Origin of the sequence: Allobosea spartocytisi (assembly GCF_014764685.1) — a bacterium.
GTDB classification, from domain to species: domain Bacteria; phylum Pseudomonadota; class Alphaproteobacteria; order Rhizobiales; family Beijerinckiaceae; genus Allobosea; species Allobosea spartocytisi.
Map to the genome: position 1 here is coordinate 447,373 of NZ_JACXWY010000001.1, position 112,986 is coordinate 560,358.

Sequence of the window (112,986 nt, forward strand, 5' to 3'; positions counted from 1 at the left end):
ATGGCTTCCGGGTCTTGATAACGGTGTCGTTGCGGGGCCGCCCTCGCCGCGAGAGCAGGCCCCCATGTGGAAGCGGCAGGCCCGGCCCTCGGCCGCGCCTGCCGGCCAGTCCGTGGCCTACTTCTTCTTGGCGCCGCCGACCTGCTCGTCCCAGATCCGGAAGGCGATGACCATCTTGTCGGGATTGAGCGGGGTTTCCATCGGGTTGTCGGCGATCAGCTTGTCGTATTCGGGCCGGCCGTATTCCTTGATCGCCTTCTGGCTCGATTCCGGCGCCATCGAGAGCGGCACGTCCTTCACCGCCGGACCCGGATAGAAATAGCCCTCATCATAGGTGTAGGCCTGCTGCTCCGGCGTGAGCATGTGGCGGACCAGATCGAGCAACACGGCGAGCTTCTCGTCGGAGACGCCCTTCGGGATCATCATGTACTGGGCGTCGGTCACCCAGTGGAAACCCTTCAGCGTCTGGACCTTGGCTTCCTTGGGCACGATGCCGAGGACGCGCGGGTTGATGTCCCAGCCCGTGGTGCTGACGATGATGTCGCGCGTGCCGTCGCCGAGCTCCTTCATCGTCTGGCCGGTGCCGCCGGGGTAGTACTCGATGTTTTCGCCCAGCTCCTTGAGATAGGCCCAGGTCTTGTCCCAGCCCTTCTCGGGATCCTTCGGATCCTTGTCGCCGAGGATGTAGGGCAGGCCCATGAGCCAGGTGCGACCGGGGCCGGAATTGGCCGGGCGTCCGTAGAAGAAGCGGTTCTTGTTCTGCTTGGTCCAGGCCAGCAGTTCTTCGGCCGTGGTCGGCGGGGTCTTGACCCGGTCGGGCATGTATTCGAGCAGCGGCCCGGACGGGTAGTAGACCATCGCCATGCCCTGCCCCTGGCCGAGATTGTGCATCGCGAGAGCGGGCGCGAGGTAGATGTCCTCGGGCTTCGGCAGCTCGCCCGCGAAGCGTGGCAGCAATTCGACCCACAGCTTCTGCTCGATGCCGGCCGACAGTACGTCCAGACCGCCGATGACCATGTCGATGTCGACGCGGCCGGCGCTCTGCTGAGCCTTGATCTTCGACGGCAACTCGGGAGCCGGAGCCTTGGTGAAGACCATGCGCGAAGCGAGCTTGGGCTTCATCTTGGGGAAGTTTTCCATCGGCGTCTGGACCAGCGCCAGAGCGCCGCCGACATCGATGACACTGATCGTGACCGGCGATGCCGGCAGCTTGAGCTGCTGCGCAAAGGCGCCGGGCGCCTGGGCGGCAAGGCCGAGACCGGCGACACCGCCGATGAAATGACGCCTGTTGATGCTGTCGTAAGCCATGGTTTCTCCTCCAGATGCGGATTTCCGCTTCTTTTGACGGATGCTTGTTCTGATGTTCCGGCCGCCGCCCACCGGAACCCGTTGTTCAATCCGCCGACTGTGCGATTGACGCAGCGCCGGATTACTCGGTATCCTAGTATACTAGTCGATAAGAGCTTGGCAATGGCCCACCCAGCAACGCGGCACAGCACAGATCAAATCTACAGCGTGCTGCGCACCGACGTCATCAGCGGCGTGCTGAAGCCGCGCGAGGCGATGTCCGAGGCGCGCATGGCGCTGCGCTTCGGGGTCAGCCGCACGCCGGTGCGCGAGGCGTTCAAGCGGCTGGTCGACGAGGGCTTCCTGGTGGCGGTGCCGCAGGTCGGCACCTTCGTCGCGCCGATCGACCTCGCGGCCGTCCATGACAGCCAGTTCGTGCGCGAGACGCTGGAATGCCGCACCGTCGTGCTCGCCGCCGAGCGCATCGGCGATGCCGACCGCCGTCGGCTCGAAGAACAGATCGAGGAGCAGGCGGAAGCCGTGCGGCGGCAGGATCGGCCGGAGATTTTCCGCCTCGACGAGGTGTTCCACGCCGAAATATCGCGCATCGCCGGCCACAGCGCGGTCTGGAGCATGATCGAGGGCGTGAAGGCGCAGATGGACCGGGTGCGCTGCCTCTCGCTGGAAACGCCCTCCTGGTCGAGCGTAATCCTGCAGGAGCACCGGATCATCGCCGCGCATATCATCAAGCACGATGCCGCAGGCGCCGAGGCGGCGATGCGGGCGCATCTGCGCACCGTCTTCGCCACGATCGACGCGATCGCGAAGGACCATGCCGACGCCTTCGACGATTCCAGGCTTGTCCACGAGGCGAGCTGAGACGCGGCGCCCACCACCCGACGACACCATACCTCCCAAAGGATATTAGACCATGGAACAATGCTGGCGCTGGTTCGGCCCGGACGACGTCGTGACTCTGGCGCAGGCCAGGCAGGCCGGGGCGACAGGCATCGTCAACTCGCTGCACCAGATCCCCTATGGCGTGGTCTGGAGCGTCGAGGAGATCGAGAAGCGCCAGGCGATCGTTCGCGGCGACGGGAGCCTCGGCCTCGAATGGAAGGTGGTCGAGAGCCTGCCGATCCATGAAAGCGTCAAGATCGGTGAGGGCGACCTCGAAACCGTCTTCGAGAACTACCGCCAGTCGATGCGCAACCTCGCCGCCTGCGGGCTTCAGGTGATCTGCTACAACTTCATGCCGGTGCTGGACTGGACGCGCACGCAGCTCGCCGAGCCGCTGCCCGGCGGCGGCACGGCGCTGCGCTTCAACCTGCACGAATATGTCGCGCTCGATCACTTCATGCTGAAGCGCAAGGGCGCCGACGAGGGCCATTCCGCCGAGGTGATGGACAAGGCCAGGGCCTGGTTCGAGCGCTCGACGGAAGCGGATCGCGACCGGCTGCTCTCCAGCGTGATGGCGGGACTGCCCGGCGCCTTCGACCGCTACGACCTGCCCGGCCTCGCCCGCATCCTCGAGCGCTATGCCGGCATGACGCATGACAAGCTCAGGGCCAATCTCAAGCGCTTCCTGGAGGCGATCATCCCGACCGCCGAGGAGGTCGGCATCCGCATGTGCATCCATCCGGACGACCCGCCGCGCCCGCTCTTCGGCCTGCCGCGCATCTGCTCGGACGAGGACGACATCGCCTGGATCCTCGGTGCGGTCGATTCCCCGGCGAACGGGCTGACGCTCTGCTCCGGCTCGCTCGGCGCCAATCCGAAGAACGATGTGCCGGCGATCGCGCGCCGCTTCGCCGACAAGGTCTGGTTCGCGCATCTGCGCAACGTCGCGAAGGACCCGGACGGGTCCTTCATGGAGGCCGAGCATCTCGGCGGCGACACCGACATGGTCGCGCTGGTCGATGCGCTGATGGCCGAGGAGAAGCGCCGCAAGGCCGCCGGCCTGCCGCATTGGCGCATCCCGATGCGCCCCGACCACGGCCACGAGCTGCTCGACGATGTCGGCAAGGGCAGCTTCCCCGGCTATCCGGCCGTGGGGCGGCTGCGTGGATTGGCGGAACTGCGCGGCGTGATGACCGCGCTGGCGCAGGTCAAGGGCTACGACGCCTGAGCCGGGACCGGCCGCCGCAGCCAGAGACAACAAAAAGGGCGGGCCTCGGGCCCGCCCTTTCCTTTTTTTGGATGAGCGTGTCTCAGCCGGCGAGGAAGGCGATTCCGGCGACGGCCATCGCACCGCCGGCAAAGCGGGCCAGGCGCGGCGCATAGCGCGCGATCTGTGCAGCGAGAACCAGCCCAAGGCCGTGCAGCGCCGCGGTCGCCACGACGAAGCCGGCGGCATAGCTCAGCCCGCTCGCATCCTCCGGCAGTTCCGCGCCATGGGCATGGCCATGGAAGATCGCGAAAGCAGCGCAGATCGCGACACCGGCCGCCAGCGGCGGCGTCAGGTTGAAGGCGATGGCGAGGCCGAGCGCCACGACCGAGACGCCGATCCCGATCTCGACGCCGGGCAAGGCTGCGCCCGTCATGCCCCAGATGCCGGCGAGAACCATGGTGGCGACGAAGGCGGCGGGATAGGCGAAACGCGCCTTGCCGCCGACCAGCCCGGCCCAGAGGCCGACCGCGACCATGGCGGTGAGATGGTCCAGCCCGAACAGCGGATGGGTCAGCCCCGCCGTGAAGCCATGCACGGAGCCGACGCCGGTATGAGCCATGGCGCTACCGGCAAAGAGCGTCGCCGCCGCAGCAAGCACCAGCCGCTCGATCATCTTCGTGTTCATCCGCCTCTCCTCACGCCGCCGAAGCCGGCTTCAGGCCGCCGGCCATCTCGATGAAATCGATCACCGCGTCGACGCCCTCGCCGGCACGGGTATTGGTGAAGACGAAGGGACGTTTGCCCCGCATCGTCCGGGAATCGCGCTCCATCACGCCGAGATCGGCGCCGACATGCGGCGCGAGATCGGTCTTGTTGATGACGAGCAGGTCGGAGCGGGTGATGCCGGGCCCACCCTTGCGCGGGATCTTTTCGCCGGCGGCGACGTCGATGACGTAGATCGTCAGATCCGCCAGCTCGGGCGAGAAGGTCGCGGCGAGGTTATCGCCGCCGGATTCGATCAGGATCAGATCGAGCGCCGGGAACTTGCCGCGCATCTCGGCGACCGCCGCGAGGTTGATCGAGCAATCCTCGCGGATCGCGGTATGCGGGCAGCCGCCGGTCTCGACGCCCATGATCCGCTCCTCGGGCAGCGCGCCGGCGACCGTCAGCAGCCGCGCATCCTCCTTGGTATAGATGTCATTGGTGATGGCGCAGAGGTCGTAGGCGCCGCGCATGCGCTTGCACAGCACCTCCATCAGCGCCGTCTTGCCGGAGCCGACCGGGCCGCCGATGCCGACGCGCAAAGGGCCATGGGGGGAGCGGGTCATGAGCGGAAAAGCCTCGAATACTGGGTTTCGTGACGCAAGCTGGCGATGTCGGAGCGCAGCACGCAGCCGCCAAGATCGTCGAGCGTCGCGCGCTCGGCCCCGGCCGCCGCCTCATGCAAGGCCGGGACCAAGCCGGCCGTGACCCGCTGCCCATCGGTCTGGCCGACGATGCCCAGCCGCACCGACGCCGAGACGAGATTGGCGACGAAGGCGAGGCCATAGGCTTCGAGGCAGGCGGGCAGAGGCAGGGCGTGACCGGCGCTGGCGACCGCCACGGCGACCGGATAGGCGACATCGCCATCCCAGGTCTCGCCGAGCCGGTCGATGGCCTCGCAAGGCCAGGATGCCTTCACCGCCGCGGCGAAGGCATTGCCCTGCGTCACCGTTTCCAGCCGCCGCTCGGCGGAGTTGGCGAGCGCGAGCGCGAGCTCCGCGACCTCGCGCAACGCTCCCGTGTCCTTCTCCTGCGCGGCGTGAAAAGCGGCCGCGAAGAGGATCAGGTCATTATGCAGCGAGCCGTGACGGACCAGCGCGTCGAGCCAGTCGCGCAGGGTTTCCGCGTCGTGCAGGTCGCCGGCCTCGAAGGCCCATTCCAGCCCGTGCGAATAGGCGAAGGCGCCGACCGGGAAGGACGGCGACAGCCAGACCATCAACGGCAGATGGGCCGACATGCCCTGCCCGCTCAGCGGTCGTGCGAATGGCCCTTATGGCCATGCTCGGCGCCGTGGCGGTGGCCGTGGTCATGATGCTCGTGATCGTGATGGTCGTGGCCGCAGCCGCAGGCATCGCCATGGGCGTGATGGTGCTCATGACCGTGGGCATGCTTGTGATCATGCGCGTGTTCCTGGCCATGCGTATGTTCCTGACCGTGCGCGTGCTCATGGCCATGCTTGTGGTCGTGGTCGTGGCCATGATGATGGTGATCGTGACCGTGGTGATCATGCCCGCAGCCGCAGGCGTCATCATGGGCGTGATCGTGGCCGTGAGCATGGTCGTGGTCGTAGGCGCCGCGCTCGGGCTGGAAGGGGCGCTCCACCGTCGTCATCGCACAGCCCTGCCCGCGCACCATCTCGGCCAGGACGTGGTCGTTCTCGATGTAGATCGCGTCGGCGGTGATCTCGGCCGGGGTATGGCGGTTGCCGATATGCCAGGCGACGCGCATCAGCCGCAGCGGGTTCTCGGCGCGGATCTCCAGCAGGCTCTGCGGTGCGGCCTTGATCTGGACAAGGCTCCCGTCCTCCAGCTTCACGGCGTCGCCATCAGCCAGCACCGTGGCCTTGTCGAGATCGAGCAGGACATCGAGCCCGCCATCGGCCTTGAGGGCAAGGCGGCGGCGATTGCGGTCGTCATGGTCGAGGGTGAGCGTGTCGACGACGCGCTCGGCCCGAACGGCGGCCTTGCGAACGACGGAGGTGGCGCGAAGCATGTCTGATGATCCCTATGGGAAGCCGAAGCTCCCGAAGCCCTTGCCAAATTAGTAGCACGAACGCGTGTTCGTGCTACCAGGCTTTCAGGATCATCGCGGCGTTATCGCGGCAAGGTCTTGATCTCGGCGTCGAACTTCTTGAGCAGGCGCGAGCGCTCGGCCGGCGAGCCCCAGCGCGGCGTGTCGTAGTCGATCAGCTTGATCTCCGAGAACTTCGGTGCATCCGGCGAGAGCAGCGCATTCCTGTTGGAGGGGATCGAGTTGATCTTCAGCTTCGCATTGATGTTCTGGGCATCGGGCGACAGCGTGAAATCGACGAATTTGCGTGCGGCCTCCGGGTTCTTGCCGCCCTTGACGACCGAGACCGAGCCGGTCTCGTAGCCGGTGCCCTCGCAGGGTGCCACGGTCTCGATCGGCGCGCCCTGCAGCTTCTGCGTCAGCATGTCGTGGATGAAGGCAATGCCGACCGCCGTCTCGCCGAGCGCGGTCGCCTTCACCGGCGCGATGCCGGATTTGGTGTACTGGCTGATGTTCTTGTGCAGGCTCTTGAGGAACTCGAAGCCCTTCTCCTCGCCGAGGCGCTGCACCGTCGTCGCCAGGAAGACATAGGCCGTGCCCGAAGAGCTGGGATCGGCGATCTGCACCTCGTCGCGGAACGTCGCATCGAGCAGATCCGCCCAGCATTTGGGCGCAGCGATGCCGCGCTTCTTGAGAATATCGCTGTTGTAGCCGATGCCGAGCGCGCCGAGATAAATCGCATTGGTGCGGAATTTCGACTGCTCGGCATGGCGCTGCGCCCAATCATGCAGTTCCGGCAGCTTGGGCGATTTGTATTCGTCGAGCAGTCCCTCCTCGGCCGCTTGCAGATGCGGCTCGCCCGGCCCACCCCACCAGACATCGCCGCGAGGGTTGTTGGCTTCGGCCTTGACCTGGGCATAAACCTCGCCGGTGCTCTTTCTGATCATCGCGACCTTGATGCCAGTCGCCTTCTCGAACATTGCCGCGCCCTCGCGGCATTGTTCCTCCAGGATCGAGCAATAGACCGTGACCTGTCCCTGCGCGAAGGCAGGCCGTTGGGGCGAGACCACGACGGCAGCAGCGAGCGCCATCGCGCTCAAGGTCGTGAAGTGGAAACGCGTCATCCTGTCCTCCCGAGGCAAATTCTTTTGCCGACGAAAAGACTGACATGGTCGAACCAAGTCAAGAGCAGGCACTGGCGGCAACCATGCCGCGCGTCATGCTCGGGCATGCCCCGCGCATCTTTCGCCAAAGGAGGCTCCCGCGGCCTGACGGTCCGGAGATTCTCGGATCTGCGCTTCGCTTCGCCCGAAAATGACGGCCTTATTTATCAGAACAGGAAGTAGCGCTGCGCCAGCGGCAGTTCCTTCGCGGGCTCGCAGACCAGCAATTCGCCATCCGCCACCACCGCATAGGTTTCCGGATCGATCTGGATGTCCGGCGTGGCGTCGTTGTGGATCATGCTCTTCTTGGAGATGCCGCCACGGGTGTTCTCGACCGCGACCATCTCCTTGTCCGTGCCGAGCCGGTTCCGCAGCCCGTTGGCGATGGCCGCCTGCGAGACGAAGAGCAGCGAGGTCGAGGTCACGGCCTTGCCGAAGGCGCCGAACATCGGCCGGTAATGCACCGGCTGGGGCGTCGGGATCGAGGCGTTGGGGTCCCCCATCGGAGCGGCCGCGATCATGCCGCCCTTGATGATGAGATCGGGCTTGGTGGCGAAGAAGGCCGGCGACCAGATGACGAGGTCGGCGAGCTTGCCCACTTCGATCGACCCGATATGACGCGAGATGCCATGGGCGATGGCGGGGTTGATCGTGTATTTCGCGACATAGCGCTTGGCGCGGAAATTGTCGGCGCCGGTCCCGGCGTCCTCGGCCAGCGCCCCGCGCTGGACCTTCATCTTGTGCGCGGTCTGCCAGGTGCGGGTGATGACCTCGCCGACGCGGCCCATGGCCTGCGAATCCGAGGACATCATCGAGAGCGCGCCGATATCGTGCAGGATGTCCTCGGCCGCGATGGTCTCCTTGCGGATGCGGCTCTCGGCGAAGGCGAGGTCCTCGGGGATCGAGGGCGACAGGTGATGGCAGACCATCAGCATGTCCAGATGCTCGTCGAGGGTATTGACCGTGAAGGGCCGGGTCGGATTGGTCGAGGACGGCAGCACATTGGGCAGCCCGGCGACCTTCATGATGTCGGGTGCATGGCCGCCGCCCGCCCCTTCCGTGTGGAAGGCGTGAATGGTGCGGCCCTTGAAGGCCTTGATCGTGTCCTCGACGAAGCCGGATTCGTTCAGCGTGTCGGTGTGGATCATCACCTGCACGTCGTAGTCGTCGGCGACGGAAAGGCAGTTGTCGATCGCGCCCGGTGTCGTGCCCCAGTCCTCGTGCAGCTTCATGGCGCAGGCGCCGGCCTCGATCATCTCGACCAGCGCGCCGGGCAGCGCGGCATTGCCCTTGCCGGCGAAGGCGAGGTTCATCGGGAAGGCGTCGGCCGCCTTGATCATCTGGCCGAGATGCCAGGGGCCGGGTGTGCAGGTGGTCGCCAGCGTGCCATGGGCTGGGCCGGTGCCGCCGCCCAGCATGGTGGTGAGCCCGCTCATCAGCGCGTGCTCGATCTGCTGCGGGCAGATGTAATGGATATGGCTGTCGAAGCCGCCGGCCGTGACGATCTTGCCCTCGCCCGCGATGACCTCGGTGCCGGGGCCGACGATGATCGTCTCGCTCGGATCGAAGTTGCCGAAGCCGGCCTGGATATCGGGGTTTCCGGCCTTGCCGATCGCGACGATGCGCCCGCCGACAATGCCGATATCGGCCTTCACGATGCCCCAATGGTCGAGGATCAGCGCGTTGGTGATGACGGTATCGACCGCGCCGTCGGCATTCCTGACCTGGCTCTGGCCCATGCCGTCGCGAATGACCTTGCCGCCGCCGAATTTCACCTCCTCGCCATAGGTGGTGAAATCCTTCTCGACCTCGATCCACAGATCGGTGTCGCCGAGGCGCACCTTGTCGCCGGTGGTGGGGCCGAACATCGCGGCATAGGCGTTGCGCGGGAATGTGAAGGGCATGGGCTTAGCCTCGGGATCGGACAGAACCGTCGATGACGGGCGATGCAAGATTCGCCGCAACGGCCGGCATCGAAGACCGGTCGCCGGGCCTGAGACTCAGTTCTTGTGGGAAAAATCGGCCTCGGGGGGCGGCTCGGTCGCTTCCGCCTCGATGGCCGGCTCGGCCGGCTTCGCTTTGGTCTTGGCCTTCGGCTTCTTGCGCGCCTTCTTGACCACGACCTTGGACCGCGCAGGCCGGGCCTGCTGGTCCTGCAGCATCTCGAGCTGGACCTGCTGGATCTCGGCGAGGCGCTGCCATTGCCGCGTGATCAGATGGTCCATCTTCTCGTGCAGATGGCGGATTTCGAGCTCGGCCTTCAGGTTGACCTGATAGTCGTTGGCCGAACGCAGGCGGTCCTTCGCCTCCTGCCGTTTCTGGCTCATCATGATGATCGGCGCCTGGATCGCGGCGATGCAGGACAGCACGAGGTTCAGGAGGATGAAGGGATAGCTGTCGAAGGCCCTGTTTTCGCCGAGCAGGACGTTCAGGGCCATCCAGCCGAACAGCACAACGCCGAAGCTGATGAGGAAGGCCCAGGAGCCGCCGAAGCTCGCCAAAGCGTCCGAGAACTTCTCGCCCAGCGTGCGATGCTCCTCGAAATCGTCCTCGACGTTCTCGGCGATGGTTTCCTGTCGGGCGATGCTTTCGGCGACCTCGCGGTCGAGGTCCGAATATTCGCCGTGCTCCTCGCGCAGGATCTCCTCGACATAGCGCGTGCGGTAGCGCGCCAGCTCCTTCAGGCTGATCAGCGCATGGTCTGACAGATCGGGGAAATCGGCGCGGATATGCTCGACCAGCGCCGGGCGCAGCGTGCCTATCTCGACCAGATTCTTGCGGGCCGTCTCCTGCCCGCTGATCGCGCAGATTCCGCGCTTCTTGCCGATCTGGGCCGCCGTCGGCGCCATATCCGCGAATGGCGGCGACACCGGCGGAATGTCGAGACCCGACATATCGTGCTTGTTGTCCGGCTGATCGCTCACAGTTTTCCCATCACATCCTGGCGGAAACCATAGACCTCGCGCTTGCCGGCAAGCGCCACCAGCCTGACCTCGCGGGTCTGGCCAGGTTCGAAGCGCACCGCCGTGCCGGCGGGAATGTCGAGCCGGAAGCCGCGCGCCCTGTCGCGCTCGAAAGCGAGCGCCGGATTGGCCTCGAAGAAATGGTAGTGCGAGCCGATCTGGATCGGCCGGTCGCCCGTGTTCGCGACCGTCAGCGTCAGGCTCTCGCGGCCCTCGTTCATGACGAGGTCACCGGGCAGCGTCACGACCTCGCCGGGCTTCAGCCGGCCGGCCGAACCGCGGACCGGCTCATGCACCGTGACGAGCTTGGTGCCGTCGGGAAAGGTCGCCTCGATCTGCACGTCGTGGATCAATTCGGCGATGCCGTCCATGACCTGATCGGCCGTGATCACATGCGCGCCGGCCTCCATCAGCTCGGCGACGGATCTGCCGTCGCGCGCACCCTCGACGACGAAGTCGGTGATGAGCGCGACGGCTTCGGGATAGTTCAACTTGACGCCGCGCTCGAGTCGTCGCCGTGCGACCATGGCCGCCATGGCAACGAGCAACTTGTCCTTTTCGCGCGGCGTCAGATTCATGATTTTACCTTCTCGTCCCCAGCGGCTTCATCGTCCTCCGAATCGTCCTCGGAGTCTTCCTCTTCGTCCTCTTCGGCTTCGTCCTCGTCATCTTCGTGGTCGAGGTCGAGATATTCGTAACCGAAGACGATCTCGCCGGTCTGGGGGTCGAAGACGCTGACGGAGGAATCCTCGAAAGCCTCGATCAGCATCTCCGCATCATCCGGCCCGTCGACGTCGAAGCGGCGCAGCGCATCCTCGCCCTCGGCCCTGATGACGAGCTCGATCGACCAGCTCCGGCCGGCGGTGTCGTAGATGCACTTCAAACCCTGGATCGGCAGCATGCGGCTCTCCTTAGGTTGACCAGGTGCGCGGCAGCGCACGTCCGGTCAGATGCCCGAGCAGCGTGACGAGCACACGACGCAAGGGCGCGGCCTCGGGAGAGACGAGGCGGATGACGAGAAGCTCGGAGACGATGCCGGCCCCGCCCTCGACATCGGCAGCCTCCGACAGGCAGGCGCGCGCCGCCTCCAGAAGCGTCGCGAGACCGGAGCCCGCGACGAGCAGCGTGGCGGCGGCGCGGGCGCCGGCGCCGATGGCCGGGCGCGCCAGCAATTGCGCCACCGGGCCCTCCAGCCGCATATCCTCGGCGAAGACGAGGCGCCCGCCGCGCCGCACCCGCCAGCGATCCCGCAAGGCGCCGCGCTCGACCGTCTCGCCCATGGCGCTGCGGCCGAAGAAGACGGATTCGCAAGCGACCAGCCGGGCGTCGGCAGCGAGTTCGATCGACAGGCTGCGGCTGAGGCGGGCGCCGGAGAACAGGATGCTCTCCTGCGGGATCCAGGCGAGGCTCGCGCCCTCCCCGACCGACAGCATTGTCTCGATGCGGGTTTCCGCGCCCTGGCTACGATAGATTTTCTCGGCGGCTTGCGTGGCGATGACGGCGTCGCTGCCGGCCTCGAGCACGGCCTCGACCCGCATGCGGTCGCCGCCGGCCATGCCGCCGCCGGTATTGATCAGCACCGCCTCGCAAGCGTCGCCGAAGGTGTCGGGAAAGCGGGCCCGATAGCCGCCGGATTCAGCCAAAGCGAGCCGTTGCGTACGGGTTCCGGTTCGACCGAAGCGCAGCCGCACGCCGCCATCCGCGCGGACATAGGCCGGCAGAGTCAGCTCAGCGGCGGCAGGAACGGACGGTGCGAACATCAGGGCTCCAGCAACGCAGCCGCCTATCTTCCGCCTGCCTCATTGTTAGGCAAGTCCTCCGCCAATCCCGTTCGCCTCAATTTCAGGCAGGGATTGAGCACGGATTAGGCATCAACTCTCCCCGGCCAGGAAGCGCTCCACCTCGTCCCGGGTCGGCGCACCATCGCGGCCACCGAAGCGGGTGCATTTGATGGCAGCCGCGGCCGAGGCGAAACGGATCGCGGCCACCTCGTCGCGGCCTTCCGCCAGCGCCAGCGCAAAGGCGCCATGCCAGACATCGCCCGCTCCGAGCGTATCGACGGTCTCGACCGCGAAGGCCGGGCTGTGGCGGATTTCGCCGTCCCAGTGGAGCACGCCCTCCTTGCCGAGCGTTACCGCGAGCCAGCTCGGCGCGCCCTGCGCCATCCTGGCGAGGCCAAGACGAGGGTCCTCCTCACCCGATATCTCGCGCAAGGCCTGCTGGCTGAAGGCGACATGGCTCGCCGTCGCGACGAGATCGGGGTGGGGCGGCCTGCGGTCGCCGTCGAGGACGCCCGGCACGCCGGCCTGGCGCGCCAGCTTCAGGGCGGCGAGCGCGCCCTCTCCCCAGCGCGTATCGGCGAGCACCGCGCCAGCACCCTCCGGAAGGCTGCGCGGCAGCCAGCCGACATCCTCCGGCATGGCCGGGTCGGAATGGGAGATCACCATGCGTTCCCCCTCGGCATCGACGAGGATGGCAGAGACCGGCGAGGTCAGGCCGGCGACGCGGCGGGCGAAAGCGGTGTTGACACCCTCCGCGTTCAGGTCGGCGACGATGCGGTCGCCGGTGAAATCATCGGCGAGGCGCGTCGCCAGCCAGCAGGCCCCGCCGAGGCGCGCGATGGCGACCGAGGCGTTGCCGGCGCAGCCGCCACCGACTACGGCGAGACCGCGCGAGCGGTATTTCTCGCCCCGCGTCGGCATGATCTCGACGCTGTAGACATAGTCGAGCGTCGCGATGCCCAGGCAGAAGACGCCGGCGCGCGCGGGTTCAGGAGCCAAAGCGCTGACCTTCGATATCGGTGTGGATGAAGTCGTCGCCCTTGTAGGCAAGCTTGAGGCTCGCCGCGCGAGCCGAAGCGTAGGCGAAGCAGTCACCCATGTTCAGACGCGCGGGATGGCCCGTCGCATGATGATAAAGGCCTGCGCAACGATGTGCGATCCGGCCGACCTCGGCATCGATCGCGGCAACACGGACATTCGCATCCTCCATGAAGGCCTGAACCACCCGATACCCGTCATCGATGCTGAAGCGCTTCACCGCCGCAAGACGGGTCGACGCCTCGAACATCGCAAGCGGCGAGGTGACCAGTTCGTTCTCGTCGAACAGAGCCTCCCTGATCGCAACGGCCTCTGCCTCCTCGAGCAGATTGGCCACGATGACCGATGCATCCAGAAACATCAGGCGTCGCCATATTCGCGGTCGAAGAATTCCTTATGCGTCAAGCCGTCATCGACCGTTGGATAGGCGGCCAGCTTCTCTTGCGCCTTGCGGGTCGCTTCTTCGATTTGTCGGCGCCTCTCGTCGCGACGCTTCAATTCGCGCTCGACGGCCATGCCGATCGCGGCCTGCAAGCTGATGCCATCACGCTCGGCGAGCTCGCGGACCATGCGGTCGATCTTCGGGTCCCGGACGAGAATGCCCATCGGAGCCTCCATGATATCATCGGATGATATCATGGAGGCTATCACCCATCAAACGTCGGCTGACTCCTCACCAGCTCCCGGTGTTCGGCATGCTCGCCCAGGGCTCCGACGGCGGCTTGGGGTCGCCCTTCTGGAGCAACTCGATCGAAATGTTGTCGGGCGAGCGGATGAAAGCCATGTTGCCGTCGCGCGGCGGGCGGTTGATCGTGACCCCGGCCTTCATCAGCTTGTCACAGGTCGCGTAGATGTCGTCGACCTCATAGGCGAGATGGCCGAAGTTGCGACCGCCCGTATAGGTTTCCGGATCCCAGTTATAGGTCAGTTCCAGCGTCGGGCGGCCGCGCGAGGCGCCGGCCTTCGCCTCGGCCAGATCGTCGGAGGCGGCGAGGAAGACCAGGGTGAAGCGCCCCTTCTCGTTTTCGATCCGGCGGGTTTCGACCATGCCGAACTTGTTGACGTAGAAATCCAGCGCCTGATCGAGATCGGTCACGCGGACCATGGTGTGGAGATATCGCATCGTTCATCCTCGTTGAGCAGGAAGAGGGTTGATCCGTTCCCTCATTCGGGCAAGAGCTTCCGCGTTCCAAGGGGCGCCAAGCAGGACGAGCCATGACCACAACGCAAGACGGACCGGTGACGGCACCGCCTGAGCGCGCAACGCCCGCCCAGATCGCCCAGATCAAGCAGCGTGCGGCAATCCTCTCGGTGATGGCAACCATTCTGCTCACCGCGGCGAAGATCGTCGGCGCCATCCTCTCCGGCTCACTCGCCCTGCTCACCGACGCGCTGCAAGGGCTGATCGATGTCGGCTCGACGCTGTTCACCTGGTTCGCCGTGCGCGCCTCCGACAAGCCGGCCGACGATGAGCATCATTACGGCCATGGCAAGGTCGAGGCGCTCGCCGCGCTGGTCGAGACCGCGATCCTGTTCACGCTCGCCGGCGCGATCCTCTGGGAGGCCGGTAACCGGCTGTGGAACAACCTGATCGAGCATGTCTCGGTGACGCCGCTCGTCATCGGCGTGCTGGTGCTGTCGATGACGGTCGATGCGATCCGCTGGCGTTCGCTGACCAAGGTCGCCAGGGAAACCGGCAGCGAGGCGCTCGCCGGCGAGGCCACGCATTTCTCGGCCGATTTCGTCGGCTCGGCGCTGGTGTTGGTCGGGCTCATCGGCGTCTGGTACGGCTTCGAGCGCGCCGACACCGTCGCGGCCTTCGCGATCGCGGCCTACACGGCCTATTCGGCCTTCCGCCTCGCCCGGCGCGTTCTGGACACGCTGATGGACACGGCGCCGGAAGGCGTCAGCGAGAAATTGCGCGAGGCCGCGCGCGGCGTGCCGGGCGTGGTGGGGATCAACTGGCTCAGGGTCCGCCCGGCCGGCGGGCGCATCCATGGCGAGATCGGCATCGGCGTTTCGCGCACGCTGCCACTCGAGCGCGTCACCGCGATCAAGGCCCAGCTTTCCAACGCTCTGGTGCAGGTCGAACCGGGCTCCGAGATCACCATCACCGCCGATCCGGTGCAGGTCGACGACGAGACGGCGCTGGAGCGGGTGCTCCTGATCGCGCTCAAGCTCAAGATCCCGGTCCATCACGTCACCGTTCACAGCATCGGCGACAAGCTCTCGGTCAGCCTCGATATGGAGGTGGACCAGAGCCTGCCGCTCAGCGACGCGCATGAGATCGCAACGCGGCTGGAAAGCGCCATCCGGGCCGAATTCGGCGGCGAGACCGAGGTCGAGACCCATATCGAGCCGATGGAAACCGGCCAGCCCGCCGGCCACAACGCCGCCTGGGAGACGGTCGAGGATATCGGCAAGGCGCTGGCGAGTGAGGCAACGAAGCTCGCCGGACCAATCCACGACATCCACAGCGTGCGCGTGCGGCAGACAGCGAAGGGGCTGGTGGTGAACTATCATTGCCGCGTCGACCCGGCGCTCGACGTCGCCGCCGTGCATGACGCCGTCGACGCGATCGAGCGTGCCGTGCGGATCGCGCGGCCGCAGGTCTGCCGGCTGGTCAGCCATGCCGAGCCGGCGGTTTCGCCGGTGGCGTGAAGCGCTCCCGCCGTCATTCTCGAGCGGAGCGCGGCGCAGATCCGAGAATCTCCGGTCGAAAAGGGCACGGGAGGCCATTTCGCCACGAGATGCTCGGGTCAAGCCCCGAGCATGACGGCCGTGTTTCCATCCCAAGCCGGCATGCTCTAGAAACGCTCCCTGACCTCCGCCATCAGGGTTTCCATGCGTACCGAAGATGCTCCGCTGATCCGCCTCGAGGATTACCGCCCGTCCGACTGGCTGATCGACACGGTCGATCTCGACATCGGCCTGCACCCGACGAAAACGCGGATCCGCTCGCTTTTGGCCTTGCGCCCGAATCCGGCCGGGCAAACCGACGCGCCGCTGGTGCTGGACGGCGACGAGCTCGTCCTGAAAACGATCAGCCTCGACGGTACGCCGCTGGACGCTTCCGCCTATACGGCCACGCCGCAGACGCTGACGCTCCACGCGCCGCCGCGGGGCGGCTTCACGCTGACCATCGAGACGGAAATCGACCCCTCCGCCAACACCAAGCTGATGGGACTCTACCGGTCATCCAAGGTGTATTGCACGCAGTGCGAGGCGGATGGTTTTCGCCGCATCACCTATTTCCTCGACCGGCCCGACGTGATGAGCGTCTATACCGTCCGGCTGGAGGCGGCGAAGGCGGAGGCGCCCGTGCTGCTCTCCAATGGCAACCTCGTCGCCACCGGCGAGGTGCCGGGCAGCGACCGCCATTTTGCGATGTGGCACGACCCGCACCCCAAGCCGGCCTATCTCTTCGCGCTGGTCGGCGGCGCGCTCGACCATGTCCGGCAGGATTACGTCACGGCCGATGGCCACAAGGTCGAGCTTGCCGTCTATGTCGAGCCGGGCAAGGCGGGACGCGCCGGCTGGGCCCTGGACTCGCTCGTGCGCTGCATGCGCTGGGACGAGCAGGTCTTCGGCCGCAACTACGATCTCGACGTGTTCAACGTCGTCGCCGTGTCGGATTTCAACATGGGCGCGATGGAGAACAAGGGCCTCAACATCTTCAACGACAAATACGTCCTGGCCGATCCGCAGACCGCGACGGACGGCGACTACGCCTCGATCGAGGCGATCATCGCGCATGAGTATTTCCACAACTGGACCGGCAACCGCATCACCTGCCGCGACTGGTTCCAGCTCTGCCTGAAGGAGGGCCTCACCGTCTTCCGCGACCAGGAATTCTCTTCCGACGAGCGCTCGCGTCCGGTGAAGCGCATCGCCGATGTCCGCACGCTGCGCTCGACCCAGTTCTCGGAGGATGCCGGCCCCCTCGCCCACCCGGTCAGGCCGCGCGCCTACAAGGAAATCAACAACTTCTACACGCCGACGGTCTACGAGAAGGGCGCTGAGGTCATCCGCATGCTCAAGGTCCTGATCGGCGACGACGCCTTCAAGCGCGGCATGGACCTCTATTTCGAGCGCTGCGACGGCACGGCCGCGACGATCGAGGAATTCCTCGCCTGCTTCGCAGAGACCTCAGGCCAGAACCTCTCCCATTTCGCCCGCTGGTATGAACAGGCCGGCACGCCGACCATCGTCGCCTCCGGCCGTTACGATGCGGCGGCGCGGCGCTACACGCTCGAGCTGGCACAGAGCACGCCGCCGACGCCGGGCCAGAGCGAGAAGCAGCCGATGGTGCTGCCGATCAAGCTCGGGCTGGTCGGCAGCCAGGGCGACCTGCCGCTCAAGACGCAGTCCAATGCCTATGCCGGGGATGGACTCGTCATCCTCGACGGCCCCTCGCTCTCGATCAGCTTCGACGGCATCGCCGAGCCGCCGATCCCCTCGCTGCTGCGCGGCTTCTCCGCACCGGCGCGGCTGGAGCTCGACCTCGCGGACGCCGATCTCATCAGGCAATTCTCGGCCGACAGCGATTCCTTCAACCGCTGGCAGGCCTTGCAGAGCATCGCGACGCGCGCCCTCGTCACCGCCGGCAGGCCGGACTCCGGTCCCGGCACCCTCCCCGCGACCGCCGCCGAACTCGGCCGGGCGCTCGACGGCTTCCTGCAGGCGGATGCGCTGGCGGACCCTGCCTTCGCGGCGCAGGTGCTGCGCCTGCCGGCGCCGGCCGACATCGCCCGCGAGATCGGCAGGGATGTCGATCCGGATGCGATCTTCGCCGCCCACCGCGCCCTGTCGACCGCCATCGGGACAGCGCTGCTGCCGCGGCTGCCCGGCTTGCGGCAGGCGCTTGAGACGAAAGGCCCCTACAGGGCGGACGCCGCCTCGGCCGGGCGACGGGCGCTGCGCAACGAACTGCTCGGGCTTACCGCGCTGGCAGCGCCGGAGGACGGCGCGGCGCTGTGCGAGCAGCAATTCGAGACGGGCGACAACCTGACCGACCGGCTGGCGGCGATGGCCGCGATGACGCTGATCCCCGGCGAGCGGCGCGAGCAGCTCATCGCACGCTTCGCGGCAGCCTATGCGGGCGAGCCGCTGGTCCTCGACAAGTGGCTGATGGCGCAGGCCCTCATCGCCGAGCCGGAGACGCTGGAGCGGGTCAAGCGGCTGATGCAGCACCCGGCCTTCTCGCTCGGCAACCCGAACCGCGTGCGCGCGCTGATCGGCGGCTTCGCGGCCAATCTGACCCAGTTCAACCGTGCCGATGGCGAGGGCTATGGCTTCGTCGCCGACATCGTCGTGGCGCTGGACCGGACGAACCCGCAGGTCGCCTCGCGCCTGCTCGGCTCGTTCAAGAGCTGGCGCATGCTGGAACCCGGCCGCCGGCGCCTGGCGCGGGAGGCTCTCGGCATGGTGGCGCGCACGCAGAACCTGTCGCGCGACGTCTCCGATATCGCCGAAAGGGCGTTGGCGTAAAAAGGCTCCGTCATGCTCAGGCTTGACCCGAGCACCCCTTAAACCGGAGCGCTCTGGAACGCGCGTTGTCTGGTCCCGTACTTCTCGTGTGTGTGCTTCGCTCCACCCGAAAATGACGCCTTGGCGAGTCGTTAACGACGCCTCGCCCAAAAGGTTAACGTTCGATTACCCGCACAAGATTCATTCGCGTATTCGCCACAACCAGAAGGCGAATTCTGCTGCCTTGACTCAACTCAGAGCTAGACAAATCGAGTCGCGCGGATTCAACTGACGGTGATTCGCGGGGATGCGGCACGTCTCCCGATCTTACTGTCGGTAAAGTATCCGAAGGGGGACCGGGCATGTCGCGTGCCAACGCGGAGTGCGCATCTGCGCGCGCCGATACGATTCTGGGTGTAGCACGGTCGCTGACCCATCCGTTGTATCAGCGTTTCGAGAGCTTCGAGCCCACCTTCCGCACGGCGATCCCCGTGCTCGTCGGCCTCTTCATCGTCATCCTCAGCGCCGGCGCCGCCATCCAGACGGCGGCCCTGCGCGACGACGCGCTGATCAACGCCACGGGCGAGATGGAGGTGATCTCGGCACTGATCGCCCGCGAGCTCGACAACGGCACGCAATCTGGCAAGGAGCCGACCGCCGTTCTCGCGACGATCGCCTCGAAGCATCTCGCCCCCCATGGCCGCATCGTCCATGTCAGCGGCGCCGACGGCCGCGTCCTCGCCAGCGAACCCGCAATCGGCCAGACGCCGCGCACACTGGTCGACTTCCTCGGCCAGGCCCAGCCGCTCACCGTGTTCGGCGACCGCGCCGGGGTGATGCGCATCACTCCGCCCGGTGGCCCCGAGGTCCTCGCCATCGTCCGCAACCTCGCAGGCCCGCTTGGGCAGGTGGCGGTGCTCCAACCCGTCTCGCGCGCCCTCTCGATCTGGCAGGACCGGCGCAACAGCCTCACCATCCTCTTCGGCTCCGCCGGCCTCGTCCTGGCGATGACGACGCTCGCCTTCATGCTGCAGTCGAAGCGCGCCAGCGCCGCCGATCAGGATTGCGACTGCGTGCGCGAGCGCATCGACACCGCGCTCAATCGCGGCCATTGCGGCCTGTGGGACTGGGACCTCGCGCGCGGCCGCATCTACTGGTCGGATTCGATGTACGCCCTGCTCGGCTACGACCGCCGCGGCGAGTACATGTCCTTCGGCGAGGTGATGAGCTTCATCCATCACGAGGATGTCGATCTCTACGCCCTGGCCGATGCGATCAGCCGCGGCGAGACCAGCCATATCGACCAGGATTTCCGGGTCCGCAACGTCCATGGCGAGTGGATCTGGCTGAAGGCCCGCGCCGAGCTCGTCGTCGATCGCCGCACCCACTCGCATCATCTCGTCGGCATCGTCGTCGACATCTCCGAGCAGCGCCGCATGGCCGAGCGCACCGCCACCGCCGATGCCCGCCTGCGCGACGCGGTCGAGGCGATCTCGGAAGCCTTCGTGCTTTGGGATTCGGAAAACCGGATCGTGCTCTGCAACGCGAAATACCAGCAGCTCCACCAGCTCTCGCCCGAGGCGCTGCAACCCGGCACCAGCCATGACGAGATCATGGCGATGAGCGCCCAGCCCCATATCGACCGCGAGCCGATGCGCGCGCAGCGCGGCGCAGCCTCCTACGAAGCCCGCCTTTCCGATGGGCGCTGGCTGCAGATCAACGGGCGGCGCACCAAGGACGGCGGCTCGGTCTCGGTCGGCACCGACATCACCAAGCTCAAGCAGCAGGAAGAGCGGCTGACGCAGTCCGAGCACCAGCTCCTGATGCATGTCACCGACCTCAAGGCCTCGCGCCAGAAGCTGGAGGCGCAGGCCCAGCAGCTCGCCGACCTCGCCGAGCGCTATCTGGAGCAGAAGGCTGCGGCCGAGAGCGCCAACCGCGCCAAGTCCGAATTCCTCGCCAATATGAGCCATGAGCTGCGCACGCCGCTCAACGCCATCATCGGCTTCTCCGAGATCATGGAGAACGAGATGTTCGGCCCGCTCTGCGACAAATACACCGACTATGTCCGCGACATCCGCTCTAGCGGCGGTTATCTGCTCGGGATCATCGACGACGTCCTCGACATGTCGCGCATCGAATCCGGCAAGATGCGGCTGGAGCGCAGCGAGATTTCACTCGGCCCGGTGCTCGACGAGGCCATCCGCAAGGTCCAGCCGGAACTGGAGCGCAAGCAGCTCTCCTTCACCCTCGAAGGACCGACCGCCACCCATATCGACGCCGATCCGCACGCGCTCTACCAGATCCTCGGCAATTTGCTCGACAACGCCGTCAAGTTCACGCCGGAAGGCGGGCGCATCGCGGTGCGCACCCGCCATGTGCCGGGCGCCCTCAACATCTTCATCGAGGATACCGGCATCGGCATCCCCAAGGAGAAGATCGACCGGGTCGGCCGCCCCTTCGAACAGGTCGAAGGCGATCTGGTGCGCAGCTACAAGGGCTCGGGCCTTGGGCTTGCCATCGCCCGCTCGCTCACCGAGCTGCATGGCGGCTCGCTCAGGCTGCGCTCCGCCATCGGCGCCGGCACCATCGTGATGGTCCACCTGCCGCTCGACGGCGGGGTCGGGCGGGTCACGGCACAGGCGGCGTAGGTCACCTCATTCCGGGGTACGCCGCAGGCGCGAGCCCGAGAATGACGCCTTAGGCCCGCGCCTGCCCCAGCACACGGGTGAAGATGGCCCGGACGCCGGCCCTCACCTCATCCAGCTCCGCCTTGAGCACCTTGGCATCCGGCCGCCCGACGGCCGTCGCGATCCGCCGCAGCACGCGGGCCGGCACGGCCTTGGGGTCGAAGGCTTCCTCGACGGTGAAGCGCTGCCAGAGCTGAACGTCGCCGATCAGGCGATGCGCCTCCAGCAGGGCCGAGGCATCGGCCTCCGAAAGCAATCCCGCAGCACGCGCGGCCGCGAAGACGGACGCCGTATCGTTGACGATCAGCGACGGATGCTCGCTGGCATAGGCGAGCAGCAGGAACTGGGCGAGGAAGTCGAGATCGGTGATGCCGCCGGCCGCGAGCTTCAGATCCCAGGGGTCCTTCTCGCCCTTCTCCCTGGCGATCAGCGCCCGCATCTCGGCGACGGCGGCCGCGACCTTGGCCGGCTCGCGCTTGCGCGAGAGGATCGCGCGGATCGAGGCTTCGGCGCGCCTTGCCAATCCGGCATCGCCGGCGACGACGCGGGCGCGCGTCAGCGCCATCTCCTCCCAGATCTCGGCCTCGCCCGTATGATAGCTCTCGAAACCGGCGAATTGCGTCGCCGCAGGGCTCTTGTTGCCGGTCGGGCGCAGGCGCATGTCGACCTGATAGAGCGTGCCGCGCCGCGTCGGCACGGTCAGCGCCGCGACGAGGCGCTGGGTGAAACGGACATGCCAGGTCACCGGATCGAGGCTCCTGGCGCCGTCGCTTGGCCCGGCATCGTCCGGCCGGTCGTACAGCAGGATCAGATCGAGATCGGATGAAGGCGTGAGTTCGCCCGCGCCGAGCCGCCCAAGCCCGAGCACGACAGTCTCCGCCCCTTCGATCACCCCGTGATCCGCCGCAAAGGCCGAGCGCGTATCGGCAAAGGCGACGCGCAGGCAGGCTTCCGCCACGGCGCAATAGGCCTGCCCCGCCCCTTGCGCCGGGTAGACGCCGGAAAGAAGCCGCGCGCCGACCAGGAAATTCTCCTGCCGCGCCGCGTCGCGCAAACGGTCGAGCCCGTCCTCGACGCTGGGCGGCGGCGAGCCGACATAGTTGCGGATGCGCCCTTCCAGCGCCGCGACATCGACCACCGCCTGACCGAAGGCCGGATCGATGACGCCGTCCAGAACATGCGGGTGCAAAGCCGCGACCTTGGCGAGACGAGGCGCGCTGCCGAGGATTTCCGCGAAAAGCGTCAGCAGGGAATCATGCGAGCGCAGCAGCGTCAGCAGCTCGATGGCCGCCGGCATCCGGACGAAGGCGTTGTCGAGATGGGCGAGCGCACCGTCGGGATCGGCAGTGCGGCCGAGCGCGACCAGCAGGGCCGGCGTGAGCTCCGTCAGCACCTCGCGGGCGCGGGCGCTGGTGACGGCCGGGCGACGGCCGAAATGCCAGCCGCGCACCGTCTCGGCCGCGGTCAGGGCATCGCGGAAGCCGAGCTTGCCCAGCGTGGTCATGGTCTCCGGATCGGGCTCCGAGCCGGTGAAGCTCAGCGTGCCGGCTTCGGCGGCAAGACTCGGCCCCTCCTCGAACAACAGGGCGTAGTGCCCCTCGATGCGCTTCGCATGAGCGGTCAGCGCCTTGCCGAAGGCCGCGGCATTGGCATAGCCGCAGAAGCGGGCGAAGGCGTCGAGCTCGCCGGCGGCCTTGGGCAAGGTCTGGGTCTGCTCGTCGTCACGCATCTGCAGGCGGTGCTCGACGGTGCGCAGCCAGCGATAGGATTCGGAGAGCTCGTCGCGCGCCTGCGGCGTGATCCAGCCTTCGTTCGTCAACTCCCCGAGCATGTCGAGGGTGCGCGGGCCGCGCAGAGCCGGGCGTCGGCCGCCGAAGACGAGCTGCTGGGTCTGGACGAAGAACTCGATCTCGCGGATGCCGCCGCGGCCGAGCTTCACATTGTGACCGGCGACGGCGATGGTCTCGTGGCCCTTTACCGTCTGGATCTGGCGCTTCATCGCATGGATGTCGGCGATGGTCGCGAAGTCGAAATATTTGCGCCAGATGAAGGGGGCGAGATCCCCAAGGAAGCGCTGGCCGAGCGCGATGTCGCCGGCGATGGGGCGCGCCTTGATCATGGCGGCGCGTTCCCAATTCTGGCCAACCGTCTCATAATAGGAATAGGCCGAGGGCAGCGAGACCGCGACATGGGTCGAGGCAGGGTCCGGCCTCAGGCGCAGATCGACGCGGAAGACGTAACCGTCCGGCGTGCGCTCCTGGATGATGCGGGCGATCTGCTGGGTGAGCTTGACGAAGAAGCTCGACGGCTCGCCCACGCCGGCCGCCTCCGCCGCCTCGGGATCGAAGAACACCACGATGTCGATGTCGGAGGAGTAGTTCAGCTCGCCGGCGCCGTGCTTGCCGAGCGCCAGGACGACGAGGCCGGAACCGAGACCGGGATTGGCGGGATCGGCGAGGTTGATCCGGCCGAGATCGGCGGCCTGGCGCAGGACGTGGTCGGTGGCGAGTTTCGTGGCCATATCGGCGGTCGCGGTCAGCGCCGCCGTCACCGTCTCGACGTCCCAGACGCCGCCGATATCGGCGAGCGCGATCAGCAGCGCCATGGCGCGGCGGAAGCGGCGTAACTCTCGCATCAGATCGGCCGTCTCGCAGCCGCCCGCACCGAATGCGGCCATGCCGGCGAGAAGCATGTCGCGACGCGCCTCCGGCGCTTCCGTCAAACTGGCGAGCAGGCCGGCGGGATCGAAGCGCATCACCTGGGTGAGGAAGGGGGAATGGGCGAGGATACCCGCCACCAGTGCCACCGAGCGCGGATGAGCGGCGAAATGCGCCTGCAGGGCTTGCGCCGCCGCTTCGTCATGGAGGCGCTCGATCAGCTCGCGCGCGAGCAGCGTCTCGGCCTTGGCCTTCGCCGGCAGGACCGGCGCCGCCTCCAGCCTGTCACAGAGCTGCCCCGTCATATCCACGTACTCCCCCTGCAACCGCCGAGCGCTCATCCGGACGCATGGCGATCGATGTCCTCGATTTCACATGAACCGCGTCGTCAACCCGGGCTTGACCCGGGATCCATCATAGAGCGTCGATGCCTCATGATGGATTCCGGACCGGCGCCGCTAGCGCGGCTTGTCCGGGGTGACGGCGCGGTTCATGTGAAATCAGCAGCCCCTAAAGCGACGGCACGCCAGCAGGGTTTGGCTCGGCTGTCGAGACGGCGGGGTCGGATGGCGTCGGCGTTTCCACAGGCTTGGGCGCGATGGCGGGCAGCGCGATGACGGTGCGCAGCCCCGGCGCATTGTCCTCCAGCCGGAGCTGGCCGCCATGGAGGCGCACGACTCCGGCCACCATCGACAGCCCCAGCCCGAAGCCGGGCTGGCTGCGGCTGGCGTCGAGCCGGACGAAACGGTCGAGCACGCGGCCACGATCTTCCTCCGGAATGCCCGGTCCGTGATCGGACACCGAAAGCTCGATATCTGCGTCCATGCGGCGGGCGGCGACGGTGACAACCGCTTCCCCACCCGATTCCGGCCGGCCATATTTCAGGGCATTGTCGACGAGATTGGCGAGGGCCTGGCCGATCAGCTCGCGATTGCCGAAGACATGGAGGCCGGGCGCGACATCGCCGACAAGCGTCAGCCCCGCCTCCTCCGCCAGCGGCTCGTAGAGCTCGGCGACCCCCGAGACGATCTCGGAAAGGTCGAGATCGTCCATGTTGTCGCTGATCCGGCCGGCTTCCAGCCGCGCGATCATCAGGAGCGCGTTGAAGACGCGGATGAGATTGTCGGCCTCCTCGATCGCCCCGTCGAGCGCGGCGCGCAACGCATCAGTCGACTTGGCGCTGCGCAGCGCCTCCTCGGCCTTGTTGCGCAATCGGGTCAGCGGCGTCTTGAGATCGTGAGCGATGTTGTCGGTGACCTGCTGCATGCCGGCCATCAGCTCGCCGATGCGGTCGAGCATGGCGTTGAGGTTGAGCGCCAGCCGGTCCAGCTCGTCGCCGGTGCCGGCGATGGCGAGCCGGCCCTTGAGGTCGCCCTCCATGATGCCATGCGCCGTCTCGCTCATGTCGTCGATGCGCCGGAGCACGCGGCGCGCCACGAACCAGCTCGCGAAGCAGCCGAGGATGAAGATCAGCGCCAGCGACCAGCCGATCGCCCGGCGGATCACCGTGCCGAGCCGCTCACGCTCCTCGACATCGCGGCCGACGAGCAGGCGGAAGCCCCCGGGCAGCACGAAGACGCGGACGATGGCATGGCTCGGCGTGTCGATCGCATCGCTCGTGCGGGCGTAGTCGATCTCGCTCTCGCCGGTCTTGTCGAGCGTGCCGGGCGGGATCGCCTCGACATTGCCGGCAACGCGCTCGCCGACCGGCGTCGTCACCAGATAGAGCGAGGCGCCGGGAGCGCGCGAACGCCGCTCGACGATGTTCACGAGCCGGCGGATGCCGCCCTGACGCGCCTGCTCGGCCAGGCCCTGGATCTCGGCGTCGATGGTCGAGCGGATCTGGTCGTTCAGCAGGCGCTGCGCGTTCCAGGCGACATAGCCGAGCACGAAGGCGGCGAAGAGCGCGAAGATGAGGAGGTAGACCGCCGTCAGCTTGAACGCCGTCGTGCGGAACAACGTCGGCAGGAAGTGCGGGCGCTTGCGCGGGGTGGGCTCAATGCGCGCTGTCACGAACCATGTATCCCGCGCCACGGACGGTATGGATCATCGCATGCTCGAAGCCCTTGTCGACCTTGGATCGCAAGCGGCTCACATGCACGTCGATGACATTGGTCTGGGGATCGAAATGATAGTCCCAGACATTCTCCAGCAGCATGGTGCGGGTGACGACCTGTCCGGCATGCTTCATCAGATATTCGAGCAGGCGGAACTCGCGCGGCTGCAGCACGATCTCGTGCCCCTCGCGCGTGACGCGGTGGGCGAGCCGGTCGAGCACGAGCTCGCCGGCGCGATAGGTCGTGGGCTCGGAGGCAGGGGCGCCGCGGCGGCGCGCCAGCACCTCGACGCGAGCGAGCAATTCGGAGAAGGCGTAGGGCTTCGGCAGATAGTCGTCGCCGCCGGCCCGCAGGCCCTTCACGCGGTCGTCGACCTGGGCGAGCGCCGAGAGGATGAGCGCCGGGGTCTCGTCCTTCTGCTCGCGCAGCGAGCGGATGAGGGAGAGGCCGTCGAGCCGGGGCAGCATGCGGTCGATGACCAGCACGTCATAACCGCCGCCCTCGGCCATGGCGTAGCCCTCGAGGCCGTCGGCGGCATGGTCGGCGATATGACCGACCTCGCGGAACGCCTTGGTCAGATAGGCCGCAGCCTCGGCATCGTCTTCTACGATCAGGAGTCGCATGGGGGACATTGTAGCCCAATCTCCGAGCAGGCTGCACGTCATTGCGAAGGCAACGAGGCAATCCGGGGAACGCGGCGCCATGCCGCTGCGGGGGCCTCGGCGGCCGCACCGCCCCGCCAGGACGGGGACGCACCCGACCCAGACCCGACCACGACGGGTCCGACAACAAGAAACGGCAGGCCGGAGGATACGCATCCGGCCTGCCGCTGCGACAGCTGGTCCCTCGGCTGGGGCGACAGGAAACCGAAGGGACCCGCCTGCCTCGTTCAGGCCGCGGGCTGGCGGCCGACCTCGAAGGTCACGTCACGTGACTTGCCTTCGCGGAACAGGGTGATCGTGGCCTTGGTGCCGGGCGCGAAATTCGCGATCTTGCGCGACAGGTCGCGGGCGTCCTTGACCGCCTCGCCGTTGAGGGCCGTGATCGTGTCACCGCGGCGGATGCCCGCCTTGGCGGCCGGGCCATTGCCCTGCGCCTCGGCGACGAGCGCGCCCTGGGCGTCCTTCAAGCCGATCGCATCGGCCATCTCGCTGGTGACAGGCTGGATCTGCACGCCGATGAAGCCGCGCGCCACCTTGCCGTCCTTCTTGAGCTGGTCGACGACCTGCTTGACCGTCGAGGCGGGAATCGCGAAGGCGATGCCGACATTGCCGCCCGAGGGCGAGTAGATCGCGGTGTTGACGCCGACGACCTCACCGTTGCCGTTGAAGGTCGGGCCGCCCGAATTGCCGCGGTTGATCGGCGCATCGATCTGCAGGAAGTCGTCATAGGGACCCGAGCCGATATCGCGACCCTGGGCCGAGACGATGCCGGCCGTGACCGTGCCGCCGAGACCGAACGGATTGCCGATCGCCAGCACCCAGTCGCCGATACGCGGCTTGCTGTCGGAGAGCTTCACATAGGGGAAGTCACCGCTGTCCTTGACCTTGAGCAGGGCGAGATCGGAGCGCGGATCGGTGCCGACGACCTTGGCTTCCAGCGTCTTGCCGGCATCGGTGACGAGCTGAACGTCGACCGCATGCTCGACGACGTGGTTGTTGGTCACGACATAGCCGTCCTGGCTGACGAAGAAGCCGGAGCCCTGCGCCATGCCGATCTGCGGCTTGGGCTTGCTCTGGCGACCGCCCTCCTGATCACCGAATTCGCGGAAGAAGCGGCGGAGCTGCGGCGGCAGATCATCGAGGCTCTGCTGATCGGAGGCAGCGGCGACCTCGGTCTTGACGCGCACCGAGACGACGGCCGGCTTCACCTTGTCGACGAGGTCGGCGAAGGAGGGAAGCTGGGTCTGGGTGCCGGAGAGCTCGATCGGCTGCGCGAAAGCGAGGTCGTTCTGCAGGAAGGCGCGGTCGGCGATGCCGGCAGCGAGGCCGATGCCGAGAATGGCAGTCCCGGCCAGAAGGGCGCCGCGGCGCAGGAAGGTCTTCTTCGGGGTGATTTGTGTCGTCATGGCTTGAACCTCGTGGAGCGACAGGGTTTTCCCTGCTCGTGACGAGGACCATGAGGCCCGGCGCCTTACGTGGCTTTGGCCTGAAGATGACGATTTCGTAAGGTTGGCGGCCGGCTTCGGCTCAATCCCGCTCGCCCTGCAGGAGCCGGTCGAGGCGCTGCCGTTCCTCTTCCGTCAGGCGGGGAGCGGCCTCGGAGGGCGGGGCCACGCGGCGGAGCCGCCAGACGAAGGCCGCCCCGCCCAGGAGGATCAGGAAGGGCGCCGTCCAGAGCAGGAGCGTGTGCAGGTTGAATGGCGGGCGCAGCAGGACGAACTCGCCATAGCGCGCCACGACGAAGTCGATCACGGCCTTGTCGCTGTCGCCGGCGGTGAGCCGCTCGCGGACGAGGAGCCGCAGATCGCGCGCCAGCGGGGCATTGGAATCGTCGATCGACTGGTTCTGGCAGACCAGGCAACGCAAACCGCCCGAAATCTCTCGCGCGCGCTGCTCGAGGGCGGGATTCTTCAGGATTTCGTCGGGCTGGACGGCACGGGCCGCCGGCTGGACGAGGCAGAGAAACGCCAGGGCAAGCAGCAGGCTGCGCATCGGCTTCACTCCGCCGGCTGCGCGGCCGCGACGGGCGCCGCGCGACGCGGGGCCGCCAGGCGGAAGCGGCGGTCGGTGAGGGACAGGCCTCCGCCCAGCGCCATGACGATGGCGCCGATCCAGATCAGCAGGATCAGGGGCTTGTCGTAGAGCCTGACGGCGAGGCCGTCATCCTGTGCCTCGCCGAGGCTGACATAGGCCTGGCTCAGCCAGTCCGTGCGGATGCCGGCCTCCGTCGTCGGCATCGCGCGGGCCGTGTAGACCCGCTTCGAGGCCTCCAGTGGCGCCAGTTCGCGATCTCCCGAGAAAAGCTGGAAACGCGCCACCTCGGCCCGGAAATTCGGCCCGGTCCGGGGCACCACGGATTCGAGCATGACCGTGTAGCGCCCGGCGGTCAGGCGCTCGCCGGGTTTCAACACCGCGATGGCCTCGCTGCTCCAGGCCGCGGCCGCGATGCCGATGATGCTGAGCCCGACGCCGGCATGCGCCAGCGCCGTGCCCCAGGCCGAGCGCGGCAGGCCCTTCGCCCGCGACAGCATCGCCGGCCAGCCGCTCGCCCGGGCGACGACGCGCTCGCCAAGGTCGAAGCCGGCGCCGAGCACCAGGAAAACACCGAGACCGACGCCCAGCGGCGCCAGCACCGGGCCACCGCGCGTGAAGGCGATCAGCGACAGCGCCGCGACGACCGCGAGGCCGCAAGCGACCGCGTTGCGCTGCGCCGCGCCGAGCAGGTCGCCGCGCTTCCAGGCGAGCGACTGACCGATCGGCAGAAGCAGAAGCAGCGGCACCATGACCGGCACGAAGGTGGCGTTGAAGAAGGGCGCCCCGACCGAGATCTTGTCGCCGGTCGCCATCTCCAGCGCCAGCGGATAGAGCGTCCCGACGAAGACGGTGGCGCAGGCCGTCGCGAGGAAGATGTTGTTCACGACGAGCGCGCTCTCGCGTGACACAGGCGCAAACAGGCCGCCTTGCCGCAGGAGCGGCGCCCGCCAGGCGAAGAGCGCGAGCGAGCCGCCAACGAAAAAGACCAGAATCAGCAGGATGAACAGGCCACGCGCCGGGTCGGTGGCGAAGGAATGGACCGAGGTCAGCACACCCGAACGGACGATGAAGGTGCCGAGCAGGGAGAGCGAGAAGGTCAGGATCGCGAGCAGGATCGTCCAGACCTTCAGCGCATCGCGCTTCTCCATCACCACGGTCGAGTGGATCAGGGCGGTGCCGGCGAGCCAGGGCATGAAGGAGGCGTTCTCGACCGGGTCCCAGAACCACCAGCCGCCCCAGCCGAGCTCGTAATAGGCCCAATAGGAACCCATCGCGATGCCGAGCGTCAGGAAGACCCAGGCCAGCAGTGTCCAGGGCCTGACGGCGCGTGCCCACATCGCGTCGATCCGCCCGTCGATCAAGGCGGCGACGGCGAAGGCATAGGTCATCGAGAAGCCGACATAGCCGACATAGAGCAGCGGCGGATGGATCGCGAGGCCGAGATCCTGCAGGATGGGGTTGAGGTCCTGCCCTTCCGCTGGCGCCGGCACGAGCCGCCGGAACGGGTTCGAGGTGAACAGCATGAAGGCGAGGAAGGCCGCTGCGACCAGCCCCTGCGCCGCCAGCGCTCCGGCGCGCAGGCGCGGCGGCAATGACCGGTGCGAGACGGCCACCAGCGCACCGAACAACGTCAGGATGAGCACCCAGAGGAGCAGCGAGCCCTCGTGATTGCCCCAGACGGAGGTGAGTTTGTAGATCAGCGGCTGGGCGGAGTGCGAATTCTCGAAGACGTTGGCGACCGAGAAATCGGAGCGGACATAGGAGGTGACCAGCGTCGCGAAGGACAAGGCGACCAGTCCGAAGCTGACGAGAGCGGCGCTCGCGCCGACCGCGGCCAGCGCGCGGTCCTGCCGCGACAGCCCCCAGAGCGGCACCAGCGCCTGGATGACCGAGACTCCGAATGCGAGAGCCAGCGCGTAATGTCCGATCTCGACGATCATGCCGGGCTCACGGCTTCACCGGCGCGGCCGCGCCGGCCTCGCCCTGCCAATGCCCCTGCTTCTTGAGGGTGTCGGCGACTTCGCGCGGCATATAGGTCTCGTCATGCTTGGCGAGCACCGAATCCGCCTTGAAGCGACCGGCGCCCTCGAAGACGCCTTCCGTCACCACGCCCTGCCCTTCCCGGAACAGGTCCGGCAGAAGCCCGTCATAGCTGACCTTCACGGTGCTCTTGCCGTCGGTCACCGCGAAGGCGACACGCTGGCCCGGCCCGCGCTGGACGGAACCGTTCTCGACCAGCCCGCCGAGCCGCATGCGCGTGCCGGGCATGACGCCCTTTTCGGCGATCTCGGTCGGTCCGTAGAAGAAGACGATGGTGTCGCGCATGGCGAAGAGCACCAGCCCGGCGGCGAGCGCGAGCACGGCCCCGGCCGCCGCGATGATCGTCAGGCGGCGCTGCTTGCGGGTCACGCGCCGCTTCGGCGGGCGCAGCGGCGTGGTCTGAGCGGCCGTCATGGCTTGACCTCCTTCAGGTCCAGCTCATCGGCCAGAGCGTCGAGCGCCGCAAGGGCGGCGGCGTCCTGTCCCAACCTTTCGCGCGCCGTCCGGGCGGCTTGCGACGCCTCGGCCTTCTCGCCAAGCGCCGCTCGCGCCCGGATCAGGCGCGACCAATCGGCCAGCGTCCCGCCACCGGCGCTCAGCCGTTGCGCGAGGCCGTCCACCATGCCCTTGATCGCCTGCGCGCGCTCGGCATCGGGCAGGGCCGCGATCGCATCGCCCTTCGCCTGCGCCTCCAGCCGTGCCAGCCGATCGCGCACCGGCGCCGTCCAGTTGGCATCGGGCGGCGCGCCGGCCAGAAGCTCGTTCAGAGAGGCGATTGCGCCCGGCGCATCGCCGTCCTGTTCCTTGGCCAGAGCAAGATAATACAGCGCCCGTACATTCTTCGGATCGCGTTTCACGGCCTCGGCAAAGGCTTCGCGGGCAGAGGCCGTGACGACCCCTTCCGCAGCGAGCGTGCGGGCTTCACCGAGACCGGCGAACAGATTGGGATCCGGCTTGCCGTTGCGCATGGCCGCAGCAAAAGCATTGGCGGCGTCGTCATAACGCCCCTGCCTGAGATAGATCGGCGCGATCAGCGACCAGCCCTTCGTGTCGGTCGGATTGGCGGCGAGATGCGCTTCCATGCGTGCGAAGACGACGGCGAAGTCCTGCTGCGGGCCAGCCTGCTCGAGGCGCGCCGCGAGCGGCTGGTCGGGATTATCGGGCGAGCCGTAGATGCCGTAGATCAGCAGCGCGAGCAGGGGCACGACCGAGAGCATCAACGCGGAACTCGCGCGGCGGCGGCGCAGCGATGGCTCCGTCTCGCCGGCCGGGGCGACTTCGTCTCCGGCCACGCGCAGCAGGCGCCGCGCCGCCTCGGCCCGCGCCGCGTCTGCCTCGCCCGCAGCGATCAGGCCGCGAGCCATGTCGCGGTCGATCTCGCCAAGCTGTGACCGATAGAGGCTCCTGGCGTCGGCCGTGTCGGCGAAGCCCGGAACCTGCCCGCGACTCAGCGGCCAGAGCAGGGCGAAAATCGCCGCTCCCGTCATCACCGCAAAGACCGCCCAGATCATCATCGGGTGTTCTTAACCAATTGGACCGTCCGGTTCATGGTGACAAAGGGTCACGCGACCCTCTCACGCTACACGGCGGGGAGAGCCAGGCGTGCCCGCAAGCCGCCGAGCGGTGAGCGATACAACGTCAGGTCGCCGCCATAAAGCTTGGCGAGATCGACCACGATCGACAGGCCGAGACCGGAGCCGGGCGTCGTCTCGTCGAGCCTGCGGCCGCGCTTGATCACCTCGGCCATCGCCTCCTCCGGCAGTCCGGAGCCGTCGTCGTCGATGAGCAGCGCCATGGACTTGCCGGGACTGCCCGTGCCGGCCTCCAGCGAGACCTCCACCTTGGCATCGGCCCATTTGAAGGCGTTGTCGAGCAGGTTGCCGAGCATCTCCTCGAAATCCTGCTTCTCGCCGCGAAAGCGCAACCGGGCGGGCACGGAGTGGCTGCCCTGGATGGCGCGCTCCTGGGAGATCTTCATGAAGGTCCGCAGCAGCGCTTCGAGCGAAGGCGCCACCTCGGTCACGCCGCCGAGCGCCCCCGAAAGCGCCGCAGCGCGCGCGCGATCGAGATAGTACTGGACCTGGTCGCGCATCACGGCGGCTTGCGTCCTCACGGTCTGCGCCAGATGCGCCTCGCCCACCCCGGCCTCGGCATCGTTCATCATCACGCTGAGCGGGGTCTTGAGGGCATGGGCGAGATTGCCGACCTGCGTGCGGGCCCGCTCCAGAATCTCCTGGTTGGTGTCGATGAGCTGGTTGAGCTCGCCGGCGAGCGGCGCAAGGTCCGGGGGATAGTCACCGACGATGCGCGGGTTCTCGCCCGTCCTGACGGCGCCGACGGCAGCGCGCAGCCGAACAAGCGGGCGCAGGCCGAAGCGGACCTGCACCAGCGTCGAAGCGACCAGGATCAGGCCCAGCAGCACGAAGGTCATCGTCAACGCCAGGCGGAAATCCTGGATGTCGCCCTCGATCTCGTCCGCCGGAGCGGCGACGGCGACGGTGAAGCGGCCGTCCTCGCCGACATCGATCTCGCGTTCGAGAACCCGCAGCATGCGGTCGTCGGGGCCGGAGACATAGCTTTCGCGCAGGCCACGGCTATTGGGTGCAAGTCCTTGATCGAGCAGCTTGGGCAGTTGCCCTCCGACCAGCGAGCGGGAGGAGCGGACGTTCGGCCGGTCGCCGTCGAGCCGCGTGATCTGCCAGTACCAGCCGGTCAACGGGAGATCGAAGCGCGGCTCGCCGAGGTCGCCGATCGTCTGGCGCTCGGTCTCCGGCGGCGCGGCGAGATCGGCAACGAGCTGCTTGATGTAGACCGAAAGCCGCTCGTCGAAGCCGCGCTCGGCCGAACGGCGATAAAAGGCGGTGAGGCTGAGGCCGGCGACGACCAGGATCAGGATGCAGCAGAATGCCGCCGAGAGAAACAGCCGCGCTCCCAGCGAATAGCGATGGGATTTGAACGGCATGTGCCGGGATCAGACCTTTTCCGGAGCGGCGGCGATATAGCCGAGCCCGCGGACGGTCTCGATGATCTCGACGCCGAGCTTCTTGCGCAATCGGCCGACGAAAACCTCGATGGTGTTGGAGTCGCGATCGAAATCCTGATCGTAGAGATGCTCGACCAACTCGGTGCGCGAAACCACCCTGCCCTGATGGTGCATGAGATAGGAGAGCAGCCGGTATTCGTGGGAGGTCAGCTTCACCGGGTTGCCGTCGACGACGACGCGGCTCGCCCGCGTATCGAGCCTAACCGGCCCGCAGACGAGCTCGGAGGTGGCATGGCCGGCGGCCCTGCGCAGCAAAGCGCGCACCCGCGCCAGCAGCTCCTCGACATGGAAGGGTTTGACGACATAGTCGTCGGCGCCGGCGTCGAATCCGCCGACCTTGTCGCTCCAGCGGTCGCGTGCCGTCAGGATCAGCACCGGCATGGTCTTGCCCGCCCGGCGCCAGCCCTGCAGCACCGCGACGCCATCGACCTTGGGCAGGCCAAGGTCGAGGATGACGGCGTCATAGGGCTCGGTCTCGCCGAGATAGAGCCCCTCCTCGCCGTCGAAAGCCTTGTCGACGGCATAGCCCGCATTCTCAAGCGCCGTCACGATCTGGCGGTTGAGGTCCTTGTCGTCCTCGACGACGAGCAGTCTCACGGTCTGTTCGCTCCCGTTTGCGGGTTTATCCGGCCGGTGTCAGCGGATGGTGGCCACCTTGCCGGATTGTCCCTCCAGCGTCACGCGTGCGACCTTGCCGTCACGCTTCAACGTCGTCACGACATACACGAATTCCTCGCCTTGCCGACAGAGCCGAATGCGGACGACCTCGCCCGGCGCCGCATGGCGCGCGTGGCGGGAGGCCTCGGCGGGCTGGATCACCCTGCCATCGGCGACGGCGTCGCGCATCTCGTCGGAGGACAGACAGGAAATCGGCGCTTGGTCGTCGATGCGAACGATAGGGGCCGGCGAGGAAGCCAGAAGCGCAAAGGCAAGAAGGGGTTCGACCGGCATCATCGTCATGACTTAGCCCCGCGCGCCTGAATGCGCCATGAATGCCCGGTCCATTCCACAACCCAGGCGAGGTCAGACCACCGCGACATGTCCACGCCATTCCTGCCCGGGGCCGACCGCCCCGCCAAGCTGGCGCACCGAAAGCGAGATTTCGCTCCGCGGTCCGCCGAAATCGAGATTCTCCTGCTCCGTGGGATAATGCCAGCCCGCTTCGTTCACGGTTGCGCTACGAACCGCGATGTCCCCATCGAGAATAGCGACGAGGTAGCGCTCGTTTTCCTCGCCGAGCGGCACCTCCGCCAGATCCCAGGAATCACCCTCGACGCGCGTTCGCCGCAGCCAACTCAACGCGATGCCGGCTTCGGTGCGCCTCGCCCGGACGCGCACCGGCGATAGCGGCAGCAGCGCCGACCCTTCGACATCGGCGGAAAACTCCACCATCGTCGGATCGCCGACATCCTGCCGCGCCGGGCCGACCCTGTAGCGCAGCGTCCGATGGAGATCGGCGAGATCGCTGGTCAGGGCGACGGCCGAGCCGTCGAGCACCACGACCCGCGCGCCCGCCGCCAGGTGACGTTGCGCGGCCGCTTCCGAACCGCCGAGCCCGCGCAGGAAGCCCGACAGGCGGAAGCGCTGCCGCCCGATCAGCTCGACCTGAGAGACGGTGACGAGCTCGATGCCACCCGCCTCGTCGATCAGGGCGAGCGCGTTGGCCCCGGCGAGAGCGCTCTCGGCCGGGACGGAAGACAGCACACCGCCCCGCAGCTTCACCTCCAGAACCGCGTGCCGGTCGCTGCGCCAAAGCGGTCCGGCCGGAAGGTCGGTCAGCGTCTCACCCACGATCGAGGGGGCCTCGACGAAGCCCGCGAGATCGAAGAGGCCGGTATCCCCGGCCCGCCAGATCGCCAGCGCTCCGGGCCAGGGCGCCGCGAAAGCGGCCAGGGAGAGCAGCGCCGGCGGCTGTCCTGTCACGATCGGCAGCGCAAGCGGCACTGCGAGAGGCCGTCCGGGCAGGGGTGGCGGCAGCCGCGGCGGCCGGTCGCCTCCCTTGATACCGGCGGTCCGATAAATCGCCGGCTCGACCAACCGCGCCGCGATGCGTCGGGTGGGCCCGTCGGCAATGCGGGTAATCCGGAAAAGACGGTCGCTCCCCTCCACCGGCAAGGCGACGACATCGCCCGGCTCAAGGTCGAGGCAGCGGGGCGAGACCTCGCATTCGAGCGTCTCTCGCGCTGCCCAGGCCTCCTGCAGGCGCTGGTCGGCGAGGCGCTGGCCTTCCGCCATGCGCGTGACGATCGCCGTCTCGACCGCGACCTCGCGCCGGGCGGCGCCGGCGAGGCGGCGCGAGCGCGCGGCGGCGCTGCGATAGCCGTTCTCGCCGTCGCTGAAGCCAAGCCGCAATTCGAGCGGCAGCTCCGTCTCCTGCATGCGCCTGAGGGCGAAAGGCTCACCGTCACGGTCGAGAATCAGATCGTTCGAGCCGAGCCGGCGCGACACGGCGCCACCCCTGCCCTCGAAGCGCAAAGCGCCTGAGCTCATCACCGCATCGAAGCCGAAGGTCTGGGCGAGTGGCTCCAGCGCCTGCCGGGCCGAGAGCGGCCGGTCGAGCAGATAGCCGTCGAGAAAGCCGTCCACGACGATCCGGTCGGCGGGCGGCAAGCCGAAATCGGCCAGCAGCTTCGCCACGAGACGATCGGCCGGCGTGCCTTCGAGGCGGCCGTTGAGCCAGTGGCCGGTCTCGAAATTGCTGCCATCGGCCCAGATGCCGCCGAGATCGGGAAAGGCGGGAAACGGCCGCGCATCCCAGTTCCAGACGAAGATATGCGCCGGGTCGACCATGCGGATGCCGCTGACCGGGTGGACCGGATTGCGCGCGGCCTCGAAGCCGGTGCGGGCCGGATCAAAGCCGGAAATGATCGCCTCCAGGGCGCGGGCCTGCACGAGATCGTCGCGCGCTCCGCTCGAGAACGGCGGCACGCCACCCTCGTCCGACCTAGCATCCGGAAAGACATTCGGTGCGTTCGCACCCTTGTCCACCGCGGGCACGCCGATCTCGGTCAGCCAGATCGGCTTGGCGCCGGCCACGAAAGCGGTCGCGCCGGTCTCCACGCCGCCGGCGCGACGGATATGGGGATGGCTCCACCAGCCGACGAGGTCCTTCGGGCGGAACAGCCAGGGCTTGCCATAGGCGCCGTCGGTGATCGGCAAACGCTCCTGCGCGGCCCGTCCGGCCTCGTCGGCGTAATACCAGTCATAGGCTTCGCCCGACATCAGACGCCCGCGCAGATAGGCGAGATCGGCCGGGCCGCGTGCGATGGCGGCATCGGCATGCGCGGCGGAATCGCGCCAATCGGAGAGCGGCGGATAATAGTCGATGCCGATGGCGCCGATGGCGGGCGAGGCCCAGAGCGGATCGAGCGGGAAGTCGATATCCTGCCCGCCATTGCGGACATCGGCGCCGTATTCGGTCCAATCGGCGGCATAGGTCAGCGTCGTCGCCGGCAGGATCGTCCGCACATCCTCGGCGATCGCGACGAGATGCCCGGTCATCGGATAGCCGCTCGCATCGCGCAGGCGCGTCAACCCGATCAATTCCGAACCGATGACGAAGCCTTCGACGCCGCCCGCCGCCTGCGCCAGCATGGCGCAGTGCATGACCAAGCGGCGATAGGACCATTCGTCCGGCTTGGCGCAGGAAACGGCGCTGCCGGCCGCGCTCATGTCGGCGGGGGCGACGGTGCCGACGAAGGCCGCGACCTGCGCCGCCGTGCCGGAGGTTCCATCCGGAGTGCCGGGTCGGCCCGGGGCGGGATCGCAGGTGAGGCGACCGCGCCAGGGATAGCGCGGCTGGCTGGCCGCTCCCGAATGCGGATCCGGCAGGCCGTTGCCGGCGGGGATATCCATCATCAGGAAGGGATAGAGCACCACCTCCAGCCCGTGGTCGAAGCGCAGGCGGCGGATCAGCGCGATCACGCTCTCGTCCGAGGGTGTTCCGCCGAAGGCCGGGCGGCCTTCGATCTGGCTGACCGGACGGGCCGAAGCGCGGCTCAGCCCCGCAACGGACCACTCCGCGCCGACAGTCGGCTTATGCGCGACCTCGACGCGAGGCGCGACGCTGCAGGAGCCGGCGCGCAGATCGTCGCCGAACCAGGAGACGACGAGCGAAACACGCCTGAGATTGGGGCAAAGCGCGACGAGATGGCCGATCGCGGTATCGACATCCGCGCCGCCATAGAGCTGGTGGCGCGTCAGGCTTTCGGTGACGCCGGCCTCGGGCTCGTGGCTGACCGGCCGGATGTCGTAGACGAATTCGCTGGCGCCGGGAGTCAGCGCGACGGCGCGGATCATGGCGCCCAGGCCATCCACCGCGCGCACGACCTCGAAATCGAATTGCGGGATGCGGTTGCCGTAATCGGCCAGCGGAAAGCGCTCGAAGACGACATAGGCGAGCCCGCGATAGGCCGGCGCCTCGCCCGCCTCCTTGGCGGCGATGAGCGGGTCGGGTTCCTGTGCCTCATGGCCGTGGTGGAGGCGCATCACGACCGTGCTCACGTCGAGCTCGCGGCCGTCGACCCAGATGCGGCGGATGAAGGCGATCGGCCCCTCGCAGAGGCCGATCGCGAGGTTCGCGTAGTAGCTATAGGTCGTCTCGTAGGTCTTCTGCGCGCGTCCGCCCTTGCCGCCGCTCTTGGTCCGGTCGATCGAAAGCTTGATCTCCTCCTCGAAGCGCGTCGCCCAGATGAGCTGCCCTCCCAGCCGCGCCCGGCCATAGAGACGCGGAATCGCCGCGCCTTCCGTTGCCGCGAGGCCGTTGACCTCCTTCAGCCGCGGCCCCTCGACGATCTTGTTACCGCCCGAGCCGCCGAGCCAGGCCTGGTCGATGGTCGCGCCTGCGAGACCGCCGAGCGCCTGGCCGATGGCTCCGCCCACCGGCCCACCCAGCGCCGTGCCGAGCGCCGCGCCCGCCACCTGCAAAAGAAGCGTCGCCATCAGTCGCTGACTCCGGGAAAGGAAAAGGCATGGCTCAGATGGCGCCGCCACCAGCCAGTGAAGGCCACCTCGGCGACGGCCGCGCCGTCATGGGCGTGGATGATGCGATCGGGAGCGCTCAGGATGGCGCAATGCTTGGCCGGCAGATGCTCGCGCCAGCGGAAGAGCAGCACGTCACCCGGCCGCACCGCCTCCGGCACGACCGGCGCGAGGTGGCGCAACGCCGCCAGCGCCAGCGTCTCCCGGCCCAGGCTCTCGGCCCAGCTCGGCGAATAGGGCGGCGGCGCTTCCGGCTCGGGTCCGCACAGCTCGCGCCAGACGCCGCGCACCAGCCCCAGGCAGTCGCAGCCGACGCCACGCAGCGAAGCTTGGTGATGATAGGGCGTTCCCAGCCACTCCCGTGCGGCGGCGACGATCTCGTCCCGTTTCATCGAAACAGGCTCCCGCCATCGAGGGCGCCGTCGCCCGGCCGGACACCGCCGATGATGAAGTCGGAGGTCGGCATATGCGGGAAGCCGCGGAAATTGACGCCGTTGCCGAACTTCGCCCGGCAGGTCGCAAAGCTCTTGTCGCAACCCGGCGTCACGCTGAACGCGTCTCCGGGAGCAATCGCTGCGGGGGCCGCCTGCCAGAGCTGGAACACCGCCAGGCTTCCTTCCCGGCCATGGCGCTTCACCTCGGTGGCGAAGCCGGCATTGGCTCCGGCGGTGAAGACGAGCCGGCCGCCGGTGAAATGGCCGTCGGCATAAGCCCCGATCCCCTCCGCGGAGAGCGCGAGGCGGCCGTCGCTCTCCGCCACGACCGCCTCGACCACCGCTATTGCGAGGCCACAGCGGGCATCGCCTAGATCGGCCGAGCAGGAGCGCATATAGAGCCGACCGCGCTCCTCGTCGAAGGCCTTGGCGAAACTGCGGACCTCGGCCGTGAAACCGCTTTCGCCCCGCCTGACCTCGCCGACGAAGCCTTCGTCGAGCAGCACGCGCTGGCCGGTTTCCGACCAGTTCACCAGCCAGATCCGCAGACGCGCATCGTCGTAGAGGCCGCGCGCCAAATCGGCCTCGTTCAGCCCGGTCGCGGCGAGCGCACCGGCGACATCGCCACCGCCGATGGCGAAGCCGAGCTCGGCTGTGGCCTCTGCCGCCTCGAGTCCGGTCACGGCGGCGAAGGCGATACCCTCGAAAGTGAGCGGCCGGTCGTGGTCGGTGAAGCCAAGGACGAGACCGTCGCGCCGTGTCAGGCTCCAGCAGCGGCACAGCGTCGTCGCGCCGCCTTCGAGATGAGCGGCAAGGTTGGGCGGGATATCGCGCATGGCGGCCTCAGGGCAGGATTTCGACGACCGGGATGCGCGGGATCTCGCCGGCCTCGAAAGCCGAGAGATCGACCTCGATCGCATCGGCGTCGAAGCGGACGGGAATGTCGAAGGCGAAGCCGGCCGTGACGACGGCACCGGCCGGCGGGATATGACCGGCGGCGAAGGTGACGAGCCCGGTCGCTGTGTCGCAGGAGAAGGCCTCCTCCGGCGCCTGCGCGACACCATCGACGGCGATAAGCACGCTGCCCGCCTGCGGCTTGGCGATGGTCCGGCTATAGGCGGACGCTCCCGTGCCGTAGCTCTTGCGGAGCTGGAACGCCGCCGTCAGCCCGTCGCCGATCCCGATGACCTGGTCGGTCGCGGCCGGCGCCCGGGAAGGTGCGCAGCTCTTCCAGTCGAGCTGGTCGCGCCAGCGGAAGCCGAAGAGCCTGCCGCGACGCTCCTCGAAGAAGCTGACGACCTGCGCCAGCGCGTCGAAGGAACGCACGCCGAGGCCCGCATCGTAACGGCGGCGCGAATGGGCCCAGCGGCTGTTGCGGACCTCGCGGCCGGAGGCGAGCGTCACGATCTGGGTCTGGCGCTCCGGCCCACCCCGCGCCCCACGCGCGACGTCGAGCGGAAAGCGGACGTCATGGAAATCGGTCATGACCTGCCTCGTCAGAGTGCGCGACCGCCGCGCGCCACGGCTCGCGCGATCGCGGCCGAAACCTGCGCCTCCGAACGGCGGAAGCTCTCGGCATCGGGTGTCGAGACCTGCACCGTGACGTTGAGCGGGCGTGCCCCGCCGCCGGCTCTGACGCCGAGGCGTCCGTCCGGCCCGCGCGAGAGCGGCATGATCGCCTCGGCGCCGCGCTCACCCATCAGGCCGAGGCCGCGCCCGGTCGGAAAATAGGCAGGCGAGGCGACGATGCCGCCCTCCGCAAAAGGGGCAACCGGTATCGAAGCCCCACCGCCGAGCGAACCGAAACCGCCGGTGAACAGGCCGGTCAGACTTTTGATACCCGTTCCGAGCAGATTGGAGATGCCGGTCTGCAGCGGCTTCAGCGCATTCTTGAGCAGGCCGTCGGTCAGCGAGCGCCCGACACCGCGCAACACGTCCTCGAAGCGCTTGCCTTCGACGACACCGCGCGAAAAGGCATTTACGATCGATTTACCAAAGCTTTGCGAAGAGCGGTTGAGGGATTGAGTCAGGGAATCCATCGTCCGCAGATCGGAAAGACGGACGGAGTCGAAATCGGTCTCATCGGCCATGACGATCCTCTTCAGAAATTGATTCAAGACGTTGCGTCAGATGTCGGGAAAAGCGGCCATCAATGCCTCGAAAGCCGTGCGTTCGGTCGCGGCGCCCGACGCTCCCCAACCCCAAGCCTTCATCGCTGCAGCCAGCTCGCGCGGGGTCGCCGCCCAGAAGCGATCCGGCGGCCAGGCGAGCCGGCCGAGCCCGAAGGCCATCGCCTCCTCCCAGGGAAAGGCCGCCGGTGCGCTCAGGCTTCCGGCGGCTGCGGAGGGCGGGCGGGCTCGCCCTCGCCGAAGGTCGCCTCCAGCAGGGCGATGGCGGCCTTGATCGCGCCCGCGAGGCCGCCATCGAAGGACAGCCCCGCGACCTCCTCGTCGCGGATCACCTTGCCCGCGCCGCGCAGGCCGGCGGCGATGATGCGGATGATGTCGCGCGCCGAGAGATGGCCTGAGACGAAGCGCTGTCCGAGCGCTGGCAGGCTATCGACCGCGAAGGCGTGCTCGAGTTCGGCCAGCGCGCCCAGGGTGAGACGCATCGGCAGGGCCTCGCCCGAGATCATGAGCGCGGTTTCGCCGCGATGACGATTGACCATGCCGGTCTCCTCAGAGCGCTGTGAAGGCGAGTGCGCCGGCCGATTCCAGCGAAAGGTCGAAGGTGACCTCCGCCGCATGGTCGCCGCGATATTCGAGGCTGGTGAGCTGGAACGGCCCGGCAACCGTGCCGAAATCCGGTACGACCACCTGCCAGTCGCGGATCGCGCCATCGAAGAAGGTCTGGCGGACAAGTGCGTCCGAGGCGGCGTCCTTGAAGATGCCGGAGCCGCTGATGCTGGCGCGGCGGACCCCGGCGCCTTCCAGCAACTCGCGCCAGCGCCCGGCCGATTCCGCATGGGTCACATCCACCGTCTCGGCATTGAACGCGATCTGGCGGGCACGCAGCCCTGCGACGGTGGTGAAACCGCCCTCCCCATCCGCCGCCTTGAGCAGCAGATCCTTGCCCTTCTGTGCCGGCATGCGGCGCCTCCTTCGATTGTCGCGATGTTTCGGGTGTTCAGAGCGGCTCGGTCGCCGCGCGGAAGCGGATCGTCACGTTGGGAAGCCCGCCGCGCGGTTCGCGCGCCAGCCGGCTCGAGAGCCAGCGCAGATTGACGAGGCTGTGCCCGTCGAGGGGGAGATCGGCATCGTCCAGCGCCATCACGATCAGCCTCGCGGCCTCCAATGCCTGGCGGGCGGAGCCGCTCTGGGCAGCCCAGACGATCAGCGTCAGCTCCTGCTCGCAGCCGCGCTCGCCTCCGGCCGACCAATCGCGCGCCTCGACATCGCCATGGACGACGTAAAGGCCTCGCGCGGCGCGGGGCGCCTCGTCGAAGATGCGATCGGGGCCGATCAAGGCGATCAAGGGCGCGTCCGCGGCAAGCCGCGCCTGGATCGCGGCACGCAGAGCCAGGATGGCGTCGCTCACGGCTTGACCTCCTCGACCAGGCAGACGAGCCGGCGGCGCGAACCATCGGGATCGGCCACCGTGCGGATGTCGAAGATGCGCTCGCCGTCGCGCAGGCGCCGGCCGGCATCCACGTCACCGCGCCAGCGCAGGGCGACGCGGTATCGCGCGAGCTGCTCGGGCCGCCCTTCGCGCCATTGCTCGACGCCCGAGAGCCATTCGAGCTGCGCCCAGAGCGCGCCGACCGCGGCGAAGCTCTGCGTCGCGCCGCCGAGGCCGTCCGGCGCCGCGACCGGCGCTTCCAGCACGAGCCGGCGCCGCATCCGGCCGATGGCGGGGATCGGAATCTCCGCCATGGTCAGAGCCTCGCGCGGCGATAAGGCGCGACCAGCGCCATGATCTCGGCCGGCAAGGCTTGCGCATCGCGGCTCGCGACATCGCCGCGCTGCTCGAACCAGCGCGCGGCGAGGCGGAGCACCGCCTGGCGCAACGGGGCCGGGACCGCGTCCGCCGATGTCCCGTAGCCGGCGGTGATATCGATCTCGATCGCGCCGTGCGCTCGTCCGATTTCCGGCACCTCGCCGACGATGCGGATCAAGGGCGGATCCGCCAGCGTATCGAGCGCCAGGGCCGTCCCGGCGACCGCCTGGGCGACGCCCAGCAGATCGTAGACACGCGCGGCCTCGATCGCGCCCACGGGCGATAGCGGCAGGCGGATTTCGCCGCCGACAGGCCAGCGATCCAGCACGATCCGCCAGCGCTGGTCGATCAGGCAGCGGCCCGATACCGCCTCGACCATCAGCCGCGCGGCCGTGATCAGCGTCGCCAGCAGATCGTCCTCCTCGGTCTGGTCGAGACGCAGGAACAGCCGGGCCTCGGCGAGCGAAACCGGCTCCGCAACGGGCGGCTCCAGGGCAAGCGGCGTCATGATCGCTCCGTTCAAGGGTTCAATTGCGGGAAGCGACGCGCTATCAGCGCAGCTCTGGAAGGAGCGCCCGATGCGGATCGCGAACTGGTTTCTCGGCTTCGGCCTGGCTTGCGGAGCCGGGCTCGCTCCGGCGCAGGCCGTCGTCGGCGGGCAGGAGGGCGGCCCGGCCGAAGCCGCGACCCTGATGGTGTTGAACGCGCGCGGCGGCGTCTGCACAGGCATCGTGCTGTCGGCCCGCGCGATCCTCACCGCCGCCCATTGCGCGGCCGGCGGCACGGAATTGCGCATTCACTGGCGCGCGGGCAGCGAGCCGGTTCTGATCGCGCCGGCCGCGGTCGGCCTGCATCCCGAATTCAACGCGAAGGCGGTCAGCAACCGCCGCCGCTCGATCGACCTCGCCCTCATCCGAATGGCCGAGCCGCTGCCGGCGCGCTTCGTCGCTGCGACGCTCGACGACGGCGCCCAGCCGCGCGCCGGCGCCCCGGTCACCTTGACCGGCTATGGCGTCTCGCAGGAGGGCGAAGCGCGTACGACCGGCACCTATCGCTCCGCCGCCCTCTCCGTCATCGAGCCCTACGGGCCCGGGCATGTCCTGCTCTGGGCCGCGGACCCCGCCGGAGCGGGAAAGCGGCCGGGTGCCGGCGCCTGCCAGGGCGATTCGGGCGGCCCGATCTTCAGCGGGGCCGGCGTCGTCGCCGTGAGCAGCTGGTCGACCGGGCCGGCCAAGCGCAATTGCGGCCTGCTCAGCCAGGGCATTCTCATCGGTCCGCAACGTGGCTGGATCGACGCGACGCTGGCGCAATGGGGTGAAACTGCGCGCTGGACCAGCGGTCGCTGACGGAAACGCTGGACTGGGGCGCGACAGCCTCTAAATTGTTCCACCGACCTCGTTGATGTGTTCCATGCTCGCGCGCGCCCTCGCCATCCTGTCCTTGTCCTGCGCCCTCTCGATCCTGGCGCAACCTGCTTCCGCCGTTGTCGGAGGCGTCAATTCGCGCGATGCGAACGGCACGCGCGCCTCGACCGTCAGGGTCGAGACCAGCCGGGGCGAGCTCTGCTCCGGGGCTGTCATCGCACCTGAAATCATCCTCACGGCCGCACATTGCCTGATGGATGGCGGCTCGATCAGCGTCGTCAGCCTCGATCCGCGCTTCCGGGCGCGGCGCCAGCCCGTCATCGCCGTGCTGCCGCATCCGAGCTTCGTGCCCGGCACGACGCCGCGCACGCAACCAGGCACCGACCTCGCCCTGCTGCGTCTGGCGCAGCCCCTGCCGCTCGACATTCAGCCGCTCGCTGTCGGCAGCTATCTCTCGCAGGGCGAGACCGTCACCATGGCGGGCTACGGCCTTTCCGCCGAGGACAACAAGCGCACGGCGCGACGCCTGCGGGAGACGCAGCTCGTCAACGCCGGCAACTACACCACACAGAACACCGTCAAGGTCGCCGTCGATGTCGAGGCGCGGGGCGAGACGCCCGGCGCCGGCGCCTGCCGCGGCGATTCGGGTGGGCCGGTCCTGCGCGGCTCCTCCCGCTCGCGCGATCTCGTCGGCATCGTCAGTTGGTCGAGTGGACCGCTGAAGACGCGCGCGCGTCGCATTTGCGGCGGCTTCACCGCGATCACCCCGGTGAGCGACCACCGGGACTGGATCGCCACGGGCAGCGCGAGGCTGCTGGCGCTGGGAGCGGACGGCCGCTCGGAGGAGGCCGTCCAGCCGCAGGTCAGCTCCGGCTGGAGCTGGTGGCTTTCGCGCTGACGAGGAATAGTGTCGCCCTGCATCCTGGCGGGGATGCAGGGCGCGCCTCGATCGTCAGACGGCGAATTTGAGCCCCTTGATCGCCGCGAAGTCCTGCACGCCGCCACCCACGCGCTTGGTGGTGTAGAACAGCACGTAAGGCTTGGCGGAATAGGGGTCGCGCAGGATGCGCACGCCGGCCCGGTCGACGACGAGATAGCCGCGCCGGAAATCGCCGAAGGCGACCGAGATGGCGTTGTTGGCGATGTTCGGCATGTCCTCCGCCTCGACCAGCGGGAAACCGAGCAGCGTCGCCGGCGCCCCTGCGGAAGCCGGCGGCTGCCAGAGATAGTTGCCGTTGGCATCCTTGAACTTGCGGACCGTTCCTTGCGTCTTGCGGTTCATCACGAAGGAGGCATTCTGGCGATAGCCGGCCTTCAGCGCATAGACGAGGTCGACCAGCACGTCGGAGGGGTTGGAGGCGGCGAAGGCCCCGGCGACGCCGGTGTTGAGCACGCCGATATTGCCCCAGCTCCAGCTCGCTTCCGCCACCGTCGGATAGGCCAGGAAGCCCTTGGGCTTGTCGGTGCCGTCGCCGTTGACGAAGGCCGCGCCCTCCTGTTCGGCGAAGGCGCTCTCGACCTCCTCGGCAATCCATTGGTCGATGTTCACGATGGCGTCGTCGAGCAGCGTCTGCGTCGCGGCCGGCATGGCGTAAAGCTCCATCGCCGGGAAGGAGAGCTCGGCCAGCGTGGGCGAGCCCGTCTGGGGACGCGCCGCCGCCTCCGCGACCCAGCCGGAAGCCGGGCCGGTCGTGGAGAAGGCCTTCTTGTAGGTGCCCGACGAGATGGTGCGGACGGTCGCGAGGGAACGGATCGGCGAGACATGGGCCAGGCGGCGCAGGATCTCGCCCTCGACGGTCGACGGCGCCAGATAGCCGCCATCCGGGCCGGAGCCGGTCGAAAGCGCCTTGGCTTCCAGGCGTTTCAGCCCCCCGGCCTCGCCGGTGCGGACATAAGCCGCAAAGGCGGCCTTGTGTTCGGCGACGAGCGGGTCGCGGCCATGAGCGCCCTGGCCGTCATGGCCCAGTGCCGGACGGCCGCGCTCCAGCGTCAGCCGGTCGATGCGGCGCATGGTGTCGTCGAGCGCGGCGTCGATGCGGACGAGCTTCTCCTCGGTCAGCGGATCGGCGCTGTTGCGGGCCTCGATCTCCGCAAGGCGCTCGTCATTCGCAGCGCGATAGCTTTCCAGCGTGTAGCGCAGATCCTCGAAGGCAAGCGCGAGGTCGGCGCCGGCGGCCTTGGTCTCGGGGGCGGTGTCGAAACGGGTCATGGCTTCTCCTTGCAGGGGCTTTCTTGGGTGATGGTCAGGCGAAAGCAGGCTTGCGGAAGGCCGTCTTGACGGCGCTGATCCGGGCCTGCGGCAACATCGGGAAGGTGACGATCGAGACCTCCCAGAGATCGACGCGCTCCAGGCGGCGCAGACCCGATCTGGGCTCGTTGCGCGCCTTTTCGGGGCGAAAGCCGATCGAGAGTCCGTCGATGGCACCCTCCCGCATCAAAGCGTGGATCTCGCGGGCGCGGGCGACGGCCAGCGAGAGCTTGCCGCGCACGAAGAGGCCGCGACTGTCCTCGGCGAGGCTGAGCCAGCGGCCGAGGGGCTCGGCCGGGTCGTGCTGCCAGAGCAGCTTGACGCCGGAAGGGCCGCGCCGGGCGATGCTGTCGCGGAAGGCGCCGGGCTCGACCACGTCCTTGCCGAGATCGGGGATGCGGAAGAGGCTGGCATAGCCCTCGAAACTGCCGTCGACGGCAATGCGCGAAGGTTGCAGGGGCAGGAGTTTGGATTCGAGCGGAAGACGATGGAGATCGCTCATCGACCGCCCTCCCCGCCGCTTCCGCGCTGTCTCTTGCCAGCCTGGAGCTGCCCACCCTCCAGCTTGGCCAGGTTGCGGACAAAGCGGCTGAAGGTCTCCGTCGTTACGCCGCCCGGCCTCGCCTTGGCCGGCTGCGCCTGGCCGGCGCCTCGCCGGGTCGATGGCGGTTTCGCATCGCTGCTGCCTTTCATGACTGATCCCCCTCGTGGCGTGCGTTGAAGCGGTTGAGCTCGCGGACGAAATCGTCGAAGCGCCGGTTCGCCGCCGTCAGCTCGCGCAGGACGAGCCAGGCGAGGCCGGATGCGCTCGCGGCCCAGAGCAGCAGGCCGAGATGGCCGACATCGGCCCGGCCGATGAAGGCCGTGACGATCTGGTCGAGCATGGTCATGATGGCTCCTTCCCGGAGGCACGCCGGCCGTAGCCGACCGCCTCGCGTTTCTCGTCGTCGTCGAGGAAATCCGCCGCACCGAGGCGCCGCCAGAGCGATTCCCGCTCGTCGGCCAGCGCCTCGACCGCATCGAGATCGGGCTCCAGCGAGAGCTCGTCACCGAAGGCGGGCCCGAGCCACTGCGCCAGCGATTGCGCCGATCGTCTCACCAGCGGAATCACGGTCTGGCGCCAGAGCGCGCGGTTGGCCTCGGCGAAATTGGCGTGGGTGTTGTCGCCGGCCAAACCGAGCAGCAGCGGCGGCACGCCGAAGGCGAGCGCAATCTCGCGCGCCGCCACGCCCTTGGCCGCGACGAAGTCGAGTTCCGCCGGAGTCAGCGAGAGCGGCTTCCAGTCGAGCCCGCCCTCGAGCAGCAGTGGCCGGCCGGCGTTGCGCGCGCCCTGGAACGAATCCTCCAGCTCCTGCTTCAGCCGGTCGAACTGCGCCTCGGTCAGCGTCGCGCCGCCCGGTCCGTCATAGACCAGCGCGCCGGACGGGCGCGCGGCATTGTCGAGCAGAGCCTTGTGCCAGTTGCTGGCGGCATTGTGGATGTCGAGCGCTGATGCCGCCGGTTCGACCGGCGAGAGGCCGTAATGGTCGTCGATCGGGTGGAACAGCGTCAGGTGCAGGATCGGCGGCACCTCGGCCTCGTCCTGCCGGAAGCGCACGGTGTCGCCGCCGACGGTATAGTCGTAAGCCTCCGGCCAACCATCGCGGCCCGGCACGACACGCATCCGGTCAGGCCGCAGCGCATAGAGCTCGCGCGGCTCGCGGCCAGCGTTCACCGCCTCGACATAGGCATTGCCGGCGACGAGCAGATGGCCGAACAGCATCTCGCGGAAGGCGATGCCGCCCTGGCGCGGGTTGGGTCGCTCGATCAGCGCCAATGCCGGGTGTTCGGGCACCTCGCGGTCGCCGACCTTGGCGACGAGCGGCGTCTGCGCCGCCGCCTCCGCGATCAGGCGCACGCAACGATGCACCACCGGATTGCGCTCATAGCCCTCGCGGGACAGGGCGACATAATCGCGCGGCGTCCAGACCGCTCGCCCAGCCTCGTGCAGGGCAATGAGCGGCCCGACGCGCGAGCGCTTCTGGTCCGGCGCGGCTCGGCCGCGCAGGCTGCGAAGGAAATCGAACATGGAGATCTCGCTGTTGGAGCGTGAAACGACGTGCCGCCATGGTCGGGCTCGACCCGACCATCCCGGAAACCGGGTCTCTCCCCTCATGAAATTCTCAGGTCGGCGCTTTGCGCCGCCCGAGAATGACGGTGAAGGCTACATCCCCCTCACCCGCGGCCGGCCCTTGGGCGCGAGCATCAGATGGGTCAGCGCCCAGACGAGTGCGTCGAGCCGATCGGGCGAGCGGCCGCCTTCGAGGCCGCCTGGGCCAAAGGAGCACATCTCGTCCTCCAGCTCCGGGAGGGGGCCGGCATGGCGCACGCGGCCCTGCGCATAGAGCGCGGCAACCGGCTCGGCGCGGAGATATTTGCCGCGCGTCGCCCGCACCGGGACGACCGGAACGCCGGCATCGATCTCGCGGATGACGCTCTCGACCATCTCGCCGCCCTGGTTGACCTCGACGACCAGGACATCCGCCTCGTAACGCCGATAGAGCGCCACCGCCTTCTCGGCCCATTCCTGCGGGCGGGCGCCGGCCATCGTCGCATCCTCCACCACATGACCGAGGCCGTCGCTATCGATGCCGGCCACGACCAGCCCGCAGCGGTCGGCCCGCTGCGAGGACGAGGCAGGCGGATCGACGGCGACGGCAATCCGCGCGAGCGGCGGGTGCCGGCGCTCGCGGGCCGCCTCGATCATGGCCCGCGTCCAGAGCGCGTCCGGGCTCTCCTCCACGATCTCGCCGTCGAGTTCCTGGCGGCCGAGCCGCGTCCCGCCATAGGTTTGCGTGACCGTGCGGACGAATTCCGCGGCGAGGTTGTAATGGTTGTCCTGTGTCCTCGCCCGGCTCACCGCGACATGGGGCTCGACCAGCAGGCGCTTGACCAGCGGCACGGGGCGGGGCGTCGTCGTGATGACCTGACGGGGATGGTCGCCGAGGCGAAGGCCGAATTGCAGCATGTCCCAGCACTCCTGAAGGTTCGGCCATTTCGCCAGCTCGTCGGACCATGCGGCGCCGAATTGCGGACCGCGCAGGCCCTCCGGATCTTCGGCGGAGAAAACCTGCGCGATCGCGCCATTCGGCCATTGCAGGCGGCGCAGCGAGGGCTGCCAGTTCGGCCGCTCCCCACGCGCATGGACCGCCAGCAGCCCGGAAACGCCCTCGATCATTACGTCGCGGACCTGTCCTTGCGTCTCGCCGACGAGGGCAATCCGCTCCGTCGGCAAGTCCGCGAAAGGCGGATGGCCCAGCGCCATACCCCTGACCCATTCGGCGCCGGTGCGGGTCTTGCCGGCGCCGCGTCCGCCGAGGACGAGCCAGATCGGCTTCAGCGGTTCGGGTGGCAACTGATCGGGGCGCGCCCAGATATTCCAGGTATTCCGAATGAGTTCGACCTCATCCGGCGTCGCTGTCGGCATCAGCTTCTTCAGAATTCTCACGCGCGTCCTGAGCGACAAGGGCTTCAAGACGTCGAGCAAGATCCTGACGGAGCTGTGCGACATGTCGCAGATCATCGGCAGCGGAAGGCTCATCCGTGCGCTTGTCCTTCCTTGTGGCCTGAGGCTCCTCGATCGCGACCAGTTCGCGGACGGTGCGGGCAAGCACGGCCAACGCCTTAGCGTCGGCTTCGCTTGCGGTCGTGCCCCTCGGCAGGTCGGCGAGATGTTCCTCATGCGTATCGATCTGGCGCTTGGCAGCACGCCAGAGCTGACCCACCACCGCCTTGCGCGAGACCGTCTTCCGTTTCGGCTTCAGCTCGGCGGCTGGCTGCGACGTTGTCTCGTCCTCTTCTGCCATGACGTCCCTCTCGGATGACGGCCACGAAAAAGCCGCCGGCTGGAGCGCGCGGCGGCTTCGTTCGGGCATATTTCGTGAGCGTTCCTGATCTCTACCGGATCAGCGTCACAATGTCAAGATAATATTCCTACAACCTGAGAGGGCAATGCCGGGGATTAAGTCAGACCTCTTCCTTCTCGACCCATTTATAGGTCGCCGCCGGAACATAGGCCTCCATCCGGTCGAGCAGCGTCGCCGGCTCCGTATCGGTCATCGCCATGGCGCGGTGGCTCTGCTTGAGGAAGCCGGCCTCCACGGTCTGGTCGAGGAATGTGGCCAGCGGATCGTAGAACCCAGCAACGTTGAGCAGGCCGAGCGGCTTGGAATGGATGCCGAGCTGGCCCCAGGTCCAGATCTCGAACAGCTCCTCGAAGGTGCCGATGCCGCCGGGCATGGCGATGAAGCCGTCCGACAGCTCCGCCATGCGGGCCTTGCGCGTGTGCATGGTGTCGACGACCTCGAGCCGGGTCAGGCCGACATGGCCGACCTCGCGGTCGCGCAGCGCCTTGGGAATGACGCCGTGGACTTCGCCGCCGGCCTCCATCGCCGCATTGGCGACGATGCCCATCAGCCCGACGGCGCCTCCGCCATAGACCAGTGTCAGGCCCCGCCTTGCGATCTCGGCGCCCATGGCGCGGGCGCCGGCCGCATAGACGGGGTCATTGCCGGGATTGGAGCCGCAGAAGACACAGACTGATTTCATGAACCGAGAGCTTGCAAGATGCGGGCCCAGGAACGCTGGCCCTTGTGGAAGGAGGACAGGTCGTATTTCTCGTTCGGCGAATGCACGCGGTCGTCGTCGAGGCCGAAGCCGACGAAGAGCGTGTCGATGCCGAGCGTGCGCTTGAAATCGCCGCCGACGGGGATCGAGCCGCCGCTGCCGATGGAAACCACGCGCCCGCCCCATTCGTCGGCCAGCGCCTTGCGTGCCTTCTGGAGCACCGGTGAATCCGGCGGCACGGCGAGAGCCGGCGAGCCGGAATGGCTGATGAATTCGGCCGTCACATCATCCGGCAGCCGGTCGCGGACGAACTGGTGGAAGGCGGCGGCGATCTTCACGGGGTCCTGATCGCCGACGAGGCGGAAGGAGACCTTGGCCGAAGCCTGGCCCGGAATGACTGTCTTGCTGCCCTCTCCCGTATAGCCGCCCCAGATGCCGTTGACGTCGCAAGTCGGGCGGGACTGGATCTGCTCGATCAGCATGCGCCCTTTCTCTCCGACGGAGTGCTTCAGGCCGATCTGCCCGAGGAATTCCTTCTCGGTGAGGTTGAGATCGGCCCATTCGGCCTTCTGGGCATTGGTCGGTTCGTGCACGCCGTCATAGAAACCGGGGACGGTGATGCGGCCGGTCTCGTCATGGAGCTCGCCCAGTATCCTGGCGAGGAGATGAATGGGGTTGGCGGCGGCGCCGCCGAACAGGCCCGAATGCAGATCGCGATCGGCCGCCGTCAGCGTCACCTCCTGATAGACCATGCCGCGCAGGGTCGAGGTGATCAGCGGCGTCTCACGGTCCCACATGCCGGTGTCGCAGATGAGCGCGTAATCCGCCTTGAGCTCGGCGGCATTGGCCTTGATGTAGGGCGGCAGGTTGACGGAGCCGGATTCCTCCTCGCCCTCGACGAGGATGGTCAGGCCGATGGGCAGATCGCCAGTCTCGGCCAGCGTCGCGCGCACGGCCTCGATGAAGGTCATCACCTGGCCCTTGTCGTCGCAGGCGCCGCGCGCCGAGATGACCTTGCGGCCCGGCTCGATCTCGCGGATGACCGGCTTGAACGGCTCAGTATCCCAGAGATTCAGCGGATCGACCGGCTGCACGTCGTAATGGCCGTAGAACAGCGCATGCGGCGCGCCGGGCTTGGGCCGATGCGCCAATACGACGGGGTGACCGCCGGTCTCGCGCAGCTCCGCCTTGAAGCCGAGCGCTTCCAGATCGGCGCGGAGCCACTCGGCAGCGGCGCGGGTCTGCGCGTTGAAAGCCGGATCGGTGCCGATCGACGGAATCTCAAGCCAGGAAGAGAGACGCTCGAGCGAGGCGTCGAGCCCGGCATCGAGACGGGCGAGAATAGCGGGAAGCTGGGACATGGCGGCCATCGGATGCGATTCAGGTGACGGCATCATGGCAAGCCCCGGCCCGGGCGTCAGCCCCTCATCGCGCATTGCCGCCCGGCTTCGCACACGCTCAAATTGATAACGCTTCGCAACTGCATTGACAGGCACCGGAGCGCTCTATAAGGCTTATTGCAAATAAGTTGCAGCAAGGTCAGACCATGTCCCAGGGCGCTCCGGAATCCTCGTCGATCTGGCTTCGATCGCGCGGCGAGCCCTCGCTCGCCGATGTGTTCCGCTCGGTTTCGGTGGCTCCGACATCCTCGTCCTGGCGGAAATTCCTGACCTTTCTCGGACCGGGCTATCTGGTCGCCGTCGGCTATATGGACCCCGGCAACTGGGCGACCTCGCTCGCGGGCGGGGCGCAGTTCGGCTACACCCTCCTCGTCGTCGCGCTCATCTCCAACATCATGGCGGTGATCCTGCAGTCGCTCTGCGCGCGGCTCGCGGTCGCGACGGGGCGCGACCTCGCCCAGGCCTGCCGCGATGCCTATCCGCCCTATATGGCCTGGCCGCTCTGGCTCCTCGCCGAGCTAGCGATCTGCGCCACCGACCTCGCCGAGGTGATCGGCACGGCCATCGGCCTCAACCTGCTCTTCGGGATCCCGCTCGAGATCGGCGTGATGATCACCGCCCTCGACGTCTTCATCATCCTGTGGCTGCAGACCAAGGGCTTCCGCTGGATCGAGGCCTTCATCATCACGCTGCTCGGCGTGATCGCGGTCTGTTTCGCCATCCAGATCGCGCTCGCCGATCCGAACTGGGGCGAAGTCATCCGCGGCTTCGCGCCGACGACCGAGATCGTCACCAATCCGAACATGCTCTACATCGCGCTCGGCATCATCGGCGCGACGGTGATGCCGCATAATCTCTATCTGCACTCCGGCATCGTCCAGACCCGCGCCTATGGTCACACGCTGCCGGAGAAACGCGAGGCGCTGAAATATGCGACGATCGACTCGACCGTCGCGCTGACCTTCGCCCTGGTGATCAACGCCGCGATCCTGATCCTGGCCGCCGCGACCTTCTACAAGGGCGGGCATACCGACGTCGCCGAACTCGGCCGGGCACAGGAGCTGCTGCAGCCGCTGCTCGGCTCCTCGATCGCGCCCTCGCTCTTCGCCATCGCCCTGCTCTGCTGCGGCCTGAACTCGACGGTGACGGCGACCATGGCCGGGCAGATCGTGATGGAAGGCTTCCTGCGCATCCGGCTGGCAGCCTGGCTGAGGCGGCTCGTGACCCGGCTCGTCGCCATCGTGCCCGCGATCGTCGTCACGCTGATCTATGGTGAGGGCCAGACGGCGAAACTGCTCATCCTCAGCCAGGTGGTCCTCAGCCTGCAGCTCCCTTTCGCGGTGGTGCCGCTCGTGATGTTCACGGCTTCGAAGACCAAGATGGGCGAGCTGGTGGCGCCGCGCTGGCTGACCGTGATCGCCGCATTGACCGCGGCGATCATCATCGTGCTGAACCTCAAGCTGATCGTCGATTTCGCGACGGGGTCTTGAGGCCCCAGTCTCGTCATGCTCGGGCTTGCCCCGAGCATCTCTTGCCGAAAGAGGCTCCCGCACCCCTTCCGGCCTAAGATTCTCGGGTCTGCGCTTCGCGCCGCCCGAGAATGACGCCTGGCGCCCGCGCTCAGCGCTTCCCGGTCATCGAGCCCAAAATACCACGCAGGATCGCGGTGCCGACCTGGCGGCCGATCGAGGTCGCGGCCGAGCGCGCCGCCGAGGTGATGATCTTCTCGGTCATGCTCTGCGGCAGCGGGCCGCCGCGCGAGCCGGGGCCGGTCTTGGGCCGCTGCTGCGGAGCCCCGCCGCCGAGCCAGCCGCCGATCGTGTCGAGAATGCCGCCGCCCCCGCCGCCATCCGTCGACGCCTCGATCGGCGAGCCGTCCGGATTAAGGTTCTTGCGCTGCATCAGCACTTCATAGGCCGACTCACGGTCGACCATGGTGTCGTACTTGCCTTTCACGGGAGAGCCGTTGATCGCCTGCTGGCGCTGCTGCGCGGTGCAGGGGCCGACCTGCGCCATCGGCGGGGCGATGAGCGCGCGCTCGACCATCTCGGGCGAGCCCTTGCCCTCCAGCATCGAAATCAGCGCCTCGCCGACCGCGAGCTGGGTGATGGCCTGTTCGGTATCGATCTGGGGGTTCTGGCGGAAGGTCTCGGCGGCGGCGCGCACCGCCTTCTGGTCGCGCGGGGTGAAGGCGCGCAGCGCATGCTGGACGCGGTTGCCGAGCTGGGCGAGCACGGTATCGGGGACATCGAGCGGGTTCTGCGTGACGAAATAGACGCCGACGCCCTTGGAACGGATCAGGCGGACTACCTGCTCGACCGCTGTGAGCAGGGCCTTGGGCGCACCGTTGAAGAGCAGATGCGCCTCGTCGAAGAAGAAGACGAGCTTCGGCTTGTCGAGGTCACCGACCTCGGGAAGCTGCTCGAACAGCTCGGAGAGCAGCCAGAGCAGGAAGGTCGCGTAGAGTCGCGGATTGTTCATCAGCTTGTCGGCGGCGAGAATGTTGACGACCCCGCGGCCGTCGCGATCCGTCTTCATCAGGTCGTTGATGTCGAGCGCCGGCTCCCCGAAGAACAGATCGCCCTTCTGGTTCTCCAGCACCAGAAGTCCGCGCTGGATCGTGCCGACGGTCGCCGGGCTGACATTGCCGTATTTCGTCGTCAGGTCCGAAGCGTTCTCGGCGATGAAGGTCAGGATCGCGCGCAGATCCTTGAGATCCAGCAGCAGGAGCTTCTGCTCGTCGGCGATGCGGAAGGCGATATTGAGCACGCCCTCGGCCGTGTCGTTGAGATCGAGCAGCCGCGCCAGCAGCAGCGGCCCCATCTCGGAGATGGTGGCACGGACCGGGTGCCCCTGCTCGCCAAAGACGTCCCAGAAGACGGTGGTAAACTGGTCGGGCTCATATTTGACGCCGATTTCCTTGGCCCGGTTGACGAAGGCCGGCTTGGAATCGCCCGGCGCCACGATGCCGGAGAGATCGCCCTTGATGTCCGCGGCGAAGACCGGCACGCCGTTGCGCGCGAAGCCTTCCGCCATCACCTGCAAGGTCACGGTCTTGCCGGTGCCCGTCGCGCCCGTCACGAGGCCGTGGCGGTTGGCGAGCTTCAGCAAGAGGTTCTCCGGCTTGCCGCTCTTGCCGATCAGAATCGCACCGTCATCCGCCATCGTCACCGTCCATCGCTCTCAAAACTGTCAGGTTAAACCTGTAACCAAAGGACGCAGAGGGCGGAAGCCCGATGGCCGTTGGAATTGGATCGTAAATATGTAAACTATTTTTCGGGAGGCCGTATCGGCCGGGTAAGGACACACGACATGGATGAACTGATTTCAAGGATCGTTGCGGCGTCCGGCCTCAACGAAGATCTGGCCCGCAAGGCCCTCGGCATCATCCTCGCCTTCCTGCAGAAGGAAGGCCCGACGAGCGAGATCAGCCAGTTGATGGCGGCGCTGCCGGGCTCTCAGGAGCTCGCAGATGCCGAAGGCGGCGCCAAGGGCGGCGTGCTCGGCGCGATCGGCGGCCTGATGGGCGGAGGCGGCGGCGTCATGGCGCTCGGTGGCCAGTTGATGGGGGCCGGCCTCTCGATGCCGCAGATCCAATCCGTCTCGAAGGAAATGTTCGCCTATGGCCGCGAGAAGGCGGGCGAGGACACGATGGGCGCCATCGTCGGCGCGATCCCAGGGCTCGGCCAGTTCGTCTGAGCGGCGCGCATCGCAGTCTCCAAGCACCGCCTTCGGGCGGTGTTTTCTTTTCAGCTCACGACGGCCGTGCGTTTGCGCACCGGCCGTGCGACGAAGTAGGGATGGCCGTGCGGCCGCGCCCGTGGCAATCAGTCCCCGCGACGGCACATCGTGCGGAAGGGAGCATCGGCGCGCATGAACTCGGCGACCTCATCCGACCTGCCCTATCTCGACGCCTTTCCGGCCGCCTCGCGTGAGGCGTGGCGAACTGCCGTCGACAAGGTGCTGAAGGGCGCCGATTTCGAGAAGAAACTGGTCGGGCGCAGCGCCGACGGCATCCGCATCGAACCGCTCTACGAAGCGGCATCGGGCGAGCGGGCCTTCCGTGCTGAGGCCGGTCGCTGGCATGTCGCGGCGCGGGTCGATCATCCGCAAGCGGAGGAGGCGCGCAGGCTGGCGCTGGCCGAGCTCGAAGGCGGAGCCGACATGCTCACCATCGCTTTCGCCGGTGCACGCGCCGCTCGCGGCTATGGCCTTGTTGCCGACGATATCGCGACACTCGACAGCGCGCTGGACGGCGTGATGCTCGACCTGATCCGCCTCAGGCTGGATCCGGCGCCGCAGGGGCGCGTCAACGCGCTCATGCTCGCCGCCCTGATCGAGAAACGCGGCCACGCCCCAGGCGAGCTGTCGGTGGAGTTCGGTTTCGACCCGATCGGCGTCCTCGCCAGCCATGGCTCGCTCGCGGCGCCCTGGCCGGAGGTCGGCCGCCGGCTGGCGGTGGTGATCGCGGCGCTGAAACAGCGTGGCTTCAAGGGCCCCTTCGTCACGGTCGATACCCGCCCCTATCACGAGGCCGGCGCCACCGAGGCCCAGGAGCTCGGCGCCGCGCTGGCGACGGCACTCGCCTATCTGCGCGCGCTGGAGGCGCAGGGCCTGTCGCTGCAGGAAGCGCGCGACGCCATCGCCTTCACGCTCGTCGCCGATACCGACGAGTTCATGACCGTGGCGAAGTTCCGCGCCGCCCGCCTGCTCTGGAACCGGGTGCAGCAAGCCTGTGGGCTGGAGCCGAAGCCGGCGACGATCCATGCCGAAACCGCCTGGCGCTCGCTGACCCGGCGCGACCCTTGGGTCAATCTGCTGCGCGGCACCGTCGCGGCCTTCTCCGCCGGTGTCGGCGGCGCCGATTCGCTCACCGTCCAGCCCTTCACCGCGGCGCTCGGCCTGCCCGACCTGTTTGCCCGGCGCGTCGCCCGCAACACGCAGCTCATCCTGCTGGAGGAATCCAATCTCTGGCGCGTCGCCGACCCCGCCGCCGGCGCGGGAGGCTTCGAGGCCTTGACGCAGGCGCTGTGCGAGCAGGGTTGGAGCCGTTTCCAGGACCTCGAGCGCGAGCGCAGCGACGACCTGCAAGGCGTGCTCGCGGCGCTTGCCAACGGCCATGTCCAGCAGGGCATCGCGCGCGAGCGCGTCGCCTCGGCCAAGGCCATCGCGACGCGACGCGTACCGATCACCGGCACGAGCGAGTTCCCGAATATCCGCGAGAATCCCGTCTCGGTGCTGGAGATCGCCCCGGTGGAGAAGGCCGCCTCCCCCCAGCCGGGCAGCACGGCGGAACGCAATCCCGGCGAAATCGTCAAAGCCTTCATCGCGGGCGCCAGGCGCCCGGAAGCGCTGATCCCACCCAGTCAGAGGCTCCGTGTCGAGGCCTTGCCCGCGCATCGGCTGGCCGAGCCCTTCGAGGCGCTGCGCGACAAGGCCGACGCCCTGCCGCAGCGCCCGGTCGTATTCCTGGCCACGCTCGGCTCGATCGCCGACTTTACCGCCCGCGCCGGCTTCGCCCGCAATCTGTTCGAGGCCGGCGGCTTCTCGGCCCCGGGCAGCGACGGCTTCGCCCAGAACGGCGCGACCGATCTCGACGCGCTGGTCGGTGCCTTCCGCAGCTCAGGTGCCAAGCTTGCCTGCCTGTGCGGCTCCGACACCGCCTATGCCGAGGAAGGCGCAGCCGCGGCCGAGGCGCTGACGAAAGCAGGCGCGACGGTCTGGCTCGCCGGGCGCCCGGGCGAGAGCGAAGCGGCGTTGAACAAGGCCGGCGTCTCCTCGTTCATCTTCATGGGCTGCGACGTGGTCGAGACGCTGGATCGCGCGCTTGCCATCGCGGCCGCCTGAACGGAGATCTGCCTTGACCGCCATCGCTCTCACCATCGCCGGCTCGGATTCGAGCGGCGGCGCCGGAATCCAGGCGGACCTCAAGACCTTCGCGGCGCATCAGGTCTACGGAGCCAGCGTCATCGTCGCGCTGACGGCGCAGAACACCAAGGGCGTCAGCGCGATCCATGCCGTGCCGCGCGACTTCGTCGCCAAGCAGATGGATGCCGTGTTCGAGGATCTCGATGTCGGCGCCGTCAAGATCGGCATGCTGGCGACCGCCGAGCTGATCGAGACGGTGGCTGCCGGCCTGAAAAAGCACGGTGCGAAAAACATCGTGCTCGACCCGGTGATGGTCGCCGCCTCCGGCGCGCGCCTGCTCGAGGAAGCCGCGGTCGAGGCGATCCGCAAGCACCTCTTTCCGCTCGCGACCCTGATCACGCCGAACCTGCCGGAGGCCGCGGCCCTGCTCGGTTCCAGCATCGCCGAGACGGACGAGGCCGTCGACGAACAGGCGGAGAAGCTCGCCGCCCTGGGCGCGGCCAATGTCCTGGTCAAGGGCGGCCACGGGCATGGCGATGTCAGCAGCGATCTGCTCCTGCTCGCCGGCGGCATGCGCCAGCGCTTCAACGCGCCGCGGATCGACACCCGCAACACCCATGGCACGGGTTGCACGCTGTCCTCGGCGATCGCCGCCAACCTCGCCAGGGGCCTGCCGCTGCCGGAGGCGGTCGATCATGCGAAGACCTACATCTCGGCCGCCATCGCCGCCGCCGATCAGGTCGCGGTTGGCCATGGCCACGGACCGGTGCATCATTTCCACCGTTGGTGGGACAAGACGGACGGGAGCAAGCCATGACCGCGATCCCGGATTTCACGAAGATCGCCTTCGCAGGCGGCAAGGCGTCCGCACCGCCTTCATTGCCCGCAGGCGAGCCGTGGCTGACGCCGGAAGACATCCCGGTGAAGCCGGTCTACGGACCCAGGGATCGCGACGGCCTGCCCTTCGTCGAGACGATGCCGGGCATCGCGCCCTATCTGCGCGGCCCCTACCCGACCATGTATGTCAACCAACCCTGGACGATCCGGCAATATGCCGGCTTCTCCACGGCCGAGGATTCCAATGCCTTCTACCGCCGCAACCTCGCGGCCGGGCAGAAGGGCCTCTCCGTCGCCTTCGACCTTGCGACCCATCGCGGCTATGACAGCGATCACCCGCGCGTCGCCGGCGATGTCGGCATGGCCGGCGTCGCGATCGATTCGATCTACGACATGCGCACGCTCTTCTCCGGCATCCCACTCGACCAGATGAGCGTGTCGATGACGATGAACGGGGCCGTGCTCCCGGTGCTGGCGCTCTATATCGTCGCGGCCGAGGAGCAGGGCGTGCCGCAGGCCAAGCTCTCGGGGACCATCCAGAACGACATCCTCAAGGAGTTCATGGTCCGCAACACCTATATCTACCCGCCCTCGCCCTCGATGCGGATCATCGGCGACATCTTCGCCTTCACCTCGGCCCATATGCCGAAATTCAACTCGATCTCGATCTCCGGCTACCACATGCAAGAGGCCGGAGCGACGCAGGACCTCGAACTCGGCTACACGCTGGCCGATGGCGTCGAATATATCCGCGCCGGGCAGCAGGCGGGGCTCGGCGTCGATGTGTTCGCGCCGCGGCTATCCTTCTTCTGGGCGATCGGCATGAACTTCTTCATGGAAGTCGCCAAGATGCGCGCGGCCCGCTTGATCTGGGCGAAGCTCGTCAAGGATTTCGGGGCCCAGAACGAGAAATCCCTGCCGTTGCGCACCCATAGCCAGACCTCCGGCTGGTCGCTGACGGCGCAGGACGTGTTCAACAACGTGCCGCGCACGATGATCGAGGCGATGGCGGCGACGCAGGGCCATACCCAGTCGCTCCACACCAACGCGCTCGACGAGGCGCTGGCGCTGCCGACCGACTTCTCGGCCCGCATCGCCCGCAACACCCAGATCCTGCTGCAGCAGGAAAGCGGCACGACCCGGATCATCGATCCCTGGGGCGGCTCCTATTATGTCGAGCGGCTTACCGCCGAGCTCGCCGAGAAGGCCTGGGGCCATATCCAGGAGGTCGAAAAGCTTGGTGGCATGGCCAAGGCGATCGAGGCCGGCATCCCGAAGCTGCGGATCGAAGAGGCCGCCGCCAAGACGCAGGCCCGCATCGATGGCGGCCAGCAGGCGATCATCGGCGTCAACCGCTTCAAGCCTGACAACGAGGCTTCGATCGATGTGCTCAAGGTCGACAACGCCTCGGTGCGCGCCCAGCAGCTCGATAAGCTGAAACGCCTCAAGGCCGAGCGCAACGAGACCGAGGTGCAGGCCGCACTGACGGCGCTGACCAACGGCGCGGCCGGCAACGGCAATCTGCTCGATCTCGCCGTCAAGGCCGCTCGCGCCAAAGCGACGGTCGGCGAGATCTCGATGGCGATGGAGAAGGTCTTCGGGCGCCACCGGGCCGAGATCAAGGCGATCTCGGGCGTCTACAAGCGGGAGGTCGGCACGATGAACCCAGCCGTCACGCGCGTCCAATTGATGTGCCAGGATTTCGAGGAGGCGGATGGGCGCCGCCCGCGCATCCTCGTCGCCAAGATGGGGCAGGACGGGCATGACCGCGGCCAGAAGGTGATCGCCTCGGCCTTCGCCGATCTCGGCTTCGACGTCGATATCGGTCCGCTCTTCGCGACGCCCGACGAGGCGGCGCGGCAGGCCGTCGAGAACGACGTCCACATCGTCGGCGTCTCCTCGCTGGCGGCGGGACATCTCACGCTGGTGCCGGAACTCAAGGCCGCGCTCACCGAGGCCGGGCGGCCCGACATCATGATCGTCGTTGGCGGCGTCATCCCGCCGCAGGATTTCGACGCACTGATCGAAGCCGGCGCGTCGGCGATCTTCCCGCCCGGCACGGTCATCGCAGATGCGGCGGAAAAGCTGCTGCAGGAGCTGAACCAGCGCCTCGGCTATGCGCAGCGGACGGCGGCCGAGTAAAGTCTCGAAAAGAAAGGCGGACGCTGCCCGAAGGCCGCGCCCGCCCCATGCTTACGACCAGCGGGGCGACACTTACCGCCAGCCGTAACCATAGCCCTCGCGCGGCGGCATCGGCCGCCCGCCATAACCGTCGAAATAGCGATGCCAGCGGCGCTGACCCCAGAAGCCGTACATGGCGGGCGGCGCCGGGCGCCAACCATAGCCATAGGCGGGGCGCTCATAGGCGGGCTCGTAGCGGCCGCCAAAGGCCTGGGCATTGCCCGTTCCGGCAAAGGTCGAGACTGTCAGTGCGATGCCGCCCAGTGCGAAGGCGGCGAAACCGATCCGGGCGCGATTGCCAAACATGGTCCTTGTCCTGTCTCAAGGCCGGGAAGATCCCTGCCTTGGAACGGACCATCGCAGATCCTGCCTGAACGGGTTTTGAGGGCGCCGTTCAGCCCGCGTTTATCCAAGCACCCAACGCCGTCATCCCGGGCTTGACCCGGGATCCATCGTAGCGCGCCGGAGCCATATGATGGATTCCGGATCTGCGCTGCTTCGCAGCTTGTCCGGAATGACGGCGCGTTCGGGTGGATCGAAGCGCAGCCTAACCGCCGGACAACTGCTCGCGCTTGAGCAGGAGCGAAGCGGCGATCACGACGACCGCCACGGCGGCGATCATGATGGTGCAGGCGGCGTTGATCTCGGGCGAGACGCCGAGCTTGACCGCCGAATAGAGCCGCATCGGCAAGGTGGTCGCGCCGGGGCCGGTGGTGAAGCTCGCGACGACGAGATCGTCGAGCGAGAGCGTGAAAGCGAGCATCCAGGCCGCCGCCACCGCCGGCCAGATCAGCGGCAGCGTCACCGTCCAGAAGGTGACGAAGGGTGTCGCGCCCAGATCCTGCGCTGCCTCTTCCAGCGAGCGATCGAAGCCCGCCAGCCGCGATTGCACGACGATGCAGGCGAAGCCGAGGCTGAAGGTCGCGTGCGCGACGGTCACGGTCCAGAAGCCGCGCTCGACATCAACGGCGACGAAGAGCAGCAGCAGCGAAAGCCCCGTCACCACCTCCGGCATGACGAGAGGCGCCAGCACCATCCCGGAAAACAGCGTGCGGCCGAAGAAGCGGCCATGCCGGGCGAGCGCCAGCGCAGCGAGCGTACCGAGCGCGGTTGCCAATGTCGCCGAGACGACACCGAGCCGGATCGAGAGCCAGGCGGCATCGAGCAGCGGCTCGTTCGCCATGAGCGCGCCGTACCAGTGCGTAGAGAAACCACCCCAGACCGTGACGAGGCGCGAGGCGTTGAAGGAATAGGCGATCAGCGTGACGATCGGCAGATAGAGGAAGGCGAAGCCGAGGATCAGCGCCAGGATGAGGCCGGGGCCGAGGCGCTTCATGCCGCCAGCTCCCGCTTCAACCGGGCGCGCTGGAGCAGGACCAACGGGAGGACCAGCACGATCAGCAGCACGACGGCGACCGCCGACGCCAGTGGCCAGTCGCGGTTCGAGAAGAACTCGTTCCACAAGACCTTGCCGATCATCACCGTATCGGGGCCGCCGAGCAGATCGGGGATAACGAACTCGCCGACGGCAGGGATGAAGACCAGTGCCGATCCAGCGAGGATACCGGGCAGCGACAGCGGCAGCGTCACGGTGAAGAAGGCGGTGATCGGTGTCGCGCCAAGATCGGACGCAGCTTCGAGCAGGCTGCGGTCGAGCTTTTCCAGCGTGGCGAAAAGCGGCAGCACCATGAAGGGCAGATAGGAGTAGACCATGCCGAGCAGCACGGCCGTCTCGGTATTGAGCAGCCGTAGCGGCTCGCCCTCGAAGCCGAGGAAAGCGAGCGCGGCGTCGAGCAACCCGTCCGGCCTCAGGATGCCGATCCAGGCGTAGACGCGGATCAGGAAGGAGGTCCAGAACGGCAGGATGACGAAGACAAGCAGAAGGCCGCGCCAGCGCGCCGGCGCGGTCGCCATGGCGTAGGCGAGCGGATAGCCGATGGCGAGGGCGAAGATCGTGGTCAGCGCCGCGATGCGCAGGGAATAGAGGTAGCTCTGCCAGTAGAGCGGATCATCGCCGAGCAGGCTGAAATTCGTCAGGTCGAGCTGGGACAGGAAGTCGCCAAGCTGGGCGAACCCCTCCCAATGCGGCGCATAGGGCGGGAGCGCGGTCGCAGCCTGCGAGAAGGCCATGCGCAGCACGATGGCGAAGGGAGCCAAGAAGAACAGCGCCAGCCAGAGATAGGGCACGGCCACCACAAGACGGCGCAGCCGCTGCAGCGAAGCGACCGCGCTCATGGCGGCAGCACCACGCCGGCCTCGACATCCCAGGACAGCCAAACCTTGTCGTCCCAGGCGAAAGGCCGGGCCACCCGCCGTGTCCGGTTGGCCAGCGCGACCTTGACCAACTGACCGCCCTCCCCGCCGATCATCACCTGGACCATGGTGAAATCGCCGAGATAACCGATGTCCCAGATCTCGCCCGCGACCTTGTTGACGACTTGGCCCGGCTCGTCATGGGCGATCTCGATCTTCTCGGGCCGGATGCCGATCAGCAGGGCGTCGCCCGCCTTCAGCGCCGGCGCCTCCTCGTCGAGCTCGACGGTGCCGACGCGCGGCACCTCTGCCTTCACCAACTCGCCATCGATCGCTTCGACCCGCCCCTCGAAGATGTTGATGTCGCCGACGAACTCCGCGACATGGCGGTTGGCCGGCGCCTCGTAGATCACGTCGGGAGGCCCGATCTGGACGAGCTTGCCATGGTCCATCACCGCCATGCGGTCGGCCATGGTCATCGCCTCGTCCTGGTCGTGGGTGACGACCATGAAGGTGAGGCCGAGCTCGCTCTGCAGATCCATCAATTCGAACTGGGTCTGCTCGCGCAATTTGCGGTCGAGCGCCGCCATCGGCTCGTCGAGCAGGAGCAACTTCGGCCGCTTGGCGAGCGAGCGGGCGAGCGCGACGCGCTGGCGCTGGCCGCCGGAGAGCTGGTGCGGCTTGCGCTGCCCAAGGCCGGAGAGCTTGACCAGCGCCAGCATCTCCTCGACGCGTCTGGCGATCTCGGCGCGGGCCAGGCCCTCGCGCTTCAGGCCGTAGGCGATGTTGCCGGCCACGGTCAGATGCGGGAACAGCGCATAGGACTGGAACATCATGTTGACCGGCCGCAGATGCGGCGGCACGGCGGTGATATCCTGTCCGTCGAGCAGGATCCTGCCCTCATCCGGCGTCTCAAAACCGGCGAGCATCCGCATCAGCGTGGTCTTGCCGCAGCCCGAGGGGCCAAGCAGCGCGAAGAATTCGCGCTGGTAGAGCGCGAGCGTGAGATCGCCCACGGCCGTGACGTCACCGAAGCGCTTGGTCACGCCCCGGAACTCGACCAGCGGCTTCGCCGCCGGGTCGTTCCAGGGTTGGAAGGCCCGGCGCACGCTGCCGGGCGAGGTCTTCTTGACGGTGACCGCGCTCCGTCCGAACGCGCTCACTTGCCGGTCTTCACGCGCGTCCAGAGCCGGTTCACCAGCCGCTGCGACTTCTGGTCATAAGGCGTGATCGTGTAGAGCCGCCCCATCACCTCGTCCGGCGGGTAGACACCGGGGTTATCGCGCAAGGCCGCCGACAGGAACGGCTTCGAGGCGATATTGCCGTTGGCGTACTGGATAAAGTCCGAGTTCTTCGCCGCCATCTCCGGCTTGTTGACGAAGTCGATGAACTTCAGCGCCGCGTCGACGTTGCCGGCGTCCTTCGGGATCACGAAGGAATCGAACCACATCAGCGCGCCCTCCTTCGGGATGGAATAGCCGATCTGGACGCCGTTCTTGGCCTCCCCGGCCCGTTTCTTGGCCTGGAGGATGTCGCCGGAATAGCCGACCGCGAGGCAGATATCCCCGTTGGCCAGCGCGTTGATGTATTCGGAGGAGTGGAATTTCTGGATATAGGGCCGGATCTTGCGCAGCAATTCGCCGGCCTTGTTGAGATCGGCCTCGTTCTTCGAATCCGGGTTCAGCCCGAGATAGCGCAAGGCGGCCGGGAACAGCTCCTCTGTTGCGTCGAGGACATGGACGCCGCAATTGGAGAGCTTCTTGAGCTGTTCAGGCTCGAAGACGATCTTCCAGCTATCGATCACCGCGTCGGGGCCGAGCCGTTCCTTGATCTTGGCGGTGTTGTAGCCGATCCCCGTGGTGCCCCACATGTAGTTCACGGCGTAGGTGTTGCCGGGATCGTATTTCCCGAGCCGCGCCTGGATCTCCGGCCAGAGATTCTTGAGATTCGGAATCTTGGCCTTGTCGATCGGCTGGTAGAGGCCGAGCGGGATATGGCGCGGCAGGAAGGAAGCCGTGACGACGATCAGGTCGTAGCCGGTCTTGCCGGCAAGAAGCTTGGTCTCGACCGTCTCCATCTGGTCGAAGGTGTCGTAGACGACGGTGATCCCGGTTTCCTTCTTGAAGGCGTCGAGCACCTCGGGATCGACATAGTCGGACCAGTTGAAGATCCGGAGCTGCTTGTCCTGCGCGGCCACTGGCGTGGCCAGAAGTCCCAGTCCGATCGCGCAGGCCGCGACAGCCTTGCTCAGCCGCTTCGTCGTCTCACCCAATCTGCCCCTCCATCAAGCTCAGGCGCGCGCACGCTACCAGCTTTCCCCCCGGCATCAACCGCCACCAAACGCGGCCGGCGGTCCGCGCACAGCAGAGCGTTTCCGAAAGCCCCTCCAGCATGTTCCGGCCGGCTGACGCAAGCGTGATCCGCCGTCTTCTTGCCGGTTCGCCTCGTCCTGCACATACCGTGCCGGATGCGCCTCTTCCGCCGCTTCCTGCTGTTCTTCGTTCTTGCCTTTCTGCTGCCGCTCGCGACCCATGCCGGCTGGTGGATCTGGCAGACGCATGCGCCCGACTGGCGCCGCGCCGACTGGTCAAGCGCGAAGCTCCTGCCGGCCGCGTCGGTCGACCCCGAGGCGACCGTGCACATCTTCGCCGCCCGCGTCGGCCGCTGGCGCGGCATCTTCGCGCATCACTCCTGGATCGTGGTGAAGGAGGCCAACGCCTCCGCCTATACGCGCTTCGACGTCGTCGGCTGGGGCGCGCCGGTGCGCGTCAACCATCGCGAGGCGGATGGGCGCTGGTTCGGCAACGAGCCGGAGTCTGTCGCGGAAATCCGAGGAGCAGCGGCCGAGCGGCTGATTCCGCGCATCCGAGCTGCCGTGCAGTCCTATGCCTATGCCGAACCGGGCAGCTATCTCGCATGGCCGGGCCCGAACTCGAACAGCTTCGTCCAGCATGTGCTGACGGAGGTACCGGAACTGCGCGAAGCCTTGCCGCCGACGGCCATCGGGAAGGACTGGCGCGAGACCGGCCTCTTCGCCGGGCTCACGCCGAGCCGCACCGGGCTGCAAGCCTCGCTCTACGGGCTGGCCGGAATCACGGTCGGCTGGGTCGAAGGCGTCGAGGTCAACATCCTCGGCCTCGTCGCGGGATTCGACCTGCGCAGCCCGGCGCTGAAGCTGCCGGGCTGGGGACGGGTCGGGATATGAGAGAACGCCTCAAACCGCCTCGAAGGCCTGCGCGAGATCCGAGATCAGATCCTCGATGTTCTCGATGCCGACCGAAATGCGGATCAGCGCGTCGGTGAGGCCGATCTCCTCGCGCAGCTCCCGCGCCACGCCGGAATGCGTCATCGCGGCGGGATGCGAGACCAGCGTCTCGGTACCGCCGAGGCTGACCGCGAGCTTCATGATCTGCAGATTGTCGAGCAGAGCGAAAGCCTCCTTTTCGCCGCCCTTGACGTCGAAGGCGAAGGTCGAGCCAGCCGCCGTGCATTGCCGGTCGAAGACGGCCTTGCGCGGATCACCATCCTTGAGGTTGCCGAGATAGTGGACCCTGGCGACCTTCGGATGGCTCTCCAGATACTCCGCCACCAGCTTGGCGTTCTCGTTGGCGCGGCTCATGCGGATGTCGAGCGTCTCCAGCGAGCGCATCAGCATCCAGCAGGAATTCGGATCGGCTTGCGTACCCAGCGAGCCGCGCCAGGCCTTCACCTGCCGCACCAGCGCCTCGGAGCCGCTGATCGAGCCGCCGACAAGGTCGGAATGGCCGCCGACATATTTGGTCAGCGAGAGCAGCGAGAGGTCGGCGCCCTGCTTCAGCGGCTTCTGGTATTTCGGGCCGAGCATGGTGTTGTCGACGACGACCGGCGGGCGGTGGCCCTGCGACCTCTCCAGTTCGTCCGCGATCATCTTGCAGGCGGCGAGATCGACAAGGCCATTGGTCGGGTTGGCCGGGGTCTCGACCAGGATCATCGCGACACGGCCCTTGGCGGCCGCAGCCCGCGCGACATCACGCATCTGCTCGATGTCGAGCCCGTCGGTGAAGCCGAAGGGGGTCACGCCGAAGGCGCCCATCTGGTTCTTCAGCAGGGTCTCGGTGCCGCCATAGAGCGGGCGGGAATGCAGGATCGTGTCGCCCGGGCGCAGGAAGGCGAAGCAGGTGGTCGCGATCGCGGCCATGCCCGAGGCGAAGACGGCGCATTTCTCGGCCTCGTCCCAGATCGCCAGACGATCCTCGAGGATTTCCATATTGGGATGGTTGAAGCGCGAATAGACCAAGCCGGGCTTCTCGCCGGGCTTCGGCTGGCGCCGGCCTGAGGTGAAGTCGAAGAAATCCTTGCCCTGCTGGGCGTTCTCGAAAACGAAGGTCGAGGTCAGGAAGACCGGCGGCTTCAGCGATCCCTCCGACATGGCCGGCGAATAGCCGAAGCCCATCATCAGCGTCTCGGGATGGAGCTTGCGGTTGGCGATCCGGTCCTTGTGGTAGTTGTCTGCGCTCATGGCTTTCTCCCTCGGCTCCGGCCTGGCCGCTTTGCGACCAGAATAATCCCGCATCGACGCGATTGCTTGGCTGGTCACACTCGCGCTAACGCTCTTCCTGCATGTTTCTGCTCAACACGAGCCAGGATGGAGCATATGATGCTCGATACGATCGACCGCCGCATTCTCGCCCTGCTCCGGGAGGACGGGCGGATCACCAATCAGGAGCTCTCGCAGAAGGTCGGGCTGTCGCCGACCCCCTGCCTGCGCCGCCTCAAGCGGCTGGAGGAGACAGGCGTCATCCAGGGCTATGCCGCGATCGTCGATCCGAAGGCCTATGGGCTGCCCTTCAGCGTCTTCGTCTCGGTCCGGTTGCTCCAGCAGAATCAGGAGCATATCGCCGAGTTCGAGAAGGCGATCGAAAGCTGGAGCGAAGTGGCGGAGTGCTACCTCATGACCGGCTCGCAGGATTATCTGCTGCGCGTCGTCACCGATGGCATCGAGGGCTATGAGCGCTTCCTGAAGCAGAAGGTGACGCGGCTGAAATGCATCCAGTCGGTCGAATCCAACTTCGCGCTGGCGACGATCAAGAAGCGCTCCGGCCTGCCGCCGATCTGAATGATCCTCAGGGGCCGAGCAGTTCTGGCGCGGCCGCCCGGGCCATGCGGTCCTGCTGATGGGCCACGCCCGGCACGGTGATCTCGCGCCATTGCGAGGTGACGCCGAGGCGAGCGGCGACAGCACGGATATCGGCCATGAAATGCTGACCGCGTGCGAACCGGGTTGCTCCCTGCTCCTCGGCTCCGACCGACCTGTTGAGCTCCCGGTGTTCCGGATTCGTGTCGCGGGCGCCCAGCATGACCGTGACCTGCTTGCCGAGCGCGGCTCGCAAGGTGGCGCCGGTCGCAGGCGTTCCGCCCAGCGAATAGGGATAGGCGAAGCCCCCGGCCGCAGCAGCATCGAGAGGACGGGTGTAATAGCCGGCATTCGCCACGACGGCCCGCGAGAAGCGGGCCTCGGGCATGAGCAGCGCCATCCGGTGCACGAACTGGCCGCCGGCCGAATGCCCGAAGAGCCTGTAGCTCGTGCCTGACGCGCGACCGGCAGCGCGCGCCGCATCGAACAGTCTTTCGACGACGCCGAAGGTCCATTTCGACCGGTCCGGCTGTCCGCGCACGGCGCCCTGCTGGAAAAGCCGGCCGGGAAAACGGGTCTTGTCGAAGCGCGGCGCGGCGATGAGGACGCCATAGCGGTCGGCGGCCTCGATCCAATAATTGCGCGAATTCGCCGCGTTTCGGCCGGCGCCGTGGATCACGATCACCAGCGGGCAGGATTTGGCCGCGCATGCCGCCGGCGTATAGGTCTCGACGTCGATGGCCTTCCAGACGGGATCGTCGAGCGTCCATTCTCCGCGTCCCACATCGGCGAAGAGCCCCGGCGTCGCCGCCATCGCCGCCGCTGGTCCGAGCCAAACGGCGAACGCGAGCAGAACCGCGCCGAGGCCTCTGGAAACCCGCATTCAGCTCTCGCCGCGATCCATGGCGCGGCGGACGACCTGCGTAACCTCGCTATCCGAGAGGAAGAGGTCGTGCCTGAGCAGGCTCCAGCCGCGCCCGGCCGTGTCGGCGACGCGGACGCCCAGAGCATCGAGGCGCTCCCGGTCGGCCGCGCCCGCGCGTGCCACGCCGCCAGCGATGCGGGCGGAAACCGCGAGCGCCCGGTCGCCGGGATCGATGATGACGGTCATGCGCTTCGCCAGCGGCGCGATCCGCTTCACCGTCTGCTCGAAGGCGTCGATATCGACATCGGGCGAGGCGAGCACCACCGAGCCGATCCGCGCGTAGACATCGGGCGAATCGCGCAGCTCGCGCAGGCCTTCCAGCGTCAGGAATGTGCCCATGGAATGGGCCACGATGTGAATGCGCCCGATCGTGGGGTTTGCGACCAGCGCCTGCAAGGTCTCTACGAAGCCGTCGCGCGACCAGAGCGCGCTTTCGCGATCATAGGCATAGTCGAGCAGCTTGCCGCCCGAAGGCCAGGTGAAGAGCGCCGTGCGCCCCTGGAACTTGAGCGAATGCGAAAGCTGCCCGGCGCTGCGGGCGGCGGACTCGAAGGTCTCGTTGTAGCCATGGACATAGAGCAGCACATCGCCGCCATTCGCCGCGTTCGAGAACACGCGCGCGGCATCGGTCGTGGTCTCGCGCTCGATCCCGAGGACCGCCCAGTCGCCGCTCACCGCCGAGGAAACGCGCCCGGCGATGCCGCGCCCCGGCGGCGAGAGCCTCGCCACCGCAAAGGTCAGCGGCCCGCGATCCGACCCGAAATAGGGCGCCACGTTGCCGACAGACCGGCGCGTCGTCATCACCAGCAGGGCCGGATCCTTGCCGAGCGCCGACAAATCCGCCCGCTCCGGCACGGAGAAGGGCGAGACGGTCGCCTCACTTTGCGCGCAGGCCGTGAGCCCGAGCGGAAGGAGCGAGGCGAAGGCCAGAGAGAAGCGTGAAAAGTCGCGCCTTGTGACAGGCATGGGAGCGGATATCCGGGACAATCGAGAGGGGCCGATCTGGATGATCCGGTCTTAAGGACAGGCTAACGCGGCCAGAATGGGGCGAAACGCCGGGCAAACCCGAAATGCCGGCAGCCCGTGCCTCCACGGTCACATCCGCCCGTCATCGCCTCGTTGCCGGCGCTCCTCGCAAGGAGGGCTCGTGGCCCTCGGGCCCAGCCGACGAGGCGTCAGCGGCCGCCGGAGATGATCGTGACGGGCGCCGTCACCACCAGCCCGACGGTCGAGCCGACCGTGCCGACCACCCCGCCGGCGATGTCGCCCAGACGGTCGCCCAGTTGCGGGCCGGCGAAGCCGATGCCCTTGTCCTGTCGCAACCTTTCGCCGATGAGCTGCACGACCTTCGGCGAGGAAGCGAACTTGGCGTGGTTCAGGCTGTCGCCCGAAGACACCTCCGAGAGGTCGATGATATGTACGCCGAGCTTCTCCAGCTCGGCGATCGTCGGCGCATCCTTGGTGGAGACAGCGCCCAGCCGGGTCTTGTCGCCGGCGAAGCGGCGGGAAAAATCGAGCGCCCGGTCATCGGCGGAGACGAAGACCGTCACCGGCCGCCGGATCACATTCATCAGGGTCTTGAATACGTCGAGATCGACATCGGGCGCGGCGAGCATCACGTCGCGCAGCTTGCCGCCGAAGGCGCCGTCGCCGCGTATCGCCGCCTGGCGCAAGGTTTCGAGCGTCAGGATCGTGCCCATCGAATGGGCGAGGATGTCCATCCGCCCCGGGCCGATGTCCCGGGTGATGCCGCGTAGGTTCGCTTCGAGGAAGTCGCGCGAGTAATAGGCGCTTTCGCGGTCGTAGGGGTAGGCGAGGAGCTGGCCGCGCGAGGGCCAGGAGAACAGCACCGGCACGCCCTTGAAGCCGGAGTCGTAGACGATCTGAGCGAAACGATAGACGGCGTCGGCGAAATTGGTGTTGTAGCCATGGACGAAGACCAGCACGTCGCGCTGGCCGGCCGGGCGGCGCATGATCTCCCGGCGGACGTCGGCGACGACCGGCGCGAGATCGAGGCGCTCGATATTGGTCGCGGTGAAATGCTTGGCCGGATCGCCCGGGCCGGAATCGGGGAGTTCGAGCTCGCCCGGCTTGTGGCTGCGCGGCACGGTGATCTCGAGCTTCGCGAAGGCCAGCTTCGGGGCGCGCTCGCCGTCGAAATAGACCGGCGCCGCCGAGGCTTCACGGGTGGTGGCGACGTAGATCTCGACCTTTCCGGCGATGTCCTGCCGAGGCGCCTGGCTCAGTTCCAGCACGCGCGGCGTGCCGCAGGCAGCCAGCATCAACGGCGCGAGCAACGCCAGAATCAAGACAGGAAGCCGCATCGCCACGCCGATCATCGCCTTGTCGTGTCACCGAACCGGCGAATGTTCAAGATGCGCATGTGACAGGGTCACGACGCGCGATGCGGCAAGGCGCCTTGCCGCCGGCTCCGCCGGCTTGCTAACTGGCGCGATGGTCGACCTCGCCTCCCGCCTCGAAACGCTGGCCGACGCCATTCTGGCCGGCGAGCGCGCCGCACTGGCGCGCGCGATCACGCTCACCGAATCGCGGCGAGCCGACCATCGCGAGCAGGCCCGGGCGCTGATCCAGCGGCTGCTGCCCCAAACGGGCCGGGCCATCCGGGTCGGGATCACCGGTGTGCCCGGCGTCGGCAAGTCGACCGCCATCGATGCGCTCGGCAGCCATCTGACGGAGAAAGGCCACAAGGTCGCGGTGCTCGCGGTCGACCCCTCCTCGACCCGCACCGGCGGCTCGATCCTCGGCGATAAGACGCGGATGGCGCGGCTTTCCGTCGATCCGAACGCCTATATCCGCCCCTCCCCCTCCTCCGGCACGCTCGGCGGCGTCGCCGCCAAGACGCGCGAGACGATGCTGCTCTGCGAGGCGGCGGGCTTCGACGTCATCCTGGTCGAGACGGTCGGCGTCGGTCAGTCGGAGACGACTGTCGCCGACCTCACCGATTTCTTCCTCGTGCTGATGCTGCCCAACGCGGGCGATGAATTGCAAGGCATCAAGAAAGGCATCGTCGAGCTCGCCGACATGATCGCGGTCAACAAGGCCGATGGCGCCGGCGCGACGGCCGCGCGGGCGGCTGCGGCGCAGTACAAGGCGGCGCTGCATATTCTCGCGCCGGCCTCGCCGCTCTGGTCGACTCCGGTCGTCACCATCTCCGGCCTGACCGGGGAAGGGCTCGATGCGCTCTGGAGCAAGATCGAGGACCATCATCACCGCTTCGAGGCAAAGGGGCTGATCACCGAGAGGCGCCGGCGGCAGGATGTGAAATGGATGTGGGCGATGGTGCAGGACCGGCTGCAAGCCAGGCTCCGGCACGATCCGGCGCTGAAAGCGCGTACGCCGGCACTCGAAGCGGCGGTCGCGGCGGGCGAGCTGGCGCCGACGCTCGCGGCCGACGAGATCGCCCAGGCATTGGGATTGTGAGGGCGACATGCAGCGCATCGACCTGCTGGTCGCCGGGTTCGGCCCGTTTCCGGGCGTCCGGGTCAATCCGACGACGCGACTTGCAGGCGCCATCGCCGCGCGGCTGCGGCATTCGGGCCTGCGCGTGCGCAGCCTCGTGCTCGAGACCAGCTATGCCGCCGGCCTGCCGGCACTTGCGCAGGAGATCGAGACGACCAGGCCAAGAGCGCTGCTGATGCTCGGCCTCGCCGCCCGCGCCCGCCATGTCCGGATCGAGCTTTTCGCACGCGGCCGCTCCAGCTCGCTCCATCCCGACGTCACCGGGCGCGCCGCCACCGGTGCCGCGACGGGCGGCTGCCCTGCCTTGCCCACGCGAACCACCGGGCGTCCGCAGGGCGCGCTCGCCCATCTGCGCCGGCATGCGATCGCCAGCCGGCCCTCGCCCTCGGCCGGGCGCTATCTCTGCGATGCCAGCTATGCCACGGCGTTGCGCCACGCCGCGATGGCGGGACGGCCCGTCTTGTTCGTGCATATACCCTGGCTACGCCCGGCGGCCGGCACCCGCCCGACCAAGCGCGTCGCGGGCTTTCGACCGCGGACGGAGCGATTGACCGCTGCGCTGGCGGCGATCGGACGGAATCTCGCGATCACAGGTCGCTGACGGTCCCGAAACGGCACAGCGGCGCTGGCACGGAGCTTGATCGAGGGAAGCGGCACAGGAGATGTCATGACCCTTTCCCGGCGCTGCCTCTTGGCTGGCGGCCTTCTCAGTCCCATCGCGGCGCATCTGCCCGCGCAGGCGCAGCAGCGCGGTGCCGCGCCGTCGCCGCTCGGCCAGCTCGGCCTCGATGCCACGCAATTCGGTCTGCGTCCGGGCGCCACCGACGACCAATCGCAGCGCCTTCAGGCCGCGCTTGGCGAAGCGGCCCGCCGTTCCGCCCCGCTGCTGCTGCCGCCCGGCCGCTATCGCGTCAGCCGGGTCGCCTTGCCCGAGGGCACGCGCCTGATCGGCGTATCGGAGGCGACAAGGCTGGTGACCGCCGATGGCGGGCCTGTTCTGACGGCAAGCAACATCTCCCGCGCAAGCCTTTCCGGCCTCGTGCTCGACGGGCTCGACATCCCCTCGCCGCAACGCTCCGCCCTGCTCGCGGCGGATGCCGTCGGCGAGATCGCGATCGCCGAACTCGCCTTCGCCAATGCCGGCTCCGTCGGCTTGACGCTGAACCGCTGCGGCGGGCGCATCACAGCGAGCAGCTTCCGCAAGATGCGCGACGCCGCGCTGTTCTCGCTGGATTCGCGCGGGCTGACGATCGAGGGCAATGCCGTCGCCGATTGCGGCAATAACGGCATCCAGATCTGGCGCAGCGAGGCCGGGGACGACCGCTCGATCCTGCGCGGCAACCGCGTCGAGCGCATCCGGGCCGATGCCGGCGGCGACGGGCAGAACGGCAACGGCATCAGCCTCTATCGTGCGGGCGGCGTCATCATCGAAGGCAACCAGCTCCGCGATTGCGCCATGACCTTCATCCGCAACAATTCCGGTTCGGGCGTGCAGATCCTCGGCAATCAGGGGCGGCGCTGCGGGGAGGCCGGGCTCTATTCCGAATTCGCCTTCGAGGGCGCGATCATGGCGAACAACCTGATCGAGGATTGCGCGCAGGGCGCCAACATCACCAATCTCGACCATGGCGGGCGGCTCGCCGTCTTCGCCAACAACATCGTCCGCAACGCCCGGAAGGCGGTCGCACCGAACGGCAAGGGGCCCGTCGGCGGCATCGGCGTCCATGTCGAGGCGGAAGCCGCCGTCACCGGCAACGTCATCGAGAACGCCAGCGAGACCGGCATCTCGCTGGGCTGGTCCTGGGGCATGCGCAATCTCGCCGCCACCGGCAACATCATCCGCAAGACCGGTATCGGCATCTCGATCTCGCTGGTGCCGAAGGAGCGCAATGCGCTGATCGCCAACAACCTCATCGCCGAGGCGCGGAACGGCGCCGTGATCGGCAGCGAATACGGCAAGCCGGTCACCGGCGACCTGACGAAAGCTCCCGATGCGCGGGCGGCCGGCATCAGGGTCGAGAACAACGCGGTCAGTTAGGATCGCCGCCTTTTCGAAGGAACCCGGTTATCCCGGGTCTTCGCTTCGCTCCGCCCGGGACGACCCGCGCTTCCGTGGAAAAACGACAGGTCTTAGCCAGCCGGCGCCCTCACTCGGCCGACCTCGGTGCCGTTCCAGTTCTTCAGTACGGCCTCTCGCAGCGGCGCGAAGGCCACTTGCGTCGATTCATCCATCGGCAGGAAGCGACCGATCAGCGCCGCCAGCGCGACCTCGGCGGCACGCCCGGCGCCATCGTCGCATTTGAGCGCGATGCCATAGCCCAGCTCCGGCAGGGCCGCGCAGTAGACGCCCTCGGCCCCGGTCTTGGTGAAGGCACGCGCGCCGAGCAGGCTCATCAGCCTTGTGTCGAAACGGTCCGTTCCCGCCACCATGAAGGGATGCGCCGCCGCAGCGGCACGGATGCGGGCGGCTGCCCTGGCGCGCTCCGGGCCGAAGCCGTGACCGGTGCCGAGCCGGGCGAAGCCGAGCGCCAGCGCCTTGAGCGGCACGGCATAGGAGGGGATCGAGCAACCGTCGATGCCCATGCGGTCGCTGGAATGCTCGGCGCCGGTCACCTCTTCAAGGGCGCCGCGCACGGCCTGCTGGACCGCATGACCCTGCTTCACATAGCCGGCGGGATCCTCGTCCAGCGCGCAGGAGAGGCAGACGAAGCCGGCATGCTTGCCGGAGCAGTTGTTGTTGAGCGCGCTGGGCTCGGCGCCCGATTTGGCCAGGGCGCGCGCCGCAGCCTCGCCCATCGGCCAATGCGCGCCGCATTCGAGGCAGCCGGCATCGCGGCCGGCCTTCTTCAGCATGGCCAGCGAGGTCTCGGCGTGGAGCGGCTCGCCGGAATGCGAGGAGACGGCAAGCGCGATCTCCGCCTCGGTCAGCCCGTAGCGGTCTGCGGCGCCGCTCTCGATCAATGGCAGGCCCTGAATCGCCTTGACGGCCGAGCGCGGGAACACGGGGCGCTCGACATCCCCGGCGGAGAACACCACGCCGCCCTCGGCATCGATGACGATCGCCGCACCGCGATGGCGCGATTCGACGGTGTTGCCGCGCGTGACTTCGGCGAGGACAGGGTTTTCCATGGCGACCTCCAGTGCCCAATCGATGGGCGCATCGCTTTTGCCGCCGGCCGCCCGGGCTGTCAAAAGCAGTGGCGAAAAAGCTCCGCTGCTGCCACGGTGCGAACCATGGACCAGACCATGACGACCCCCGACTACGAAGCCGAATACAACAACCGCGCCCGGGTGCCCGAGCATCCCGGCATCATCGCCGGCTGGCAGGAAGACGCCGCCGCCTACCGCACCACCGCGCTATGCGAGCTCGGCATCTCCTACGGCGCCGGCGAGCGCCAGCTCTACGACATCTTCAAGCCCGAGACGGTGCGCGGCAACGCGCTCGTCATGTTCATCCATGGCGGCTACTGGCAGGCACTCGACCGCAGCTTCTTCTCGCATATGGCGCGCGGGCTGAACCGGCTGGGCCTGCCCGTCGCCGTCGTCGGCTACGACCTCTGCCCACAGGTCCATCTCGGCCATATCGTCTGGGAATTGCAGCAGGCGGCCGCCGCGCTGTGGCGACGCTTCGGCCTGCCGGTGGTCGCGACCGGGCATTCGGCGGGCGGCCATCTCTCGGCCTGCACGCTGGCGACCAACTGGCACAATGTCGGTTCCGACCTGCCCGACCGGCTGGTGCCGGCCGCCTATGGCATCTCGGGACTCTACAACCTGAAACCGCTGACCGAGACCAGCATCAACACCGCGCTCGGCCTCGACATGGAGGCGGCGGAGCGGGAGAGCCCGCTGTTCTGGCCGGCACCGTCGCGGCTAACGATGGACGCCGTCGTCGGCGGCGCTGAAAGCGACGAGTACCACAAGCAGAGCCGCCGCCTCGTCGATGTCTGGGGGCTGGAAGGCGTGCAGACGCGCTATGAGGAGATCGAAGGCGCGAACCATTTCACCGTCATCGACGGCCTCACCGACCCCGACAATCCGATGACGCGGCGGATCGCGGCGCTCGCCGGCGCTTGATCTCGGGGCACTGGGAGTTCTATCCAGTCCGCAGAGAGTTTCGGAGCGCGCGATGCAGACCTTCTTCGTCGAGATCAAATGCAAGCTCGGCAAGACCTATGAGGTCGCCAGCGAACTGGCCGATCGCGAGATCGCCTCCGAGATCTACTCGACCGCCGGCAATTACGACATCCTGGCCAAGTTCCACGTCGCGGCCGATGTCGATATCGGCCATTTCGTCGCGCAGAAGGTGCAGTCGATCCCCGAGATCGCCGACACCCACACGATCATCACCTTCAAGGCGTTCTGACCGGCCGGCGCCGACCCTGGATTTGTCTCTACGGCTTCGCGTTCCGACTCAGCAGGAAATTTGCTGAATCGATTCCACGTCTTGTGCGTGATCCCTCGCATACCGTCTCAACGGCTTGCCAAACTGATTCAAGCGACCCTTTCCACCGAAGGGCCGATGCGACCGGCACGGCCCTGGCTCCCGAAGCACCGTTTCCCTCACGGAGAAGCTGCCAGCAGCATCCCGGCGGCTTGACGGCATGGGGGCTTTCGCGCGACCAGCATCCTTCGGACTGCAGGGACCATCGCGCCATGAAAAGCACGCTCTCCACAGATCTGCGCTCGGGCGCGCTCGTCTATCACCGCCAGCCGCGGCCCGGTAAGCTCGAGATCCAGGCGACCAAGCCGCTGGGCAACCAGCGCGACCTCGCACTCGCCTATTCCCCCGGCGTCGCTGCCGCCTGCGAGGCGATCGTCGATGACCCGTCGGAAGCGGCCGAGCTGACCTCGCGCCAGAACCTCGTCGCCGTCATCACCAACGGCACCGCCGTGCTCGGCCTCGGCGATATCGGGCCGCTGGCGTCGAAGCCGGTCATGGAGGGCAAGGCGGTCCTGTTCAAGAAATTCGCCGGCATCGACTGTTTCGACATCGAGGTCGAGCAGAAGAACATCGAGAAATTCGTCGAGGTGGTCGCCGCGCTGGAACCGACCTTCGGCGGCATCAATCTCGAGGACATCAAGGGCCCGGAGTGCTTCGAGATCGAGGAGCAACTCAAGGCTCGGATGAAGATCCCCGTCTTCCATGACGACCAGCACGGCACGGCGATCATCGTCGGCGCGGCGGTGCTGAACGGACTCGACCTCGCCGCCAAGAAGATCGCCGACGTCAAGATCGTCGTCTCGGGCGCCGGCGCGGCGGCGCTGGCCTGCACCAACCTGCTGGTGGAGCTCGGCGCGCAACGCAAGAACATCTGGATCACGGACCTGGAAGGCGTGGTCTATGAGGGCCGCAACACGCTGATGGACCGCTGGAAGGAGGTCTATGCGCAGAAGACCGACGCCCGCACGCTGAACGACGTCATCGGCGATGCCGACATCTTCCTCGGCCTCTCCGCCGCGGGCGTGCTGAAGCCGGAGATGGCCAAGCGCATGGCGCCGAAGCCGCTGATCCTGGCGCTCGCCAACCCCAATCCCGAGATCACGCCGGAGGATGCGCTGGCCGTGCGCCCCGATGCGATGATCTGCACCGGCCGCTCGGACTATCCGAACCAGGTCAACAACGTCCTGTGCTTCCCCTATATCTTCCGCGGCGCGCTCGACGTGCAGGCGACGACGATCAACGAAGCGATGAAGCTCGCGGCCGTGCGCGCTATCGCCGCGCTCGCCCGCGAGGCGTCCTCGGATGTGGCTGCACGCGCCTATGGCGGGGAGACCTCGACCTTCGGCGCGACATCGCTGATCCCGAATCCCTTCGATCCGCGCCTGATCATGCGCATCGCCCCGGCCGTGGCCGAAGCCGCCATGGCGACGGGCGTCGCGCGCAAGCCGCTGGTCGACATCGAGGCCTATCGCGAGCAGCTCTCGCGCTTCGTCTTCCGCTCGGGCTTCCTGATGAAGCCGTTGTTCCAGCAGGCCAAGGCCGACCCCAAGCGCGTGATCTATGCCGAGGGCGAGGATGAGCGCGTGCTGCGCGCCGCCCAGGTCGCACTGGAGGAAGGGCTCGCCATCCCGATCCTGATCGGCCGCCCCAGCGTGATCGAGACGCGCATCCAGCGCTTCGGCCTGTCGCTGAAGCCCGGCGTCGATTTCGAGATCGTGAACCCGGAGGACGATCCGCGCTATCGCGACTACGTCCAGACCTATCTCGACATCGCCGGCCGGCGCGGCATCACGCCCGATGCGGCGCGCGCGCTGGTGCGCACCAACAACACCGTGATCGCGGCGCTGGCCGTGGCGCGCGGCGAGGCGGATGCGATGATCAGCGGCCTCGAAGGCCGGTTCATGTCGCGACTGCGGCACATCAAGGACATCATAGGGCTGGCGCCGGGTGTCTGCGACCTCGCGGCGATGACGCTGATCATCACCAACAAGGGCGCCTTCTTCCTCGGCGACACCCATGTGAAGCACGATCCGACGGCGGAGGAGATCGCCGACATGACCGTGCTGGCGGCGAGCCATGTCCAGCGCTTCGGCCTGGAGCCTAAGATCGCGCTGCTGTCGCATTCCGATTTCGGCGCCGCCGACACGCCGAGCTCGCTCAAGATGCGCAAGGCGCTGAAGCTGATCCGCGAGCGCGCGCCTAACCTCGAATGCGACGGCGAGATGGAGGCCGACACCGCGCTGGTGCCGATGATCCGAGAGCGCGTCCTGCCTTCCTCGACGCTGAAGGACGTGGCCAACGTCCTGATCTTCCCCAATCTCGACGCGGCGAACATCTCCTATCAGTTCGCCAAGGTGATGGCGGACGCCCTGCCGGTCGGGCCGATCCTGATGGGCACGGCGAAGCCCGCGCATATCCTCACCGGCTCGGTCACCGCGCGCGGCGTCGTCAACATGACGGCCGTGGCGGTGGTCGAGGCGCAGGAGCGCGCGGCCGCGGTAGCCGCCACTCCCTAGCAGACACCGGATCGGCTGGAGCTGTCGGGCATGGTAGCCACTATCGGAGCCGCACTCCGGTCAGGAGCGCTTGCGCTCGCGGGCGCCTTCTGGCTGGCGGCGACGATGCCGGCAGGCGCGCAGGAGCCGTTTCGCGAGGATAACGGCTTTCTCCGGGCCCGCATCGACGGCCGCGAGATCCGTCTGGAGTCGCTGATCATCCGCCCTGAGGGGATCGAGGGCCGGCTGCCGCTCGCACTGATCACGCACGGCAAATCGGCGACGGGTTCCCGGATGGGCGACCTGCACGCCGTCCAATATAAGTCGATCGCGCGGGATCTCGCCCGCCGTGGCTGGATGGCCGCTATCGTCATCCGCCGCGGCTTCGGCCAATCGGACGGCCCCTTTTCCGGTGAAGGGTCGGGCTGCGGATTACCCGATATGACGGGGCGTTTCGACAGCGAGGCGAAGGAGCTCGAGGCGGCGCTCGAGACGCTGCGAGAACGCCCCGATGTCGATCCCGATCGGATCATCGCACTCGGCGAATCCGCCGGCGGCGCGGCGATCATGGCGCTGGCCCAACGCAAGCCCCCAGGCCTGAAGGCGGTGATCAACGTCGCCGGCGGCCTGAACTTCGACGAATGCGTCGAGAAAGGCCGCGACGCGCTCGTCGAGACCGTCCGGCACTGGCCCTGGCAGGAGACCGTGCCGCAGCTCTGGGTCTATGCCGCCAACGACGAACTCTTCCCGCCACCCCTCGTCGACCGCATGCGCGCCGCTGCGCTCGACCGTGGCGGGAACGTGCGCCTGATCACGCTGCCGGAGATCAAGCCAGGCGGCCATGCGATTCTCCAGAACAACCAGGCCCGTTTCGCCTGGCTTCGGGAGATGGATGCCTCGCTTCGCGCATGGAAGCTGCCGACGCTGCCTACCGGGCGTCCGCAAGCGGAATTCGAGCGCCTCGGCCTCGAAAAGGGCGCCCGCACATTCGAGGATTACTTCAGCGCGCCCGGCGACAAGGCGATGGCTTTCAGCAAGGCCAGCAAAACATTCAACTACCGGTACGGCGAGAAAGATCTGGAGCAGGCGCGCCAGACCGCACTGACCGCATGCCGCAAGAAGGCCGAGGATTGCGCCGTCGTCTTCGAGAACAATCGCGCCACCGGAGCGCGCTGACGACGCGGGGGTCTCCTTCCCGCTTGGCAGGCGGGACGCGTCGCGTTCTAATCTCCTGAGTCGGGCAGCGCTCGCGCCGGTGCCCGGCGCCAGGGGAGGCTGATTTGCTCGACGTCACCCGCCGCCACGCTCCCTTCGCCTTCGCCGCCCTGCTCGCGACTTTACGGGCCGCGGCAGCGCAAGGGTCGGTGATCTTCCACCGCGGCAATGACGGCGACCCGGAAACGCTCGATCCGCACCGGACCTCGACCGTGGCGGAAGCGCATCTGCTGCGCGACCTGCGCGAAGGCCTCGTCATCCACAACATGAGGGGCGAGGTCGTGCCCGGCGTCGCCGAGAGCTGGACGGCCAGTGCCGATGGCAAGCTCTGGCGCTTCAGCCTGCGGGCCAACGCGAAATGGTCGAACGGCGACCCGCTCAGAGCGAGCGACTTCGTCTATTCGTTCAAGCGGATCGTCGACCCCGAGACCGGCGCCAAATACGCCAACCTGCTCTATCCGATCCGCAAGGCCGAGGCGATCCACAAGGCAGCTATAGGCTCATCGCTCGACGAACTCGGCGTACGGGCGCCGGACGAGCGGACGCTGGAGATCGAGCTGGAGCGACCGACGCCCTATCTGCTCGAGCTCCTGACCCATCAGAGCGCCCTGCCGGTCCATCCGGCGACGGCCGCGAAGGCCGGGCTCGCTCCGGCCGATCCGCGAAGCTGGGTCACGAACGGCGCCTATAGGCTCAAGGAATTCATCCCGAACTCGCATATCCGGCTCGACCGCAATCCGCATTTCCACGACGCGGCGGATGTGAAGATCGATACGGTGATCTTCTATCCGGCGCCGGACCTCGCGGCGGCGGCGCGGCGCTTCCAGGCCGGCGAGCTGCAATTGACGACCGACATCCCGGCCGAGCAATTCAAGGAACTGCGCCGCAAGCTCGGCGAGCAGGTGCGGATCGGCCCCTATCTCGCGACCTATTTCCTGATCATCAACACGGCCAAGCAGCCCTTCGACGACCCCCGCGTCAGGCGGGCGCTCTCCCTCCAGATCGACCGGGATTTCATCGCCGACCGGATCTGGGGCGGCACGATGCTGCCGGCCTATGGCGTGATCCCGCCCCATATCGGCAATTACGGCGAGCGGGCGGAGATGGATTTCCGCTACGCATCGGTGCTCGAACGCGAGGACGAGGCGAAGCAGCTCCTCGCCGCGGCCGGGTTCGGCAACGGCGTGCCACTCCATATCGAATTGCGCTTCAACACCACCGACAACAACCGGCACACCGCCGAGGCGATCGCGGAGCAATGGCACGCCATCGGCGTCGAGACGCGCTTCGTCGAGACGGATTTCCGCACGCATTTCGCCTATCTGCGCGATGGTGGCGATTTCGACGTCGCCCGCTATGGCTGGATCGGCGACTATTCCGACCCGCAGAACTTCCTGTTCCTGTTCCAGAGCGACAATGCCGGCTTCAACATCGGCAAATACGCCAATCCCCGCTTCGACGCGCTGATGAAGCTCGCCGCCGACGAACTCGACATCGCCAGGCGCGCCGCGATCCTGCGCGAGGCCGACAGCATCGTCACCACCGAGCAGCCCTGGATTCCGGTGCTGCACTATTCGACGAAGAATCTGGTCTCGCCGAAGCTCGCCGGCTTCGGGCAGAACCTGCGCGGCGCGATCCCGACGCGGTTCCTGAGCCTGAAAGCCTGAGCCTGCGCCCTGCAAGCGGCGCCGGGCGGCAATCCGCCCTTATCGCTCGCGCCCGGCTCGCGGTTTCGCTAGGAAGGAACGGCTTTCCGTCCCCCTAGCAGAGTCCGCATTCCATGAGCCGCATCGTCTATGTCAACGGCGCCTATCTTCCCGAGGAAGAGGCAAAGATCTCCATCTTCGATCGCGGCTTCATCTTCGGCGACGGCATCTACGAGGTCTCGGCCGTGATCGGCGGCAAGCTGGTCGATTGCGAGGCGCATCTCACCCGTCTCGAACGCTCTTGCGGCGAGATCCAGCTAGCCTTGCCCTGGTCGAAGGCCGAGCTGGTCGCGATCCATGAGGAACTGATCAAGCGCAACGGCCTCGACGAAGGCAGCATCTACCTGCAGGTCTCGCGCGGCGCGGCCGATCGCGACTTCCCGTTCCCGAAGGACACCCAGCCGACGCTGGTGATGTTCACCCAGGCCCGCAATTTCGTGAACGCGCCGGCGGTGAAGACCGGCATCAAGGTCGTCTCGACGCCCGACCTGCGCTGGGTCCGCCGCGACATCAAGAGCGTTAACCTGCTCGCGCCGGTGCTGGCCAAGCAGATCGCCGCCGAGGCCGGCGCGCAGGAAGCCTGGATGATCGAGGACGGCGTGGTGACGGAAGGCGCCTCCTCCACCGCCTGGATCGTCAAGGGCAAGACCCTGATCTCGCGCCCGCTCTCGCACAAGGTCCTGCCCGGCATCACCCGCAAGGCGGTGCTGGCCTTCATCGCCGAATCCGGCTTCACCTTCGAGGAGCGCGAATTCACGCTCGCCGAGGCGCTCGACGCCGAGGAGGCCTTCATCACCTCGGCGACCAGCATGGTGATGCCGGTGAGTTCGATCGACGGCCACACCATCCACAACGGTGCGCCGGGCCCGACCACGCTGCGCCTGCGCGAGATCTATATCGACTTCGCCCGCAAGGGCGGCGTGCTGGGCTGAGCCCCCCGCCGGGATCAAAAACCGCCGTCATTCCGGACAAGCCGCGATAGCGGCGCCGATCCGGAATCCATCATAGGACGCTGCGCTCTACGATGGATTCCGGGTCAAGCCCGGAATGACGGCGCGCTTCCGTGGCAAACAAGAGTCCGTCAGGCGCCGCCCGAGAATGACGCGCCCGCGACCAACTCCCCCATCACATAGGTCGCGGCGATATTGCGCTCGTCGCCCAGCGTGACGAGCACGAACAACTCCTCCGCCAGATCGCGCACCGTTTCCATGCGATGCGCCATCGCCCGCGTCGCGCCCGTGTCGAGCACGACGACATCCGCCTCCCGGCCGGGCTCGAACGAGCCGATGAGATGGTCGAGGCCGAGCGCAGCCGCATTGCCGCGCGTGATGGCGTGCAGCGCCGCGAAAGCGGAGAGCGACTGCCCCTGCAACTGCAGCACCTTGTAGGCCTCGGCCATCGTCCGGAGCATCGAATAAGAGGTGCCGCCGCCGATATCGGTCGCGACCGCCACCTTCACGCCGCGCTGCCGGGCATGCGCCCAGTCGAACAGTCCTGAGCCGAGGAAGAGGTTCGAGGTCGGGCAGAAGACCGCGACGGCACCCGTCTCGGCAAAGGCGCTCCATTCATTGTGGGTCATGTGGATGCAATGGCCCATCAGGCTCTTGGGACCGAGCAGGCCGTGGCGCCGGTAGATGTCGGCGTAGTCGGCTGCTTCCGGGTAAAGCTCGCGGGCGAAGGTGATCTCGGCCCGGTTCTCGTCGATATGGGTCTGGACGTGGCAGTCGGGATGCTCGGCCGCCAGCCGCCCTGCCGCCGCCAATTGCTCCGGCGTCGAGGTGATCGCGAAGCGCGGCGTGATCGCATAGAGCTGCCGGCCCTTGCCATGCCAGCGCGCGATCAGCGCCTTCGAGTCGCGATAGCCGCTCTCGGCCGTGTCGGTCAGCGCCTCCGGCGCGTTGCGGTCCATCATCACCTTGCCGGCGATCATGCGGGTGTTGCGACGCTGCGACTCGGTGAAGAATGCCTCGGCCGATTGCGGATGCACCGAGCAATAGACAGCCGCCGTGGTGGTGCCGTTGGCCAGAAGCTCGTCGAGGAAGAAGCGCGAGAGCTTCTCGGCATGGCCCTGCTGGCTGAGCTTCTGCTCCTCGACGAAGGTGTATTTGTTCAGCCAATCCATCAGCTGCGCGCCGTAGGAGGCGACGACTTGCGTCTGCGGCATGTGGATGTGCGCGTCGATGAAGCCCGGCATGATCAGATGCGGGCGATGGTCGACGATCTCGGCATCGGCCGGCAGCGCCCGCAACAGCGCGCTTGCCTCGCCTGTCGCCTTGACCAGCCCGTTCTCGATGACGAGCAAACCGTCCTCGACGAAGCGATACGCCGCCTCGCCCGCAACCTCCGGATCGCCGACAAACCAGAGCAGACGACCGCGTAAGGCGCGGATGACGGGAGATGCGGTCACAATCGGCGGCTCCGGCTTAAATTCACATCACATCTGCACCAAATCAAAGCTTCCGGCCAAGCACGGATCGTGCCTAATCTGGAGGCATGAACTGGCTTTGCGAGTGGAGCGGGCAGGATGCGTGAACGCCTGCGCTTCCTCCTCGGTGACGAGCTTGTCGAGATCGATCGCTGCGATCCGACACTGACGGTGCTCGACTGGCTGCGCCTCGAGAAGCGCATGACCGGCAGCAAGGAAGGCTGCGCCGAGGGCGACTGCGGCGCCTGCACCGTCGTCGTCGGCCGGCTCGACCGCGGGCGGCTGCGCTACGAGGCGGTGAATGCCTGCATCCGTTTCCTGCCGACACTGGATGGCTGCCAGCTCCTCACCGTCGAGCACCTCAAGGGCGATGACGGCAGCCTGCATCCGGTCCAGCAGGCGATGGTCGAATGCCACGGCTCGCAATGCGGCTTCTGCACGCCGGGCTTCGTGATGTCGCTCTTCGCACTCAGGCTGAACGAGGCGGAGCCAAGCATCAGCCGCATCGAGGATGCGCTCGCCGGTAATCTCTGCCGCTGCACCGGCTATGAGCCGATCATCGCGGCCGGGCGGCGCATGGATGAGATCGCCCCGCGCGAGACGGATCGCTTTCTGCGCGAGCGCGAGACCATCGCAGCGCGACTTGCAGCGCTGAACGATGCCGCGACGCTGGCTCTTGAAGGCGAAGGCGGGCGCTTTTACGCCCCCGCAACCGTTGAGGCGCTCGCGGAACTCGTCGCGGCGCATCCGCAGGCGACACTCGTCGCCGGCGCGACCGATGTCGGCTTGTGGGTCACCAAGGCGATGAAGCGGCTCGATCCGGTGATCTATCTCGGGCGGATCGAGACTTTGCGCGAGATCACCGATGAAGGCGATCATTTGCGCTTCGGCGCGATGGCTGGTCATATCGACGTCCGAGCCGCGCTGGCTACCCTCTCGCCCCAACTCGACGAACTGATGCGCCGGTTCGGCGGCGAGCAGGTGCGCAATGCCGGCACGATCGGCGGTAACATCGCCAACGGCTCGCCGATCGGCGACCTGCCGCCAGCCCTGATCGCGCTCGACGCGACGCTGGTGCTGGCGCAGCGCGGCAGAGCCGGGGTCGAACGCCGTACCATCCCGCTCGAAAGCTTCTTCCTCGACTATCGCAAGCAGGATCGCCGCCCTGCCGAATTCGTCGAGGCCGTGCTGGTGCCGAAGCTGGCGCCAGACATGCTGTTCCATGCCTCGAAGGTGTCCAAACGCTTCGATGAGGACATCTCGGCCGTCTGCGGCGCCTTCCGGCTGACCCGGCATGCCGATGGCCCGATCAGCGAGGCGCGACTGGCCTATGGCGGCATGGCCGGCATCCCGAAGCGGGCGGCTGCGGCAGAGGCGGCGCTCATCGGCCGGCCGTGGGATGAGGACGCCGTCGAGGCGGCCATCGCCGCCTTGCCTCGGGACTTCACGCCGCTCAGCGACATGCGTGCCTCGGCGGACTATCGGCTCAAGATCGCCGGCAACCTGCTGCGGCGCTTCCTGATCGAGACGACACAGCCGCAAACCGAGACACGCGTCGCCGGCCTGCTCGCGGAGGCCGCCCATGGCTGACGCGCGCCGCAAGCTCGACATCGTCCCCGAGACCGGGCCGGTCGGCAGTGCCCGCATCCACGACTCCGCACCCAAGCATGTCGCCGGCGAGGCCTTCTACATCGACGACATCGCCGCGCCGGAAGGCCTGCTTCACGCCTATCTCGGCCTGAGCGGGATCGCCCATGGGCAGCTCACCTCGCTCGATCTCGATGCGGTGCGTGCCGCGCCCGGCGTCGTTTCGGTGCTGACGGCGGCCGATATTCCCGGCGCCAACGACATCTCCTCAACGCATCGCCATGACGAGCCGGTCTTCGCGACCGATCGGATCCTGTTCCACGGCCAGCCCCTCTTCGCAGTGGTGGCTGAGACGCGCGAGCAGGGACGTCTGGCCGCAACGCTGGCCAAAGCCAAGTACACCGAAGAGACCCCTCTCCTCGACATCGCCGCCGCGCGTGCGGCCGGCGGCAGGCTCGTCACCGACCCGCTCAAGCTCGAACGCGGCGATGTCGCGACGGCCATGGCCGCGAGCCCGCGCCGACTCAAGGGCACGATGGCGATCGGCGGGCAGGAGCATTTCTACCTCGAAAGCCAGATCGCACTCGCCATCCCCGGCGAGGACGAGGACATGACGGTGCTGGTCTCGACCCAGCATCCGAGCGAGGTCCAGCACATGGTCGCGGCCGTGCTCAGCGTCGGCTCGCATGCCGTGACCGTCGAGGTGCGGCGCATGGGCGGCGGTTTCGGCGGCAAGGAAACGCAGGCCAATCTCTTCGCCTGCGTCGCGGCTATCGCGGCCCGCAAACTGAAGCGGCCGGTGAAGCTTCGGCCCGATCGCGACGACGACATGGCGATCACCGGCAAGCGCCACGACTTCGTCTGCGACTACGAGATCGGCTTCGACGACGAGGGCCGCATCCATGCACTCGACGCCGTCTATGCGGCGCGCTGCGGTTGGAATGCCGATCTTTCGGGGCCGGTGACCGACCGCGCCCTGTTCCACATGGACAATTGCTATTTCTACCCGGCGGTGCGCGCCCGCTCGGAACCGCTCTTCACCAACACCTGCTCCAACACCGCCTTCCGGGGCTTCGGCGGTCCGCAAGGCATGGTCGGCGCCGAGCGCTTCATCGAGGAGGTCGCCTACGCGACCGGACTCGACCCGCTGGAGGTGCGACGGCGCAATCTCTATGGCGGCGCCGGCCGTGACGTCACGCCCTATCACCAGGCTGTCGAGGACAATATCGCGGCCGATGTCATCGCCGAGCTGGAACGGCGATGCGATTATCAGGCGCGCAAGGCTGCGATCCGCGAAGCCAATAGGAAAAGCCCCATCGTCAAGCGCGGCATCGCGTTGACGCCGGTGAAGTTCGGCATCTCCTTCACAGCGACCTGGTTCAACCAAGCCGGCGCACTGGTGCATGTCTATACCGACGGCACGGTCGCGCTGAACCACGGTGGCACCGAGATGGGGCAAGGGCTCTATATCAAGGTGGCGCAGGTGGTGGCGCAGGCCTTCGGCATCAGGCTCGACCAGGTCAAGATCACCGCCACCACCACCGGCAAGGTGCCGAATACCTCGGCCACCGCCGCCTCGTCCGGCTCCGACCTCAACGGCATGGCGGCGCTCGATGCCTGCGAGACGATCAAGAAGCGGCTGACGGAGTTTGCCGCGAAACACTGGCAGGTCGAGGCGGAGGACATCGCCTTCCTACCGGGCCGCGTGAAGGTTGGCCCCCGCGAGATCGCCTTCAAGGACCTGATCGCGGCCGCCTATATGGCCCGCGTCCAGCTCTCCGCGACCGGCTTTTACGCGACGCCCAAAATCCACTGGGACCGCAAGGCCGGGCGCGGCCACCCGTTCTACTATTTCGCCTATGGCGCGGCGGCGGCCGAGGTCGCGATCGACACGCTGACCGGCGAGTACAGGGTCGAGCGGGTCGATATCCTGCATGATTGCGGGCAATCGCTGAACCCCGCGATCGACAAGGGCCAGATCGAGGGCGGCTTCGTGCAGGGCATGGGCTGGCTGACGACCGAAGAGCTGGTCTGGGATAAAAAAGGCCGGCTCTGGACCCATGCGCCGTCCACTTACAAGATTCCCGTCGCCTCCGACCGGCCGCGCATCTTCAATGTGCATTTGCTGGAGAACGCGCCGAACCGCGAGCCGACGATCCACCGTTCCAAGGCCGTCGGCGAGCCGCCATTGATGCTGGCGATCTCAGTTCTGCATGCGCTGTCGGATGCGGTGGCGAGCGTCGGGGACCATCGCATCTGTCCGCGCCTCGATGCGCCGGCGACACCGGAGCGCGTATTGGACGCGGTCGAGCGGGTCAGGGCGGAGGCCACGCGATGACCCTCGCCGCTTTCCTCACAGCCCATCAGCGCGACGGCATCGTTCTCGTCCGGATCGAGGCTGTGGAAGGCTCGACGCCGCGCGAGGCCGGCGCCTGCATGGCCGTCAGCCCAGGTGCCATCGCCGGAACGATCGGTGGCGGGCAGCTTGAATTCCATTGCATCGACCTCGCCCGCCATATGTTGAGCGAGGCTTCGCCGGACCAGATCCTCGACATCCCGCTCGGCCCGCAGATGGGCCAGTGCTGCGGCGGGCGGGTGCGCGTGTCGCTGCACCGGCTCGCCGCCGCCGACATCGCGCTGATCGTCGCCCGCGAGAAGGCCGAGGTCGCAGCGAGACCGCCTGTCCTGATCTTCGGTGCGGGCCATACCGGCCGTGCGCTTGCCCGTGCGCTTGCCGCCCTACCCTTTACGGTGACGCTGATCGACGATCGCGACGACGTCATGAGCGGGCTGCCGGCGGCCGTCACCTGCATCCGCATGGCCGATCCGGTCGATGCGGTCGCGGACGCTCCGGCAAACGCCGCCTTCGTCGTGCTTTCGCACAGCCATGCGCTCGACTACCGCTTGACGGAGGCGGCGCTGGCGCGGGGCGATGCCGCTTATGTCGGCATGATCGGCTCGGCCACGAAGCGCGCCCGTTTCGACGCGAGCTTCCTGCGCGCCGGCGGGCGGCGGGAGACACTTTCGCGCCTGACCTGCCCGATCGGCGGTTCGGATGTGGACGACAAGCGCCCGGAGGTCATCGCGGCCTTGACGGCAGCCGAGCTGGTGCGTTGCTTGCTTGGCCGCCGGGAGCCGGCGAAAGGGAGACGGTCGCGACATGAATCAGCCGCGTGAGCAGGATGTGCCGCCGCGGCTGGCGCTCGCCCATGTCTCGAAGAGCTTTCCCGGCGTCAAAGCCAACGAGGACATCAGCCTGAGCGTCCGGCCCGGCGAAATCCACGCCCTGCTCGGCGAGAACGGCGCCGGCAAGTCGACGCTCGTCAAGATCATCTACGGCGTCCAGCAGGCCGACGAAGGCACCATTTCCTGGAACGGTTCACCCGTCGCGATCCCCTCGCCCAAGGCCGCACGCAAGCTCGGCATCGGCATGGTCTTCCAGCATTTCTCGCTGTTCGACGCGATGACGGTGATCGAGAACATCGCGCTCGGGCTCGACGAAGCCGTCGATCGCGAGGAACTCAAGAGCCAAGTCGCCGCGATCCTGCAATCCTATTCGCTGCCGCTCGATCCGGAGCGCGAGGTGCATACGCTCTCGGTCGGCGAGCGCCAGCGCATCGAGATCGTGCGCTGCCTTCTGCAGAAGCCGAAGCTCCTGATCATGGACGAGCCGACCTCGGTGCTGACGCCGCAGGAGGTCGAGCGCCTGTTCGCGACACTCAGGCAGATCGCGGCGGAAGGCTGCTCGATCCTCTACATCTCGCACAAGCTGCACGAGATCAAAGCGCTCTGCGACAGCGCCACCATCCTGCGCGGCGGGCGCGTGGTCGCGACCTGCGATCCGAAGGTCGAGACGACCAGGCGCATGGCGGAACTGATGATCGGCGCGGAGCTGCGCAAGATCGAGCACGGCCAGACGAAGGAAGCCGGCGCGGTCAGGCTCGCCGTCAGCGGGCTCTCGCTGCCGGGCGAGCCGCCTTTCGGCACCGATCTCAAGGGTGTCTCCTTCGAGGCGCGGGCGGGCGAAATCCTCGGCATCGCCGGCGTCGCCGGCAACGGCCAGGCGGAACTTCTGACGGCGCTCTCGGGCGAGCGGCTGGCTGCGGCGCCTGAGGCGATCCGGCTCGACGGCAGGGCCGTCGGGCTCGAAGGTGCCGGCGCGCGCCGGGCGCTCGGCCTCTCCTGCGTGCCGGAAGAGCGTAACGGCCATGCCGCCGTGCCGGATTTCTCGCTCGCCGACAACGGCGTCCTGACCGCGCGCCACCGGCTGCCGCTGGCACCGCATGGTTTCATCAGCCGCGGTGCCGTCAGCCGCTTCGCCGACAGCGTCATCAAGCTCTTCGATGTCCGGACCACCGGCAATGGCGCGCTCGCTCGCTCGCTCTCGGGCGGAAACCTCCAGAAATTCATCATGGGTCGCGAGATCGGCCAGCAGCCCGCCGTGCTCGTCGTGTCGCAGCCGACCTGGGGCGTGGATGCCGGTGCGGCCGCCGCGATCCGGCAGGAGCTCGTCGACCTCGCCGCAAAGGGCTCGGCCGTCGTGGTGATCTCGCAGGATCTCGACGAGTTGCTCGAGCTCGCCGACCGGCTCTGCGTCATCAACGAAGGCCGGCTCTCGGCGCCGCGCCCGGTTGCCAGCCTCGGCATCGACGAGATCGGCCTGATGATGGGCGGAATTCACGGCGCTGGCGAGCAGGTGGGAGCGGCGCATGCTTGAATGGCGCCGCCGCCGCGAGCCGAGCCTGCCGATGCTGGTCTTGAGCCCCCTGATCGCGATCGGGCTGACGATGCTCACCGGCATGATCGTCTTCACCGCCATCGGCTATGACGGCTTCCATGCGGTCGAGAGCATCTTCCTGACCCCATTCCTGGAACCGCAGCGCTGGGCCGATATCGGCGTCAAGGGCGCACCACTGGTGATGATCGCGCTCGGGCTCGCCATCGGCTTCCGCGCCAATGTCTGGAATATCGGCGCCGAGGGGCAGTATGTCATGGGAGCCATCGCCGGCACCGGGGTCGCGCTGCTGACCTATGACATGACCGGATGGTGGATCCTGCCCGCCATGGTGCTCGCCGGCATCCTCGGCGGCATGGCCTGGGCCGCAATCCCCGCGCTCCTCAGGGTGAAGCTGCAGGTCAGCGAAATCCTGACCAGCCTGATGTTGACCTATGTCGCGGTGCAGTTCCTCTATTTCCTGGTGCGCGGACCGTGGAAGGACCCGGGCGGCTTCAATTTTCCGCAGACGCGTATGTTCACCGCCGACCAGACCTTGCCGACGGTGATCGAGGGCTCGCTGGTCCATCTCGGCATTCCCGTCGCATTGCTGCTGGCTGTCGTCGCCTGGCTACTGATGGAGAAGACCACGGCGGGCTATGCGGTAAAGGTCGTGGGCCTCGCGCCGGCCGCAGCCCGCCACGGCGGCTTCAGCGCGGCGCGCACGACCTGGGCGACGATGCTGCTCAGCGGCGGCCTCGCGGGACTGGCCGGGCTCTTCGAGGCGGCCGGACCGTTCGGCCAGCTCACGCCGCAATTCCCGGTGGGATACGGCTTCACCGCGATCATCGTCGCCTTCCTCGGGCGATTGCACCCGCTCGGCATCGTCTTCGGCGGCATCGTGCTGGCGGGAACCTATGTCGGCGGCGAGATCGCGCAATCGACGGTCAGGCTGCCGCAGGCGGCGACCGGGCTGTTCCAGGCCATGTTGCTGTTCATGCTGCTGGCGACCGACGTGCTGGTGCGCTGGCAGATCGGCTGGAAGCGGAGGGCGGCATGACCACGGCCATGCTCGTCTCGATCATCATGACGCTGATCGCGGCCTCGACGCCCTTGCTGCTGGCCTCGTTGGGCGAACTCGTCGCAGAGAAATCCGGCGTGCTCAATCTCGGCGTCGAGGGCATGATGCTGTGCGGCGCGGTCGCCGGCTTCGCCGTCGCGTTCTCGAGCGGCAGCATGGCGCTGGGGCTGCTGGCCGCCATCCTTGCCGGTGTCGCCGCAGCGATGGTCTTCGCGGTGCTGGCGCTGTCGCTCACCGCCAATCAGGTCGCGACCGGGCTTGCGCTGACGATTTTCGGCATCGGCGCCTCCTCGCTGATCGGCGCCGGCTTCGTCGGGCGCACCGTGCAGCGGCTCGGGCCGATCTTCCCGGCGGCGCTGTCCGAACATCCCATCCTGCGCATCGTCTTCGGGCAGGACGTCGTCGTCTATCTCTCGCTCGCGCTGGTGGCCGGCGTGAGCTACTTCCTGCGCCGGACGCGGGCGGGGCTGATCCTGCGCGCGGTCGGCGAGAACGACGCTTCCGCACATGCCATCGGCTACCCGGTCGTCGCCATCCGCTATGCGGCGGTCGCCTTCGGAGGCGCCTTGGCGGGGCTGGGCGGGGCCTATTTCTCGCTGGCGCTGACGCCGATGTGGGCCGAACGATTGACCGCGGGGCGTGGCTGGATCGCGCTGGCGCTCGTCGTCTTTTCGGCCTGGAAGCCGGGCCGGCTGCTGCTCGGCGCCTATCTCTTCGGCGCGGTGATGACGCTGGAGCTGCAGGCCAAGGCCGCCGGCGTGAGCTGGCTCGCGCCGGAGGTGCTGGCGATGGCCCCCTACCTTGCGACCATTGCAGTTCTGACCATGATGTCGCTAGGACGAAAGACCGGCCGGCTCGACGCACCGGCCTGCCTCGGCAAACCTTTCACGGCGTCCTGACGCCGCAACCGACAACGGGGAGTTCATAGGACCATGACCAGCATCATCACCCGCCGCCGGCTGACCTTCGGCGCCGCCGCGGCCTCGACGCTACCACTGCTGGGCCGCGGTGCCTCGGCGCAGGCCCCGCTCGGCGTGGGCTTCGTTTATGTCGGCCCCATCGGCGACCATGGCTATACCTGGACGCATGATCAGGGCCGGCTCGCGATCGAGAAGGAATATGGCTCGAAGATCAAGACGAGCTTCCTCGAGAACGTCGCCGAAGGCCCGGATGCCGCCCGCGCCATCCGCCAGCTCGCCCAGGCCGGCAACCAGCTGATCTTCTCGACCTCCTTCGGCTTCATGAACCCGACGATCCAGGTCGCCAAGCAGTTCCCGAAGATCCATTTCGAGCACGCCACCGGCTACATGCGCGCCGAAAACGTCGCGACCTATGATGCGCGCTTCTATGAGGGCCGCGCCGTGATCGGCACCATCGCCGGCCACATGTCGAAGACCGGCCAGGCGGGCTATGTCGCCTCCTTCCCGATCCCCGAGGTGGTGATGGGCATCAACGCCTTCCATCTGGCGGCGCGCAAGGTGAACCCGAACTTCAAGACCAAGGTCGTCTGGTGCTCGACCTGGTACGACCCGGCCAAGGAAGCCGACGCCGCCAAGGCGCTGATCGACCAGGGCGCCGACATGATCACCCAGCACACCGACTCGGCGGCGCCGCTCCAGGCGGCCGAGCAGCGCGGCGTCTACGCCTTCGGCCAGGCCTCGGACATGAAGGCCTTCGCGCCCAAGGCGCATCTCTCGGCCATCGTCGACGACTGGTCGGGCTACTACATCAAGCGCGTCAAGGACGTGATGGACGGCACCTGGAAGACCGGAGCGGTCTGGGGCGGCATCAAGGACGGCTTCGTCAAGCTCGCCCCCTATAACGACGCGATCACGCCGGCTGCCCGCGCAGCTGCCGACGCGGTCCAGGCAGGCATCGTCTCCGGCAAGCTCCACCCCTTCACCGGCGAGCTCAAGGACCAGAAGGGCGAAATCCGCGTCAAGGCCGGCGAGACGGCCTCCGACGAGATCCTCTCCAAGATGGACTGGTACGTCGACGGCGTGCAGGCCTAGAGCCGGAGCAGGATTCTCGCGAAAAACCGGTTCCCGCTTTTTCGCATCCTGCTCTGAGCGGCATCGATGGCGGCGGGCGCAGCGTTGCGCGCCGCCATCTGCAACCGAATCGGGGGCACGATTCTGCGGGCTCGCCCCCCTCTTCTCGGTTCCCGCACCCGCGAAAAGCCCAAAAATCCAGCTTCTTTCGGCGGAACGAAGCCGTTTCCTGTGCGTATCTACGGCCGCGGGCATCGTCTTTCCGCGATAACCGTGGCAACTGCGTGAGTTGCGCGCCGCGAATATCTCCGCGGTCGCTCGTGTCGGAAACGGGCATGAACGACCCAGATCCAGCACGCGACGCCTATAACACCCTTCTCAAGGAGGATTTCATGACCAAGAACGAACTGATCGCCGCGATCGCCGAAGAGACCGGGAAGACGAAGGCCGATGTCTCCGCCATTCTGGCCTCCCTCGGCACGACCGTCGCCAAGACCCTGAAGGGCGGCGACGACGTCACGCTCGGCGGCATCGGCAAGCTCTCCGCGGCCAAGCGCGAAGCCCGCGAGGCCCGCAACCCCTCGACCGGCGCCACCATCAAGGTTCCGGCCAAGACCGTCGTGAAGTTCAAGGTCACCAAGGACCTCGCCGACGCGGTGGCGTAAAGCCATCCATCGGGATCGAGCGGTGTCCGTGCAAGCGCGGACACCGCTTGACCTCGTGCTCCATGCCCGCACAGTAGCGGCATGTTCCTTCGCCTCTTCACCGATCTGCGCGCCGCCAAGGTCCCGGTGACCTTGCGCGAATATCTGACGCTGCTCGAAGGGGTGGAGGCCGATCTCGCCGAGCACAGCGTCGACGAGTTCTACTATCTCGCCCGCGCCACGCTGGTGAAGGACGAGCGCCATCTCGACAGGTTCGATCAGGTCTTCGCCCAGGTCTTCCAGGGCATGGAGACGCTCCAGCAGGCGATCGAGCAAGCCGGCATCCCGGAGGAATGGCTCCGCAAGCTCGCCGAGAAGTTCCTCACCGACGAAGAGAAGGCCCAGATCGAGGCTCTCGGCTGGGACAAGCTCTGGGAGACGCTGAAGCAGCGCCTGGAAGAGCAGAAGGGCCGCCATCAGGGCGGCAACAAATGGATCGGCACCGGCGGCACCTCGCCTTACGGCGCCTATGGCTACAACCCCGAAGGGGTGCGTATCGGCCAGGACAAGAACCGCAATTTCCGGGCGGTGAAAGTCTGGGACAAGCGCGACTTCAAGGATTTCGACGACACGCGCGAGCTCGGCGTGCGCAACCTGCGCATCGCGCTGAGGCGCCTGCGCCGCTTTGCCCGCACGGGTGCAGCCGAAGAGCTCGACCTCGACAACACGATCACGGAGACGGCCAGGCACGGCTATCTCGACGTCAAGCTCAGGCCAGAGCGGCACAACACCGTGAAGGTGCTGCTCTTTCTGGATGTCGGCGGCTCGATGGACTGGCATGTCGAGCTGGCCGAGGAGCTGTTCTCGGCGGCGCGGGCCGAGTTCAAGCATTTCGAGCATTTCTACTTCCACAACTGCCCCTATGAGCGGGTCTGGAAGGAGAACCGCCGCCGCCACGAGCAGCAGATCCCGACCTGGGAGGTGCTGCGGACCTATCCCGGCGACTACCGTCTCGTCTTCGTCGGCGACGCCTCGATGAGCCCTTACGAGATCGCGATGCCCGGTGGTTCCGTCGAGCATTGGAACGAGGAGGCGGGGCAGGTCTGGATCGAGCGATTGACGACGAAGTTCCCGAAATCGGTCTGGCTCAACCCGGTCCAGCAGCATCTGTGGAACTACACCCAGTCGATCCGGCAGATCGGCGGCCTGATGGGCGGGCGCATGTTCCCGTTGACGCTCGATGGCCTCGACGGCGCGATGAAGGTGCTGGCGCGCTGAGCCGAGACGATTGGCCGGCTTCCCTTGACGGGCATAGTTGCTCTATCTGCCGCCCATGACCGAGCACCCTGACGACGACACCGCCCCGAGCTGGCGCCAGCGCCCGAAGCCGGTCGGCTTCGAGATCGCCTACAAGCTCGACGGCGACTTTCTGGAGATCGACAGGACCAGGGCGGTCGACCGGCTGCGGCTGAGCGCCGTCGAGCAGGTGCGCTACGTGTTCGCCCCTGGCAACATCTCCTCCAAAGGCTACAAGACCCAGCTGCGGCTCAGCGACGGCAGGACCGTCACCTTCGGCAACCTCTCCTGGCGTTCGCTGACCGATCTCGATCGCGACGACGCCCGTTATCACCGTTTCGTCTCGGCGCTGGCGGCCGCGATCACGCGCGCCAATCCAAAAGCCCGCTTCGTCGGTGGCCGGCCGGGACCGATCTGGCTCGGGGTCGCTGCCGTCGGCGCGCTCTCGCTGGCGATGATCGCGTATTTCGCGCTGCATGCCTTCCGGCAAGGCCAGACCAGCGCGGCGCTGCTCGCGCTGCTGCTGCTGGCGGCGTCCTGTTGGCAGGTCTGGCCGCTGATCTCGCTCAACCGGCCGCGCGAACTCGCGACCGGCGAGGTGCCGGACGATCTCGTGCCGGGGCGCGAGCCGAAGTCCTGAGGTTCGACCGCCGCAACGCTGCGGCCGGAATGCGGCTCAGGCCTGGCGCACCACCAGCACCGAGCACTTGGCGCGGCGCACGATCGCCGAGGCATTCGAGCCGATCACATAGGCCAGCATGCCCGGCTCATGCGAGCCGATGACGATGAGGTCGATGCCGCCGGCATCGGCCTCGGCCAGCACCTCGCCATGCACGGAGCCGATCAGCACCTTGGCCGAAACCTGCTCCGCCGGAAGATCGACCTTCGCGGCGATCTCCGCGAGCTTGGCCTCGGCATCCTGCTGCTGCTCGGTGTCGAAATCGCTCGGCACGAACTCCATGTAGGTGACCGGGATCAGCGAGCGGACATAGACCAGCCGCACCGAACCGCCGGAGGCCTTGGCGAAGGAGACCGCTGCGTCGATCGCCGGCCTGGCGAGTTCCGCCTCGGCCAGATCGACGGGGACCATGATCGACTTGTACATCGCGAACTCCTCAAGGCTGGTTGCGATACCATTCTGGAGTTTGCCAGCGCCGGCGCATTGATCCAACGCAAATCGCGCATGGGGCGCGGCACGAGGCGCGGCGACGCCGCGCCCGTTTCGCTAGCCCTGCCGCTCGGGCGTGCGGACCACGAGGCCGTCGAGTTCGGGGCGGATGCGGATCTGGCAGGAGAGGCGCGAGTTCGGCCGGACGTCGAAGGCGAAGTCCAGCATGTCCTCCTCCATCGGCTCGGGCTGGCCGACCTTCGGCATCCAGGCCTCGTCGACATAGACATGGCAGGTCGCGCAGGCGCAGGCGCCGCCGCATTCGGCCTCGATGCCGGGGACCTCGTTGCGGATCGCCGTTTCCATCACGGTCGCGCCGACCTCGCCCTCGACGGTGCGGCTCTCCCCATGGGCATCGATATAGGTGATGTTCGGCATGTCCTGTCTCCGGCGCGCCCGCGCTCGGCCTCGCGCGGGCATGACGCTTGCTCGCTTAGAGGATTTCCAGCTCGCGCGAAACGGCGGCGATGCGGCGGCGGCCTGCTCAGGCCGCGCAGTCGCAGCGGCAGATCACGGCGCGCGCCTCGGCGGCGGCCAGAGTCAGCGCATCCATCGCGGCTTCCGTGGGGTGCTTGTCGCCCTGACCGAGACCCTGCTCGATCCGGTCGGCCGCCTCGGCGACCTGCCAGGCGCCCACCGCGAGGGCAGCGCCCTTCAGGCTGTGGGCCGCGTCCAGGCGCGCCTTTGGATCGGCGCTGCCGTGGATGGTGCGCAGATGCGTGGCGCATTGCTGGGCAAAGAGCGTGAGCAGCTCGCGCTCGAGTTCACGGTCGCCGCCGGTCTGGCGGGACAGATGCTCGGTATCGATTGCCTTCTGGGACATGGTAAAACTCGTGAACGCAGTGACATCGACCGGCCGCACGGGCAAATCGACCCCTTTCAAGAAGCGCCTTGATGGTGAACGAGGCGTTAACGACGTTTGTGAATCAGGCACTCAAATGGGTTTCCAAGGCTCCGGGCCTCCACTACCCTTCCAATTGGTAAATGATGGGCGCAGTGTCTCCATTCATCCGGCCAGAGGCGGTCCGGATGGCGGAGCATGAGTTCGCGACCATCTTCAGTAGCGTGGCGAGGCGGCAACCATGAATCGACCCAAGAAGCTCCAGGATCCCACTGAAGCTGCGATGTCGGCGATCGAGGAGGCCCTGCGCCTCGAACAGCCGCAGGGTGAGACGGAAACTCCGGTCGAGGCCGAGCCGCGCCTGCCCACCACCAGCGAAAGCGATCTGAAGCTGGACATGCCGCGCGTCGAGCCGGCCGCCATCCCGGTCACCGCGCCTCCGGCGGCAACGGCGCAGCCTCAGCAAGCGGCCCCGCCGCCGCGCGCCGCCATCGCCCCGGATACGAGCCGCGTCGCCAATGACGACCGGCGCGATTCCAGCTCGCTCGTCCAGGCCTTCTCCGTCCGCCCCTCGCGCAGGCCCTACTGGTTCGCCGGCCTGGCCTCGCTCGCCTGGTTGGGCGGCGCCGCCTTCGTCCTGCTCGGCCGCTACGGCTCCTTCAGCAATGGCCTGCCGGAGCCGGTCGCCGCCTTCGGCATCGGCGAATGGACCCTGCTCGCGCTCTCGATCGGCGCGCCGGTGGTGTTCTTCTTCGTCCTCGCGGCGCTCTACCGCCGCACGCAAGAAATGCGCCTAATTTCGCGCGCGATGACGGAAGTCGCGCTGCGCCTGGCCGAGCCGGAGGTGGCCGGCGCCGATTCCGTCCTGTCGCTGAGCCAGACCATCCGCCGCGAGGTCGCCGCCATGGGCGACGGCATCGAGCGTGCGGTCGCACGCGCCGGTGAGCTCGAAACCATCGTCCGCGGCGAAATCTCGACGCTGGAACGCGCCTATGCCGACAACGAGATCCGCCTGCGCTCGCTCATCGACGAGCTGGTGACGCAGCGCGAGGCCGTGGTCGGCAATGCCGAGCGCGTCAAGCTCGCCATCAGCGGCGCGCATGAGGGCATCGCCAGGGATCTCGACGGCGCCAGCCGCACCATCGCCGAGGCGATCGCGCAGGCCGGCGACCGTGTCACCGGCTCGCTCGGCACGAAGGGCGACCAGATCACCCAGGCGCTCGGCCGCGCCGGCGAACGGATGATCGAGGAGATCAGCGGCCGCAGCCACGATCTCGTCGAGCGGTTGCAGGTCACCTCGGGCGAAGTCTCCGAGCGCCTCGCCGGCGCCAGCGACAACCTCTCGACCATGCTCGACGGTCGCGCCAAGGAAATCGCGGGCTCGCTGGAAAAGACCGGCGTCGCCCTCACCCAGGGCCTCACGAACGAGGCGCAGAACGTCACCCGCGCGATCAGCGAGACCGGCATGCAGGTCGCGGAAACGCTGACCGCCCGCGTCGAGACCGTCAACGAGACGCTGAAGACCACCGGCGAGACCCTCGCCAAGGACATCTCCGCCCGCGGCGTCGAGGCGGCCGAGCGCTTCGAGGTCAGCAGCCGCAGCATGGTCTCGCTGATCGAGAGCCAGAGCGAGGCCCTGCAGCAGCGGCTGGCGGAATCCGGCGAGGCGCTGCGCAGCGTGCTTTCCGCCGAGGGTGAGAGCGTCACGGTGCGCCTCACCGAGGTCGGGCGCGGCGTCAACAGCCTGCTCAGCCGGCAGAACGAAGCCATCACCTCGCGCCTCAACGAGGTCGGCGAGAGCGTCCACAGCCTCATCGGCACGCATGGCGACGCGCTGGTCAGCCGTCTCAACGAAACCGTCCGATCGGTCGACGACGTGCTGCGCGAGCGTGGCGAAGCGATCATCCTGCGCGTCAGCGACGCCAGCGAGACGCTGGGCTCCACCGTCGACAAGCATGGCGACACGCTGACCCACCGCATCACCGAGGTTGCCGACCGGGTAAACGGCCTCTTCAACGAGCAGGGCGGGAAACTGGTCACGCGCCTCAACGAGACCGGCGAGGCCGTCCATAGCCTGCTCGACGAGCAGGCCAGTGCACTGGTCGGGCGCGTCTCCGGCGCGGGGCGCGATCTCGCCCAGCTCGTCGGCGAGCAGAGCGACAGCGTCGTCGCCCGTGTCTCGGGTGCCGGCGCCGATGTGGCGCGGTTGCTCGAGGAGCGCAGCGAGTCGCTGGTCTCCAGCGTGTCCGGCGCGGTCAATGCCGTCGAAACCCGCCTGCGCGACGAGAGCGAGATCCTGGTCAGCCGCCTGGCCCAGGCGGGCCATGATGTCAGCCGCATCGTCGGCCAGGAAAGCGAGCGCATGATCTCCGGCCTGTCGGAGACCGGCGAGCGCGTCAGCGCCCTGCTCGAGGAGCAGACGGGCGCGATGACCGTGAAGGTTTCGCAGGCCGGGCTCGAGATCAAGGATCTGCTCGGCAACGAGAGCCAGCTCGTCGCCAGCCGCATCGCGGATGTCGGCCGCTCGGTCCACGGCATCCTCTCCGAGCGCAGCGGCGCCCTCATCAGCCGCCTCGCCGAAACCGGCGAAAGCATCGACCAGAAGCTGGACGAGCGCGGGCTGGCGCTGGCCGGCCGCATCACCGACGCGGTCGAAGGCGCGCGCGTGGCGCTGGAGCAGCAGCAGACCGGCTTCCTCGCCAGCGTCAGCGAAACCAGCGAGAAGGTCGGCCAGCTGCTCGGCGAGCACCGCGAGGCGACGGTTCGCGGTCTCGTCGACACCGGCCGCGAGGTCCACACGCTGCTCGGCGAGCAGAGCGAGGAACTGGCGCGCCGCATGACGGAAGCGACCCGCACCCTCACCGAGACGATCAATGTCGATGGCCGCCATGTCGCCGACCGTGTCGTCGAGGCGACGCAGGGCCTGCGCGACACCTTCACCGTCCACGCCGAGGATGCGCGCACCATGCTCGCCGGCACCGGCCGCGAGATCGTGCTCGCCCTCACCCAGCAGGGCGGGCGCGTCAACGAGGCGCTCTCCGCCAACGCCCAGTCGATGCTGCGCTCGGTCGAGGACCGCGCGCAGGCGCTGACCGAGGCGCTGGCGACCCGCCACGACGCGCTGACCAAGCTCTTCGACGAGCGCGGCAACGAGCTCGTCCTGGCGCTGACCGACCAGAACGGACGCGTCGGCGAGGCCCTCGCGGCCAGCGCCGACTCGATGCTGCGCTCCGTCGAAGGCCGCGCCCAGGCGCTGGCCGACGCGCTGGCCAGCCGCCATGACGCGCTCAACCGCCTCTTCGACGAGCGCGGGCACGAGATGGAGACGGCGATCGGCATGCGCCTCGCCTCGCTCTCGCATCTCTTCGACAGCCAGGGCCGCGAGGTCGAGGAGAACCTCGCCGCGCGCCTCAACGCCTTCGAGGATCTCATCGTCCATCAGGGCGGCTCGCTCACGGCCAAGATCTCGGGCGATGCGCGCGAGCTCACCGAGGCGCTCAACACCGGCATCGCGCAGGTCGAGAAGCTGATCTCGCAGGACGGCGTCTCGCTGGCCGACAAGGTCGGCACCCGCGCCCTGGAGGCGGCCAGCCTCCTCGCCGAGCGCACCCGCGAGGCGGCGGATTCCATGGAGGGCCAGATCAAGCTGTTCGAGGAGCGTTCCGGCGCCAAGAGCGCCGAGATCGCCGGCGCGCTCGACAGCCTGATCGCCCGCATCGACGGCAGCCTCGGCTCGCGCGCCACCGCCCTCAACGAGGCGCTGGTCGAGCGCACGGTCGACATCGCCCGCGTGCTGGCGGAAGGCGGACGCGAGGTCACCCGCGCCCTGGCCGCCAAGGCGGACGAGATCGGCGAGGTCGTCACCTCCAAGAGCGAGTCGCTCACCCGCACCCTCAGCGACAAGGCCGACACGATCAACGCCACGCTCGGCGGCCGCGCGCTGCAGATCGCCGATACGCTCGACCAGAGCGTGGCGCGCTTCGAGGAGCGCGTGGTGGGCCGGCTCGACACCGTGTCGCAGACGCTCGACACGCGCGGCGAGGAGATCGCGTCGACCCTGCAGGGCCGTTCGGAGTTCATCGCCGCCTTGCTCAGCGAGCGTGCGCAGGAACTGCGCGCCCTGTTCGAGCATAACGGCAACGGTGTGGTTTCCACGCTGACGGAGCAGAGCGAGGCGATCGCCGCCGCGCTCAACGAACGTGCCGAGCAGCTCCGGACGCTGTTCGACGATCGCGGGCTCGGCATCGTCGCCGCGCTCGGACGCCGGGGCGACGCCATCTCGAACGCACTCGACCAGCGCAGCGAGCAGCTGCGTGTCCTCTTCGAGGGCAAGGGCGGCGATGTCGTCGAGGCGCTCGGCCGCCAGGGCGAGGCCATCTCCGGCGCGCTCGACGAGCGGACCGCGGCGCTGCGCGCCCTCTTCGATGCCAAGGGCAGCGGCATGGTCGAAGCGCTCGACGAGCGTGGCCAGGCTCTGGCCGCCGCCTTCACCGCCGCCGGCGAGACGGTGGTGCGGGCGCTGGAGCACCGCGGCAATGCCTTCGTCGCGGGTCTGCGCGACCGTGGCGCGGCCATCTCCAATGCGATCGAGGCATCGTCCAATGCGCTGCGCGAGACGCTCGAATCCGGCTCGCGCCAGTCGATCGACGCGCTGGTCGGCACCAATGAGCAGTTGCGCGACGAGCTGGGCGGCATGCTGGGCCGCCTCGGCGAGGCCAACAAGCTGATGCAGCAGATCGTCAACGGCGCGAACAAGAATCTGGCCGCCGTCGAGAACAGCCTGTCGACCCGCGTCGGCGAGTTGCAGACCGTGATCAGCACGGTGATGGAAGAGGCCAACCGCGCCTCGCAGCAGGTCACCGCGCAGATCGCCGACCTCAAGGACTACTCCGAAGGCACGCTGCGTGAGACGACCGCCCTCGTCGCCAAGCTCGACGACAAGGGCGCCTCGCTCGGCGAGGTCACCCAGGCCAGCAGCGCGGCGCTCAACGCCGTGGTCGGCCGGCTCGAGCAGGTCGAGGCCCGCGTCGGCAAGGCGCTCGCCGAGCGGCGCGATTCGCTGGAGGAGCTGCACGCTCTGATCAGCGGGCGCACCGAGGATGTCGAGGCGATCACCCGCTCCTTCGCCTCGCTGATCGACGAGTCGCTCGGCACCGCCGAGGCGCGCGCGCGCCAGATCGGCGCCGTGCTCTCCGACTCGGCCGAGGCGACGACCAGCGCCATCGCCCAGCAGTTCGAGACGATCCGTTCCGCGACCGGCAAGGAACGCGAGCGGACGGCCGAGGCGCTGCGCGCGGCCTATGCCCAGGTCACGACCGAGATCGACGGCGAGCTCTCGAAGGTAACCGACCGCTTCCAGAAGGCGGCGCAGGACATGCGCGGCGTCACGGTCGACATCCAGCGCGAGCTGGAAGCCACCCGCGCCGAGCTGAAGCGCGGCGTCCTCGAGCTGCCGCAGGAGACGCAGGAATCGGCCTCGGCGATGCGCCGGGTCGTTGCCGAGCAGATCAAGGCGCTGAACGATCTCACCGAGATCGTGACCCGTTCCGGCCGGCGCGGCGACGTCTCGCTGCCGATCGAGCAGGCCCCGCCGCGCCGAGCCGCCGCACCTGTGGTTTCCGCTCCGGCCGCGGCCCAGCCGGCCCCGGTCTATACGGCTCCGGCGCAGCCCAAGCCTCCAGCGGCTGAAGGCCCTGCGCTGCGCCCGTCGCTCGACGCCGCGCCGGAACCGACGCCCAGCGCGCCGCCTGCCCGGGCCGAGAGCCGCGTCGAGGCCAAGCCTGCGCCGCGCCCCGCGCCGGTTCAGGAGGCGCCGCGCCGCGCGCCCGAACCGCAGCAGCCGGCCAAGGCCGGCTGGCTCTCGGACCTGCTGGTCCGCGCCTCCCGCGACGACAAGGCGCCGGAGGTGAGCAAGCCGACGACGCATTCGATCGAGAAGCTCGATTCGCTCTCCGTCGACATCGCGCGGATGATCGACCATGACGCGGCCGTCGAGCTGTGGGACCGCTACAAGCGCGGCGAGCGCAACGTCTTCACCCGCCGGCTCTACACCCTGCAGGGCCAGCAGACCTTCGACGAGATCCGCCGCAAGTATCGGCGCGACATGGAGTTCCGCGAGACGGTCGATCGCTACATCGACGAGTTCGAGCGGCTGCTCGGCGAAGCGTCCAAGGACGACCGGGACTCGATGGTGGCGAAGACCTACCTCACCTCGGAGACGGGCAAGGTCTACACCATGCTGGCCCATGCCAGCGGGCGCTTCGAGTAAGGAACGGCGCTCCTCGCGGAGACGATGAAGGCCGCCCTTTCCGGGCGGCCTTTTTCATTCACGTCGATCTAGGGGGACAGCGGCCGCGGCCTGCGCCATAGTCGCCGCGATTTGTTCAGGAGGGGACGGCCGTGCGGCATCGTCGCTCGCTCAAAACGGCACTCGCCTTGGCCTCTGCCTTTTTCGCCTCGGCCGTCGATGGTCGGGAGAGCGATCATCTCGCCGCCTTCCTCTCCACCTATCACTGCGAGATCGTCGGCCGGCTCGGCCAGATCCATGCCAACCCGAACCGGAAAGCCCGCTACATCATCCTGGCGGACACGAGCCAGCCGGAGCATTATGTGCAATGCCTGTTCATCGAAGACGACGCGCGCATGCTGTGCGAAGTGGCGTCGGGCTTCTTCCTGACCAAACCCGAGGAGAACCGGATCAGGATCGTCTCGCCGCAGGGCCTTTCCGCCCTGGAGCGGCTCGGCTTCTCGGGCGACGCCACGAAAGGTAATTTCCAGGCCTTCGTCAGCACCGCGACAGCCGCCGATTTTTCGGCCGTCGCCGATCTTATGCTGACGGCGCTGTACCGCGGCTATGAGAAGCGCCAGCCTCCGAGGCTGGAGATCGACGCGCCACTCGGCCCGGGCGGGCGGGTGATGCGGGAGCAGTGCCCACCGCCGGTATCGTGAGCGCAGATATCAGCGCGCCCAGCGGACGATGTCGACCAGCACCTGCGACAGGGCGCGGTCGAGGGCTTGCGCCGCGCCCGGCCCATCCACCGCCGCGGCCGGAACACGCGCCGAGAACAGCTTCGCGCGCTGGATTCGGCCGCTCGTGTCGCCGACGATCTTGGCGGTGATCTCGACGACGGCCGAACCCGACGCCGCGTCGATGTTGAAGCTGCGGATATCGGTCACGAGCTGGACGGTCGGCGTGATGCCCTGCCCCGGCGCGGAGACCGAGCCGATGCGGCTGGCGTTCTCGAAGGTCTGGATCAGCCGGGTCTGCACCAGCGCCGGCACCTGATCGGCCCATTGCGCCCCGCCGAGGAAGGAGAGCGCGCCGCCCGAATCCTTGACGATGACCCGGTCCGAATCCAGCGCCTGCACGGCGGTCGGCCGCGCGACCACCATCGTGGCATGCGAGCCGCCGACGCGCCCGAAGCCGCTCGGGGCCGTCAGGTCGAAGGTCGTCGGCGTCTGGCCGCCGCCGCACCCTGCCAGGGCGAGCCCGACGGAGAGCGCCAGCACGCTCAGGCAGCGGCGGGCCATGGCGGTCTGGGGAGCCTCGATCGTCATCGGCTAGCGCGATCCGTTGTATTGCGGGAGCGGCGGCTTGCCGCCGAAGATGAGTTGCTGCGGGTTACGTTCGAAATTCCGGAGCGTGCGATTGAGTTCCGTCAGCACGCGTTTGGCCTCCGAGACAGTGGAATCGACATTGCGCAACCCCGAACCGGTGAAGCGGTTGATTCCGACCGTGATCTCCGCCGTGCGCGCGTCGAGATTGTCGGCCAGCACGCGGATCGACTTCGCGGCGTCGGCGACCTCGTTCAGCGCGCTGCGGCCATCGGGGCCCGAAGCCGTGTTCAGGAAGGCCTGTGCCCCCTTCAGCACGCCCTCGACCTGATCGGCCGCGCGATTGAGCTTCGCGGTGATCGAGGCGACATCCTTCACCGCCTTGCCGACATCCTCGCTGGAGCCGCCGAGCGCGCCGGTGAACTTGTCGACATTGTCGACGATGCTCGCGACCTTCTTCCGGTCCACGGATTGAACGACGCCGGTCAACTCCTCGCTGAGCGACTGCAGCTTCTGCGACAGCGGCTGGATGGTGTCGGCGATGTTGCCGAAGCCGGCCATCAGCTTGTCGAGCCCGTCGGAGTTCTTGCCGAGCGCCTCCGAGAATTTCTCGACATTGCGGACCGTGTTGTTGATCGGCTCGCGGTTCTGCTTGATCAGGCCGTCCAGCGAGGTCAGGACACCGTCCGCGCGCTGGGCGACGTTGCGAACGGTCTCGATGATGTCCTGCAGTTCCGAACGTTCGGCGATGATCGTCGCCATCGGCTCGCCGGGCTTGGCCTTCAGGACCGGCGCGTCGGGCGCGCCGCCGATGAGCTGGAGCGCGACGACGCCCGCAAGCCCCTGAGCTTCGATGCGCGCGCGCGTGTCTTCCCGGATGGGCGTGGTCGCGGCAACCTGGATGACGGCGTAGATCCGGCGCGGATCATCGGGCTGAAGCTCGATGCTCGTCACCTCGCCGACGCGCAAACCGTTGAACAGCACGCTCGAGCCGCGCCCGAGGCCCGTGACCGATCCGGTGAAGATCACGCGGATGTTGTCCTTGCGCCCGGCGCCGCCGCTGTTGAACCAGTAGACGAAGCCGAAGGCCGCAGCGAGCACCGCGAGGGTAAAAAGGCCGACGAGAGCGTAGTTCGCGCGCGATTCCATGGACTAGCCGTTCCGCTCTCGTTTCCCGGATTGTTGCCGGGCCGTGGCGCGCTCACCGCCGAAATAGGCCTTCAGCCAGGGATGGTCGGATTCCAGCATCGTCTCCAGCGTTCCGACCGCAATCACCTTCTTGTCCGCCAGCGCAGCGATTCGGTCGCAGGCATCATATAGACTGTCGAGATCGTGGGTCACCATGAAGACGGTGAGGCCGAGCGTCTGCTTCAGCGTCATGATGAGATCGTCGAACTCGGCCGCGCCGATCGGGTCGAGGCCGGAGGTCGGCTCGTCGAGGAAGACGATCTCGGGATCGAGCGCGAGTGCGCGAGCGAGCGCGGCGCGCTTGATCATGCCGCCCGAGAGCTCGGATGGCACCTTGTCCGCCGCATCGGCCGGGAGGCCGACGAGATCGAGCTTCACCATGGCCAGCTCGTCGAGCAGGTCCGGCGAGAGCTTGAGATATTCCCGCATCGGGACCTGGATGTTCTGCTTGACGGTCAGGGCCGAGAACAGGGCGCCCTGCTGGAACATCACGCCGAAGCGACGCTCCAGCACGCGGCGCTGCGACGCGTTGAGCTTGTCGACGTTCTCGCCGAAGACCTCGATGGTGCCGCGTTGCTTGCGCACCAGGCCGAGGATCGTCCGGGTCAGCACCGATTTGCCCTGGCCGGAACCGCCGACGAAACCGAGGATCTCGCCGCGCATCACGTCCAGGTTGAGGCCATCCATGATGACCTTGTCACCGAAGGCGACCTTGAGGTCGCGCACCCGGATGACGGCGTCCGGCTCGCCCCGCCGGCCGGGTTCGCCCTCATGTCCGCGCCGAGCGGCCGCCGCGCGGGAGATCTCGTGCTCGCCCATCGTCAGAACTCGATCGAGGCGAAGAACATGGCGAAAAGCCCGTCGACGACGATGACCATGAAGATCGCCTTGACCACCGAGGCCGTGACCTGTCGGCCCAGCGATTCTGCCGAGCCCTTGACCGCCAGCCCTTCGATCGAGGCGATGAGCCCGATGACGAAGGCCATGAAAGGCGCCTTGATCAGGCCGACGGCGAAATGCTTCCAGGTGATGACCGATTGGAGCCGGGCCAGGAAGGTGTCGACGCCGATGCCGCCATAGAGCCAGGCGACGAGACCCGCGCCGGTCAGGCCCGCCATCGATGAGATGAAGGTCAGGATCGGCAGCGAGATCACCAGCGCCAGGATGCGCGGCACCACCAGCACCTCGATCGGATCAAGCCCCATCACGCGCAGCGCGTCGATCTCCTCGCGCATCTTCATCGAGCCGATCTCGGCGGTGAAGGCCGAGCCCGAGCGGCCGGCGATCATGATCGAGGTCAGGAGAACCGAAAGCTCGCGCAGGATGAGGATGCCGGTCAGGTTCACGACGAAGGCCGTCGCGCCGAACTGCTGGAGCTGAAAGATACCCTGCTGCGCGACGATGCAGCCGACCAGGAAGGAGATCAGCATGATGATCGGCGCGCCGTTGAAGGCGATCAGCTCGACCTGATTGACCAGCGAGGGGCCGCGGAACTTGCGCGGCCCGAGCAGCACGGCGACCGAGCCGACCACCACCTCGCCGAGGAACATGGCGCCGCCGACCATGTCGCGGCCGAAACGGATGATGGCCTCGCCGACATTGGCGAGCACGCTGACCACGCTGAAATGGTCCGGATGCAGCGGCACGTCCTCGTCATGGACCTTGACCTCGGCGAGCAGGATGCCGTGCTCGGGCCTGCGGCTGACGATCTCGACGGAGGCGCCCTGCCGCTCCTGCCTCGATTTCAGGCGGTTCAGGACATAGGCGCCGAGCGTGTCGAGCCGGGTCACGTCCGACAGGTCGAGGCGCGCATGCGCCGCTTGCGGCATGCGTCCGGCGATCTCGCCGATCAGCTTCTCCAGCCGCGGCGCCCGGTCCGCGCTCCAGGACCCGGCCAGCGCGACTGCGAGCGTTCCGGCATCATCGCGGAAAATCGCCTGAGGCTCGGCGGTGTCAACGCTCGGCATATGCCCGTGATGTCCCTCACCCGGCCGAGCGGCACTCCTGCCGTTTCGGCGTCGCTCAGCGTCGGAATCCACCCCTTTGCCTTGTATTGCCGCGCCGGGGACGCTTGGCAAGCCGGACAGCCCCCGTGCGGCATTACGCCGGAGGAGCGTTGCCGAAGCGCCATAGCATGGAACCCCGCCTGCCCGCCGAAGCAGCAATTCCTTAAGAAATCGTCGCGCAATCTTGCCCCGTTCACGTTGCGGCCGTCGCTGATTCGGCCGTCCCTTGCGAAGGCAGACCGGTCATGAGCGATGCCCGCTCCCTGACACCGCTGAGCCAAACCGACTTCGACGCCATCGAGGCGGCGGTGATGGAGACTTCGCGCGGCCGCTGGTTCATGGCCGAATACGCCAAGCGCAACCGACAGGCGGACACCGCTCAGCTCCTGACCGCGATCGGCCGGATCGAGCGCGTCGTCGGCCTCGGCGTGCAGGAGACGAGCCGGGATGCCAGCCTGATCGAAGCCGCCGCCCTGATCAGCGACCTGCGCATCGATCTCGAACGGATCAGCGGCAGGTCCCAGGAACGCGCCTCCGGCCTCGCCATGCAGATCGAAACAGCCGCCGGCCGCATTCTGGGTGCGACGGAGAACATCCAGGAGGTCGCCTGGACGCTGCGCGAGGCCGGCGCCGAGGATCATCTCTGCGACAGGCTCGACCAACATGCCGCGGATATCTCGCAGGCCGTCAGTCTCGTCGATGGCGTCGTCCAGCGCATCGACAAGATCGCGGACACCATCGCCATGCTCGATTCGAGCCTGCGCGCCTTCGGCGAGATCACGCGCGATCCGAGCCCGCACTACCTGACGGCGACGGAACTGGCTGGCCTGCCTCCCCGGCCGGCACGGGCGAGCGAAGACAGCGTCGCGGACGGCCGTTTCGGCACCGCAAGCAGCGACCAAACGCAGCCGCATAGTCTCGACGACGTGGCAAGCACCGAAAAGCGGATCGGAACGATCGATCTGCTGGACGACGACCTCGTCTTCACCCAGGCCGAAACGGCCCCTCAGGCGCCCGCGCGCATGCAGGCCGCCGCCGCTCCGTCCGAAGCGGCGCTGCGCGAGATCGATGCGCTGCCGGCCGAGCGCAAGCTCGCCTATTTCGTCTGAGCCGGAACGCTCAATTCTCCCGCCGCAACGCGGTTTCGTGCCAGCGGCGCAGCAGGAGATGCGAGATCAGGCTCGTCGCCAGGAAGATCGCGACTCCCGACAGCGAGATCATCGCCAGCGCCGCGAAGACCCGCGGGATCTTGAGCTGGTAGCCGGCCTCGAGGATGCGATAGGCCAGCCCCGAGGCATTGCCGCCGGTGCCGGCGACGAATTCGGCGACGACCGCGCCGATCAAAGCGAGGCCGCCCGACACTTTCAGCCCCGCCAGGAAATAAGGCAGCGCCGCCGGCAGCTTGAGATAGCGCAAGGTCTGCCAGCGGCTGGCGCCATAGAGCTCGAACAGATTGACGAGGTTGTGGTCGGCCGCGCTCAAGCCCAGGATCGTGTTCGACAGGATCGGGAAGAAGGCGACGATCCAGGCGCAGATCAGCAGCGACAGGTCGATGTCATCAGCCCAGATGATGATCAGCGGCGCGATGGCGACGATCGGCGTCACCTGCAGGACGATCGCATAGGGCAGGAGCGCCATTTCCAGCCATTTCGACTGGCTGAACAGCACCGCCAGCGCCACGCCGATGAGGATGGCTGCCGCGAGCGCCAGGAAGGTGATGCGCAACGTCACCCAGAGCGAGGCGGAGAGCGTCGCCCAATCCTCGACTAGGGTCCGGCCGATAAGCAGCGGTCCGGGCAGGACATAGGGCGGGATGTCGTTCCAGCGGACGGCCAGCTCCCAGAGCGTCAGCACCAGAACGCCGATGACCAGCGGCGCGAGGATGCGGGGCCAGATGCTGACCGGCAAACCGAGGAAGCGGGGCTCGGCCGGAACCGGCAGAGCCTCGGCAGCGGCAGCCTCGCGCGCCAGGGTATCCTCAGGCGCGCTCATGGGCCGATCGCTTCCTTGAGTTTGCCGGAAGCGATGCGGCAGAGATGGGCATATTCGCCGGAGGTGCGGAAGAGGTCGTCGCGCGGATAGGCGGCTGCGACCGGCAGATCGGCGATGATGCGCCCGGGCCGGGCCGCCATCACCACGATGCGCTGCGAGAGATAGACCGACTCGAAGACCGAATGGGTGACGAAGACGGCCGTGAAGCGCTCTTGCGCCCAGAGCGCGAGCAAATCGTCGTTGAGGCGATGGCGGGTGATCTCGTCGAGCGCGGCGAAGGGCTCGTCCATCAGCAGGATGCGTGGCCGCATCACCAGGGCGCGGGCGATCGAGACGCGCATCTTCATGCCGCCGGAGAGTTCGCGCGGATAGGATGTCTCGAAGCCCTTCAGCCCGACGAGAGCGAGCATCGCGGCGGCACGCTGCTCCGCTTCCGCCCGCGGCAACCTCTGCAAGGTCAGCGGCAGCATGACGTTGGCGAGCGCATTCGCCCAGGGCATCAGCGTCGGATCCTGGAAGACGAAGCCGAGATCGCGCCCCGGCCCGGTCGCCTTTTCGTCGCGGCCCGGCCAGGCGATCGTGCCCGCGCTCGGCGCGCCCAGGCCCGCGATCATGCGCAGCAGGGTCGACTTCCCGCAGCCGGAGGGGCCGAGCAGGCTGACGAACTCCCCGGCGGCGAGATCGAGATCGACGTCGCGCACGGCGAGCGTCCCGTTGCCGAAGCGCTTTGAGACCCCGCGCAATGCGACGAGGGGCATGGTGGCCTCGTCCAAGACCGATCGACCCGCGACGCTCAGGGCTTGCCCACGCCCTTGTTGATGAAGTCGAGCGTATAGGCCTTCTTCACATCGACGCCGGCCGGGAAGACGCCGACATCGGCCATGGTCTTGTAGAAGCTGGCCCAGCGCGCATCGGTCATGGCGCCGACGCCGAGTGTCAGCGCATCGCCCGACAGGACGATACCGTTCTCGTTCATGACCTTGACGGCGTAGTCGATCTTCTCCTGATCCATGTCGGGATTGTCCTTCAGGATCAGCGCGTTGGCGGCGGCATTCTCGGGGCCGGCCTTCATGTATTGCGCCCAGCCCTCCAGCGTCGCGGTGACGAAGCGCTGGACCAGATCCTTCTTCGTCTCCATCAGCTTGCGCGAGACGTTGATCGTCGTGTTGTAGGCGTCGAAGCCATTGTCGGCGAGCAGATGCACCACCGGATTCACCCCGGCCTTCTGGATGGCGAAGGGCTCGGAGGACAA

General features: G+C 67.6%; 103 protein-coding genes (1 of these 103 only partly in view). 36 read left to right on the forward strand and 67 right to left on the reverse strand.

Annotated features, from left to right (window positions below):
- Positions 1-117: 117 nt before the first annotated feature.
- Positions 118-1,308: an extracellular solute-binding protein gene (locus IED13_RS02220; protein WP_038361508.1), complete on the reverse strand. Its 1,191-nt coding sequence runs from the start codon at positions 1,306-1,308 to the stop codon at positions 118-120.
- A 162-nt stretch (positions 1,309-1,470) separates the two neighbouring features.
- On the opposite strand from IED13_RS02220, the gene IED13_RS02225 reads away from it, so the two are divergent.
- Both IED13_RS02225 and uxuA read left to right on the forward strand, forming a co-directional pair.
- A complete protein-coding gene (locus tag IED13_RS02225) occupies positions 1,471-2,166 on the forward strand; it encodes a GntR family transcriptional regulator (protein WP_038361506.1) in 696 nt (231 codons plus the stop codon).
- A 52-nt stretch (positions 2,167-2,218) separates the two neighbouring features.
- Positions 2,219-3,415, forward strand: a complete 1,197-nt coding sequence (uxuA, locus tag IED13_RS02230; protein WP_191123230.1) for a mannonate dehydratase — start codon at positions 2,219-2,221, stop codon at positions 3,413-3,415.
- Between the two features lie 82 nt (positions 3,416-3,497).
- Here the strand turns inward: uxuA and IED13_RS02235 are convergent, their stop codons facing one another.
- The 14 genes from IED13_RS02235 to IED13_RS02300 form a co-directional block, all read right to left on the reverse strand.
- Entirely contained in the window at positions 3,498-4,082 is a 585-nt protein-coding gene (locus IED13_RS02235; RefSeq protein ID WP_248312408.1) for a HupE/UreJ family protein, read from the reverse strand.
- A 10-nt stretch (positions 4,083-4,092) separates the two neighbouring features.
- A complete protein-coding gene (gene ureG, locus IED13_RS02240) occupies positions 4,093-4,725 on the reverse strand; it encodes an urease accessory protein UreG (protein WP_038361500.1) in 633 nt (210 codons plus the stop codon).
- Positions 4,722-5,396, reverse strand: coding sequence for an urease accessory protein UreF (locus IED13_RS02245; RefSeq protein WP_191123231.1), 675 nt, complete (start codon positions 5,394-5,396; stop codon positions 4,722-4,724). Before IED13_RS02245 ends, ureG begins: the two co-directional genes overlap by 4 nt.
- An 11-nt stretch (positions 5,397-5,407) precedes the next feature.
- On the reverse strand, positions 5,408-6,151 hold the full coding sequence (locus IED13_RS02250; protein WP_191123232.1) for an urease accessory protein UreE: 744 nt from the start codon (positions 6,149-6,151) through the stop codon (positions 5,408-5,410).
- A 101-nt stretch (positions 6,152-6,252) separates the two neighbouring features.
- The gene (locus tag IED13_RS02255) at positions 6,253-7,293 is read right to left on the reverse strand and encodes an ABC transporter substrate-binding protein (protein WP_191123233.1); all 1,041 of its coding nucleotides are present in this window, start codon (positions 7,291-7,293) and stop codon (positions 6,253-6,255) included.
- A 206-nt stretch (positions 7,294-7,499) separates the two neighbouring features.
- On the reverse strand, positions 7,500-9,236 hold the full coding sequence (gene ureC, locus IED13_RS02260) for an urease subunit alpha (RefSeq protein WP_191123234.1): 1,737 nt from the start codon (positions 9,234-9,236) through the stop codon (positions 7,500-7,502).
- A gap of 96 nt (positions 9,237-9,332) precedes the next feature.
- Complete coding sequence (locus IED13_RS02265) at positions 9,333-10,256, reverse strand: DUF1003 domain-containing protein (protein ID WP_404801875.1); 924 nt, start codon at positions 10,254-10,256, stop codon at positions 9,333-9,335.
- Complete coding sequence (locus tag IED13_RS02270) at positions 10,253-10,873, reverse strand: urease subunit gamma (protein WP_142020305.1); 621 nt, start codon at positions 10,871-10,873, stop codon at positions 10,253-10,255. The genes IED13_RS02265 and IED13_RS02270 overlap by 4 nt, the downstream gene beginning before the upstream one ends.
- Positions 10,870-11,196: a hypothetical protein gene (locus IED13_RS02275; RefSeq protein ID WP_038361485.1), complete on the reverse strand. Its 327-nt coding sequence runs from the start codon at positions 11,194-11,196 to the stop codon at positions 10,870-10,872. The genes IED13_RS02270 and IED13_RS02275 overlap by 4 nt, the downstream gene beginning before the upstream one ends.
- 10 nt (positions 11,197-11,206) lie before the next feature.
- Positions 11,207-12,055, reverse strand: coding sequence for an urease accessory protein UreD (locus IED13_RS02280; protein ID WP_191123235.1), 849 nt, complete (start codon positions 12,053-12,055; stop codon positions 11,207-11,209).
- Positions 12,056-12,166: 111 nt separating this feature from the next.
- Complete coding sequence (locus IED13_RS02285) at positions 12,167-13,075, reverse strand: PfkB family carbohydrate kinase (protein WP_191123236.1); 909 nt, start codon at positions 13,073-13,075, stop codon at positions 12,167-12,169.
- Complete coding sequence (locus IED13_RS02290) at positions 13,065-13,475, reverse strand: type II toxin-antitoxin system VapC family toxin (RefSeq protein ID WP_260368228.1); 411 nt, start codon at positions 13,473-13,475, stop codon at positions 13,065-13,067. The genes IED13_RS02285 and IED13_RS02290 overlap by 11 nt, the downstream gene beginning before the upstream one ends.
- Positions 13,475-13,720, reverse strand: coding sequence for a type II toxin-antitoxin system VapB family antitoxin (locus IED13_RS02295; protein WP_038362486.1), 246 nt, complete (start codon positions 13,718-13,720; stop codon positions 13,475-13,477). The genes IED13_RS02290 and IED13_RS02295 overlap by 1 nt, the downstream gene beginning before the upstream one ends.
- A gap of 67 nt (positions 13,721-13,787) precedes the next feature.
- Positions 13,788-14,237 carry a VOC family protein gene (locus IED13_RS02300; protein WP_142020300.1) on the reverse strand — a complete coding sequence of 150 codons (450 nt, stop codon included), beginning with the start codon at positions 14,235-14,237 and terminating at the stop codon, positions 13,788-13,790.
- Between the two features lie 92 nt (positions 14,238-14,329).
- Here IED13_RS02300 and IED13_RS02305 point away from each other — a divergent pair, with 92 nt between their 5' ends.
- From IED13_RS02305 to IED13_RS02315, 3 genes are all read left to right on the forward strand, one after another.
- Positions 14,330-15,775 carry a cation diffusion facilitator family transporter gene (locus tag IED13_RS02305; RefSeq protein ID WP_038361470.1) on the forward strand — a complete coding sequence of 482 codons (1,446 nt, stop codon included), beginning with the start codon at positions 14,330-14,332 and terminating at the stop codon, positions 15,773-15,775.
- A 183-nt stretch (positions 15,776-15,958) separates the two neighbouring features.
- A complete protein-coding gene (gene pepN, locus IED13_RS02310) occupies positions 15,959-18,604 on the forward strand; it encodes an aminopeptidase N (protein WP_191123238.1) in 2,646 nt (881 codons plus the stop codon).
- 419 nt (positions 18,605-19,023) lie between these two features.
- Positions 19,024-21,234 (forward strand): PAS domain-containing sensor histidine kinase, encoded by a 2,211-nt coding sequence (locus tag IED13_RS02315; RefSeq protein ID WP_248311135.1) that lies wholly within the window; start codon positions 19,024-19,026, stop codon positions 21,232-21,234.
- A gap of 49 nt (positions 21,235-21,283) precedes the next feature.
- Here IED13_RS02315 and IED13_RS02320 read toward each other — a convergent pair whose 3' ends face one another.
- The 22 genes from IED13_RS02320 to IED13_RS02425 all read right to left on the reverse strand — a co-directional run bounded on the left by IED13_RS02320 (position 21,284) and on the right by IED13_RS02425 (position 43,624).
- Positions 21,284-24,235, reverse strand: coding sequence for a bifunctional [glutamine synthetase] adenylyltransferase/[glutamine synthetase]-adenylyl-L-tyrosine phosphorylase (locus IED13_RS02320; RefSeq protein ID WP_191123239.1), 2,952 nt, complete (start codon positions 24,233-24,235; stop codon positions 21,284-21,286).
- Positions 24,236-24,440: 205 nt separating this feature from the next.
- Positions 24,441-25,943, reverse strand: coding sequence for a sensor histidine kinase (locus tag IED13_RS02325; RefSeq protein WP_260368225.1), 1,503 nt, complete (start codon positions 25,941-25,943; stop codon positions 24,441-24,443).
- Positions 25,927-26,610 carry a response regulator transcription factor gene (locus IED13_RS02330; protein WP_038361458.1) on the reverse strand — a complete coding sequence of 228 codons (684 nt, stop codon included), beginning with the start codon at positions 26,608-26,610 and terminating at the stop codon, positions 25,927-25,929. The genes IED13_RS02325 and IED13_RS02330 overlap by 17 nt, the downstream gene beginning before the upstream one ends.
- 266 nt (positions 26,611-26,876) lie before the next feature.
- Positions 26,877-28,055, reverse strand: a complete 1,179-nt coding sequence (locus IED13_RS02335; protein WP_112763437.1) for a trypsin-like peptidase domain-containing protein — start codon at positions 28,053-28,055, stop codon at positions 26,877-26,879.
- 121 nt (positions 28,056-28,176) lie between these two features.
- Positions 28,177-28,641: a cytochrome c-type biogenesis protein gene (locus tag IED13_RS02340; RefSeq protein ID WP_133561946.1), complete on the reverse strand. Its 465-nt coding sequence runs from the start codon at positions 28,639-28,641 to the stop codon at positions 28,177-28,179.
- 5 nt (positions 28,642-28,646) lie between these two features.
- The gene (locus IED13_RS02345) at positions 28,647-30,623 is read right to left on the reverse strand and encodes a heme lyase CcmF/NrfE family subunit (protein WP_191123240.1); all 1,977 of its coding nucleotides are present in this window, start codon (positions 30,621-30,623) and stop codon (positions 28,647-28,649) included.
- Positions 30,624-30,630: 7 nt separating this feature from the next.
- Complete coding sequence (gene ccmE, locus IED13_RS02350; RefSeq protein WP_133562605.1) at positions 30,631-31,092, reverse strand: cytochrome c maturation protein CcmE; 462 nt, start codon at positions 31,090-31,092, stop codon at positions 30,631-30,633.
- Between the two features lie 41 nt (positions 31,093-31,133).
- The gene (gene ccmI, locus IED13_RS02355; RefSeq protein WP_191123241.1) at positions 31,134-32,237 is read right to left on the reverse strand and encodes a c-type cytochrome biogenesis protein CcmI; all 1,104 of its coding nucleotides are present in this window, start codon (positions 32,235-32,237) and stop codon (positions 31,134-31,136) included.
- A 65-nt stretch (positions 32,238-32,302) separates the two neighbouring features.
- Positions 32,303-33,685: an ATP-binding protein gene (locus tag IED13_RS02360; RefSeq protein ID WP_038361447.1), complete on the reverse strand. Its 1,383-nt coding sequence runs from the start codon at positions 33,683-33,685 to the stop codon at positions 32,303-32,305.
- A 9-nt stretch (positions 33,686-33,694) separates the two neighbouring features.
- Positions 33,695-34,363, reverse strand: a complete 669-nt coding sequence (locus IED13_RS02365; RefSeq protein ID WP_038361444.1) for a response regulator transcription factor — start codon at positions 34,361-34,363, stop codon at positions 33,695-33,697.
- Between the two features lie 39 nt (positions 34,364-34,402).
- On the reverse strand, positions 34,403-34,726 hold the full coding sequence (locus IED13_RS02370) for a PepSY domain-containing protein (protein WP_051987736.1): 324 nt from the start codon (positions 34,724-34,726) through the stop codon (positions 34,403-34,405).
- A 63-nt stretch (positions 34,727-34,789) separates the two neighbouring features.
- Positions 34,790-38,707 (reverse strand): baseplate multidomain protein megatron, encoded by a 3,918-nt coding sequence (locus IED13_RS02375; protein WP_191123242.1) that lies wholly within the window; start codon positions 38,705-38,707, stop codon positions 34,790-34,792.
- Entirely contained in the window at positions 38,707-39,138 is a 432-nt protein-coding gene (locus IED13_RS02380; protein ID WP_112763432.1) for an NlpC/P60 family protein, read from the reverse strand. The genes IED13_RS02375 and IED13_RS02380 overlap by 1 nt, the downstream gene beginning before the upstream one ends.
- Positions 39,135-40,016: a DUF2163 domain-containing protein gene (locus tag IED13_RS02385; RefSeq protein WP_191123243.1), complete on the reverse strand. Its 882-nt coding sequence runs from the start codon at positions 40,014-40,016 to the stop codon at positions 39,135-39,137. Before IED13_RS02385 ends, IED13_RS02380 begins: the two co-directional genes overlap by 4 nt.
- A gap of 7 nt (positions 40,017-40,023) precedes the next feature.
- Entirely contained in the window at positions 40,024-40,665 is a 642-nt protein-coding gene (locus IED13_RS02390) for a DUF2460 domain-containing protein (protein WP_191123244.1), read from the reverse strand.
- A gap of 11 nt (positions 40,666-40,676) precedes the next feature.
- Positions 40,677-41,270, reverse strand: a complete 594-nt coding sequence (locus tag IED13_RS02395) for a phage tail tape measure protein (RefSeq protein WP_038362476.1) — start codon at positions 41,268-41,270, stop codon at positions 40,677-40,679.
- 36 nt (positions 41,271-41,306) lie between these two features.
- A complete protein-coding gene (locus tag IED13_RS02400; RefSeq protein ID WP_260368343.1) occupies positions 41,307-41,507 on the reverse strand; it encodes a phage tail assembly chaperone in 201 nt (66 codons plus the stop codon).
- Positions 41,504-41,848 carry a gene transfer agent family protein gene (locus IED13_RS02405; RefSeq protein WP_038361426.1) on the reverse strand — a complete coding sequence of 115 codons (345 nt, stop codon included), beginning with the start codon at positions 41,846-41,848 and terminating at the stop codon, positions 41,504-41,506. The genes IED13_RS02400 and IED13_RS02405 overlap by 4 nt, the downstream gene beginning before the upstream one ends.
- A 10-nt stretch (positions 41,849-41,858) precedes the next feature.
- Positions 41,859-42,269: a phage major tail protein, TP901-1 family gene (locus IED13_RS02410; RefSeq protein ID WP_191123245.1), complete on the reverse strand. Its 411-nt coding sequence runs from the start codon at positions 42,267-42,269 to the stop codon at positions 41,859-41,861.
- A gap of 37 nt (positions 42,270-42,306) precedes the next feature.
- Positions 42,307-42,717 (reverse strand): DUF3168 domain-containing protein, encoded by a 411-nt coding sequence (locus IED13_RS02415; RefSeq protein ID WP_191123246.1) that lies wholly within the window; start codon positions 42,715-42,717, stop codon positions 42,307-42,309.
- Positions 42,714-43,052 carry a phage head closure protein gene (locus tag IED13_RS02420; RefSeq protein ID WP_191123247.1) on the reverse strand — a complete coding sequence of 113 codons (339 nt, stop codon included), beginning with the start codon at positions 43,050-43,052 and terminating at the stop codon, positions 42,714-42,716. The genes IED13_RS02415 and IED13_RS02420 overlap by 4 nt, the downstream gene beginning before the upstream one ends.
- 2 nt (positions 43,053-43,054) lie before the next feature.
- Positions 43,055-43,624 (reverse strand): head-tail connector protein, encoded by a 570-nt coding sequence (locus IED13_RS02425; protein WP_191123248.1) that lies wholly within the window; start codon positions 43,622-43,624, stop codon positions 43,055-43,057.
- A 70-nt stretch (positions 43,625-43,694) separates the two neighbouring features.
- On the opposite strand from IED13_RS02425, the gene IED13_RS02430 reads away from it, so the two are divergent.
- Complete coding sequence (locus IED13_RS02430) at positions 43,695-44,462, forward strand: S1 family peptidase (protein ID WP_191123249.1); 768 nt, start codon at positions 43,695-43,697, stop codon at positions 44,460-44,462.
- A 64-nt stretch (positions 44,463-44,526) separates the two neighbouring features.
- On the forward strand, positions 44,527-45,378 hold the full coding sequence (locus IED13_RS02435) for a S1 family peptidase (RefSeq protein ID WP_185747787.1): 852 nt from the start codon (positions 44,527-44,529) through the stop codon (positions 45,376-45,378).
- 54 nt (positions 45,379-45,432) lie between these two features.
- Here IED13_RS02435 and IED13_RS02440 read toward each other — a convergent pair whose 3' ends face one another.
- The 8 genes from IED13_RS02440 to IED13_RS02475 form a co-directional block, all read right to left on the reverse strand.
- A complete protein-coding gene (locus IED13_RS02440) occupies positions 45,433-46,689 on the reverse strand; it encodes a phage major capsid protein (protein ID WP_191123250.1) in 1,257 nt (418 codons plus the stop codon).
- A gap of 34 nt (positions 46,690-46,723) precedes the next feature.
- On the reverse strand, positions 46,724-47,230 hold the full coding sequence (locus IED13_RS02445; RefSeq protein WP_038361405.1) for an HK97 family phage prohead protease: 507 nt from the start codon (positions 47,228-47,230) through the stop codon (positions 46,724-46,726).
- A gap of 187 nt (positions 47,231-47,417) precedes the next feature.
- Complete coding sequence (locus IED13_RS02450; protein ID WP_185747786.1) at positions 47,418-47,618, reverse strand: hypothetical protein; 201 nt, start codon at positions 47,616-47,618, stop codon at positions 47,418-47,420.
- Positions 47,615-48,796, reverse strand: coding sequence for a phage portal protein (locus IED13_RS02455; protein ID WP_191123251.1), 1,182 nt, complete (start codon positions 48,794-48,796; stop codon positions 47,615-47,617). Before IED13_RS02455 ends, IED13_RS02450 begins: the two co-directional genes overlap by 4 nt.
- A 135-nt stretch (positions 48,797-48,931) precedes the next feature.
- Positions 48,932-50,194, reverse strand: coding sequence for a DNA-packaging protein (locus IED13_RS02460; protein ID WP_191123252.1), 1,263 nt, complete (start codon positions 50,192-50,194; stop codon positions 48,932-48,934).
- Complete coding sequence (locus IED13_RS02465) at positions 50,172-50,573, reverse strand: hypothetical protein (RefSeq protein ID WP_142020283.1); 402 nt, start codon at positions 50,571-50,573, stop codon at positions 50,172-50,174. The genes IED13_RS02460 and IED13_RS02465 overlap by 23 nt, the downstream gene beginning before the upstream one ends.
- Positions 50,574-50,733: 160 nt before the next feature.
- Complete coding sequence (locus IED13_RS02470; protein ID WP_038361395.1) at positions 50,734-51,315, reverse strand: LOG family protein; 582 nt, start codon at positions 51,313-51,315, stop codon at positions 50,734-50,736.
- Positions 51,312-52,694 (reverse strand): dipeptidase, encoded by a 1,383-nt coding sequence (locus tag IED13_RS02475; protein WP_191123253.1) that lies wholly within the window; start codon positions 52,692-52,694, stop codon positions 51,312-51,314. The genes IED13_RS02470 and IED13_RS02475 overlap by 4 nt, the downstream gene beginning before the upstream one ends.
- Before the next feature lie 185 nt (positions 52,695-52,879).
- Here IED13_RS02475 and IED13_RS02480 point away from each other — a divergent pair, with 185 nt between their 5' ends.
- Positions 52,880-54,223 carry an Nramp family divalent metal transporter gene (locus tag IED13_RS02480; RefSeq protein WP_038361392.1) on the forward strand — a complete coding sequence of 448 codons (1,344 nt, stop codon included), beginning with the start codon at positions 52,880-52,882 and terminating at the stop codon, positions 54,221-54,223.
- Between the two features lie 130 nt (positions 54,224-54,353).
- On the opposite strand, the gene IED13_RS02485 is transcribed toward IED13_RS02480, so the two are convergent.
- Positions 54,354-55,898 (reverse strand): helicase HerA-like domain-containing protein, encoded by a 1,545-nt coding sequence (locus tag IED13_RS02485; RefSeq protein ID WP_191123254.1) that lies wholly within the window; start codon positions 55,896-55,898, stop codon positions 54,354-54,356.
- 147 nt (positions 55,899-56,045) lie between these two features.
- On the opposite strand from IED13_RS02485, the gene IED13_RS02490 reads away from it, so the two are divergent.
- The 4 genes from IED13_RS02490 (at position 56,046) to scpA (ending at position 61,580) form a co-directional block, all read left to right on the forward strand.
- Positions 56,046-56,432, forward strand: a complete 387-nt coding sequence (locus IED13_RS02490) for a hypothetical protein (RefSeq protein ID WP_038361387.1) — start codon at positions 56,046-56,048, stop codon at positions 56,430-56,432.
- A gap of 174 nt (positions 56,433-56,606) precedes the next feature.
- Positions 56,607-58,580 carry a methylmalonyl-CoA mutase subunit beta gene (locus IED13_RS02495; RefSeq protein WP_191123255.1) on the forward strand — a complete coding sequence of 658 codons (1,974 nt, stop codon included), beginning with the start codon at positions 56,607-56,609 and terminating at the stop codon, positions 58,578-58,580.
- Positions 58,581-58,593: 13 nt separating this feature from the next.
- Positions 58,594-59,418, forward strand: a complete 825-nt coding sequence (gene thiD, locus IED13_RS02500; RefSeq protein ID WP_191123256.1) for a bifunctional hydroxymethylpyrimidine kinase/phosphomethylpyrimidine kinase — start codon at positions 58,594-58,596, stop codon at positions 59,416-59,418.
- Positions 59,415-61,580: a methylmalonyl-CoA mutase gene (gene scpA, locus IED13_RS02505; protein ID WP_191123257.1), complete on the forward strand. Its 2,166-nt coding sequence runs from the start codon at positions 59,415-59,417 to the stop codon at positions 61,578-61,580. The genes thiD and scpA overlap by 4 nt, the downstream gene beginning before the upstream one ends.
- 72 nt (positions 61,581-61,652) lie before the next feature.
- Here scpA and IED13_RS02510 read toward each other — a convergent pair whose 3' ends face one another.
- From IED13_RS02510 to IED13_RS02530, 5 genes are all read right to left on the reverse strand, one after another.
- On the reverse strand, positions 61,653-61,925 hold the full coding sequence (locus tag IED13_RS02510) for a hypothetical protein (protein WP_112763413.1): 273 nt from the start codon (positions 61,923-61,925) through the stop codon (positions 61,653-61,655).
- A gap of 241 nt (positions 61,926-62,166) precedes the next feature.
- Positions 62,167-62,955, reverse strand: a complete 789-nt coding sequence (locus tag IED13_RS02515) for an ABC transporter permease (RefSeq protein ID WP_133561983.1) — start codon at positions 62,953-62,955, stop codon at positions 62,167-62,169.
- On the reverse strand, positions 62,952-63,854 hold the full coding sequence (locus tag IED13_RS02520; protein ID WP_038361374.1) for an ABC transporter permease: 903 nt from the start codon (positions 63,852-63,854) through the stop codon (positions 62,952-62,954). Before IED13_RS02520 ends, IED13_RS02515 begins: the two co-directional genes overlap by 4 nt.
- The gene (locus IED13_RS02525) at positions 63,851-65,035 is read right to left on the reverse strand and encodes an ABC transporter ATP-binding protein (RefSeq protein ID WP_191123258.1); all 1,185 of its coding nucleotides are present in this window, start codon (positions 65,033-65,035) and stop codon (positions 63,851-63,853) included. The genes IED13_RS02520 and IED13_RS02525 overlap by 4 nt, the downstream gene beginning before the upstream one ends.
- Positions 65,032-66,144 (reverse strand): polyamine ABC transporter substrate-binding protein, encoded by a 1,113-nt coding sequence (locus tag IED13_RS02530; protein ID WP_404801876.1) that lies wholly within the window; start codon positions 66,142-66,144, stop codon positions 65,032-65,034. The genes IED13_RS02525 and IED13_RS02530 overlap by 4 nt, the downstream gene beginning before the upstream one ends.
- A 195-nt stretch (positions 66,145-66,339) precedes the next feature.
- Here IED13_RS02530 and IED13_RS02535 point away from each other — a divergent pair, with 195 nt between their 5' ends.
- Complete coding sequence (locus IED13_RS02535; protein ID WP_191123259.1) at positions 66,340-67,077, forward strand: DUF3750 domain-containing protein; 738 nt, start codon at positions 66,340-66,342, stop codon at positions 67,075-67,077.
- Between the two features lie 9 nt (positions 67,078-67,086).
- Here IED13_RS02535 and IED13_RS02540 read toward each other — a convergent pair whose 3' ends face one another.
- On the reverse strand, positions 67,087-68,370 hold the full coding sequence (locus tag IED13_RS02540; RefSeq protein ID WP_112763409.1) for a cystathionine gamma-synthase family protein: 1,284 nt from the start codon (positions 68,368-68,370) through the stop codon (positions 67,087-67,089).
- A 126-nt stretch (positions 68,371-68,496) separates the two neighbouring features.
- Between IED13_RS02540 and IED13_RS02545 the strand changes: the two genes are divergently transcribed.
- Positions 68,497-68,967: an Lrp/AsnC family transcriptional regulator gene (locus IED13_RS02545; RefSeq protein WP_112763408.1), complete on the forward strand. Its 471-nt coding sequence runs from the start codon at positions 68,497-68,499 to the stop codon at positions 68,965-68,967.
- 7 nt (positions 68,968-68,974) lie between these two features.
- On the opposite strand, the gene IED13_RS02550 is transcribed toward IED13_RS02545, so the two are convergent.
- The 3 genes from IED13_RS02550 to IED13_RS02560 form a co-directional block, all read right to left on the reverse strand.
- Positions 68,975-69,868 (reverse strand): alpha/beta hydrolase family protein, encoded by an 894-nt coding sequence (locus tag IED13_RS02550; protein WP_191123260.1) that lies wholly within the window; start codon positions 69,866-69,868, stop codon positions 68,975-68,977.
- On the reverse strand, positions 69,869-70,876 hold the full coding sequence (locus IED13_RS02555) for an alpha/beta hydrolase (protein ID WP_038361362.1): 1,008 nt from the start codon (positions 70,874-70,876) through the stop codon (positions 69,869-69,871).
- Positions 70,877-71,085: 209 nt separating this feature from the next.
- A complete protein-coding gene (locus tag IED13_RS02560) occupies positions 71,086-72,234 on the reverse strand; it encodes an alpha/beta hydrolase (RefSeq protein ID WP_185747785.1) in 1,149 nt (382 codons plus the stop codon).
- Between the two features lie 130 nt (positions 72,235-72,364).
- Between IED13_RS02560 and meaB the strand changes: the two genes are divergently transcribed.
- From meaB to IED13_RS02575, 3 genes are all read left to right on the forward strand, one after another.
- A complete protein-coding gene (meaB, locus tag IED13_RS02565; RefSeq protein ID WP_113252116.1) occupies positions 72,365-73,351 on the forward strand; it encodes a methylmalonyl Co-A mutase-associated GTPase MeaB in 987 nt (328 codons plus the stop codon).
- Positions 73,352-73,358: 7 nt separating this feature from the next.
- On the forward strand, positions 73,359-73,991 hold the full coding sequence (locus IED13_RS02570) for a pyroglutamyl-peptidase I family protein (RefSeq protein ID WP_191123261.1): 633 nt from the start codon (positions 73,359-73,361) through the stop codon (positions 73,989-73,991).
- A gap of 66 nt (positions 73,992-74,057) precedes the next feature.
- Entirely contained in the window at positions 74,058-75,428 is a 1,371-nt protein-coding gene (locus tag IED13_RS02575) for a TIGR03808 family TAT-translocated repetitive protein (protein WP_191123262.1), read from the forward strand.
- Positions 75,429-75,520: 92 nt separating this feature from the next.
- On the opposite strand, the gene IED13_RS02580 is transcribed toward IED13_RS02575, so the two are convergent.
- Positions 75,521-76,519 carry an asparaginase gene (locus IED13_RS02580; RefSeq protein WP_112763532.1) on the reverse strand — a complete coding sequence of 333 codons (999 nt, stop codon included), beginning with the start codon at positions 76,517-76,519 and terminating at the stop codon, positions 75,521-75,523.
- A 117-nt stretch (positions 76,520-76,636) separates the two neighbouring features.
- Here IED13_RS02580 and IED13_RS02585 point away from each other — a divergent pair, with 117 nt between their 5' ends.
- The 6 genes from IED13_RS02585 (at position 76,637) to IED13_RS02610 (ending at position 84,179) form a co-directional block, all read left to right on the forward strand.
- A complete protein-coding gene (locus IED13_RS02585; protein WP_133562004.1) occupies positions 76,637-77,464 on the forward strand; it encodes an alpha/beta hydrolase in 828 nt (275 codons plus the stop codon).
- 52 nt (positions 77,465-77,516) lie between these two features.
- Positions 77,517-77,753 (forward strand): Lrp/AsnC ligand binding domain-containing protein, encoded by a 237-nt coding sequence (locus tag IED13_RS02590; protein ID WP_038361355.1) that lies wholly within the window; start codon positions 77,517-77,519, stop codon positions 77,751-77,753.
- Between the two features lie 290 nt (positions 77,754-78,043).
- A complete protein-coding gene (locus IED13_RS02595) occupies positions 78,044-80,347 on the forward strand; it encodes an NADP-dependent malic enzyme (RefSeq protein ID WP_112763401.1) in 2,304 nt (767 codons plus the stop codon).
- 30 nt (positions 80,348-80,377) lie between these two features.
- Entirely contained in the window at positions 80,378-81,502 is a 1,125-nt protein-coding gene (locus IED13_RS02600; RefSeq protein ID WP_191123263.1) for an alpha/beta hydrolase family protein, read from the forward strand.
- Positions 81,503-81,606: 104 nt separating this feature from the next.
- Positions 81,607-83,208: a peptide ABC transporter substrate-binding protein gene (locus IED13_RS02605; protein WP_191123264.1), complete on the forward strand. Its 1,602-nt coding sequence runs from the start codon at positions 81,607-81,609 to the stop codon at positions 83,206-83,208.
- A gap of 113 nt (positions 83,209-83,321) precedes the next feature.
- A complete protein-coding gene (locus IED13_RS02610; RefSeq protein ID WP_038361342.1) occupies positions 83,322-84,179 on the forward strand; it encodes a D-amino-acid transaminase in 858 nt (285 codons plus the stop codon).
- A gap of 149 nt (positions 84,180-84,328) precedes the next feature.
- Here IED13_RS02610 and guaD read toward each other — a convergent pair whose 3' ends face one another.
- Positions 84,329-85,654 carry a guanine deaminase gene (gene guaD / locus IED13_RS02615; RefSeq protein WP_191123265.1) on the reverse strand — a complete coding sequence of 442 codons (1,326 nt, stop codon included), beginning with the start codon at positions 85,652-85,654 and terminating at the stop codon, positions 84,329-84,331.
- A 117-nt stretch (positions 85,655-85,771) separates the two neighbouring features.
- Here guaD and xdhA point away from each other — a divergent pair, with 117 nt between their 5' ends.
- The 10 genes from xdhA (at position 85,772) to IED13_RS02665 (ending at position 97,625) form a co-directional block, all read left to right on the forward strand.
- On the forward strand, positions 85,772-87,262 hold the full coding sequence (gene xdhA / locus IED13_RS02620; protein ID WP_191123266.1) for a xanthine dehydrogenase small subunit: 1,491 nt from the start codon (positions 85,772-85,774) through the stop codon (positions 87,260-87,262).
- Positions 87,255-89,597, forward strand: coding sequence for a xanthine dehydrogenase molybdopterin binding subunit (xdhB, locus tag IED13_RS02625; protein WP_191123267.1), 2,343 nt, complete (start codon positions 87,255-87,257; stop codon positions 89,595-89,597). Before xdhA ends, xdhB begins: the two co-directional genes overlap by 8 nt.
- The gene (gene xdhC, locus IED13_RS02630) at positions 89,594-90,436 is read left to right on the forward strand and encodes a xanthine dehydrogenase accessory protein XdhC (RefSeq protein WP_191123268.1); all 843 of its coding nucleotides are present in this window, start codon (positions 89,594-89,596) and stop codon (positions 90,434-90,436) included. The genes xdhB and xdhC overlap by 4 nt, the downstream gene beginning before the upstream one ends.
- Entirely contained in the window at positions 90,420-91,976 is a 1,557-nt protein-coding gene (locus IED13_RS02635) for an ABC transporter ATP-binding protein (protein WP_191123269.1), read from the forward strand. The genes xdhC and IED13_RS02635 overlap by 17 nt, the downstream gene beginning before the upstream one ends.
- On the forward strand, positions 91,969-93,033 hold the full coding sequence (locus IED13_RS02640; protein ID WP_112763392.1) for an ABC transporter permease: 1,065 nt from the start codon (positions 91,969-91,971) through the stop codon (positions 93,031-93,033). The genes IED13_RS02635 and IED13_RS02640 overlap by 8 nt, the downstream gene beginning before the upstream one ends.
- A complete protein-coding gene (locus tag IED13_RS02645) occupies positions 93,030-93,953 on the forward strand; it encodes an ABC transporter permease (protein ID WP_248312409.1) in 924 nt (307 codons plus the stop codon). Before IED13_RS02640 ends, IED13_RS02645 begins: the two co-directional genes overlap by 4 nt.
- Positions 93,954-93,986: 33 nt before the next feature.
- A complete protein-coding gene (locus IED13_RS02650) occupies positions 93,987-95,066 on the forward strand; it encodes a BMP family ABC transporter substrate-binding protein (protein WP_191123270.1) in 1,080 nt (359 codons plus the stop codon).
- Positions 95,067-95,380: 314 nt separating this feature from the next.
- Positions 95,381-95,710 carry an HU family DNA-binding protein gene (locus tag IED13_RS02655; protein WP_162720094.1) on the forward strand — a complete coding sequence of 110 codons (330 nt, stop codon included), beginning with the start codon at positions 95,381-95,383 and terminating at the stop codon, positions 95,708-95,710.
- 81 nt (positions 95,711-95,791) lie between these two features.
- The gene (locus IED13_RS02660; protein WP_191123271.1) at positions 95,792-96,967 is read left to right on the forward strand and encodes a vWA domain-containing protein; all 1,176 of its coding nucleotides are present in this window, start codon (positions 95,792-95,794) and stop codon (positions 96,965-96,967) included.
- A gap of 55 nt (positions 96,968-97,022) precedes the next feature.
- A complete protein-coding gene (locus tag IED13_RS02665) occupies positions 97,023-97,625 on the forward strand; it encodes a hypothetical protein (protein WP_191123272.1) in 603 nt (200 codons plus the stop codon).
- A gap of 36 nt (positions 97,626-97,661) precedes the next feature.
- Here IED13_RS02665 and IED13_RS02670 read toward each other — a convergent pair whose 3' ends face one another.
- The 3 genes from IED13_RS02670 to IED13_RS02680 form a co-directional block, all read right to left on the reverse strand.
- A complete protein-coding gene (locus IED13_RS02670) occupies positions 97,662-98,090 on the reverse strand; it encodes a universal stress protein (RefSeq protein ID WP_038361322.1) in 429 nt (142 codons plus the stop codon).
- Positions 98,091-98,210: 120 nt separating this feature from the next.
- Positions 98,211-98,531: a 2Fe-2S iron-sulfur cluster-binding protein gene (locus IED13_RS02675; RefSeq protein WP_038361320.1), complete on the reverse strand. Its 321-nt coding sequence runs from the start codon at positions 98,529-98,531 to the stop codon at positions 98,211-98,213.
- A gap of 106 nt (positions 98,532-98,637) precedes the next feature.
- Positions 98,638-98,976 carry an Hpt domain-containing protein gene (locus IED13_RS02680; RefSeq protein WP_038361318.1) on the reverse strand — a complete coding sequence of 113 codons (339 nt, stop codon included), beginning with the start codon at positions 98,974-98,976 and terminating at the stop codon, positions 98,638-98,640.
- A 259-nt stretch (positions 98,977-99,235) separates the two neighbouring features.
- Here IED13_RS02680 and IED13_RS02685 point away from each other — a divergent pair, with 259 nt between their 5' ends.
- Both IED13_RS02685 and IED13_RS02690 read left to right on the forward strand, forming a co-directional pair.
- Positions 99,236-105,262: an apolipoprotein A-IV repeat region-like domain-containing protein gene (locus IED13_RS02685; protein ID WP_191123273.1), complete on the forward strand. Its 6,027-nt coding sequence runs from the start codon at positions 99,236-99,238 to the stop codon at positions 105,260-105,262.
- Positions 105,263-105,393: 131 nt separating this feature from the next.
- Positions 105,394-105,942 carry a TY-Chap domain-containing protein gene (locus IED13_RS02690; protein WP_210323467.1) on the forward strand — a complete coding sequence of 183 codons (549 nt, stop codon included), beginning with the start codon at positions 105,394-105,396 and terminating at the stop codon, positions 105,940-105,942.
- A gap of 9 nt (positions 105,943-105,951) precedes the next feature.
- Here the strand turns inward: IED13_RS02690 and IED13_RS02695 are convergent, their stop codons facing one another.
- Genes IED13_RS02695 through IED13_RS02710 form a run of 4 tightly spaced genes read right to left on the reverse strand, consistent with a single transcriptional unit; the run spans position 105,952 to position 109,703 of the window.
- Complete coding sequence (locus IED13_RS02695) at positions 105,952-106,551, reverse strand: ABC-type transport auxiliary lipoprotein family protein (protein ID WP_191123275.1); 600 nt, start codon at positions 106,549-106,551, stop codon at positions 105,952-105,954.
- A gap of 3 nt (positions 106,552-106,554) precedes the next feature.
- Entirely contained in the window at positions 106,555-107,697 is a 1,143-nt protein-coding gene (locus IED13_RS02700) for an MlaD family protein (protein WP_038361315.1), read from the reverse strand.
- Between the two features lie 3 nt (positions 107,698-107,700).
- Complete coding sequence (locus IED13_RS02705) at positions 107,701-108,555, reverse strand: ABC transporter ATP-binding protein (RefSeq protein ID WP_191123276.1); 855 nt, start codon at positions 108,553-108,555, stop codon at positions 107,701-107,703.
- A 2-nt stretch (positions 108,556-108,557) separates the two neighbouring features.
- Entirely contained in the window at positions 108,558-109,703 is a 1,146-nt protein-coding gene (locus IED13_RS02710) for an ABC transporter permease (protein ID WP_038361314.1), read from the reverse strand.
- 284 nt (positions 109,704-109,987) lie between these two features.
- On the opposite strand from IED13_RS02710, the gene IED13_RS02715 reads away from it, so the two are divergent.
- Positions 109,988-110,851, forward strand: coding sequence for a hypothetical protein (locus IED13_RS02715; RefSeq protein WP_191123277.1), 864 nt, complete (start codon positions 109,988-109,990; stop codon positions 110,849-110,851).
- A 10-nt stretch (positions 110,852-110,861) separates the two neighbouring features.
- Here the strand turns inward: IED13_RS02715 and IED13_RS02720 are convergent, their stop codons facing one another.
- The 3 genes in view from IED13_RS02720 to IED13_RS02730 are tightly spaced (at most 35 nt apart) and all read right to left on the reverse strand, a layout consistent with a single transcriptional unit that may run on beyond the window.
- On the reverse strand, positions 110,862-111,734 hold the full coding sequence (locus IED13_RS02720; protein WP_191123278.1) for an ABC transporter permease: 873 nt from the start codon (positions 111,732-111,734) through the stop codon (positions 110,862-110,864).
- Complete coding sequence (locus IED13_RS02725; RefSeq protein WP_113252099.1) at positions 111,731-112,492, reverse strand: ABC transporter ATP-binding protein; 762 nt, start codon at positions 112,490-112,492, stop codon at positions 111,731-111,733. The genes IED13_RS02720 and IED13_RS02725 overlap by 4 nt, the downstream gene beginning before the upstream one ends.
- A 35-nt stretch (positions 112,493-112,527) precedes the next feature.
- A protein-coding gene (locus tag IED13_RS02730) for an ABC transporter substrate-binding protein (protein WP_113252098.1) crosses the window boundary here: on the reverse strand, positions 112,528-112,986 show its final stretch. It continues 573 nt past the right edge of the window; only the last 459 of its 1,032 coding nucleotides appear in the window; its start codon lies beyond the right edge, outside the window; the stop codon is at positions 112,528-112,530.

Excerpts from the sequence above, each read along its gene's own strand:
- IED13_RS02220 (WP_038361508.1), bottom strand. The coding sequence starts at position 1,308 with ATGGCTTACGACAGCATCAACAGGCGTCATTTCATCGGCGGTGTCGCC.
- IED13_RS02225 (WP_038361506.1), top strand. The coding sequence starts at position 1,471 with ATGGCCCACCCAGCAACGCGGCACAGCACAGATCAAATCTACAGCGTG.
- uxuA (WP_191123230.1), top strand. The coding sequence starts at position 2,219 with ATGGAACAATGCTGGCGCTGGTTCGGCCCGGACGACGTCGTGACTCTG.
- IED13_RS02235 (WP_248312408.1), bottom strand. The coding sequence starts at position 4,082 with ATGAACACGAAGATGATCGAGCGGCTGGTGCTTGCTGCGGCGGCGACG.
- ureG (WP_038361500.1), bottom strand. The coding sequence starts at position 4,725 with ATGACCCGCTCCCCCCATGGCCCTTTGCGCGTCGGCATCGGCGGCCCG.
- IED13_RS02245 (WP_191123231.1), bottom strand. The coding sequence starts at position 5,396 with ATGTCGGCCCATCTGCCGTTGATGGTCTGGCTGTCGCCGTCCTTCCCG.
- IED13_RS02250 (WP_191123232.1), bottom strand. The coding sequence starts at position 6,151 with ATGCTTCGCGCCACCTCCGTCGTTCGCAAGGCCGCCGTTCGGGCCGAG.
- IED13_RS02255 (WP_191123233.1), bottom strand. The coding sequence starts at position 7,293 with ATGACGCGTTTCCACTTCACGACCTTGAGCGCGATGGCGCTCGCTGCT.
- ureC (WP_191123234.1), bottom strand. The coding sequence starts at position 9,236 with ATGCCCTTCACATTCCCGCGCAACGCCTATGCCGCGATGTTCGGCCCC.
- IED13_RS02270 (WP_142020305.1), bottom strand. The coding sequence starts at position 10,873 with ATGAATCTGACGCCGCGCGAAAAGGACAAGTTGCTCGTTGCCATGGCG.
- IED13_RS02275 (WP_038361485.1), bottom strand. The coding sequence starts at position 11,196 with ATGCTGCCGATCCAGGGTTTGAAGTGCATCTACGACACCGCCGGCCGG.
- IED13_RS02280 (WP_191123235.1), bottom strand. The coding sequence starts at position 12,055 with ATGTTCGCACCGTCCGTTCCTGCCGCCGCTGAGCTGACTCTGCCGGCC.
- IED13_RS02290 (WP_260368228.1), bottom strand. The coding sequence starts at position 13,475 with ATGTTTCTGGATGCATCGGTCATCGTGGCCAATCTGCTCGAGGAGGCA.
- IED13_RS02295 (WP_038362486.1), bottom strand. The coding sequence starts at position 13,720 with ATGGGCATTCTCGTCCGGGACCCGAAGATCGACCGCATGGTCCGCGAG.
- IED13_RS02300 (WP_142020300.1), bottom strand. The coding sequence starts at position 14,237 with ATGCGATATCTCCACACCATGGTCCGCGTGACCGATCTCGATCAGGCG.
- IED13_RS02305 (WP_038361470.1), top strand. The coding sequence starts at position 14,330 with ATGACCACAACGCAAGACGGACCGGTGACGGCACCGCCTGAGCGCGCA.
- pepN (WP_191123238.1), top strand. The coding sequence starts at position 15,959 with ATGCGTACCGAAGATGCTCCGCTGATCCGCCTCGAGGATTACCGCCCG.
- IED13_RS02320 (WP_191123239.1), bottom strand. The coding sequence starts at position 24,235 with ATGACGGGGCAGCTCTGTGACAGGCTGGAGGCGGCGCCGGTCCTGCCG.
- IED13_RS02330 (WP_038361458.1), bottom strand. The coding sequence starts at position 26,610 with ATGCGACTCCTGATCGTAGAAGACGATGCCGAGGCTGCGGCCTATCTG.
- IED13_RS02335 (WP_112763437.1), bottom strand. The coding sequence starts at position 28,055 with ATGACGACACAAATCACCCCGAAGAAGACCTTCCTGCGCCGCGGCGCC.
- IED13_RS02340 (WP_133561946.1), bottom strand. The coding sequence starts at position 28,641 with ATGCGCAGCCTGCTGCTTGCCCTGGCGTTTCTCTGCCTCGTCCAGCCG.
- IED13_RS02345 (WP_191123240.1), bottom strand. The coding sequence starts at position 30,623 with ATGATCGTCGAGATCGGACATTACGCGCTGGCTCTCGCATTCGGAGTC.
- ccmI (WP_191123241.1), bottom strand. The coding sequence starts at position 32,237 with ATGATGATCTGGGCGGTCTTTGCGGTGATGACGGGAGCGGCGATTTTC.
- IED13_RS02360 (WP_038361447.1), bottom strand. The coding sequence starts at position 33,685 with ATGCCGTTCAAATCCCATCGCTATTCGCTGGGAGCGCGGCTGTTTCTC.
- IED13_RS02370 (WP_051987736.1), bottom strand. The coding sequence starts at position 34,726 with ATGACGATGATGCCGGTCGAACCCCTTCTTGCCTTTGCGCTTCTGGCT.
- IED13_RS02375 (WP_191123242.1), bottom strand. The coding sequence starts at position 38,707 with ATGGCGACGCTTCTTTTGCAGGTGGCGGGCGCGGCGCTCGGCACGGCG.
- IED13_RS02380 (WP_112763432.1), bottom strand. The coding sequence starts at position 39,138 with ATGAAACGGGACGAGATCGTCGCCGCCGCACGGGAGTGGCTGGGAACG.
- IED13_RS02385 (WP_191123243.1), bottom strand. The coding sequence starts at position 40,016 with ATGCGCGATATCCCGCCCAACCTTGCCGCTCATCTCGAAGGCGGCGCG.
- IED13_RS02390 (WP_191123244.1), bottom strand. The coding sequence starts at position 40,665 with ATGACCGATTTCCATGACGTCCGCTTTCCGCTCGACGTCGCGCGTGGG.
- IED13_RS02395 (WP_038362476.1), bottom strand. The coding sequence starts at position 41,270 with ATGGCCGATGAGACCGATTTCGACTCCGTCCGTCTTTCCGATCTGCGG.
- IED13_RS02405 (WP_038361426.1), bottom strand. The coding sequence starts at position 41,848 with ATGGTCAATCGTCATCGCGGCGAAACCGCGCTCATGATCTCGGGCGAG.
- IED13_RS02410 (WP_191123245.1), bottom strand. The coding sequence starts at position 42,269 with ATGCCGGCACAGAAGGGCAAGGATCTGCTGCTCAAGGCGGCGGATGGG.
- IED13_RS02420 (WP_191123247.1), bottom strand. The coding sequence starts at position 43,052 with ATGGCGGAGATTCCGATCCCCGCCATCGGCCGGATGCGGCGCCGGCTC.
- IED13_RS02425 (WP_191123248.1), bottom strand. The coding sequence starts at position 43,624 with ATGACGCCGCTTGCCCTGGAGCCGCCCGTTGCGGAGCCGGTTTCGCTC.
- IED13_RS02430 (WP_191123249.1), top strand. The coding sequence starts at position 43,695 with ATGCGGATCGCGAACTGGTTTCTCGGCTTCGGCCTGGCTTGCGGAGCC.
- IED13_RS02435 (WP_185747787.1), top strand. The coding sequence starts at position 44,527 with ATGCTCGCGCGCGCCCTCGCCATCCTGTCCTTGTCCTGCGCCCTCTCG.
- IED13_RS02440 (WP_191123250.1), bottom strand. The coding sequence starts at position 46,689 with ATGACCCGTTTCGACACCGCCCCCGAGACCAAGGCCGCCGGCGCCGAC.
- IED13_RS02445 (WP_038361405.1), bottom strand. The coding sequence starts at position 47,230 with ATGAGCGATCTCCATCGTCTTCCGCTCGAATCCAAACTCCTGCCCCTG.
- IED13_RS02450 (WP_185747786.1), bottom strand. The coding sequence starts at position 47,618 with ATGACCATGCTCGACCAGATCGTCACGGCCTTCATCGGCCGGGCCGAT.
- IED13_RS02455 (WP_191123251.1), bottom strand. The coding sequence starts at position 48,796 with ATGTTCGATTTCCTTCGCAGCCTGCGCGGCCGAGCCGCGCCGGACCAG.
- IED13_RS02460 (WP_191123252.1), bottom strand. The coding sequence starts at position 50,194 with ATGCCGACAGCGACGCCGGATGAGGTCGAACTCATTCGGAATACCTGG.
- IED13_RS02465 (WP_142020283.1), bottom strand. The coding sequence starts at position 50,573 with ATGGCAGAAGAGGACGAGACAACGTCGCAGCCAGCCGCCGAGCTGAAG.
- IED13_RS02470 (WP_038361395.1), bottom strand. The coding sequence starts at position 51,315 with ATGAAATCAGTCTGTGTCTTCTGCGGCTCCAATCCCGGCAATGACCCC.
- IED13_RS02475 (WP_191123253.1), bottom strand. The coding sequence starts at position 52,694 with ATGTCCCAGCTTCCCGCTATTCTCGCCCGTCTCGATGCCGGGCTCGAC.
- IED13_RS02480 (WP_038361392.1), top strand. The coding sequence starts at position 52,880 with ATGTCCCAGGGCGCTCCGGAATCCTCGTCGATCTGGCTTCGATCGCGC.
- IED13_RS02485 (WP_191123254.1), bottom strand. The coding sequence starts at position 55,898 with ATGGCGGATGACGGTGCGATTCTGATCGGCAAGAGCGGCAAGCCGGAG.
- IED13_RS02490 (WP_038361387.1), top strand. The coding sequence starts at position 56,046 with ATGGATGAACTGATTTCAAGGATCGTTGCGGCGTCCGGCCTCAACGAA.
- IED13_RS02495 (WP_191123255.1), top strand. The coding sequence starts at position 56,607 with ATGAACTCGGCGACCTCATCCGACCTGCCCTATCTCGACGCCTTTCCG.
- scpA (WP_191123257.1), top strand. The coding sequence starts at position 59,415 with ATGACCGCGATCCCGGATTTCACGAAGATCGCCTTCGCAGGCGGCAAG.
- IED13_RS02510 (WP_112763413.1), bottom strand. The coding sequence starts at position 61,925 with ATGTTTGGCAATCGCGCCCGGATCGGTTTCGCCGCCTTCGCACTGGGC.
- IED13_RS02515 (WP_133561983.1), bottom strand. The coding sequence starts at position 62,955 with ATGAAGCGCCTCGGCCCCGGCCTCATCCTGGCGCTGATCCTCGGCTTC.
- IED13_RS02520 (WP_038361374.1), bottom strand. The coding sequence starts at position 63,854 with ATGAGCGCGGTCGCTTCGCTGCAGCGGCTGCGCCGTCTTGTGGTGGCC.
- IED13_RS02535 (WP_191123259.1), top strand. The coding sequence starts at position 66,340 with ATGCGCCTCTTCCGCCGCTTCCTGCTGTTCTTCGTTCTTGCCTTTCTG.
- IED13_RS02540 (WP_112763409.1), bottom strand. The coding sequence starts at position 68,370 with ATGAGCGCAGACAACTACCACAAGGACCGGATCGCCAACCGCAAGCTC.
- IED13_RS02545 (WP_112763408.1), top strand. The coding sequence starts at position 68,497 with ATGGAGCATATGATGCTCGATACGATCGACCGCCGCATTCTCGCCCTG.
- IED13_RS02550 (WP_191123260.1), bottom strand. The coding sequence starts at position 69,868 with ATGCGGGTTTCCAGAGGCCTCGGCGCGGTTCTGCTCGCGTTCGCCGTT.
- IED13_RS02555 (WP_038361362.1), bottom strand. The coding sequence starts at position 70,876 with ATGCCTGTCACAAGGCGCGACTTTTCACGCTTCTCTCTGGCCTTCGCC.
- IED13_RS02560 (WP_185747785.1), bottom strand. The coding sequence starts at position 72,234 with ATGCGGCTTCCTGTCTTGATTCTGGCGTTGCTCGCGCCGTTGATGCTG.
- meaB (WP_113252116.1), top strand. The coding sequence starts at position 72,365 with ATGGTCGACCTCGCCTCCCGCCTCGAAACGCTGGCCGACGCCATTCTG.
- IED13_RS02570 (WP_191123261.1), top strand. The coding sequence starts at position 73,359 with ATGCAGCGCATCGACCTGCTGGTCGCCGGGTTCGGCCCGTTTCCGGGC.
- IED13_RS02575 (WP_191123262.1), top strand. The coding sequence starts at position 74,058 with ATGACCCTTTCCCGGCGCTGCCTCTTGGCTGGCGGCCTTCTCAGTCCC.
- IED13_RS02580 (WP_112763532.1), bottom strand. The coding sequence starts at position 76,519 with ATGGAAAACCCTGTCCTCGCCGAAGTCACGCGCGGCAACACCGTCGAA.
- IED13_RS02585 (WP_133562004.1), top strand. The coding sequence starts at position 76,637 with ATGACGACCCCCGACTACGAAGCCGAATACAACAACCGCGCCCGGGTG.
- IED13_RS02590 (WP_038361355.1), top strand. The coding sequence starts at position 77,517 with ATGCAGACCTTCTTCGTCGAGATCAAATGCAAGCTCGGCAAGACCTAT.
- IED13_RS02595 (WP_112763401.1), top strand. The coding sequence starts at position 78,044 with ATGAAAAGCACGCTCTCCACAGATCTGCGCTCGGGCGCGCTCGTCTAT.
- IED13_RS02600 (WP_191123263.1), top strand. The coding sequence starts at position 80,378 with ATGGTAGCCACTATCGGAGCCGCACTCCGGTCAGGAGCGCTTGCGCTC.
- IED13_RS02610 (WP_038361342.1), top strand. The coding sequence starts at position 83,322 with ATGAGCCGCATCGTCTATGTCAACGGCGCCTATCTTCCCGAGGAAGAG.
- xdhA (WP_191123266.1), top strand. The coding sequence starts at position 85,772 with ATGCGTGAACGCCTGCGCTTCCTCCTCGGTGACGAGCTTGTCGAGATC.
- xdhB (WP_191123267.1), top strand. The coding sequence starts at position 87,255 with ATGGCTGACGCGCGCCGCAAGCTCGACATCGTCCCCGAGACCGGGCCG.
- xdhC (WP_191123268.1), top strand. The coding sequence starts at position 89,594 with ATGACCCTCGCCGCTTTCCTCACAGCCCATCAGCGCGACGGCATCGTT.
- IED13_RS02635 (WP_191123269.1), top strand. The coding sequence starts at position 90,420 with ATGAATCAGCCGCGTGAGCAGGATGTGCCGCCGCGGCTGGCGCTCGCC.
- IED13_RS02640 (WP_112763392.1), top strand. The coding sequence starts at position 91,969 with ATGCTTGAATGGCGCCGCCGCCGCGAGCCGAGCCTGCCGATGCTGGTC.
- IED13_RS02645 (WP_248312409.1), top strand. The coding sequence starts at position 93,030 with ATGACCACGGCCATGCTCGTCTCGATCATCATGACGCTGATCGCGGCC.
- IED13_RS02650 (WP_191123270.1), top strand. The coding sequence starts at position 93,987 with ATGACCAGCATCATCACCCGCCGCCGGCTGACCTTCGGCGCCGCCGCG.
- IED13_RS02655 (WP_162720094.1), top strand. The coding sequence starts at position 95,381 with ATGAACGACCCAGATCCAGCACGCGACGCCTATAACACCCTTCTCAAG.
- IED13_RS02660 (WP_191123271.1), top strand. The coding sequence starts at position 95,792 with ATGTTCCTTCGCCTCTTCACCGATCTGCGCGCCGCCAAGGTCCCGGTG.
- IED13_RS02665 (WP_191123272.1), top strand. The coding sequence starts at position 97,023 with ATGACCGAGCACCCTGACGACGACACCGCCCCGAGCTGGCGCCAGCGC.
- IED13_RS02670 (WP_038361322.1), bottom strand. The coding sequence starts at position 98,090 with ATGTACAAGTCGATCATGGTCCCCGTCGATCTGGCCGAGGCGGAACTC.
- IED13_RS02675 (WP_038361320.1), bottom strand. The coding sequence starts at position 98,531 with ATGCCGAACATCACCTATATCGATGCCCATGGGGAGAGCCGCACCGTC.
- IED13_RS02680 (WP_038361318.1), bottom strand. The coding sequence starts at position 98,976 with ATGTCCCAGAAGGCAATCGATACCGAGCATCTGTCCCGCCAGACCGGC.
- IED13_RS02685 (WP_191123273.1), top strand. The coding sequence starts at position 99,236 with ATGAATCGACCCAAGAAGCTCCAGGATCCCACTGAAGCTGCGATGTCG.
- IED13_RS02695 (WP_191123275.1), bottom strand. The coding sequence starts at position 106,551 with ATGACGATCGAGGCTCCCCAGACCGCCATGGCCCGCCGCTGCCTGAGC.
- IED13_RS02700 (WP_038361315.1), bottom strand. The coding sequence starts at position 107,697 with ATGGAATCGCGCGCGAACTACGCTCTCGTCGGCCTTTTTACCCTCGCG.
- IED13_RS02705 (WP_191123276.1), bottom strand. The coding sequence starts at position 108,555 with ATGGGCGAGCACGAGATCTCCCGCGCGGCGGCCGCTCGGCGCGGACAT.
- IED13_RS02710 (WP_038361314.1), bottom strand. The coding sequence starts at position 109,703 with ATGCCGAGCGTTGACACCGCCGAGCCTCAGGCGATTTTCCGCGATGAT.
- IED13_RS02715 (WP_191123277.1), top strand. The coding sequence starts at position 109,988 with ATGAGCGATGCCCGCTCCCTGACACCGCTGAGCCAAACCGACTTCGAC.
- IED13_RS02720 (WP_191123278.1), bottom strand. The coding sequence starts at position 111,734 with ATGAGCGCGCCTGAGGATACCCTGGCGCGCGAGGCTGCCGCTGCCGAG.
- IED13_RS02725 (WP_113252099.1), bottom strand. The coding sequence starts at position 112,492 with ATGCCCCTCGTCGCATTGCGCGGGGTCTCAAAGCGCTTCGGCAACGGG.